This is a genomic window from Streptomyces sp. NPDC101234, from assembly GCF_044767525.1.
In the GTDB taxonomy this organism is placed as follows: Bacteria; Actinomycetota; Actinomycetes; order Streptomycetales; family Streptomycetaceae; genus Streptomyces; species Streptomyces sasae.
Genome location: NZ_JBIWOA010000004.1, coordinates 341,977 through 452,506, shown reverse-complemented (window position 1 = coordinate 452,506; position 110,530 = coordinate 341,977). Strand labels below are relative to the sequence as shown.

General features: G+C 70.4%; 107 protein-coding genes and 3 pseudogenes (1 of these 110 cut by a window edge). 42 read left to right on the top strand and 68 right to left on the bottom strand.

The window, feature by feature from the left end; translation table 11 throughout:
- Positions 1-59: 59 nt before the first annotated feature.
- Both ACIRR9_RS10620 and ACIRR9_RS10615 read right to left on the bottom strand, forming a co-directional pair.
- Positions 60-749 (bottom strand): hypothetical protein, encoded by a 690-nt coding sequence (locus ACIRR9_RS10620; protein ID WP_403749669.1) that lies wholly within the window; start codon positions 747-749, stop codon positions 60-62.
- Positions 746-883 (bottom strand): hypothetical protein, encoded by a 138-nt coding sequence (locus tag ACIRR9_RS10615; protein ID WP_403749666.1) that lies wholly within the window; start codon positions 881-883, stop codon positions 746-748. The genes ACIRR9_RS10620 and ACIRR9_RS10615 overlap by 4 nt, the downstream gene beginning before the upstream one ends.
- A gap of 170 nt (positions 884-1,053) precedes the next feature.
- Between ACIRR9_RS10615 and dapA the strand changes: the two genes are divergently transcribed.
- Both dapA and ACIRR9_RS10605 read left to right on the top strand, forming a co-directional pair.
- Positions 1,054-1,971: a 4-hydroxy-tetrahydrodipicolinate synthase gene (gene dapA, locus ACIRR9_RS10610; RefSeq protein WP_403749664.1), complete on the top strand. Its 918-nt coding sequence runs from the start codon at positions 1,054-1,056 to the stop codon at positions 1,969-1,971.
- A gap of 123 nt (positions 1,972-2,094) precedes the next feature.
- Complete coding sequence (locus tag ACIRR9_RS10605) at positions 2,095-2,595, top strand: hypothetical protein (RefSeq protein ID WP_403749661.1); 501 nt, start codon at positions 2,095-2,097, stop codon at positions 2,593-2,595.
- 10 nt (positions 2,596-2,605) lie between these two features.
- Here the strand turns inward: ACIRR9_RS10605 and ACIRR9_RS10600 are convergent, their stop codons facing one another.
- The 4 genes from ACIRR9_RS10600 to ACIRR9_RS10585 form a co-directional block, all read right to left on the bottom strand.
- On the bottom strand, positions 2,606-3,424 hold the full coding sequence (locus ACIRR9_RS10600) for an SDR family oxidoreductase (protein WP_403749659.1): 819 nt from the start codon (positions 3,422-3,424) through the stop codon (positions 2,606-2,608).
- 81 nt (positions 3,425-3,505) lie between these two features.
- A complete protein-coding gene (locus ACIRR9_RS10595) occupies positions 3,506-4,054 on the bottom strand; it encodes a hypothetical protein (protein ID WP_403749657.1) in 549 nt (182 codons plus the stop codon).
- Between the two features lie 284 nt (positions 4,055-4,338).
- On the bottom strand, positions 4,339-4,746 hold the full coding sequence (locus tag ACIRR9_RS10590; protein WP_403749654.1) for a DUF6416 domain-containing protein: 408 nt from the start codon (positions 4,744-4,746) through the stop codon (positions 4,339-4,341).
- Positions 4,747-4,875: 129 nt separating this feature from the next.
- Complete coding sequence (locus ACIRR9_RS10585; RefSeq protein ID WP_403749650.1) at positions 4,876-5,271, bottom strand: hypothetical protein; 396 nt, start codon at positions 5,269-5,271, stop codon at positions 4,876-4,878.
- 83 nt (positions 5,272-5,354) lie between these two features.
- Here ACIRR9_RS10585 and ACIRR9_RS10580 point away from each other — a divergent pair, with 83 nt between their 5' ends.
- A complete protein-coding gene (locus ACIRR9_RS10580) occupies positions 5,355-6,074 on the top strand; it encodes a hypothetical protein (protein WP_403749647.1) in 720 nt (239 codons plus the stop codon).
- 224 nt (positions 6,075-6,298) lie between these two features.
- Here the strand turns inward: ACIRR9_RS10580 and ACIRR9_RS10575 are convergent, their stop codons facing one another.
- The 3 genes from ACIRR9_RS10575 to ACIRR9_RS10565 are packed head-to-tail and all read right to left on the bottom strand — an operon-like array spanning position 6,299 to position 10,162.
- On the bottom strand, positions 6,299-7,573 hold the full coding sequence (locus tag ACIRR9_RS10575; RefSeq protein ID WP_403749645.1) for an acyltransferase: 1,275 nt from the start codon (positions 7,571-7,573) through the stop codon (positions 6,299-6,301).
- Complete coding sequence (locus tag ACIRR9_RS10570; RefSeq protein WP_403749643.1) at positions 7,570-9,744, bottom strand: bifunctional polysaccharide deacetylase/glycosyltransferase family 2 protein; 2,175 nt, start codon at positions 9,742-9,744, stop codon at positions 7,570-7,572. The genes ACIRR9_RS10575 and ACIRR9_RS10570 overlap by 4 nt, the downstream gene beginning before the upstream one ends.
- Positions 9,745-9,769: 25 nt before the next feature.
- Positions 9,770-10,162, bottom strand: a complete 393-nt coding sequence (locus tag ACIRR9_RS10565; RefSeq protein WP_403749641.1) for a hypothetical protein — start codon at positions 10,160-10,162, stop codon at positions 9,770-9,772.
- A 222-nt stretch (positions 10,163-10,384) separates the two neighbouring features.
- Here ACIRR9_RS10565 and ACIRR9_RS10560 point away from each other — a divergent pair, with 222 nt between their 5' ends.
- Together ACIRR9_RS10560 and ACIRR9_RS10555 are read left to right on the top strand one after the other, a co-directional pair.
- Positions 10,385-11,398, top strand: a complete 1,014-nt coding sequence (locus tag ACIRR9_RS10560; RefSeq protein WP_403749638.1) for a glycoside hydrolase family 26 protein — start codon at positions 10,385-10,387, stop codon at positions 11,396-11,398.
- A gap of 109 nt (positions 11,399-11,507) precedes the next feature.
- On the top strand, positions 11,508-13,127 hold the full coding sequence (locus tag ACIRR9_RS10555; RefSeq protein WP_403749636.1) for a PQQ-binding-like beta-propeller repeat protein: 1,620 nt from the start codon (positions 11,508-11,510) through the stop codon (positions 13,125-13,127).
- 59 nt (positions 13,128-13,186) lie between these two features.
- Here ACIRR9_RS10555 and ACIRR9_RS10550 read toward each other — a convergent pair whose 3' ends face one another.
- The 5 genes and pseudogenes from ACIRR9_RS10550 to ACIRR9_RS10530 form a co-directional block, all read right to left on the bottom strand.
- A complete protein-coding gene (locus tag ACIRR9_RS10550) occupies positions 13,187-13,624 on the bottom strand; it encodes an ATP-binding protein (RefSeq protein ID WP_403749633.1) in 438 nt (145 codons plus the stop codon).
- Between the two features lie 136 nt (positions 13,625-13,760).
- Positions 13,761-14,384, bottom strand: a pseudogene (locus tag ACIRR9_RS10545) (PP2C family protein-serine/threonine phosphatase); the annotation flags it as partial.
- A 330-nt stretch (positions 14,385-14,714) separates the two neighbouring features.
- Positions 14,715-15,701 (bottom strand): 2,3,4,5-tetrahydropyridine-2,6-dicarboxylate N-succinyltransferase, encoded by a 987-nt coding sequence (dapD, locus tag ACIRR9_RS10540; RefSeq protein WP_123978066.1) that lies wholly within the window; start codon positions 15,699-15,701, stop codon positions 14,715-14,717.
- Positions 15,702-15,746: 45 nt separating this feature from the next.
- Positions 15,747-16,310 carry a TetR/AcrR family transcriptional regulator gene (locus ACIRR9_RS10535; RefSeq protein ID WP_403749630.1) on the bottom strand — a complete coding sequence of 188 codons (564 nt, stop codon included), beginning with the start codon at positions 16,308-16,310 and terminating at the stop codon, positions 15,747-15,749.
- Positions 16,310-16,630, bottom strand: coding sequence for a multidrug efflux SMR transporter (locus tag ACIRR9_RS10530; protein ID WP_365337491.1), 321 nt, complete (start codon positions 16,628-16,630; stop codon positions 16,310-16,312). The genes ACIRR9_RS10535 and ACIRR9_RS10530 overlap by 1 nt, the downstream gene beginning before the upstream one ends.
- Before the next feature lie 341 nt (positions 16,631-16,971).
- Between ACIRR9_RS10530 and ACIRR9_RS10525 the strand changes: the two genes are divergently transcribed.
- Positions 16,972-17,853, top strand: a complete 882-nt coding sequence (locus ACIRR9_RS10525; RefSeq protein ID WP_403749627.1) for an AbfB domain-containing protein — start codon at positions 16,972-16,974, stop codon at positions 17,851-17,853.
- 57 nt (positions 17,854-17,910) lie between these two features.
- Here the strand turns inward: ACIRR9_RS10525 and ACIRR9_RS10520 are convergent, their stop codons facing one another.
- From ACIRR9_RS10520 to ACIRR9_RS10485, 8 genes are all read right to left on the bottom strand, one after another.
- A complete protein-coding gene (locus ACIRR9_RS10520) occupies positions 17,911-18,243 on the bottom strand; it encodes a metal-sulfur cluster assembly factor (protein ID WP_123978062.1) in 333 nt (110 codons plus the stop codon).
- Complete coding sequence (gene sufU, locus ACIRR9_RS10515) at positions 18,240-18,710, bottom strand: Fe-S cluster assembly sulfur transfer protein SufU (RefSeq protein ID WP_123978061.1); 471 nt, start codon at positions 18,708-18,710, stop codon at positions 18,240-18,242. The genes ACIRR9_RS10520 and sufU overlap by 4 nt, the downstream gene beginning before the upstream one ends.
- An 18-nt stretch (positions 18,711-18,728) precedes the next feature.
- A complete protein-coding gene (locus ACIRR9_RS10510) occupies positions 18,729-19,985 on the bottom strand; it encodes a cysteine desulfurase (RefSeq protein ID WP_403749625.1) in 1,257 nt (418 codons plus the stop codon).
- Positions 19,982-20,746, bottom strand: coding sequence for a Fe-S cluster assembly ATPase SufC (gene sufC, locus ACIRR9_RS10505; RefSeq protein ID WP_403749623.1), 765 nt, complete (start codon positions 20,744-20,746; stop codon positions 19,982-19,984). The genes ACIRR9_RS10510 and sufC overlap by 4 nt, the downstream gene beginning before the upstream one ends.
- Positions 20,747-20,753: 7 nt before the next feature.
- Positions 20,754-21,083, bottom strand: a complete 330-nt coding sequence (locus ACIRR9_RS10500) for a non-heme iron oxygenase ferredoxin subunit (protein ID WP_123978058.1) — start codon at positions 21,081-21,083, stop codon at positions 20,754-20,756.
- Entirely contained in the window at positions 21,080-22,300 is a 1,221-nt protein-coding gene (gene sufD / locus ACIRR9_RS10495; protein WP_403749621.1) for a Fe-S cluster assembly protein SufD, read from the bottom strand. Before sufD ends, ACIRR9_RS10500 begins: the two co-directional genes overlap by 4 nt.
- A 61-nt stretch (positions 22,301-22,361) precedes the next feature.
- Positions 22,362-23,783: a Fe-S cluster assembly protein SufB gene (gene sufB / locus ACIRR9_RS10490; protein ID WP_403749619.1), complete on the bottom strand. Its 1,422-nt coding sequence runs from the start codon at positions 23,781-23,783 to the stop codon at positions 22,362-22,364.
- The gene (locus ACIRR9_RS10485; RefSeq protein WP_384572488.1) at positions 23,780-24,523 is read right to left on the bottom strand and encodes a helix-turn-helix transcriptional regulator; all 744 of its coding nucleotides are present in this window, start codon (positions 24,521-24,523) and stop codon (positions 23,780-23,782) included. Before ACIRR9_RS10485 ends, sufB begins: the two co-directional genes overlap by 4 nt.
- Positions 24,524-24,695: 172 nt before the next feature.
- Here ACIRR9_RS10485 and ACIRR9_RS10480 point away from each other — a divergent pair, with 172 nt between their 5' ends.
- From ACIRR9_RS10480 to ACIRR9_RS10465, 4 genes are read left to right on the top strand one after another with little or no spacing between them, the layout of a single operon-like run.
- A complete protein-coding gene (locus tag ACIRR9_RS10480; protein ID WP_403749616.1) occupies positions 24,696-25,499 on the top strand; it encodes an aminoglycoside N(3)-acetyltransferase in 804 nt (267 codons plus the stop codon).
- Positions 25,500-25,546: 47 nt separating this feature from the next.
- Positions 25,547-26,470 (top strand): ABC transporter ATP-binding protein, encoded by a 924-nt coding sequence (locus ACIRR9_RS10475; RefSeq protein WP_365337505.1) that lies wholly within the window; start codon positions 25,547-25,549, stop codon positions 26,468-26,470.
- The gene (locus ACIRR9_RS10470; protein WP_403749615.1) at positions 26,467-27,255 is read left to right on the top strand and encodes an ABC transporter permease; all 789 of its coding nucleotides are present in this window, start codon (positions 26,467-26,469) and stop codon (positions 27,253-27,255) included. The genes ACIRR9_RS10475 and ACIRR9_RS10470 overlap by 4 nt, the downstream gene beginning before the upstream one ends.
- A 57-nt stretch (positions 27,256-27,312) precedes the next feature.
- On the top strand, positions 27,313-28,338 hold the full coding sequence (locus ACIRR9_RS10465) for a heme A synthase (protein ID WP_403749613.1): 1,026 nt from the start codon (positions 27,313-27,315) through the stop codon (positions 28,336-28,338).
- Here ACIRR9_RS10465 and ACIRR9_RS10460 read toward each other — a convergent pair.
- The 4 genes from ACIRR9_RS10460 to ACIRR9_RS10445 form a co-directional block, all read right to left on the bottom strand.
- Complete coding sequence (locus ACIRR9_RS10460) at positions 28,293-29,030, bottom strand: nucleotidyltransferase (RefSeq protein WP_403749611.1); 738 nt, start codon at positions 29,028-29,030, stop codon at positions 28,293-28,295. The genes ACIRR9_RS10465 and ACIRR9_RS10460 overlap by 46 nt on opposite strands.
- 44 nt (positions 29,031-29,074) lie before the next feature.
- Positions 29,075-30,181 (bottom strand): amidohydrolase family protein, encoded by a 1,107-nt coding sequence (locus ACIRR9_RS10455; RefSeq protein WP_365337511.1) that lies wholly within the window; start codon positions 30,179-30,181, stop codon positions 29,075-29,077.
- 163 nt (positions 30,182-30,344) lie between these two features.
- Positions 30,345-30,665, bottom strand: coding sequence for a hypothetical protein (locus ACIRR9_RS10450; RefSeq protein ID WP_403749609.1), 321 nt, complete (start codon positions 30,663-30,665; stop codon positions 30,345-30,347).
- Between the two features lie 69 nt (positions 30,666-30,734).
- Positions 30,735-31,688, bottom strand: coding sequence for a heme o synthase (locus tag ACIRR9_RS10445; protein WP_403749734.1), 954 nt, complete (start codon positions 31,686-31,688; stop codon positions 30,735-30,737).
- A 379-nt stretch (positions 31,689-32,067) separates the two neighbouring features.
- Here ACIRR9_RS10445 and tkt point away from each other — a divergent pair, with 379 nt between their 5' ends.
- From tkt to pgl, 5 genes are read left to right on the top strand one after another with little or no spacing between them, the layout of a single operon-like run.
- On the top strand, positions 32,068-34,155 hold the full coding sequence (tkt, locus tag ACIRR9_RS10440) for a transketolase (protein ID WP_403749607.1): 2,088 nt from the start codon (positions 32,068-32,070) through the stop codon (positions 34,153-34,155).
- Between the two features lie 33 nt (positions 34,156-34,188).
- Positions 34,189-35,307: a transaldolase gene (tal, locus tag ACIRR9_RS10435; protein WP_403749604.1), complete on the top strand. Its 1,119-nt coding sequence runs from the start codon at positions 34,189-34,191 to the stop codon at positions 35,305-35,307.
- Positions 35,308-35,310: 3 nt separating this feature from the next.
- Positions 35,311-36,834, top strand: coding sequence for a glucose-6-phosphate dehydrogenase (gene zwf / locus ACIRR9_RS10430; protein WP_403749732.1), 1,524 nt, complete (start codon positions 35,311-35,313; stop codon positions 36,832-36,834).
- Positions 36,831-37,961: a glucose-6-phosphate dehydrogenase assembly protein OpcA gene (opcA, locus tag ACIRR9_RS10425; RefSeq protein WP_403749602.1), complete on the top strand. Its 1,131-nt coding sequence runs from the start codon at positions 36,831-36,833 to the stop codon at positions 37,959-37,961. Before zwf ends, opcA begins: the two co-directional genes overlap by 4 nt.
- On the top strand, positions 37,958-38,740 hold the full coding sequence (gene pgl / locus ACIRR9_RS10420) for a 6-phosphogluconolactonase (RefSeq protein WP_403749600.1): 783 nt from the start codon (positions 37,958-37,960) through the stop codon (positions 38,738-38,740). Before opcA ends, pgl begins: the two co-directional genes overlap by 4 nt.
- A gap of 64 nt (positions 38,741-38,804) precedes the next feature.
- Here the strand turns inward: pgl and pgi are convergent, their stop codons facing one another.
- From pgi to uvrC, 11 genes are all read right to left on the bottom strand, one after another.
- Complete coding sequence (gene pgi, locus ACIRR9_RS10415; RefSeq protein WP_403749597.1) at positions 38,805-40,457, bottom strand: glucose-6-phosphate isomerase; 1,653 nt, start codon at positions 40,455-40,457, stop codon at positions 38,805-38,807.
- 501 nt (positions 40,458-40,958) lie between these two features.
- Entirely contained in the window at positions 40,959-41,294 is a 336-nt protein-coding gene (locus ACIRR9_RS10410; RefSeq protein ID WP_003976875.1) for an RNA polymerase-binding protein RbpA, read from the bottom strand.
- 210 nt (positions 41,295-41,504) lie between these two features.
- On the bottom strand, positions 41,505-41,735 hold the full coding sequence (gene secG, locus ACIRR9_RS10405) for a preprotein translocase subunit SecG (RefSeq protein ID WP_185149656.1): 231 nt from the start codon (positions 41,733-41,735) through the stop codon (positions 41,505-41,507).
- A gap of 137 nt (positions 41,736-41,872) precedes the next feature.
- Positions 41,873-42,649 carry a triose-phosphate isomerase gene (gene tpiA, locus ACIRR9_RS10400; protein WP_403749594.1) on the bottom strand — a complete coding sequence of 259 codons (777 nt, stop codon included), beginning with the start codon at positions 42,647-42,649 and terminating at the stop codon, positions 41,873-41,875.
- A gap of 6 nt (positions 42,650-42,655) precedes the next feature.
- Positions 42,656-43,867: a phosphoglycerate kinase gene (locus ACIRR9_RS10395; RefSeq protein WP_403749592.1), complete on the bottom strand. Its 1,212-nt coding sequence runs from the start codon at positions 43,865-43,867 to the stop codon at positions 42,656-42,658.
- 173 nt (positions 43,868-44,040) lie between these two features.
- A complete protein-coding gene (gene gap, locus ACIRR9_RS10390; protein WP_403749590.1) occupies positions 44,041-45,051 on the bottom strand; it encodes a type I glyceraldehyde-3-phosphate dehydrogenase in 1,011 nt (336 codons plus the stop codon).
- 297 nt (positions 45,052-45,348) lie between these two features.
- A complete protein-coding gene (locus ACIRR9_RS10385) occupies positions 45,349-48,303 on the bottom strand; it encodes a M14 family zinc carboxypeptidase (protein WP_403749587.1) in 2,955 nt (984 codons plus the stop codon).
- Positions 48,304-48,473: 170 nt separating this feature from the next.
- Positions 48,474-49,463: a DNA-binding protein WhiA gene (gene whiA, locus ACIRR9_RS10380; protein ID WP_030347991.1), complete on the bottom strand. Its 990-nt coding sequence runs from the start codon at positions 49,461-49,463 to the stop codon at positions 48,474-48,476.
- Positions 49,454-50,512, bottom strand: coding sequence for a uridine diphosphate-N-acetylglucosamine-binding protein YvcK (gene yvcK / locus ACIRR9_RS10375; RefSeq protein ID WP_403749584.1), 1,059 nt, complete (start codon positions 50,510-50,512; stop codon positions 49,454-49,456). Before yvcK ends, whiA begins: the two co-directional genes overlap by 10 nt.
- Complete coding sequence (gene rapZ, locus ACIRR9_RS10370) at positions 50,509-51,549, bottom strand: RNase adapter RapZ (protein WP_123978034.1); 1,041 nt, start codon at positions 51,547-51,549, stop codon at positions 50,509-50,511. Before rapZ ends, yvcK begins: the two co-directional genes overlap by 4 nt.
- Positions 51,546-53,750: an excinuclease ABC subunit UvrC gene (gene uvrC, locus ACIRR9_RS10365; RefSeq protein ID WP_403749581.1), complete on the bottom strand. Its 2,205-nt coding sequence runs from the start codon at positions 53,748-53,750 to the stop codon at positions 51,546-51,548. Before uvrC ends, rapZ begins: the two co-directional genes overlap by 4 nt.
- Positions 53,751-54,044: 294 nt before the next feature.
- Here uvrC and ACIRR9_RS10360 point away from each other — a divergent pair, with 294 nt between their 5' ends.
- On the top strand, positions 54,045-54,992 hold the full coding sequence (locus tag ACIRR9_RS10360) for a hypothetical protein (RefSeq protein WP_403749579.1): 948 nt from the start codon (positions 54,045-54,047) through the stop codon (positions 54,990-54,992).
- Positions 54,993-55,028: 36 nt separating this feature from the next.
- Here the strand turns inward: ACIRR9_RS10360 and ACIRR9_RS10355 are convergent, their stop codons facing one another.
- The gene (locus ACIRR9_RS10355; protein WP_403749577.1) at positions 55,029-55,457 is read right to left on the bottom strand and encodes a Rieske 2Fe-2S domain-containing protein; all 429 of its coding nucleotides are present in this window, start codon (positions 55,455-55,457) and stop codon (positions 55,029-55,031) included.
- A gap of 330 nt (positions 55,458-55,787) precedes the next feature.
- Between ACIRR9_RS10355 and ACIRR9_RS10350 the strand changes: the two genes are divergently transcribed.
- Both ACIRR9_RS10350 and ACIRR9_RS10345 read left to right on the top strand, forming a co-directional pair.
- Positions 55,788-56,978 (top strand): LacI family DNA-binding transcriptional regulator, encoded by a 1,191-nt coding sequence (locus tag ACIRR9_RS10350; protein ID WP_403749574.1) that lies wholly within the window; start codon positions 55,788-55,790, stop codon positions 56,976-56,978.
- Positions 56,978-57,889: a carbohydrate kinase gene (locus ACIRR9_RS10345; protein ID WP_403749572.1), complete on the top strand. Its 912-nt coding sequence runs from the start codon at positions 56,978-56,980 to the stop codon at positions 57,887-57,889. Before ACIRR9_RS10350 ends, ACIRR9_RS10345 begins: the two co-directional genes overlap by 1 nt.
- Before the next feature lie 196 nt (positions 57,890-58,085).
- Here the strand turns inward: ACIRR9_RS10345 and uvrA are convergent, their stop codons facing one another.
- Positions 58,086-61,127, bottom strand: coding sequence for an excinuclease ABC subunit UvrA (gene uvrA / locus ACIRR9_RS10340; RefSeq protein WP_403749569.1), 3,042 nt, complete (start codon positions 61,125-61,127; stop codon positions 58,086-58,088).
- Between the two features lie 224 nt (positions 61,128-61,351).
- On the opposite strand from uvrA, the gene ACIRR9_RS10335 reads away from it, so the two are divergent.
- The 5 genes from ACIRR9_RS10335 to ACIRR9_RS10315 all read left to right on the top strand — a co-directional run bounded on the left by ACIRR9_RS10335 (position 61,352) and on the right by ACIRR9_RS10315 (position 65,769).
- Positions 61,352-62,038 carry a maleylpyruvate isomerase family mycothiol-dependent enzyme gene (locus tag ACIRR9_RS10335; protein ID WP_403749567.1) on the top strand — a complete coding sequence of 229 codons (687 nt, stop codon included), beginning with the start codon at positions 61,352-61,354 and terminating at the stop codon, positions 62,036-62,038.
- Positions 62,039-62,082: 44 nt separating this feature from the next.
- Entirely contained in the window at positions 62,083-62,739 is a 657-nt protein-coding gene (locus ACIRR9_RS10330) for an MBL fold metallo-hydrolase (RefSeq protein ID WP_403749564.1), read from the top strand.
- Positions 62,740-63,206: 467 nt separating this feature from the next.
- A complete protein-coding gene (locus ACIRR9_RS10325) occupies positions 63,207-64,091 on the top strand; it encodes an ABC transporter substrate-binding protein (RefSeq protein ID WP_403749561.1) in 885 nt (294 codons plus the stop codon).
- Positions 64,088-65,017, top strand: coding sequence for an amino acid ABC transporter permease (locus ACIRR9_RS10320; RefSeq protein WP_403749559.1), 930 nt, complete (start codon positions 64,088-64,090; stop codon positions 65,015-65,017). The genes ACIRR9_RS10325 and ACIRR9_RS10320 overlap by 4 nt, the downstream gene beginning before the upstream one ends.
- Complete coding sequence (locus ACIRR9_RS10315) at positions 65,014-65,769, top strand: amino acid ABC transporter ATP-binding protein (RefSeq protein ID WP_403749557.1); 756 nt, start codon at positions 65,014-65,016, stop codon at positions 65,767-65,769. The genes ACIRR9_RS10320 and ACIRR9_RS10315 overlap by 4 nt, the downstream gene beginning before the upstream one ends.
- A gap of 4 nt (positions 65,770-65,773) precedes the next feature.
- Here ACIRR9_RS10315 and aroQ read toward each other — a convergent pair whose 3' ends face one another.
- The gene (aroQ, locus tag ACIRR9_RS10310; protein WP_403749554.1) at positions 65,774-66,247 is read right to left on the bottom strand and encodes a type II 3-dehydroquinate dehydratase; all 474 of its coding nucleotides are present in this window, start codon (positions 66,245-66,247) and stop codon (positions 65,774-65,776) included.
- Between the two features lie 172 nt (positions 66,248-66,419).
- Between aroQ and ACIRR9_RS10305 the strand changes: the two genes are divergently transcribed.
- On the top strand, positions 66,420-67,691 hold the full coding sequence (locus tag ACIRR9_RS10305; RefSeq protein WP_403749729.1) for an MFS transporter: 1,272 nt from the start codon (positions 66,420-66,422) through the stop codon (positions 67,689-67,691).
- A gap of 14 nt (positions 67,692-67,705) precedes the next feature.
- Here the strand turns inward: ACIRR9_RS10305 and ACIRR9_RS10300 are convergent, their stop codons facing one another.
- The 7 genes from ACIRR9_RS10300 to ACIRR9_RS10270 all read right to left on the bottom strand — a co-directional run bounded on the left by ACIRR9_RS10300 (position 67,706) and on the right by ACIRR9_RS10270 (position 76,387).
- Positions 67,706-68,806, bottom strand: a complete 1,101-nt coding sequence (locus ACIRR9_RS10300; protein WP_365350963.1) for an ionic transporter y4hA — start codon at positions 68,804-68,806, stop codon at positions 67,706-67,708.
- A 115-nt stretch (positions 68,807-68,921) separates the two neighbouring features.
- Positions 68,922-69,224 carry a hypothetical protein gene (locus ACIRR9_RS10295; RefSeq protein WP_403749551.1) on the bottom strand — a complete coding sequence of 101 codons (303 nt, stop codon included), beginning with the start codon at positions 69,222-69,224 and terminating at the stop codon, positions 68,922-68,924.
- Between the two features lie 128 nt (positions 69,225-69,352).
- A complete protein-coding gene (locus ACIRR9_RS10290; protein ID WP_403749548.1) occupies positions 69,353-70,354 on the bottom strand; it encodes a TerC family protein in 1,002 nt (333 codons plus the stop codon).
- Positions 70,355-70,577: 223 nt separating this feature from the next.
- A complete protein-coding gene (locus ACIRR9_RS10285) occupies positions 70,578-72,521 on the bottom strand; it encodes a TerD family protein (protein ID WP_403749546.1) in 1,944 nt (647 codons plus the stop codon).
- A gap of 81 nt (positions 72,522-72,602) precedes the next feature.
- Positions 72,603-73,181 (bottom strand): TerD family protein, encoded by a 579-nt coding sequence (locus ACIRR9_RS10280; RefSeq protein ID WP_316777536.1) that lies wholly within the window; start codon positions 73,179-73,181, stop codon positions 72,603-72,605.
- 157 nt (positions 73,182-73,338) lie between these two features.
- A complete protein-coding gene (uvrB, locus tag ACIRR9_RS10275; protein ID WP_403749543.1) occupies positions 73,339-75,480 on the bottom strand; it encodes an excinuclease ABC subunit UvrB in 2,142 nt (713 codons plus the stop codon).
- 40 nt (positions 75,481-75,520) lie between these two features.
- A complete protein-coding gene (locus tag ACIRR9_RS10270) occupies positions 75,521-76,387 on the bottom strand; it encodes an MHYT domain-containing protein (RefSeq protein WP_365350958.1) in 867 nt (288 codons plus the stop codon).
- A 277-nt stretch (positions 76,388-76,664) separates the two neighbouring features.
- On the opposite strand from ACIRR9_RS10270, the gene ACIRR9_RS10265 reads away from it, so the two are divergent.
- On the top strand, positions 76,665-77,534 hold the full coding sequence (locus tag ACIRR9_RS10265; RefSeq protein WP_403749540.1) for a glycerophosphodiester phosphodiesterase: 870 nt from the start codon (positions 76,665-76,667) through the stop codon (positions 77,532-77,534).
- A 50-nt stretch (positions 77,535-77,584) separates the two neighbouring features.
- Positions 77,585-78,139 carry a methylated-DNA--[protein]-cysteine S-methyltransferase gene (locus ACIRR9_RS10260; RefSeq protein WP_403749537.1) on the top strand — a complete coding sequence of 185 codons (555 nt, stop codon included), beginning with the start codon at positions 77,585-77,587 and terminating at the stop codon, positions 78,137-78,139.
- 74 nt (positions 78,140-78,213) lie between these two features.
- Here ACIRR9_RS10260 and ACIRR9_RS10255 read toward each other — a convergent pair whose 3' ends face one another.
- Complete coding sequence (locus ACIRR9_RS10255) at positions 78,214-78,642, bottom strand: VOC family protein (protein ID WP_403749535.1); 429 nt, start codon at positions 78,640-78,642, stop codon at positions 78,214-78,216.
- A gap of 99 nt (positions 78,643-78,741) precedes the next feature.
- On the opposite strand from ACIRR9_RS10255, the gene ACIRR9_RS10250 reads away from it, so the two are divergent.
- Both ACIRR9_RS10250 and ACIRR9_RS10245 read left to right on the top strand, forming a co-directional pair.
- A complete protein-coding gene (locus ACIRR9_RS10250) occupies positions 78,742-79,650 on the top strand; it encodes a pseudouridine-5'-phosphate glycosidase (protein WP_403749533.1) in 909 nt (302 codons plus the stop codon).
- A gap of 68 nt (positions 79,651-79,718) precedes the next feature.
- The gene (locus ACIRR9_RS10245; RefSeq protein WP_403749726.1) at positions 79,719-80,633 is read left to right on the top strand and encodes a carbohydrate kinase family protein; all 915 of its coding nucleotides are present in this window, start codon (positions 79,719-79,721) and stop codon (positions 80,631-80,633) included.
- A 48-nt stretch (positions 80,634-80,681) separates the two neighbouring features.
- Here ACIRR9_RS10245 and ACIRR9_RS10240 read toward each other — a convergent pair whose 3' ends face one another.
- Positions 80,682-81,476, bottom strand: a complete 795-nt coding sequence (locus tag ACIRR9_RS10240) for a methyltransferase domain-containing protein (RefSeq protein ID WP_403749531.1) — start codon at positions 81,474-81,476, stop codon at positions 80,682-80,684.
- A 252-nt stretch (positions 81,477-81,728) separates the two neighbouring features.
- Here ACIRR9_RS10240 and corA point away from each other — a divergent pair, with 252 nt between their 5' ends.
- The gene (gene corA / locus ACIRR9_RS10235) at positions 81,729-82,856 is read left to right on the top strand and encodes a magnesium/cobalt transporter CorA (RefSeq protein ID WP_365350952.1); all 1,128 of its coding nucleotides are present in this window, start codon (positions 81,729-81,731) and stop codon (positions 82,854-82,856) included.
- On the opposite strand, the gene ACIRR9_RS10230 is transcribed toward corA, so the two are convergent.
- The 3 genes from ACIRR9_RS10230 to ACIRR9_RS10220 form a co-directional block, all read right to left on the bottom strand.
- A complete protein-coding gene (locus tag ACIRR9_RS10230; RefSeq protein ID WP_403749528.1) occupies positions 82,798-83,142 on the bottom strand; it encodes a TIGR03618 family F420-dependent PPOX class oxidoreductase in 345 nt (114 codons plus the stop codon). The two genes, corA and ACIRR9_RS10230, sit on opposite strands and share 59 nt — an antisense overlap.
- 88 nt (positions 83,143-83,230) lie before the next feature.
- Entirely contained in the window at positions 83,231-83,863 is a 633-nt protein-coding gene (locus ACIRR9_RS10225) for a uridine kinase (protein WP_403749525.1), read from the bottom strand.
- Between the two features lie 4 nt (positions 83,864-83,867).
- The gene (locus ACIRR9_RS10220) at positions 83,868-84,308 is read right to left on the bottom strand and encodes a winged helix-turn-helix transcriptional regulator (protein ID WP_403749523.1); all 441 of its coding nucleotides are present in this window, start codon (positions 84,306-84,308) and stop codon (positions 83,868-83,870) included.
- A 99-nt stretch (positions 84,309-84,407) separates the two neighbouring features.
- Between ACIRR9_RS10220 and ACIRR9_RS10215 the strand changes: the two genes are divergently transcribed.
- The 4 genes from ACIRR9_RS10215 (at position 84,408) to ACIRR9_RS10200 (ending at position 88,150) form a co-directional block, all read left to right on the top strand.
- Entirely contained in the window at positions 84,408-85,082 is a 675-nt protein-coding gene (locus tag ACIRR9_RS10215; protein ID WP_403749519.1) for an NAD(P)-dependent oxidoreductase, read from the top strand.
- 50 nt (positions 85,083-85,132) lie between these two features.
- Positions 85,133-85,834, top strand: a complete 702-nt coding sequence (locus ACIRR9_RS10210) for a DUF2293 domain-containing protein (protein WP_403749517.1) — start codon at positions 85,133-85,135, stop codon at positions 85,832-85,834.
- A 170-nt stretch (positions 85,835-86,004) separates the two neighbouring features.
- Positions 86,005-86,484, top strand: coding sequence for a DUF1772 domain-containing protein (locus ACIRR9_RS10205; RefSeq protein ID WP_403749723.1), 480 nt, complete (start codon positions 86,005-86,007; stop codon positions 86,482-86,484).
- 178 nt (positions 86,485-86,662) lie between these two features.
- Complete coding sequence (locus tag ACIRR9_RS10200; RefSeq protein ID WP_403749514.1) at positions 86,663-88,150, top strand: glutamate synthase subunit beta; 1,488 nt, start codon at positions 86,663-86,665, stop codon at positions 88,148-88,150.
- Between the two features lie 91 nt (positions 88,151-88,241).
- Here the strand turns inward: ACIRR9_RS10200 and ACIRR9_RS10195 are convergent.
- From ACIRR9_RS10195 to ACIRR9_RS10185, 3 genes and pseudogenes are all read right to left on the bottom strand, one after another.
- Positions 88,242-88,766, bottom strand: a pseudogene (locus ACIRR9_RS10195) (SAM-dependent methyltransferase).
- A 97-nt stretch (positions 88,767-88,863) separates the two neighbouring features.
- Complete coding sequence (locus ACIRR9_RS10190; RefSeq protein ID WP_123978005.1) at positions 88,864-89,139, bottom strand: DUF397 domain-containing protein; 276 nt, start codon at positions 89,137-89,139, stop codon at positions 88,864-88,866.
- On the bottom strand, positions 89,140-90,000 hold the full coding sequence (locus ACIRR9_RS10185) for a helix-turn-helix domain-containing protein (protein ID WP_403749510.1): 861 nt from the start codon (positions 89,998-90,000) through the stop codon (positions 89,140-89,142). It lies immediately after the preceding gene.
- A gap of 391 nt (positions 90,001-90,391) precedes the next feature.
- Between ACIRR9_RS10185 and ACIRR9_RS10180 the strand changes: the two genes are divergently transcribed.
- From ACIRR9_RS10180 to ACIRR9_RS10170, 3 genes are all read left to right on the top strand, one after another.
- Positions 90,392-91,075, top strand: coding sequence for an ATP-binding protein (locus tag ACIRR9_RS10180; protein WP_365350945.1), 684 nt, complete (start codon positions 90,392-90,394; stop codon positions 91,073-91,075).
- A complete protein-coding gene (locus tag ACIRR9_RS10175) occupies positions 91,072-91,509 on the top strand; it encodes a hypothetical protein (protein ID WP_403749508.1) in 438 nt (145 codons plus the stop codon). The genes ACIRR9_RS10180 and ACIRR9_RS10175 overlap by 4 nt, the downstream gene beginning before the upstream one ends.
- 485 nt (positions 91,510-91,994) lie before the next feature.
- Complete coding sequence (locus tag ACIRR9_RS10170) at positions 91,995-93,857, top strand: ABC transporter ATP-binding protein (protein ID WP_403749720.1); 1,863 nt, start codon at positions 91,995-91,997, stop codon at positions 93,855-93,857.
- Positions 93,858-93,896: 39 nt separating this feature from the next.
- On the opposite strand, the gene ACIRR9_RS10165 is transcribed toward ACIRR9_RS10170, so the two are convergent.
- The 4 genes from ACIRR9_RS10165 to ACIRR9_RS10150 all read right to left on the bottom strand — a co-directional run bounded on the left by ACIRR9_RS10165 (position 93,897) and on the right by ACIRR9_RS10150 (position 98,087).
- Positions 93,897-94,073, bottom strand: a complete 177-nt coding sequence (locus ACIRR9_RS10165) for a hypothetical protein (protein WP_365350943.1) — start codon at positions 94,071-94,073, stop codon at positions 93,897-93,899.
- Positions 94,074-94,237: 164 nt separating this feature from the next.
- Positions 94,238-94,882 (bottom strand): DUF899 domain-containing protein, encoded by a 645-nt coding sequence (locus ACIRR9_RS10160; protein ID WP_403749505.1) that lies wholly within the window; start codon positions 94,880-94,882, stop codon positions 94,238-94,240.
- 94 nt (positions 94,883-94,976) lie between these two features.
- Complete coding sequence (locus ACIRR9_RS10155; protein ID WP_403749503.1) at positions 94,977-96,833, bottom strand: FUSC family protein; 1,857 nt, start codon at positions 96,831-96,833, stop codon at positions 94,977-94,979.
- Between the two features lie 522 nt (positions 96,834-97,355).
- Complete coding sequence (locus tag ACIRR9_RS10150; protein WP_403749502.1) at positions 97,356-98,087, bottom strand: hypothetical protein; 732 nt, start codon at positions 98,085-98,087, stop codon at positions 97,356-97,358.
- 342 nt (positions 98,088-98,429) lie between these two features.
- On the opposite strand from ACIRR9_RS10150, the gene ACIRR9_RS10145 reads away from it, so the two are divergent.
- Entirely contained in the window at positions 98,430-98,846 is a 417-nt protein-coding gene (locus ACIRR9_RS10145; RefSeq protein WP_403749500.1) for a RidA family protein, read from the top strand.
- A pseudogene (locus ACIRR9_RS10140) lies at positions 98,843-99,296 on the top strand (GNAT family N-acetyltransferase). The gene ACIRR9_RS10145 and the pseudogene ACIRR9_RS10140 overlap by 4 nt, the downstream one beginning before the upstream one ends.
- 212 nt (positions 99,297-99,508) lie before the next feature.
- On the opposite strand, the gene ACIRR9_RS10135 reads toward ACIRR9_RS10140, so the two are convergent.
- From ACIRR9_RS10135 to ACIRR9_RS10125, 3 genes are all read right to left on the bottom strand, one after another.
- Positions 99,509-99,877, bottom strand: coding sequence for an acetate uptake transporter (locus ACIRR9_RS10135; protein WP_403749498.1), 369 nt, complete (start codon positions 99,875-99,877; stop codon positions 99,509-99,511).
- Positions 99,878-100,180: 303 nt separating this feature from the next.
- Positions 100,181-100,903 carry an aspartate/glutamate racemase family protein gene (locus ACIRR9_RS10130; protein ID WP_403749496.1) on the bottom strand — a complete coding sequence of 241 codons (723 nt, stop codon included), beginning with the start codon at positions 100,901-100,903 and terminating at the stop codon, positions 100,181-100,183.
- Positions 100,904-100,908: 5 nt separating this feature from the next.
- Complete coding sequence (locus ACIRR9_RS10125; RefSeq protein WP_403749494.1) at positions 100,909-102,366, bottom strand: NCS1 family nucleobase:cation symporter-1; 1,458 nt, start codon at positions 102,364-102,366, stop codon at positions 100,909-100,911.
- 194 nt (positions 102,367-102,560) lie between these two features.
- Between ACIRR9_RS10125 and ACIRR9_RS10120 the strand changes: the two genes are divergently transcribed.
- On the top strand, positions 102,561-103,229 hold the full coding sequence (locus ACIRR9_RS10120; protein WP_365353122.1) for a GntR family transcriptional regulator: 669 nt from the start codon (positions 102,561-102,563) through the stop codon (positions 103,227-103,229).
- Between the two features lie 104 nt (positions 103,230-103,333).
- A complete protein-coding gene (locus ACIRR9_RS10115; RefSeq protein WP_403749492.1) occupies positions 103,334-104,806 on the top strand; it encodes a LamG domain-containing protein in 1,473 nt (490 codons plus the stop codon).
- A 30-nt stretch (positions 104,807-104,836) separates the two neighbouring features.
- On the opposite strand, the gene ACIRR9_RS10110 is transcribed toward ACIRR9_RS10115, so the two are convergent.
- Complete coding sequence (locus ACIRR9_RS10110) at positions 104,837-105,538, bottom strand: uracil-DNA glycosylase (protein WP_403749490.1); 702 nt, start codon at positions 105,536-105,538, stop codon at positions 104,837-104,839.
- 236 nt (positions 105,539-105,774) lie between these two features.
- Between ACIRR9_RS10110 and ACIRR9_RS10105 the strand changes: the two genes are divergently transcribed.
- On the top strand, positions 105,775-106,389 hold the full coding sequence (locus tag ACIRR9_RS10105; protein WP_403749489.1) for an RNA-binding S4 domain-containing protein: 615 nt from the start codon (positions 105,775-105,777) through the stop codon (positions 106,387-106,389).
- A 97-nt stretch (positions 106,390-106,486) separates the two neighbouring features.
- Here the strand turns inward: ACIRR9_RS10105 and ACIRR9_RS10100 are convergent, their stop codons facing one another.
- Both ACIRR9_RS10100 and ACIRR9_RS10095 read right to left on the bottom strand, forming a co-directional pair.
- Positions 106,487-107,176: a class I SAM-dependent methyltransferase gene (locus tag ACIRR9_RS10100; RefSeq protein ID WP_403749487.1), complete on the bottom strand. Its 690-nt coding sequence runs from the start codon at positions 107,174-107,176 to the stop codon at positions 106,487-106,489.
- A gap of 127 nt (positions 107,177-107,303) precedes the next feature.
- The gene (locus ACIRR9_RS10095; RefSeq protein ID WP_403749485.1) at positions 107,304-108,236 is read right to left on the bottom strand and encodes an acyltransferase domain-containing protein; all 933 of its coding nucleotides are present in this window, start codon (positions 108,234-108,236) and stop codon (positions 107,304-107,306) included.
- 65 nt (positions 108,237-108,301) lie between these two features.
- Here ACIRR9_RS10095 and ACIRR9_RS10090 point away from each other — a divergent pair, with 65 nt between their 5' ends.
- On the top strand, positions 108,302-108,601 hold the full coding sequence (locus tag ACIRR9_RS10090) for a DUF6343 family protein (RefSeq protein ID WP_403749483.1): 300 nt from the start codon (positions 108,302-108,304) through the stop codon (positions 108,599-108,601).
- A 12-nt stretch (positions 108,602-108,613) separates the two neighbouring features.
- Here ACIRR9_RS10090 and ACIRR9_RS10085 read toward each other — a convergent pair whose 3' ends face one another.
- From ACIRR9_RS10085 to ACIRR9_RS10075, 3 genes are all read right to left on the bottom strand, one after another.
- Positions 108,614-109,000: a tetratricopeptide repeat protein gene (locus ACIRR9_RS10085; RefSeq protein ID WP_123977986.1), complete on the bottom strand. Its 387-nt coding sequence runs from the start codon at positions 108,998-109,000 to the stop codon at positions 108,614-108,616.
- Positions 109,001-109,072: 72 nt separating this feature from the next.
- Entirely contained in the window at positions 109,073-109,684 is a 612-nt protein-coding gene (gene coaE / locus ACIRR9_RS10080; protein WP_403749481.1) for a dephospho-CoA kinase, read from the bottom strand.
- A gap of 89 nt (positions 109,685-109,773) precedes the next feature.
- On the bottom strand, positions 109,774-110,530 hold the 3' portion of the coding sequence (locus ACIRR9_RS10075) for a PAC2 family protein (RefSeq protein WP_384563975.1). It continues 182 nt past the right edge of the window; 757 of the gene's 939 nt are visible here — the last part of the coding sequence; the start codon falls outside the window, past its right edge — the gene reads right to left on this strand; it ends in the stop codon at positions 109,774-109,776.

The window sequence follows — 110,530 nt, the reverse complement described above, 5'->3', positions numbered from 1 at the left end:
CTGGTCTCGTCGGCGTCCGCTGTGCTTGCGTACATTCCGAGTACCCAGGTCGGCGGCGGTCAGCCCGGCTCCCCCCGTTCGCCGAGCTTCGCCAACTGGCTCTGGAACCAGTCGAGACGGGCCTGCAACAGGGCGGCCTCGGCGACGAGTTCGGGCACGCCGAGCTCCTCTCCCGGCACCCGCCCACCAGCAGCCCCGCCTTCACCCTCGCCCTCGCCCCCGGCGATCACCCGCAGCCCCGACCCGGACAGCCGGGCGAACCCGGCGAGCGAGACGGACGTACGCGCACGGACGCATCCCGCACACGCGGCCGCCAACGCGCGCCAACCGGGCCTGCCCCAGCCCGCGTCGGCGAGCGCGACGGCCGGAGCACCGCAGGCACAGGGTCCGACGGTGGCCGTACGGACCCGCTGCCGGGCATAGCGGAAGCCGCGTTCGAAGCGGATGTAGGCACCGAGGACGGAGACTTCGAGCAGTAGGGCCGCCCGGTGCTCGGCGGTGCACAACAGAGCCTCGGCGGCCCGGCGTTCGTGCACGCAGTGGAATCCGCAGTCGCACAGCCGCGCGGGCGGGCGGTGCCGGCGGCCGTAGACGCAGGACGCGTCGTCCAGGACCCCGTACGGCAGCGCACCGCCCAGCGACACACCGGTGAACCCGGCCCGGGCGCCGTCCTGGGACAGCACCGGGTGGGCGATCTTGTAGCCGGTCGGCGGCTCCGTCGGGCGTTCCGCCGGGAGCCGCAGCCTCATCGGACGGCCGGAACCTCTTCGGGCACCGACACCGTCTGGGGCTGGTGGATCTGTTCGGGGAGTTCGGGTTCCTCGTCGTGGACGAGCGGCCGCTCCTCAGCGACCCCGGTGGCCAGTGCCCTGCCGAGCTTCATGACGCCTCCCATGACCTGCCGTCGGTGACCGTCCGGCCCATAGTGGCCCATGAGTGGCCGAGTTGGACATAGGGCCTCGGCGCGCCGAAAGCAACGTCTTAGCAACCCTAAGACGTGATAGGTAGAAGAATTAAGTGGAGCTAAGCCGTCGCGCTGCCGAGACTACCCCCATGACGAACGCACGCGACACCGCCCGCTCACCCCGACCCCGCCCCTTCGGCCGCACCCTCTGCGCGATGGTCACGCCTTTCACCGGCTCCGGGGCGCTCGACCTCGACGGTGCCCGGCGGCTGGCCGCGCACCTGGTGGCGGAGGGCTGTGACGGCCTGGTGCTGAACGGCACGACCGGCGAGTCACCGACCACGTCGGACACGGAGAAGGCGGAGCTGATCGGTGCCGTCCGGGAGGCGGTGGGCGAGCGGGCGTCGCTGGTGGCGGGCGTGGGCACCGCGGACACCCGGCACACCGTCGAACTGGCGCTGGCTGCGGAGAAGGCGGGCGCGGACGGTGTCCTCGTGGTGTCGCCGTACTACAGCAGGCCGCCGCAGGACGCGCTGGAGGCGCACTTCCTGGAGGTGGCGGAGGCGAGCGGGCTGCCGGTGATGCTGTACGACATCCCGGGCCGCACCGGCACCCGTATCGAGCCGGAGACGCTGGTCCGGCTCGCCGCGCACCCCCGGATCGTGGCCGTGAAGGACTGTTCGTACGACTTCCTCGGCGCACAGAAGGTGCTGGCACGCACGGAGCTGGCGTACTACGCGGGCTGCGACGAGCATGTTCTCGCCCTGTACGCGGTGGGCGCGGCGGGGTGTGTGAGCACGGTGGCGAACGTCGTACCGGGGCGGGTCGCCGCGATCCTCGACGCGTTCGACGCGGGTGACACCGCCGGCGCGGCCGAATTCCAGCTGCGGATCACGCCGTTGATCGAGGCGATGATGGCCGCGGGGCTGCCGGGCACGGTCACGTCGAAGGCACTGCTCACCGTGCTGGGCCTGCCGTCCGGACCGCTGCGGGCACCGCTACGGCCCGCCGGCCGCGAGGCGGTCGACGGGCTGCGGGCGGTATACGAGCACTTCATGGCCGGGTGACGGCGACACCGCCGGCGGTCGGCGCTCGGCGCTCGGCGGTCGGCAGGTTGGGCGCTCGGCGCTCGGCGCTCGGCGTGGAGAACTCGGCGGCGCTGACCGGTTCCGCTGCCCTACGTTGTCCCCATGAGCCGCCCTCTGCTGTTCCTGGACGTCGACGGCCCCCTCAACCCCTACGCGGCGAAGCCCGAACGACGGCCGGAGGGCTATACGACGATCCGGGCGACCGTCCGCCCCGGACGCCCGCTGCGGGTCTGGCTCAACCCGGGCCACGGCCCGGCGCTGCTCGCTCTCGGCTACGAGCTGTGCTGGGCGACCACCTGGATGGCCGAGGCCAACCGCTGGATCGCCCCGGTCGTGGGCCTGCCCGAGCTGCCCTATGTGGACTTCGGCCGGGGCCTGCTGGCGGAACGGCCGGACGGGGTCCACTGGAAGACCGAGGCGATCGTCGAGTACGCCGCGGGACGGCCGTTCGCGTGGGTGGACGACGAGCAGAGCCCGGCGGACACCCTGTACGTCCGCGCCCACCATCCCGGCCCGGCCCTGCTGCGTCACGTCAACCCCCGGGTGGGGCTGCGGGAGGGCGACTTCACGGCGCTGGCCGAGTTCAGGGCGTCTCTCCCATGAGGCGGGCGCTTCAGCGGAGGAACTCGTGGGCGCCACGGAGCCTGGTCCGCAACCGCTCCTGCGTCGCGCGGCTGTCGAGGCGTACGTCGAGTGGCCCGGGCAGGTCGGTGTCGGCTCGTCGCCCGGCGGGCAGGCGCGCACCGTCAAGTCCCTGGTTCCGGGCGATGAGGACACCGAGGTCGTGGCGGCTCAGGGCATTCGGCCCGGCGAGGTGGAACACACCGGCCGCGTCGGACAGTGCGAGCTCCCACAAGGCTGCGGCCAGGTCTTCGACATGTACCGGGCAACGGATGTCGTCCGTGAACAGGACCCCGTCACGGGTGCCGGCGGCCAGGGCATGCACCATCCGCTCGTGCCCGGACCTGCCGTGTCCGAGGATCAGCGAGGTGCGGGCGACGACGGCATCCGGGAGGAGCAGCCGCACCGCCGTCTCGGCGGCGGCCTTCGCTGCGCCGTAGGGGGAGACCGGGTCGGGCAGGCTGCTCTCGTCGTAGCGGACGTGCGTGCCGGAGAACACCGCGTCGCTGGATACGTGGACCAGGCGGCAGCCCTGCTCGGCGGCGGCCAGCGCCACGCGGATCGCGCCGTCGGCGGTGACCGCCCAGTCGGACTGGCCGCTGGACGCGTTGACGACGACCGAGGGGGCGACGTCGGTGATCAGCCCGGCGATACGCGCGGGGTCCCGGACGTCGAGCGGATGCCAGGCGACACCCGGGGTTCTGCTGGTCCGGGAGGTGAAGGTCGCGGCCGTCTCGTGCCCCGCCGCGATGGCCTGGCGGACCAGTTCAGCTCCCAGAAAGCCGCTGCCGCCGATGATCAGGACCGTCATGGGCCGCCACGGTAGCGGAGAGGGCGCGATGGCAGATCGGCTCCTGGCGGAGCAGGGTCCCAGGTCTCGTACTCACCGGCCTCATCGGCCGCCGGAGTCGGCGAGCCAGGTGCGCCAGACGAATCGGGAGTTGGGTACCTCGGGACGGTCGAGCAGCCACAGCACGTAGCCCGCGTGCAGCTGTGCCCATGGATCGTCCGAGCGGCGAGCCCTGCCGAGTCGGTCGCGCAGGTCGGCTCCGTCCACGGCCCGGGCCACCCGCACATACTCACGGTCCTTGCAGCGGTAAGCACGCTGGACAACGAGATCAACAAGATCGACAAGTCTGGCTCTGACCACTCCGCCATGGCCGCCGACCGCGAGCTTCCGTATGAGCGTCTCCTTCGTGCCCCACGCCTTGGCGTGTTGCGTCCATTCCCGCGGGTACCGGGCCTCCCACTCCAGGAAGAGCAGCGCGAAGGGCAGCCCCGGCCACGTGCCGAGGCCCCCGGAGATCGGCATGTTCCACAGCCCTTCCGGCAGACAACGACCGGCGGCCTCGTCGTAGGCCTCGCGGGCGGCCACGAGCACCGGCTCCCGGCGCTGTGCCTCGTGTCCCAGTCCCGAGGTCAGGCGCCAGGCCTCGTTCAACCGGACACGAGCGGCCCGGACTTCGGCACGAGCACTGTCCAGGCGGACGAGCGCAGCGGCACGGTCAACGGGTTCCGGTGCCGTCAAGCCGTAAGCCCAGCCCAGACGCTCAGCCCACCCATGCCCGTCGCCGGCACCCGCCCCTGCCCCATTCACCATGCCCCAGATCATCCCCTGCCCGGCACACCGAGTCCGCTCTCCATGCGCCCGACAGCAGGTCGGAGTACTGGTCGACAAGGCGGCCGCAGGTCACGGCCGCCAACGCTCGGTTGTGGCCGTGCAGATCACGCAGCGCCGAGCCGAGCGGCCAGGAACACCGCCGCCACCGAGGGGCGGACTGCGTACGTTGCGCCCGCGCTCCCCTCAGGAGCCTCCCACCAGTAGAACGGAAGCCGCCGCCCACTGTTGCTGTGTCCCTTGCTCATTCCCCTCACCACGCCTGCCACGCGCTGAGCCGGAGCACCCTCATTCGGACCGCCCAGGGCCATGTCCACCAGCTCCGTGCAGTGGATTCTCCGGCCAGGGTTGCGTAGCAGGTACTCAAGCATCTGCCGGGCCTGCGGCGCGAGTTCAGCCAACAACCTTGTAGCGCGCTCCAAGTCCTCCGGGCCCCATTCCGGGGCACCGTAGTGCCCCTCTTCACCGGAGTGCTCAGCCCACCGCGGATCGACCTCAGACAGATACTCCGTCATGCCCGCCCCCAACAGTTGGTCTCCTGCGTGTGTGTCGTTCGCACCGTACAGATCCGCAAGGACACTGCGTGTCGAATCCGTCTCGACGTTCTGCCGGGACCTGTCGGCGCGGGTCCAACGCTCCTGCGATCAGGCCGGCGCAGGCATGAAGCCACCGCGCGCGGCACCTGAGGACAGCAAGGCAGACCAGTCGAGTACCTCGGGCAGCTGGTCCACGGACATGACGACTGCTCCGCCGGCCTGCTCCGCATCCGCGCACCAGTCGTCCATGCCGCTGGATGCCGTGCCACCGTCCGCCCCACCGACTACCGGCGCAGCGAGAGCGGGGACGACGATTCCGTGGTCGCCGGGTCCGTCCACGACGCACAGGGTGAGTCGAGGGACGATGCTCCATCCCTCGCACAAGGGCACCGCCCCGTCCGGCGCGATCAAGGACGGCAGGGCATCGTGGACGGGCGCGCCGGCCAGCAGGAGCACGGGCGTGGCACCACGAATGAACAGAGTGTTCTCAGGATCCAGCAGCACGGGACCACTCTGGCAGGCTGGAGCACCGGGGCGGCGGGCGGGTACCGGGAAGGGCCGAGAGCACGCTCCGGCAGAATGTGAGCGTGTCACTTGACGCCATCGACGCCGTGAACTGGTCGGCGATACCCAGCCCGACGCGGAATCAGTGGGACGATCCGGAGGGCGTCGCTCATGCCCTCCGGCTGCTGACGGTGTCCACCACAGCCAACGAGACAGGTGACGCGGCAGCCCTCCTCGCCGGTCGCGGCTTCGTCTGCGGCCACGCTGCCATGGTGTTTCCGGCGGCCTACGCTGCCACCCCGATCCTGCTGGATCTCGTCGAGCACGGCCGGCGGCCGCGCATTCAGGACGCAGCCCTCGGCCTCTTGGACGACGCACTCGGCTACTTGCCGATCGCCGGCCACAACCGGGTGGACGCTCCCTACGGCACCGACGTCCCGCTCTGCTGCGCCATCGCGCGCCACATCCGCGGCCGTCGCAGCGCTCTTGTCGCCCGCGGGAGATACGGCAGGCAAATCCTGGCAGAGGCAGAGCTTCACTGGTGGATGACCATCAAGGAGACAGAACTCCAGCCCGACGGCACTTTGACCGCCCTCGCCACGTTCGAAGGCAGCCCCTTCGAAACACCGGTCGAGGCCGAGCTGCACAGCCCGCTTTCCGAACTGCCCGCAACCGACGTGTGGATCGACGTGTTGACGGCCGATGCCTCGGGCGCCGCGTGCATCCAACTCGGGCGAAGGCAGTCCGAGGCCCTTCCGGGGTCCACCCTCTGCCCGGCCGAGTGCGGCCGCCGCGAGCACTGACCTCGTCGCCATGTCTCAACGGCCGCACCGCAACCGCACCGGATCGGGAGGGGAACAGCGGGGAGTCGCGGGGAAACCGGCCGAGCTCGATGAGGCGAAGGTACGGTCGTTTGCCCAGGTCGGCGCCCGAGCCCCCAATTGCCCGCAGCCTCCCGGGCTGATGCCATGAGTTCCAACGAGCCGATACGGACTGGGATGCCCAGGCGCACGCTCCCCTGCGCCTCCTAGCGGCCGCGAACCCCCTTGGCACGGCGGGGGTAGGGGAAGAGCCGTGGGCGGCGCTTGGCGGCGACGTCCTCGATCCAGCCGAAGAGCAGGATCGCCAGGCAGATCAGCGGGACGGCGATCACCAGCGGGGTCCACTGGCTGGCCAGCAGCCACTGCGCGTGGTTGTAGAAGAAGGAGTTGCTCCACAGCGGGTCGATCAGCGGCTCGGTCAGTACCAGTGCGAAGGAGTGCCACAGATAGACGGTGACCGCACGGGAGTTGAGCAGGCTGATCACGCCGTTGAACCGCTCCAGCGGCTTGGGCCACCGCTCCCAGGACGGGCTCAGGTGGAGCAGCAGCAGTACCGCGCCGAACGACCAGATCGCCTGGGCGACCGGTACCGCTTCCAGATCGTGCCCGGTCCGGGGGTTGTCCACCGGCGACCGCATCAGCCACCAGTAGCCGAACATGAGCACCAGCGGGGCGAGGGACGGCACGACGTACTGCGGGATCTTGCGGAGCAGCCCCTCCTGGTGGGCCATGCCGAGCAGCCAGCAGGAGCCGAAGGTGGTGAAGTCGGTGGCGGCTTCCATCAGCCGGCCGGACTGGTCGACCAGGCCGGAGTTGACGATGAACGCGAGTGCCAGCGGCACCAGCAGCGTGACCCAGGGCTGCTTCCGCATCGCCTTGAGCATGAGCGGCGACAGCAGTACGTACCAGAGGTAGGCGCGCAGGTACCACAGCGGCACGGAGATCTGTTCGGCCCAGGAACTCGGCAGGTGCCCGCCGAAGGTGTGCAGCGTGGCCCCGAACGGCGGCTCGCTGAGCGGCAGGACCCAGTAGGCCAGGTCGGCCCACCACCAGTTGGGGTGGTGGGGGTCGGGCCGCCAGCCCTCCAGGAGCATCAGCGGCACCACGACCGCGCCGAACAGCCACATCGGCGGCAGCAGACGGCGCAGCCGGCCGCGGATCACGCTCAGCGCCGGCCGGTTGAGGGAGCGCGCCATCAGCGACCCGGCCAGCGCGAACATGACACCCATGGAAGGGAAGACGATCGGCAGCCAGGTCCAGCTGAAGTTGTGGTAGATCACCACGCGGACCAGGGCGAGCGCCCGCAGCAGGTCGAGGTAGCGGTCGCGGCCGGGCTTCTGCGCGGGCGCCGGGGCGGCCTCCTCGGGCTGCGGGGCGCGCGGCCCGGGAACCGTGGGAAGCGCAGCGGGGTCCACCACCCGCAGGGCGACGGTGTCGGAAGAGTCCGGGATGCCGAAGGCACCTCGTTCAGCGGTGTTCATGAAGACGTCGCCCCCGTTGTGACATCGAGCCCCACCTCGCCGGTGCGCCGCAGCTTCTGCCAGCGCAACCGGCCTCCGGTCAGAGCGGTGATGGCGGACTGCAGCAGCACCATGTACATGAGCACCCGGTAGACCACCTGCTGGGCCGGCAGCGTGACCAGATGCCACGCCTTCTCCTTGTCCAGGTGGAAGGACCACCAGGCGCAGACGGCCTGAAGGGCCATCACCGCGAACCAGGCGGCCAGGGTCCTGTACGCGTCGACGAAGACCACGCCGTAGATCATGCCGATGTCGATGGCGGGCGCGAGCAGCGGCGTGACCACCATGAACAGGGCGACGAACGGCAGCCCCACGCGGCCGAAGTGGCCGGCCGCGCCGCGCTCCAGCACCGCGTGCCGGTGCTTCCACATCGCCTGCATGGTGCCGTAGCTCCAGCGATAGCGCTGCGACCACAGCTGCTTCATGCTGGCGGGCGCCTCGGTCCAGGCGCGGGCGTTCTCTGCATAAACGATTTTCCAGCCCGCCCGGTGCAGGGCCATGGTCACGTCCGTGTCCTCGGCGAGCGTGTCGTCGCTCATGCCGCCCGCCTGCTCCAGCGCCGAGCGGCGGAAACCGCCCACGGCGCCGGGGATGGTCGGCATGCAGTCGAGCACGTCGTACATCCGTCGGTCGAGGTTGAAGCCCATCACGTACTCGATGTGCTGCCAGGCGCCGATCAGCGTGTCGCGGTTGCCGACCTTGGCGTTGCCGGCCACGGCACCGACGCGCGGGTTGCCGAAGGGCTGCACCAGCTCGCGGACGGTGGCGGGTTCGAAGACCGTGTCGCCGTCCATCATGACGATCAGTTCGTACGAGGCGGCGGCCACACCGGTGTTGAGGGCGGACGGCTTGCCGCCGTTCTGCTGTCGGATCAGCCGGACCATCGGCAGGTCGAGCTGCGCCACGATGGCGGCCGTGTCGTCCGTCGACCCGTCGTCGACCACGATCACCTCGATGGGATGGTCGCTTCTGGCCAGGGAGAGCAGGGTGTTGGTGATGGTCTCCTGCTCGTTGTACGCGGGTACCACCACGGTGACCGGTTCGGTGACCGGGTCGCCCCAGGAGAAGCCCGGTCTGCGGGTGCGCCGCACATGGACGGCCGAGAGCACCAGCATCAGCGCGAACCGCGCCATGACCAGCACACCGACGACCGCGAGCAGGCCGACCAGCCACGGCAGCAGCCACACCGAGAAGGTGGTGGACCACAGGAACGCCTTGCCGAGCCACAGGCTGTAGCTGGTGACCTTGGTGTTGGCGGAGCCGGTGCCGAGCGCCTCGCCGACGGTCTTGAAGGTGTAGCCCTGGGCCTTGAGCTTCTCGATGATGACCGGCAGCGCGGCCAGCGTCTGCGCCCGGTTGCCGCCCGCGTCGTGCAGCAGGACCATCTCGCCCTGGCCGGGGAGGCCGGGCATGGCGGACTTGACGATGGCGTCGACGCCGGGGCGCTTCCAGTCGTCGGTGTCCTTGTCGATGAAGGCGGTCAGGTACCCCTCCGACCCGGCCTGCTTCGTCACCGGCCACGACCAGTCGTCCAGCGCGTCCACGGTGGAGGAGTAGGGCGGGCGGAACAGGCTGGAGTGGATGCCGGCGACACCGGCCAGCGCGAGCTGGGTCTCGCCCAGCTCCCAGGTGAGCCGGGTGCCGGAGTGCAGCGCGAGGTCGGGGTGGGTGAAGGTGTGCACACCGATCTCATGGCCGTCGGCCACGATCCGGCGGATCAGCGACGGGTTGCGGGTGACCATCGAGCCGGTGACGAAGAAGTCGGCGCTGACGTTCTCGTCCTTCAGCACCTTGAGGATCTTCGGCGTCCACTGGGTGGACGGCCCGTCGTCGAAGGAGAGGACGACGGTCTTGTCCGGGATGGTGTAGTTGACCGGCCGGCTGTTCCTGTCGCCGCGTGCGTCGACGACCGGGCCGCCCTCCAGCACGCTGGTCGGGACGGTGCCCTTGTCCACCGAGACGGCGATGCGCTCGTCGTGGAAGACCTCGTTGTTCGCCATGCCCCGAAGCACCATCAGCGCCAGCAGGGTCGCCAGCACGGTCACCGGGAGGAAGAAACGCAGGGGAGGTGCGGCGAGTCGGCGCGGCCGCGCGATGGACTGCCGGGGGCGTTGGTGGCGGGAGCGGGACATGGTCTTCCTGGTCGATCGCGTCTGGCTACTGCGCGGTGCCGGTCACGGAGCTTGACGCTGCCGTACCGGCCGCCGTCGCCGCGGTGACCGGCGCGGTGGCGTCGGACGCGGTGGCGTCGGACGCGGTCGCTGCGGCGGTGGTCGGTGTGGCGGTGCTGCTCTTTCCGGGCCTGGCGCCGGGAGCCGCGGGCAGCGGCGCGTTCAGGTACTGGCTGGGCGGTGTGGTGTCCGCGGTGCCGGGCACGGTGAGCGCGGGCGCCTGGGACTGGGTTCCGACCAGGCCGGAGATCATCGCCACCACGCACCCGGTGCAGACGATGCCCACCAGCCAGCCGAGACCGCGCAGGCGGCGGCCGCGCAGACCGGTCTGGTCCACAAAGACAGGAGTCGGCTCGACCTCCGTGGAGGTACTGGTCATCGAGAGGTTCGAGCCTTCCATCGTCGTATCGCATCTGCCGGTTCGGCGCTGCCGCAAGCAGGTGGTAGTGCGGAAAAGTGATGCATGTGCAAGGAAAGGGAGATTATTCGACCGACTCCCGATCTTGTAACCAGATTAATATGAAGATTCGGTGAAAGTAGCATGGGTCTCGTAGAGTCCCGGCGAAGTAGCTTGCCCCCTGCCTCGATCGGACCCTCGCGCATGGCCGTACCCCGTCGCCGCAGCCGCCTGACGGCCGCCGCGATCCTCATGGTTGCCGTCCTGTTCCTGGTGGACGCCTGCGGCGGCGGGGGAAACGGGGGCGGCACCAAGGCGGGTACGGCCGGCGCCTCGGCCACGCGCTTCCGGGTCTCTCCGTCCCTGCTCAAGCCGTCCGGCCGCGCGCTGGGCGTCATCGACGACAAGACCCCCTGGCAGTACGGCATCGCCAGGACCTTCACCAAGGAGGCCGGGCGGGCCCCTGACATCCGCGAGTACTACAGCTCCTGGGGCGACGACTTCGACACGGAAGGCAATGCCTTCCTGTGGCAGCACGGCCAGCTGCCCATGATGGCGCTGGTGCCCTCCGACACCTCGCTCGCCGACATCGCCAAGGGCAAGGACGACACCTACATCCGCCGGCTGGCGGGCCAGATCGCCGCCTACGACGGCCCGCTGGCCCTCTCCTTCGCCGGTGAGATGAACGGCCCGTGGAACTCCTGGGGCCCCGAACACACCAGGCCCGCCGACTTCGTCGCGTCATGGAGGCATGTGCGCGACCTGTTCACCGCGCAGGGCGTCACCAACGTGATCTGGGTGTGGACCCCGCACGTGGTCGACTCGGGCACCACCGCCGCGCTGCGCCCCTACTACCCGGGCGACGCCTACGTCGACTGGGTCGGTCTCATCGGCTACTACGGGCCGATCGACGGCGTCGCCTTCTCCAGCCTGTTCACCCCCACCATGCGTCAGATCGCGGAGTTCTCCGGCAAGCCGGTGCTGATCGCGGAGACCGGGGTGGCGCAGAGCAGGCACAAGGAGGCGGAGATCGGTGACCTGTTCGAGGGTGCCGCGAAGGCCGGCGTCATCGGGCTGGTCTGGTACGACCAGCGCAAGAACTGGCCGGGCAGCAAGCAGCTGATGGACTGGCGGATCAGCACCTCGGTGGGTGCACTGGCCGCGTTCCGGGTGGAGTCGGCCCGGAACACCTTCGGCCATTCGTTCAAGAACGGCTGATCCAGGGCGGTCAGGGGAAGCCGGGCGAAAGCCCGCCAAGAACGACCTTTACCATGGCGCATCACCGCGGCTGGCGCCTGCGGATGCCCGATCAGGGGAGATCACGGAGATGACGACGGAATCGTCGCCGGGCCAAGGGGCTCCGCAGGAGGAGGACGGCTGGGCGTTCCGGCCCCGGAGGCCGGCCGCCGCCCCGCGGCCGTACCGGGAGCAGCAGCGGACGGAGCCCGGCACGCCGTCGGCCGAGTCGTACGGCAGGTCCTCCGGCACACGGTGGGACGCCACCATGCCGCTGCGGGTCCCCGAGCCCGGCACCGACGCCCACGAGGCCATGCGCGAGCCGGGGCACCTGACATCCCCGCACACCCGGCGCGGCGGCGAATCGGCGGACCAGGAGTCCGGATACCCGCCGGCGGCGACCGCCGTCCTCGACCGGGCGGCCCTCCACGGTCCCGAGCCGGTCGCCGCGCAGCCGCAGCCCCCTGCGGACGCGAACGGCAAACGGCCCCGAAAGACCAGGCGGTCGAGCAGGATCGTGCTCGCCCTTGCCGTCCTCGCCGCCGGCGGGACCGCCGCTGTCGTGCTCAAGCAGCAGGACGACGACGCCACCGCCTCGACGAAGCTGACGCAGGTGTGGAAGACACCGGCGCCCGCCGCCGACGACGCGCTGATCGGCAGCTGGTTCACCGACAAGCTGCTCGTCCGGGCCAGCAGCCGGGGCGGCCTGCGGGCCTACGACCTCACCGACGGCAAGCAGGTGTGGCGCGCCACGTCCTCCGCCACCGCCGCCGAGCGCGGCACCGTCCCCTGCGCGATGTCGCCGACGCTCGGTGCGCAGGGCATCGGCACGGTCGCCTTCGGCACGGACGGCAGCACCTGTACCTGGCTGGCCGGAGTCAAGGCGTCCACCGGCAAGATCCTCTGGTCCATACCGCTGACCAACACCAAGCACCCCACGTCAGCGACCGCAGGAACGTATCTGCAGGGCAATGTCGCCACCGTCGTCGGCGAGAACTTCCTCGGCGGTGTGGACATCCGTACCGGCAGCCGCGTCTGGGGCTACAAGGCCCGCGGTCACTACTGCAACGCCTACGACTGGGGCACCGACGGCACCGTGCTGGTGGACGACTTCTGCCTCGACCAGAAGACCAGGTTCACCCTCACCGCATACGACGGCAGGACCGGGCACGTGATCTGGCGGAAGGCCGAGAAGGCCCACTCGGACGTGACGCACATCCTGTCCGGCTCACCGCTGGTCGCCGCCGTCCACACGGCGAGCCAGGACGCCGTACGGGTCTTCGACACCACCGGGACCGGCCGCAAACTGGCCGTGGGCGACGACGAGCTCACGACCGGCAACAACACCGAAGCCGACCACTCCGCCCGGCTCTACGGCAAGGTCCTGGTCACGCCGGCCTCGACCTCGGGCGGAACGGTGATCGACGGCTTCGACACCACCACCGGCGCCAAACTCTGGACCTACCGTTCCGCCGCGCTCGCCGTCCCCGCGTCCGACGCGGACGACAAGGTGTACGCCGTCACCACGTCCGGCTCCCCGCAGCTCATCACCATCGACCCGCGCACCGGTCACGCCACCCCGGTCGCGGGTCTGCCGGTGGGCGCCGGCAAGTGGAGCTTCACCTCCGGCACGGTGTACGTCACCTCGGACGGCGGCGTGCTGGAACTCAACGCCCTCGGCTCGAACGGCGGCGTGCGGCTCTACCGGTAGCGTCTCCCGCCGGTAGCGCCTCGCGCCGATCAGGGTGCCGGGCTCACGGACTGCTGGGCCTACACCGTCTTGCCGTTGCCGCAGTAGCGGGTGCCCCAGCTGTCGGCGAGGCTGGCGATGATGAACAGGCCGCGTCCGTCCTCGTCGACGGTGCGGGCGTGTTTGAGGTGGGGGGCGCACTGCGCCGCATCGCTGACCTCACAGGTCAGGTGGCGGTCCAGGACGAGCCGCAGTCCGAGGGGTGGGGCACCGTAGCGGACCGCGTTCCCGACGAGCTCGCTGACGATGATCTCGGCGGTGAAGGCGTCTTCCTCCCCGATGTTCCAGGCCTCCAGCTGCCGTCGGGTCGCGGCGCGGGCCAGGGGTGCCGCCTGCTCCTCCGCGGGCAGGGGCAGGACCAGGACCCGATCGGCGGGGAAGGCCCGGACGCGGGCCAGCAACAGGAGCTTCTCGGTTTCGTGGCGGTCCCTCAGCGCGTACGCGATCGTGTCGCACACGTCCTCGAGCCTGGTCCACCCCTTCGGCGAGGAGTGGGCACACCAGGCCGGTCGACGCCAGCAGCTCCTCGTTGCCGAGTGCGAGGATGCTTCCCTCGGAGAGCTCGACCGTGGCCGCGGGAAACGGGGCGTGATCACTGCCGGCGAGCACCGGGCCTTCGGGCACGGGCACCAAGGCCGCTCTGCCGTCCGGATGGACCACGTAGGGATCCGACAGGCCCGCGCGCACGATCGTGCATCGTTGTTCGACCGCGTCGTACACCGCGATCAGGCAACCGGCGGTGAGCGGCTGGTCGTGCAGGCTGTCGCCGGCCGGCAGCGCCGCGCGTTCGGCCGCCAGTCGTGCGGCGGTGTCGCTCAGCCGTGCCATCAGCTCGTCCGGTTCCAGGTCCAGGGCGGCCAGGGAATGGATGACGGTCCGCAGTTGGCCCATGGTGGTGGTCGTGGCGATCCCCCGGCCGGCGACATCGCCGAGGACCAGAGCCGTCCGGGCGCCGGCCAGCTCGATGACGTCGAACCACGCGCCGCCTCCGCCGGGCCCGGGAAGGTGCAGATGCGTGAAGTCGACCGCCGATGTCACCGCGGGCCGCTGCGGCAGGAGCCGGCGCTTCATGGCGACGGCGATGGTCCGCTCGCGCGTGAACCGACGTGCGTTGTCGATGCACACGGCGACATGGGCGCACACGTCCGCCGCCAGCGCGATGTCCTCCTCCTCGAAGTGCTCCTCCGCGCCGTGCCGGTAGAAGCTCACCACGCCCATGGCCCGACCCCGCAGGGCGAGCGGAGCGACGATCAGGGAGTGGGCGGCCGACTAGTCTGCTCTACAACGGCAGGGAGTCAATCGCGCGGGCCCGGCCGCTCGGCGGACGGTCACAGTGCGTACGGCAGGGGGGTGCTCTCGGTCGTCGGATCGAGGCTGCGGAGGAAACGAGTGAGCGCCCTCCCCCGGGCCGTCCTCGGGCCGTGGAAGGGCGCTCGGCGATGACCTGCCTCGACACTCAACACGTCAGCACATCGGCGACTGCCGACCGCTCGGCGGCAGGTCAGGGCATTCACCGGACGGGCGACCGCGGATCACGGCCGCCGTCGGTCAGTTGTGGCTGTGCAGGACCTCGTTCAGCCCGCCCCAGACCGCGTTGTTCGGGCGGGCCTCGACGGCGCCGGAGACCGAGTTGCGGCGGAAGAGGATGTTGGAGGCGCCGTTCAGCTCGCGGGCCTTGACGATCTGGCCGTCGGGCATGGTGACCCGGGTGCCCGCGGTGACGTACAGGCCGGCCTCGACCACGCACTCGTCGCCGAGCGCGATGCCGACGCCCGCCTCGGCGCCGATCAGGCAGCGCTCGCCGATGGAGATGATCACGTTGCCGCCGCCGGACAGCGTGCCCATGGTGGAGGCGCCGCCGCCGATGTCCGAGCCGTCGCCGACCACGACACCGGCCGAGATACGGCCCTCGACCATCGAGGTGCCGAGCGTGCCGGCGTTGAAGTTGACGAAGCCCTCGTGCATGACCGTGGTGCCCTCGGCGAGGTGCGCGCCGAGGCGGACCCGGTCGGCGTCGGCGATGCGGACGCCCTTCGGGACGACGTAGTCCGTCATCCGCGGGAACTTGTCGATCGAGGTCACCTGGAGGTGCAGCCCCTCGGCGCGGGCGTTCAGCCGGACGGTCTCGATCTCGTCGACGGCGACCGGGCCGAGGGAGGTCCAGGCGACGTTGGCGAGGAAGCCGAACTGGCCTTCCAGGCTCAGGCCGTGCGGCTTGACCAGGCGGTGCGAGAGCAGGTGGAGGCGCAGGTAGACGTCGTGTGCGTCGATCGGCTTCTCGTCGATCGAGGCGATGACCGTACGGACCGCGACGACCTCGACATTGCGTCGGGGGTCCGGGCCGATCGCCGCCGCCGCACCCTCGCCGAGGAACTCGACGGCCTGCTCGGCGGAGAGCGTCTCGGTGCCGGCCGGGCCGGGCTCGGCGACCAGCTCGGGAGCGGGGAACCAGGTGTCGAGAACGGTGCCGTCGGCGGCGATGGTGGCGAGCCCGGCGGCCACGGCGCCGGTGGTGCGAACGTTCGTGTCGGTCATGCACAGAAACCTAACGTGAGCGGGCCTTCCAGGGCGAACCGCGTCTCACGTGCCGGTATCGGAAACCGGGTTTCCTCCGATCACCCTTCGCAGCGTCTCCCGCGCGTACCCCTCGTCGTACTCCGCACCCGTCAGCAGCACTTGCAGACAGATCCCGTCCATCAGCGCCACCAGCGCCCGCGCCGTGACGGGGTCGGTGCGGTGGGCGAGGCGGTGGGCGAGGTCGTCGGCCCACTCGGCGGCGACCGGGCGCAGGGCGGGGCGGCGGAGAGCGGCGAGGTAGAGCTCGTACTCGAGCTCCACGCCCGTACGGTCGCCCGCGAGCCACTCGCCCATCCAGCCCGCCAGTTCCGCGGCCAGGTCGGTGCGCGGGTCCGCCAGGCCGCCGCGCGAGGCGACCACCTTGGCGAAGCCCTCGTTGGCCTGGCGCAGTGCGGCGACCATCAGTTCGTCGAGGGTCTTGAAGTGGTAGGTCGTCGAGCCGAGCGGTACGTCGGCCTCGGCGGCGACGGAGCGGTGGGTCAGGCCGGCAAGCCCTTTCTCCCCGACCACCCGGATCGCCGCCTCGATGATCCGCTGCCGGCGCTCGGGGTCGTAACGGCGTGGCATCAGTGCGCGCCTCCCAGGTTCAGGACCACCACTCCCCCGACGATCAGCACGATCCCGGCGACCTTGACGAGGTTCAGCCCTTCCCCGAACAGCATCAGGCCGATGACGGCGACGGTCGCGGTGCCGGCGCCGGACCAGATCGCGTACGCCGTGCCGATCGGCACGGTCTTCAGCGTGCGGGCCAGCAGCAGGAACGAGACGACATATCCCAGTGCCGTCAGCAGCGAGGGCCAGAGTCTGCTGAAGCCGTCGCTGTACTTCATCGCCGTCGTGGCGGCGACCTCGGCGGCTATGGCGCCGGCGAGCGTCAGGTATCCCATGTGTACGAGTGTACGCAACGTTGTGTACTGGCGTACATAACGGCGCCCGCACGGGGCGCGAACAGATCCCGAACGGCACGTGCGGCCGACTCGGCGCCGGCCACCCGCATCTGAGCCGGCGCCAGACAGCACCCGGCGGGGACCGAGTACGGCGTTCGAACTCCCACCCGCCGCACGAAGATGTTTAATGCTCACAGAAACCGCTAGCTGAAACGGCTCCCGGCAGCCCCGCAACTCCACTAGTGTGTGCACCTCTGTGATCCATCACTGATTCACATTTCACTCACCTCCCCTTCACACCCCCGGCTGCCGCTGCCTTGGCGCCGCTGGAGGAAATGCGCATGCCAGAAACCACCCCCCAACCCCCGCCCCATCCCCAGTGGGAGAACGGCTGGGTCCCCGACACCTCCCGGGCTCCTGGAACCCGAAGACTCTGGCTGGCCGGCACGCTGGCGATCGCCACGGTCGTCGCCTGCGTCACGGCGATAGCCGTCAGCCACACCACTCCTGACCGGGCGTCGGCCGCACCGGCGGCCGACGCGAACACCGACAACGGCCCCGGCCTGCTCTCCTTCGCCTCACCGACGACGTCGGGTACGACCGCTCCCCCGAAGGGCAAGTCGGGCATGTCGTCGGCCGACTCGGCCGCGAGCCCGTCCGCCTCGGGGGCACAGCAGGTCTCGGGCCCCAAGTCCACGCCGTCCGCCGGCGAACCGTCCAAGTCATCTGCCACCAAGGGGAGTTCGGGCGGTTCGAGCAGTTCGAGCGGCTCGGGGAGTTCGGGCGGTTCGCAGCAGACGACCACGACCGGCGAGTCGGTCCGCTCGGTCAACTACCCGGACCGCTACTGGCATGTGAGTGGCAGTTACGTGTATCTCGACCAGCCCGGCGGCTCCGAGTCCCGCGAGGACTCGACCTTCGAGCTGGTCAAGGGCCTGGCGAACGCGTCCTGTTACTCCTTCGCCACGCACGACGGGTTGTACCTGCGGCACCAGAACTTCGTGCTGCGCGCCGAGAGCAACGACGGCAGCAACCTCTTCAAGCAGGACGCCACCTTCTGCGCCCAGAAGTCGCCGTTCTCGGACGACGTGCTGTTCCAGTCGGTGAACTACCCCAACTACGCCCTGCGCCACAAGAACTTCCAGCTGCGTCTGGACCCGTACGGTTACAACACGACCAACCGCCAGGACTTCTTCTTCGACCTCGTGGACGGGCTGGGCTGAGACATGCAGAAGCGGCGGCACCCCAGGCAGGGTGCCGCCGCTTTCGCGTATGCCGTCTCAGACGTTGAACCCCAGCGCCCTCAGCTGTTCGCGGCCGTCGTCGGTGATCTTGTCGGGGCCCCACGGCGGCATCCAGACCCAGTTGATGCGCAGTTCGCTGACGAGGCCGTCCGTGGCGGACTTGGCCTGGTCCTCGATGACATCCGTCAGCGGGCAGGCCGCCGACGTCAGGGTCATGTCGACGGTCGCGATGTTCGCGTCGTCGATGTGGATGCCGTAGATCAGGCCGAGGTTGACGACGTCGATGCCCAGCTCGGGGTCGACGACGTCGTACAGCGCCTCACGGAGTTCCTCCTCCGAGGCCGGCTTCATCTCAACGGTCTCGCTCATGCCGTCTTCCTTTCGGCGTCGACCGCGCCACCCAGCACCTGGGCCGTCGCGTCCTTCCACGCCATCCAGCTCAGGAGGGCGCACTTGACCCGGGCCGGGTACTTGGAGACACCGGCGAACGCGACCGCGTCCTCCAGCACCTCCTCCATCGCGTCGTCGGGCTCGATCCTGCCCTTGGACTGCATCAGCTCCAGGAAGGTCTCCTGGATCCGCTGCGCGTCGGCCAGCTCCTTGCCGACGAGGAGGTCGTTCAGCACGGAGGCCGAGGCCTGGCTGATGCTGCAGCCCTGGCCCTCGTACGAGACGTCCTCGATCGTCGTGCCGTCGTACTTCACTCGGAGGGTGATCTCGTCGCCGCACGTCGGGTTCACATGGTGCACCTCGGCGTCGCCATCCCGGAGACCGCGCCCGTGCGGGTGCTTGTAGTGGTCCAGGATGACTTCCTGGTACATCGAATCCAGCTTCACGGTTTCAGCTCACGCCCTTCAGCCGAAGAAGTTCCGAACGTGCTCCAGGCCTTCGACCAGAGCATCGATCTCGGCCGGCGTGGAGTACAGATAGAACGACGCTCGGGTGGTCGCAGGAATTCCGTAGCGCAGGCAGACGGGACGGGCGCAGTGGTGGCCGACCCGGACCGCGATGCCCTGCTCGTCGAGGACCTGGCCCACGTCGTGCGGGTGGATGTCCCCGAGGGTGAAGGAGATCGCGGCGCCCCGGTCCTCGGCCGTGGTGGGGCCGATGATCCTCAGGTCCGGGACCTCGGCCAGCCGCTTCACCGCGTACTCGGTGAGCGCGTGCTCATGGGCGAGGATCCTGTCCATGCCGATGGCGTTGAGGTAGTCGATGGCCGCGCCGAGACCGACCGCCTGGGCGATCGGCGGGGTGCCCGCCTCGAACTTGTGGGGCGCCGGGGCGTACGTCGACGAGTGCATCGACACGGTCTCGATCATCTCGCCGCCGCCGAGGAACGGAGGCAGGTCCTCCAGGAGCTCCTGACGGCCCCAGAGGACGCCGATACCGGTCGGGCCGCACATCTTGTGGCCGGTGAAGGCCACGAAGTCGGCCTGGAGGGCCTGGACGTCCAGCGGCATGTGGGGCGCGGCCTGGGAGGCGTCGATGCAGACGAGAGCGCCGACCTCCTGGGCGCGGCGGATTATGGTCTCGACCGGGTTGACCGTGCCCAGGATGTTCGAGACCAGCACAAAGGAGACGATCTTCGTCTTCTCGGTGATGACCTCGTTGATGTTGGACAGGTCGAGGCGGCCGTCGTCGGTGAGGCCGAACCACTTCAGCTTCGCGCCCGTGCGCTGCGCGAGCAGCTGCCACGGCACGATGTTGGAGTGGTGCTCCATCTCCGTGATGACGATCTCGGTCTCGTGGTCCACCCGGTAGGGCTCGTCGGCCCAGCCCAGCATGTTCGCCACGAGGTTCAGCGACTCGGAGGCGTTCTTGGTGAAGATCACCTCGTCGCGGCTGGGCGCGTTGATGAACTCGGCGACCTTGTCGCGCGCGCCCTCGTACAGCGCCGTGGCCTCCTCGGCGAGCACATGCACACCGCGGTGGACGTTGGCGTTGTAGCGCTCGTAGTACTCGCTCAGGGCGTCCAGTACCTGGCGCGGCTTCTGGCTGGTCGCCGCGTTGTCCAGGTACACGAGCTTCCGCCCGTCGTGGACCTGACGGTCCAGGATGGGGAAGTCCTTGCGGATCGCCTCGGTGTCGAGGAGGCCCGGCAGCTGCGTCACGCGGATACGCCACCCTTCGTGTATGCCTCGTAGCCCTCGTCCTCCAGCTTGTCGGCGAGCTCGGCGCCGCCGGACTCCACGATCCGGCCGGCGGAGAAGACGTGGACGAAGTCGGGCTTGATGTAGCGCAGGATGCGCGTGTAGTGCGTGATCAGCAGGGTGCCGACCTCGCCGGTCTCGCGGACGCGGTTGACGCCCTCGGAGACGATGCGAAGGGCGTCGACGTCGAGACCGGAGTCGGTCTCGTCGAGGATCGCGATCTTCGGCTTGAGCAGTTCGAGCTGGAGGATCTCGTGACGCTTCTTCTCACCGCCGGAGAAGCCCTCGTTCACGTTGCGCTCGGCGAAGGAGGGGTCCATGGAGAGGCACTCCATGGTCTCCTTGACCTCCTTCACCCAGGTACGCAGCTTGGGGGCCTCGCCGCGGATGGCGGTGGCGGAGGTGCGCAGGAAGTTGGAGACCGAGACACCGGGGACCTCGACCGGGTACTGCATCGCCAGGAACAGGCCCGCGCGGGCGCGCTCGTCGACGGACATCTCCAGGACGTCCTCGCCGTCGAGCAGCACGGTGCCCTCGGTGATCGTGTACTTCGGGTGACCCGCGAGGGAGTAGGCGAGGGTCGACTTGCCGGAGCCGTTGGGGCCCATGATGGCGTGCGTCTCGCCCTGCTTCACGGTGAGGTCGACGCCCTTGAGGATCTCCTTCGTGGCGTTGTCGGCCTCGACGGTGACGTGCAGGTCTCGGATTTCAAGCGTTGCCATGGGTGCCTCAGGACTCCTGGGTGAGGGAGACGAGCACGTCGTCCCCTTCGATCTTTACGGGGTATACGGGGACGGGGCGCGTGGCCGGGAGGCCGGACGGCTTGCCGGTGCGCAGGTCGAAGCTGGAGCCGTGCAGCCAGCACTCGATCTGGCAGTCCTCCACCTCGCCCTCGGAGAGCGAGACGTTGGCGTGGGAGCAGATGTCGTGGATCGCGAACACCTCTCCCTCGGTGCGGACGACCGAGACCGGCGTGCCGTCGAGTTCCACCCGCTTGGGGGTGTCCTCCTCCAGCTCGCTCAGCGCGCAGGCGCGTACGAACGCGGTCGGGGCTGTCATGCGACCGAGGCCTCCAGCTCCTCCTCGATCTTGGCGAGCAGGCGCTCCTCGATGTCGGCGACACCGATCTGCTGGACCAGCTCGGCGAAGAAGCCGCGGACCACCAGACGGCGGGCCTCGTGCTGCGGGATGCCGCGGGCCATCAGGTAGAAGAGCTGCTCGTCGTCGAAGCGGCCGGTGGCGGAGGCGTGGCCGGCGCCGACGATCTCGCCGGTCTCGATCTCCAGGTTCGGCACCGAGTCGACCCGCGCGCCGTCCGTGAGGACCAGGTTGCGGTTCATCTCGTAGGTGTCGGTGCCCTCGGCCTTGGCCTCGATGAGGACGTCGCCGATCCAGACCGCGTGCGCGTCGTCGCCCTGGAGCGCGCCCTTGTAGACGACGTTCGACTTGCAGTGCGGGGTGTTGTGGTCGACCAGCAGGCGGTGCTCCTGGTGCTGACCGGCGTCGGTGAAGTAGAGGCCGAACAGCTCGGCCTCGCCGCCGGAGCCCGCGTACTGCACGCGCGGGTGCAGTCGTACGACGTCGCCGCCGAAGGTGACGACCACGGACTTGAAGCTGGCGTCCCGGCCGACGAGGGCGTTGTGCTGGGCCACGTGCACGGCCTTGTCGTCCCAGTCCTGGACGGAGACGACGGTCAGCTTGGCGCCGTCGCCGAGCAGGTACTCGACGTTGGCGGCGAGCACGGCGTCACCTGTGTGGTCGATGACGACGACGGCCTCGGCGAAGGCGCCGAGCTCGATCACCTGGTGCCCGAAGGCGGTGCCGCCCTCGCCGTGCACGGCGATCCGGATCGGCTCGGTGAGCACCGTCTCCTTGGGGACGGAGACCACGCCGGCCCTCTCGAACGCCGAGTACGCCTGCGCGGCGACCCGGTCCACCGGGGTGCCCGCCCTGCCGAGCCGCGCGTCGTCGCGGTCGACGGTGTCGACGGTGACGCCCTCGGGGGCCTCGACGACGACCTTCACGCCCTCGCCGGTGGCGACCGCGGTGCCGTCGTGCAGCCCGCGCAGGCGCTCCAGCGGCGTGAACCGCCACTCCTCCTCGCGGCCGTGCGGGACCGGGAAGTCCGCGACGTCGAAGGACGGGGGCGCGCTCATGCGCGTCGCGACGGTCGACTCGGCGGCCACCGCGATGGCGCCGGCGGTGGTGGAGCCCACCGGTGGGGGTCCCCCCGCTCGAGCGGAGCCGAGAGTGGGGGAGTTCTGAGCCTCAGCCATGGCTGTCGTAGTGCTCGCTTTCCGTTCCGTAAGTGGCTTGATGAAATCCGCGGATCGGTGGTTAACCGACCGCGCCTTCCATCTGGAGCTCGATCAGCCGGTTGAGCTCGAGGGCGTACTCCATGGGCAGCTCCTTGGCGATCGGCTCGACGAAGCCGCGCACGATCATCGCCATCGCCTCGAACTCGGTCAGACCGCGGCTCATCAGGTAGAAGAGCTGGTCCTCGGAGACCTTGGAGACGGTCGCCTCGTGGCCCATGGACACGTCGTCCTCGCGGACGTCGACGTACGGGTACGTGTCCGAGCGGGAGATGGTGTCGACCAGCAGCGCGTCGCAGAGCACGTTGGACTTGGAGCCGGCGGCGCCCTCGCCGATCTCGACGAGACCGCGGTAGGACGTGCGGCCACCGCCACGGGCGACGGACTTCGACACGATGTTGGACGAGGTGTTCGGCGCCATGTGGACCATCTTGGAGCCGGCGTCCTGGTGCTGGCCCTCGCCCGCGAAGGCGATGGAGAGGGTCTCGCCCTTGGCGTGCTCGCCCATCAGGTAGACGGCCGGGTACTTCATCGTCACCTTGGAGCCGATGTTGCCGTCGATCCACTCCATGGTGGCGCCCTCGTAGGCGACGGCGCGCTTGGTGACCAGGTTGTAGACGTTGTTCGACCAGTTCTGGATGGTCGTGTAGCGGCAGCGCGCGTTCTTCTTGACGATGATCTCGACGACCGCGGAGTGCAGCGAGTCCGACTTGTAGATCGGGGCCGTACAACCCTCGACGTAGTGCACGTAGGCGCCCTCGTCGACGATGATCAGGGTCCGCTCGAACTGGCCCATGTTCTCCGTGTTGATACGGAAGTAGGCCTGCAGCGGGATCTCGACGTGCACGCCCTTCGGCACGTAGATGAAGGAGCCGCCGGACCACACGGCCGTGTTCAGCGCGGCGAACTTGTTGTCACCGGCCGGGATGACGGTGCCGAAGTACTCCTTGAAGAGCTCCGGGTGCTCCTTCAGCGCGGTGTCGGTGTCCAGGAAGATGACGCCCTGCTCCTCCAGGTCCTCGCGGATCTGGTGGTAGACGACCTCCGACTCGTACTGGGCGGCGACACCGGCGACCAGGCGCTGCTTCTCCGCCTCCGGGATGCCCAGCTTGTCGTAGGTGTTCTTGATGTCCTCGGGCAGGTCCTCCCAGGACTCCGCCTGCTTCTCCGTGGAGCGCACGAAGTACTTGATGTTGTCGAAGTCGATGCCGGAGAGGTCGGAGCCCCAGTTCGGCATGGGCTTCTTCTCGAAGAGCTTCAGGCCCTTGAGACGCAGCTTGGCCATCCACTCCGGCTCGGACTTCTTGCCGGAGATGTCGAGGACGACCTCCTCGTTGAGGCCACGCCTGGCAGAGGCACCGGCCACGTCGGAGTCGGCCCAGCCGTATTCGTACGTGCCCAGGCCTTCCAGCTCAGGGTGGGCAGTCTCCGTGGGGAGAGTCATGCGGGGTTCCTCCCGGCCGTGCTTGCAGATGCGTCAGTGGAAGTCGTGGAGATCTTTGGGATGAACGTCGTGCAGACGCCGTCGCCGTGCGCGATGGTCGCCAGTCGCTGGACGTGCGTTCCGAGCAGCTCGGCGAAGATCTCCGTCTCCGCCTCGCACAGCTGGGGGAACTGCTCCGCCACATGGGCGACCGGGCAGTGGTGCTGGCACAGCTGTTCGCCGACCGGTGCGGTGCGCGCCGTTGCAGCGTACCCGTCCAGGCTCAGGGCCTTGGCCAGCGCTTCGGCGCGCTTGTCGGGGCTCACGCTCTCGATCGCCTCGCGGTACGAGCTCGCCTGGGCCATGATCCGGGCCTTGGCGAAGGCGGCGACCGCCTCCTGGCCGCCTCCCTGCTCGGCGATCCAGCGCAGCGCGTCGGCGGCGAGCTTGTCGTACGACTGGTCGAAGGCGTCCCGGCCGCAGTCGGTGAGGGCGAAGACCTTGGCGGGCCGGCCTCGCGTCCGCGCGCCGTACACCCGCTGCTCGCGCGCCTCCACGACGTCGTCGGCGACCAGCGCGTCCAGGTGCCGGCGTACGGCCGCCGGGGTCAGGCCCAGGCGTCCGGCCAGCTCGGTGACGGTCGACGGGCCGTGGTCCAGGATCGACCGCGCGACCCGGTTGCGCGTCGAGCGCTCACCGGTCGCGAGTTCCTCCTGCGGGGTTCCCGTGGGGGTCTCCCGAGCCTCGTCGACGTTTTTCACAACGCCATTGTTGCGTAATTCCTCAGAGCCAGGCAAGCCGCGTTCCGACCAGTGGACGGTGCCCTGCGTCACTTAGGCATACCTAATCTGACCTGCAGAAACGATCTTTGATCGATCGTCTCTCGACCAATCGGGTGGCGCCCCACCGCCCCCTCCGCAACACTTCGGAACCATGCCCACACCCCCTCCGACCGGCCCTCTTGTCACTCGCGACACGCTCGCGCAGCAGCTCAGCGACCTCGGTGTCAAGCCCGGCGAGACGCTCCTGGCACACACGTCCCTCAGCTCCCTCGGCTGGGTCAACGGCGGCGCCGCGGCGGTCGTCCAGGGCCTGCTCGACGCCCTCGGCCCGGACGGCACCCTGGTGGTCCCCACCCAGACCGGCGACCTCTCGGACCCGGCGGTGTGGCAGAACCCGCCGGTACCGCAGGAGTGGTGGGCACAGATCCGGGCGACCATGCCGCCGTACGACCCCCTGATCACCCCCTCGCGCGGAGTCGGGGTGATCCCGGAGACCGTACGGAACTGGCCGGGCGCCCGGCGCAGCGCGCACCCGCAGACCTCGTTCGCGGCGGTCGGCGCCCGGGCCGCCGAGATCACCGACGGGCACGCCCCCGACTGCCGGCTCGGCGAGCGGAGCCCGCTGGCCCGCCTGGAGAAGCTGCACGCGCGCGTGCTCATGCTCGGCACCGGCTATGCCACCTGCACCTGCTTCCACCTGGCCGAATACCGCATACCCTCGCCGCGCGTCCAGGTCGGCCGGCCCGCCCCCGGCGGGGGCTGGGAGACGGTGACCGAGATATCGATCACCTCCGACCGGTTCGACGAACTGGGCTACGACTTCGAACGCGACCGGCCCGTCGTCGTACGCGGGAGGGTCGGCGCGGCCGAGACCCGGCTGTTCCCGGTCGCCGGCGCGGTGGCCTACGCCGAGCGATGGCTGGCCGTACATCGACCCCGTGAGGAGGAGATATGAGCACCCGGCCGTCCGGGTGACGGGAGCCGTACTTAGACTCTGTCTCCATGCGAAGTGAGCCCGTGGTCCAGGTGCGGGACCTGGTGAAGCGGTACGGCACGAAGACCGCCGTGGACGGCCTCGACCTGGTGGCCCGGCCGGGTGTGACCGCAGTACTCGGCCCCAACGGTGCAGGCAAGACGACGACGATCGAGACCTGCGAGGGCTACCGCAGACCGGACTCCGGTTCGGTGCGCGTCCTGGGTCTCGATCCCGTACGGCAGTCCGCCGAGCTGCGCCCCAAGGTGGGTGTGATGCTCCAGTCCGGCGGCGTCTACTCGGGCGCCCGCGCCGACGAGATGCTGCGGCACGTGGCGAAGCTGCACGCGCACCCGCTGGACGTGGACGCGCTGATCGAGCGGCTGGGCCTGGGCAGCTGCGGCCGTACGTCGTACCGCCGGCTCTCCGGCGGCCAGCAGCAGCGCCTCGCGCTCGCCATGGCCGTGGTCGGCCGCCCGGAACTGGTCTTCCTCGACGAGCCCACCGCGGGCCTGGACCCGCAGGCCCGCCGGGCCACCTGGGACCTGGTGAGGGATCTGCGCACCGACGGCGTCTCGGTCATCCTCACCACCCACTACATGGAGGAGGCCGAGCAGCTCGCCGACGACGTCGCCATCATCGACGCCGGCCGGGTGATCGCCCAGGGCTCCCCCGAGGAGCTGTGCAAGGGCGGCGCCGAGAACACGCTGCGGTTCACCGGCCGCCCGGGCCTCGACGTGGGCTCCCTGCTCAAGGCGCTGCCGGCCGACTCCTCGGCCGCCGAGCTGACCCCGGGTTCCTACCGGGTGATGGGCAAGGTCAACCCGCAGCTGCTGGCGACGGTGACCTCGTGGTGCGCCCAGCACGGGGTGATGCCCGACCGCATCTCGGTCGAGCGGCACACCCTGGAAGACGTCTTCCTGGAGCTGACCGGCAAGGAGCTGCGCTCATGACCACCGCGACCGACACCGGGACCGGTACCGGCACCTACGCCCCCCGGCCGGGTGCCGCCCCGCTCCCCCGCATGATCGCGGCGCAGGCGGCCCTGGAGACGAGGATGCTGCTCCGCAACGGCGAGCAGCTCCTGCTGACGGTCGTCATCCCGACCCTCCTTCTCGCCCTGTTCAGCTCGGTGGACATCGTGGACACCGGCGCCGGCAAGTCGGTCGACTTCCTCGCCCCCGGCATCCTCGCGCTCGCCGTGATGTCCACGGCGTTCACCGGCCAGGCCATCGCGACGGGCTTCGAGCGCCGGTACGGCGTCCTGAAGCGCCTGGCCTCCTCCCCGCTCCCCCGCTGGGGCCTGATGACCGCGAAGACGGCCGCCGTCCTGGTCACCGAGATCCTCCAGGTGATCCTGCTGACGGTGATCGCCTTCGCCCTCGGCTGGTCCCCGCACGGCAACCCCCTCGCGGTCCTGCTCCTCCTGGTGCTCGGCACGGCCGCCTTCTCCGGCCTGGGCCTCCTGATGGCGGGCACCCTCAAGGCGGAGGCGACCCTGGCGGCCGCGAACCTGGTCTTCCTGCTGCTGCTCGTGGGCGGCGGGGTCATCGTCCCGCTGTCCAAGTTCGGCGGCGCCCAGCAGGTACTCGGCCTGCTGCCCATCTCGGCCCTCTCGGGCGGACTGCGGGACGTACTCCAGCACGGAGCCGGAACGCCCTGGGGCGACCTGGGGATTCTCGCCGTGTGGGCGGTGCTGGGCCTGGCCGCCGCGGGACGTTTCTTCCGCTGGGAGTGACCCTCGTGAACGCGCCGGGGCGACCCTCGTGAACGCATGCACAAGCGGCCCCCTACGATGGTGTGCGTGCCAAAGCTGACCCCCGCCGATGCCGTAGCGGCCGTGCGCAACCCGCTCGCCTTCATCGCCGACCGCTGGACCCCGGATCCCCGGACGGTCCGGCGGGCGGCTCTCGCCGCACTCGTGATGTCGGTGGTCATCGTGGTCACCGGCGGCGCGGTGCGGCTCACCGGCTCGGGCCTCGGCTGCCCGACCTGGCCCGAGTGCACCGCCGGCTCGCTGACCCCGACCGACGCGCTGAGCTACCACAGCGCCATCGAGTTCACGAACCGCATGCTGACGTACGTGCTGTGCGCCGCGGTCGGCTGGGCGATCATCGCCGCCCGGTCCGAGAAGCCGTACCGGCGCAGCCTGACCCGACTGGGCTGGGCGCAGTTCTGGCTGGTGATGAGCAACGCGATCCTCGGCGGCATCGTGGTCCTCGTCGGCCTCAACCCGTACACCGTCGCCGCCCACTTCCTGCTGGCGACGGCGCTCATCACCGTCGCCGCCGTGATGTGGCAGCGCACCGGCGAGGGCGACGGGGAGCCGCGCCTGCTGGTCGGCAAGGCCGTGCAGCAGCTGGTGTGGGCCCTGGTCGCCGTCACGCTGCTGCTCATCGCGGCGGGCACGGTGGTGACCGGCGCCGGGCCGCACCCGGGTGACTCCGGCGACGTCGAGCGCATCAAGGTCAGCTGGTCGGGCGTCGCCGAGCTGCACGCGGTGTTCGCCTGGATCGTGGTGTCGCTGACGTTCGCGCTGTGGTTCTTCCTCAAGGGCATCGACGCGCCCCAGGGACCGCGCGACCGGGTCCGCGACCTGTTCCTGATCCTGCTCGGCCAGGGCGTGATCGGTTACATCCAGTACTTCACGCACCTGCCCACGATCCTGGTCGGCCTGCACATGTTCGGCTCCTGCCTGGTGTGGATCGGCGTGCTGCGCGTCCTGCTGTCCCTGCGGGAACGTGCCGGCGTAGACACCACGGCCGACCTGCCCGCTCAGTCGTACAACGCCGTGAGCGCGTCGATCGCCGGGCCCAGGTAGTCCCGGGTCAGGCGGGCCCTGCGCGCCGTCCACTCCCCGGTGGGCGGCGCGGGATCGTCGTAACGGCGGCTGCGGATGTCCTCGACGACCTCGACGGGAGCGCCCAGGCCGGGCAGCAGGTCCAGGGCCTCGCGTTTGGAGATCAGGCGGCCCTCGCGTGCGGTGACGGTGGCGCGGGCGAAGGTGATCAGGCCCAGGTCGACCCAGATGTCCCGGGTCCACAGCGGGGCGTTGTCGACGGCGGGCCGCCAGAAGTCCCGCTGGTCGCGTACGACGAAGTCGCCGAGCACCCGGTCCGACACCGGGGGCAGCAGCCCGGCGGGCGGCCGCCCGTCCAGCACCCGTCCGAAGGCGTGCAGCTCACGCCGGGTCACCGGGCTGACCGTCCGTCTGAACAGCTCTGCGTGCGCCCAGGTCAGATGGCGCCGGTCCGGATCGGCCGCGGTCGAAGGGGTCAGATAGGTGCAGTGCAGCCCGGCGGCGAGCGGCAGCGCGCGCAGACGGGCGTGGGCCGTTGCGACCTTCCACACGACGGCCGGGGTGATCCGGCCCGGCAGCACCGCGATCAGGTCCAGGTCGCTGCGGCCCTCCTGGTAGTCGTCCGCGGCGAGCGAGCCGTGCGCCCAGACGGCGACGGGGTCCAGGGCTGTCAGTTCGTGACGGAAGCGGGTCAGTAACGTCTCGGTCTGCATGCCGCTCAGTCTGTGCAGCCCGCTCCGGTCCGTACACCCGTTTCTCACTCCAGCCCGTACACCCGCTTCGCGTTGCCCGCCGCGATCAGCCTGGCCACACGTTGCGCGTCGCCGAGCGACCACGCGCCCTCGGCGACCCAGGTACCGAGGACCCTGCCGAGGGACTCCCGGAAGAGACGGGCGCCGACGACATGCAGTTCGGGCAGGCCGTGGGCACCGCTGGAGAAGAGGACCTTGCCGAAGGGGGCCAGTTCCAGGATCTCGGCGAGGATCGTCGCCGCGCGGGCGCCGGTGCGGACCAGGGCCGCGCCCGAGTCGGCGTAGACGTGCGGGAAGACGCCGGCGAGATGGGCGGCGTGACGGTGGTACGGGTAGCCGTGGAGGAGCACCAGGTCGGTGCCGAGGCCCGCGGTGGCCCGGACGAAGTCGGTGAGCAGGACCGGGTCGGTACGGTCGATCCGGGCGCCGGGCTCGCCGAGGCCCGCGTGCAGTTGGAGGGGGAGGCCCGAGGCCACGGCGATCCAGAGCAGGTGGCGCAGCAGCACCGGGTCGGTCAGCTCGCCGCCGACACGGCGCGCGGCCAGCCAGCGGCCCGCGGCGCCTCTCACCTCACCGGGACCCGGTGGTTCGGGAGCCAGGGCGAGGCCGTGCCGCAGGCCGGCGACGGAGGTGAAGGCGACCGCGTTGGCCGCCGCGCCGTGCACCGACTCGGCGAGGTTGGCGAGGAAGGACTCGACGGTCCCGGAGGTGTCGGCGACCTGCTCCGCGAGCAGTTCCAGGCGCACGATCTCGCGGGCCTCCGCGTCGCCGGTCGAGGCGATCTCGGCGGGGCCGGTGAGGTCGCCGGGCAGGCCGGTGTCGACGAGGTAGGTGGTGATGCCGCTGCCGCGCAGGAGCCGGCGGCCCGCTTCCAGGACGCCCAGCTCGCGGCGCCGGGCCAGGTAGCGGGCGGGCGGGGAGTGCGGTTCGAGGCCGAGGAGCGGGGGGCACCAGCGCCGTACGGCGAAACCGGTCTGGGTGTCGAAGAGGGTGGTGCCGGCGGCTGGGGGGCCTTCGGTACGGGCGAGCTGGGCCTCGAAGGTGCCGAGGCCGAGCTCCGTACGGAGGACTCCGTGGCAGTACTGGTCCACCAAGGACGGCGTTTCGATCATCCTGGCTCCCGTGTGGACGGCTACTTGACCGTCTTAACGGGGGAACCGGGATTGAGGTCGCGGTGTGCGGTCGTTCTTCGGCCGCGGGCCGGTGGGGGCTTGTCGCGCCCACGCGGCGGAGCCGCACATCGATACAGCCCCGCGCCCCTTTGGGTCGCGTTGTTCAGCCGCCTACTTGAATGCCGGCCATCCGCTTCCACTCGTACGGCCCTGTCTGGACCTTCGCCGCGAACTCGCCGTCGAAGGACTCGTGGGCCGTGATGCCGGACTTGGCCACGGCCTGCTCGGCGATCTCGTAGGTCGGGGCCACCAGGTCGCCCCAGCCGCCGTCCGCGCCGACGAGGACGATGCGGGCGCCGCGTTCGCCGATGTAGGCCACCTGGCCCTCGGCGCCGCCGTGGGCCTTGGCGAAGGTGTCGATCTGCTTGGCGAGGCGCGCCACCTTGCGCTCGGCCTTCTGGTCAACCTGCTGCGTGTCTGCCATGAGCAGGATGCTACTCACGAGTAGATCGGCTGGCGAGGGGAGGGCCCTGTGACATGGGCCCGTCGTGCCTCAGCGCAGGAACGGGTCGACCGCGACCGCCACGAAGAGCAGCGAGACATAGGTGATGGACCAGTGGAACAGGCGCATCTCCTTGAGCTTCCCGCCCGTCGCCTCGGCCTTCGCCCGGTTCTGCAGGGCGTGCGCCTCCCACAGCCACCAGCCGCCCGCCGCGAGGGCGACCAGCGTGTAGAACCAGCCGGTGTAGCCGAGGGGGGTGAGGAGGAGGGAAACGGCGACCATCACCCAGCTGTAGATGACGATCTGCTTGGCGACCACCTTGTTGGAGGCGACGACCGGCAGCATCGGCACGCCCACGCGCGCGTAGTCGGCCTTCACCTTCATGGAGAGCGGCCAGTAGTGCGGCGGCGTCCAGAAGAAGATCACCAGGAAGAGGATGACCGGGGCCGCGGAGAGCGAGTCCGTCACGGCCGACCAGCCGATCAGCACCGGCATGCAGCCCGCGATGCCGCCCCACACGATGTTCTGCGCGGTACGCCGCTTGAGGATCATCGTGTAGACGACGACGTAGAAGAGGAGCGCTCCGAGTGACAGCCAGGCGCTCAGCCAGTTGACGGTGAGGCCGAACAGCAGCGTGGAGCCGACCGCCAGGGTGATGCCGAAGGCGAGGCACTCGCGCGGGCTGACCATGCCGGTCACCAGCGGACGCTGCGAGGTGCGGTCCATCAGCGCGTCGATGTCCCGGTCGATGTACATGTTCAGCGCGTTGGCGCCGCCAGCGGAGAGATAACCGCCGACGCAGGTGAGCAGCACCAGCGTCAGGTCGGGCACGCCCTGCTGAGCCAGGAACATCACCGGAACGGTGGTGATGAGCAGAAGCTCGATGATCCGTGGCTTGGTCAGCGCCACGAAAGCTTTGACACGGGCCCCGAACGGCCGGTGACTCGGGCTCTCGCTCGCACCGAGTACCCCCGCTGGACGGGATTCGACGGCCGTCACGCACACCCCTGACAGAGACATTTCAGCGAGCCCCGCCGTGTGAACTCACGGTAAAGGCTCGCGCGTACCACGCCACTTTAGACGTTGCCCATACCCCGATCTTCGCGGGGGTGGGGTCGTGTTGGCGGGCGTCTCGGGAGAGGGGTGGGGAGGCTCGATTGAGCAGTCAGATGAGCGGCTCCGTATTCATGTGCCGAATGCCTTCCCGGCCAGTCGGGAGGCGGATCCCCCCGAGGCCCGGCAGTCTGGAAACACTCGAAAAAATGCACGTCCTTACGGGGGTAGGCTCGACAACGGCCGGTGGGCACCCGGTACACCGGCAGCCGGTGTGGGCGTGTGCCCGTGGACCGGTAACCGAACATGTGGAGAGGAGCCCTGACTCAGGGTGAGCACCAAGCCGACCACCACAGACCTCGACTGGACCGAGTTGGACCAGCGGGCCGTAGACACCGCCCGCGTCCTGGCCGCCGACGCCGTACAGAAGGTCGGCAACGGCCATCCGGGTACGGCGATGAGCCTGGCGCCGGCCGCGTACACCCTCTTCCAGAAGGTGATGCGGCACGACCCGTCCGACCCCGAATGGGTGGGCCGTGACCGCTTCGTGCTGTCCGCCGGTCACTCGTCGCTGACCCTCTACACGCAGCTGTACCTGGCCGGCTTCGGCCTGGAGCTGGCCGACCTCGAAGCCTTCCGCACCTGGGGCTCGAAGACCCCCGGGCACCCGGAGTACGGTCACACCAAGGGCGTCGAGACCACCACCGGCCCGCTCGGCCAGGGTGTCGCCAACGCCGTCGGCATGGCCATGGCCTCCCGCTACGAGCGCGGTCTGTTCGACCCGGAGGCCCCGCAGGGCGAGTCGCCCTTCGACCACTTCGTCTACTGCATCGCCGGTGACGGCTGCCTCCAGGAGGGCATCTCCGCCGAGGCGTCCTCGATGGCCGGCCACCAGAAGCTCGGCAACCTGGTCCTGCTGTGGGACGACAACCACATCTCGATCGAGGGCGACACCGAGACGGCCGTCTCCGAGGACACCGTCAAGCGGTTCGAGGCGTACGGCTGGCATGTGCAGCGGATCGCCCCGAAGCCGGACGGCGACCTGGACCCGCACGCCATCTACAACGCGATCGAGGCCGCGAAGAAGGTGACGGACAAGCCGTCCTTCATCGCGATGCGCTCGATCATCGCCTGGCCCGCTCCGAACGCGCAGAACACCGAGGCCGCCCACGGCTCGGCGCTCGGTGCGGACGAGGTCGCGGCCACCAAGCGCGTCCTGGGCTTCGACCCGGAGAAGAGCTTCGACGTCGCCGAGGAGGTCATCGCCCACACCCGGCAGGCCGGGGAGCGCGGCGGGGCGGCGAAGGCCGAGTGGGAGAAGTCCTTCCAGCTGTGGCGTGACAACAACGCCGAGCGGGCCGCCGAGTTCGACCGCATCTCCGCGGGCGAGCTGCCCAAGGGCTGGGAGGAGAAGATCCCGGTCTTCGAGCCCGGCAAGGGCGTCGCGACCCGTGCCGCCTCCGGCAAGGTGCTGCAGGCGCTCGGCGCGGTCGTCCCGGAGCTGTGGGGCGGTTCCGCCGACCTCGCCGGGTCGAACAACACGACCATCGACAAGGACAGCTCGTTCCTGCCGGCGGACAACCCGCTGCCGGGCGCGAACCCCTACGGCCGCACCATCCACTTCGGTATCCGCGAGCACTCCATGGCCGCGGAGATGAACGGCATCACCCTGCACGGCCACACCCGTGTCTACGGCGGTACGTTCCTCGTCTTCTCCGACTACATGCGCAACGCCGTCCGTCTCTCGGCGCTGATGCACCTGCCGGTGACGTACGTGTGGACCCACGACTCCATCGGCCTCGGCGAGGACGGCCCGACGCACCAGCCGGTCGAGCACCTCGCCTCGCTGCGCGCCATCCCCGGTCTCAACGTCGTGCGCCCCGCCGACGCCAACGAGACCGCGATCGCCTGGCGCGAGATCCTCAAGCGCTACACCAAGGTGTTCGGCAAGGGCGCCCCGCACGGTCTGGCGCTGACCCGCCAGGGCGTGCCGGTGTACGAGTCCAACGAGGACGCGGTCAAGGGTGGTTACGTCCTCTTCGAGGCGTCGAACGGCGCCCCCGAGGTCATCCTCATCGCCACCGGCTCCGAGGTGCACGTCGCCGTCGAGGCGCGCGAGCAGCTGGAGGCCGACGGTGTGCCCACCCGCGTCGTGTCCATGCCGTGCGTGGAGTGGTTCGAGGAGCAGGACCAGGGGTACCGGGACAGCGTTCTGCCGCCGTCCGTCAAGGCTCGTGTCTCGGTCGAGGCGGGTATCGGTCTCACGTGGCACAAGTACGTGGGCGACGCCGGCCGCATCGTTTCCCTGGAACACTTCGGTGCTTCCGCCGACGGCAAGGTGCTCTTCCAGGAGTTCGGCTTCACTGCCGAGAACGTGGCCGGCAAGGCCCGGGAATCCATCGCCGCCGCCCAGCGCTGACGCTCATATACGACACGTAGGAGATGTAATTCCATGACAGACGCACTCAAGCGCCTCTCCGAGGAAGGCGTCGCGATCTGGCTGGACGACCTGTCGCGCAAGCGGATCACGTCCGGCAACCTCGCCGAGCTGATCGACCAGCAGCACGTCGTGGGCGTCACCACCAACCCGACGATCTTCCAGAAGGCGATCTCTTCGGGCGACGGCTACCAGCAGCAGGTCACGGACCTCGCCGCCCGCAAGGTCACCGTCGAAGAGGCCATCCGCATGATCACCACGGCGGACGTCCGCGACGCCGCCGACATCCTGCGCCCGGTGTTCGACGCGACCGGCGGCCAGGACGGCCGTGTGTCGATCGAGGTCGACCCGCGCCTCGCCCACAACACCAAGGCGACGGTCGCCGAGGCCAAGCAGCTGGCCTGGCTGGTGGACCGCCCCAACACCCTCATCAAGATCCCGGCCACCAAGGCCGGCCTCCCGGCGATCACCGAGGTCATCGGCCTCGGCATCAGCGTCAACGTCACGCTGATCTTCTCGCTGGAGCGCTACCGCGAGGTCATGGACGCCTACCTGGCCGGCCTGGAGAAGGCCAGGGAGCGCGGCCTCGACCTGTCGCTCATCCGTTCGGTGGCGTCGTTCTTCGTGTCCCGTGTCGACACCGAGATCGACAAGCGCCTGAACGAGCTGGGCACCGACGAGGCCAAGGCGCTGCGCGGCAAGGCCGCCGTCGCCAACGCGCGCCTCGCCTACCAGGCGTACGAGGAGGTCTTCTCCACGGCCCGCTGGACCGCCCTGGAGAGCGCGGGCGCCAACAAGCAGCGTGCGCTGTGGGCCTCCACCGGCGTCAAGGACCCGGCGTACAAGGACACCCTGTACGTCGACGACCTGGTCGCGCCGAACACCGTGAACACCATGCCGGAGGCCACCCTCGTCGCGGTCGAGGACCACGGCGGCATCACCGGCGACACGATCACCGGCACGTACGCGCAGGCCCGCGCCGACCTCGACGCCGTCGAGAAGCTCGGGATCTCGTACGACGACGTGGTCCAGGTGCTGGAGGACGAGGGCGTCGAGAAGTTCGAGGCGTCCTGGAACGACCTGCTCAAGTCGACCCAGGCGGAGCTGGAGCGCCTGTCCCCCTCGGAGGGCTGAACCCTGTCAAGCAGCAACCCGCTGCGTGACCCCGCCGACCGACGGCTCCCGCGTATCGCGGGGCCGTCGGGCCTGGTCATCTTCGGCGTCACGGGCGACCTCTCCCGCAAGAAGCTCATGCCCGCCGTGTACGACCTCGCCAACCGGGGTCTGCTGCCGCCGGGCTTCTCCCTGGTCGGCTTCGCCCGCCGCGAGTGGGCCAACGAGGACTTCGCCGCCGAGGTCCACGACGCCGTCAAGGAACACGCCCGCACCCCGTTCCGCGAGGAGGTCTGGCAGCAGCTCATCCAGGGGATGCGCTTCGTCCAGGGCACCTTCGACGACGACGACGCGTTCGAGCGGCTGCGCTCCACCATCGAGGAGCTCGACAAGGCGCAGGGCACCGGCGGCAACTTCGCCTTCTACCTGTCCGTCCCGCCGCGCTCCTTCCCGGTCGTCATCCAGCAGCTGAAGAAGCACGGACTGGCCGACCAGACCGGCGGTTCCTGGCGGCGCGCGGTCATCGAGAAGCCCTTCGGCCACGACCTGAAGTCGGCCGAGGAGCTCAACAAGGTCGTGCACGAGGTGTTCGAGCCGGACCAGGTGTTCCGGATCGACCACTACCTCGGCAAGGAGACCGTCCAGAACATCCTGGCGCTGCGCTTCGCCAACCAGATGTTCGAGCCGATCTGGAACCGGTCCTTCGTGGACCACGTCCAGATCACCATGGCCGAGGACATCGGCATCGGCGGCCGCGCCGGCTACTACGACGGCATCGGCGCCGCCCGTGACGTCATCCAGAACCACCTCCTCCAGCTCATGGCCCTCACGGCCATGGAGGAGCCGGCCTCCTTCGACGCGGACGCGCTGGCCGCCGAGAAGACCAAGGTGCTCGGCGCGGTCCGGCTGCCCAAGGACCTGGGCCGCGACACCGTGCGCGGGCAGTACGCGGCCGGCTGGCAGGGCGGCGAGAAGGTCATCGGCTACCTCGAAGAGGACGGCATCGACCCGAAGTCGAAGACCGACACCTACGCGGCGATCAAGGTCGGGATCGACAACCGCCGCTGGGCAGGCGTCCCCTTCTACCTGCGCACCGGCAAGCGGCTCGGCCGGCGCGTCACCGAGATCGCGGTGGTCTTCCAGCGGGCTCCGCACTCCCCCTTCGACCACACCGCCACCGAGGAACTCGGGCAGAACGCGGTCGTCATCCGCGTCCAGCCCGACGAGGGCATCACCGTCCGCTTCGGCTCCAAGGTGCCGGGCACCTCGATGGAGATCCGGGACGTGTCGATGGACTTCGCCTACGGCGAGTCCTTCACCGAGTCCTCCCCGGAGGCCTACGAGCGGCTGATCCTGGACGTGCTGCTCGGTGACTCCAACCTCTTCCCGCGTACGGAGGAGGTCGAGCTGTCCTGGAAGATCCTCGACCCGATCGAGGAGCACTGGGACCAGCACGGCAGGCCCGCCCAGTACAAGTCGGGCACCTGGGGCCCCGCCGAGGCCGACGAGATGCTCGCACGAGAAGGACGGAGCTGGCGCCGGCCATGAAGATAGACCTCACGGACACCACGGCCGGCAAGGTCAACAAGGCGCTGGTGCAGGGCCGCCGGGCCATCGGCACACCCGCCGTGGGCATGGTGCTGACCCTCGTCGTCGTCACCGACGAGGAGAACGCCTACGATGCCCTGAAGGCCGCCGGCGACGCCTCGCACGAGCACCCCTCGCGCACGCTGGTCGTCATCAAGCGCGTCTCCCGCTCCCCCCGCGACCGTACGTCGTCCCGCCTGGACGCCGAGGTACGGGTGGGCGTGGACGCGGGCTCCGGCGAGACGGTCATCCTCCGCCTGTACGGCGAGGTCGCCGACCACGCCGACTCGGTCGTGCTGCCGCTGCTGCTGCCGGACGCGCCGGTCGTCGTCTGGTGGCCGGTGAACGCCCCGCTCGACCCGGCGAAGGACCCGCTGGGCGCCCTCGCCCAGCGCCGGGTCACCGACACCTACGCCTCCGAGCAGCCGGTACGGGAGCTGTCCGCCCGCGCGGACAGCTACACCCCCGGCGACACGGACCTGTCCTGGACCCGGATCACGCCCTGGCGCTCGATGCTGGCGGCGGCCCTGGACCAGGTGGTCTGCGAGGTCGAGGCCGTCGAGGTGGAGGGCGAGGAGTTCAACCCGAGCTGCGAGCTGCTGGCGATGTGGCTGGCGGACCGCCTGGACGTCCCTGTCAAGCGGTCGCTGTCGTCCGGCCCCGGTCTGACGGCGGTCCGTATGCACACCAGCGAGGGCGCGATCGCGCTGGACCGCGCGGACGGCTCCCTCGCCACCCTGTCCATCGACGGTCAGCCGGACCGCGCGGTGGCGCTGAAGCGGCGGGAGACGGCCGAGCTGATCGCGGAGGAACTGCGCCGGCTCGACCCGGACGACACGTACGCGTCGGCGCTGCGGTTCGGCGTGGAGCGGCTGAACGCGTCGGCTGCGGCGGCCGTGGACACGGCTCCGGCCGCGGCTCCTGCTGCGGTCACGGCTCCTGCTGCGGTCACGGCTACGACGGACCCGTCGCCCAAAGGAGCACAGGCCGTCGCCGGAACAGCTCTCGAAGCCGCTGCCGAGGCTCCCGCGACAGAATCGGCGCCGCAGGAACCGCCACCGCTGAAGAAGAGGGCGAAGGCGACATGAGCACTCCCCAGCTGGTCGTGCACCGCGACAAGGAGCTGATGGCGCAGGCCGCCGCGGCCCGTCTGATCACGAAGATCGTGGACGCCCAGGCCTCCCGGGGGGAGGCGTCCGTGGTCCTCACCGGCGGCCGCAACGGCAACGGCCTGCTGGCGGCCCTGGCGGCGGCGCCGGCCAGGGACGCCATCGACTGGGGCCGTCTCGACCTGTGGTGGGGCGACGAACGCTTCCTGCCCGAGGGCGACCCGGAGCGCAATGTCACCCAGGCCCGCGAGGCCCTGCTGGACCAGGTCCCGGTGGATCCGAAGCGCGTGCACGCCATGCCCGCGTCCGACGGTCCCTGGGACACGGACGTGGACGCGGCGGCCGAGGCCTACGCGGCGGAGCTGGCCCGCGCGGCCGGCCCCGAGAACCACGGCGCGGTGCCCACCTTCGACGTCCTGATGCTGGGCGTCGGCCCGGACACCCACGTGGCCTCGCTCTTCCCCGAGCTGCCCGCGGTCCGGGAGACGGAGCGCACGGTGGTCGGCGTCCACGGCGCCCCCAAGCCACCGCCGACCCGGGTCTCCCTCACCCTCCCCGCCATCCGCTCGGCCCGTGAGGTCTGGCTGCTGGCGGCCGGTGCGGACAAGGCCGAGGCCGTCGCCATCGCCCTCTCGGGCGCGGGCGAGATCCAGGCCCCGGCGGCAGGGGCCCAGGGCCGCCAGCGGACCCTGTGGCTGCTGGACTCGGCGGCCGCGGCCCAGCTGCCGCGCTCGCTGTATCCGCCGGCTTCGCCCTGACGAAGCACTGAAAGAACCCGTACGGCCGTTGGCGGCCGTACGGGTTTTTTCATGAGCGTCGGGCTCAGCGCCCGCGCAGCTCCCGGTACTTGGCGACCAGGGCCCTGCTGGACGCGTCGAGACCCTCGACCTCCGCGCCCTCCGTCAGGGCCGGTTCCACGCGCTTGGCGAGGACCTTGCCGAGCTCCACGCCCCACTGGTCGAAGGAGTCGATGTTCCAGACGGCGCCCTGGGTGAAGACCTTGTGCTCGTAGAGGGCGACGAGCTGGCCGAGGACCGACGGGGTCAGCTCGCGCGCGAGGATCGTCGTCGTAGGACGGTTGCCCTGGAAGGTCTTGTGCGGGACCAGTTCCTCGGCGACGCCCTCGGCGCGGACCTCGTCGGCGGTCTTGCCGAAGGCCAGCGCCTGGGTCTGGGCGAAGAAGTTGGCCATCAACAGGTCGTGCTGCGCCTTGAGTTCACCACTGAGCTCGGCGACCGGCTCGGCGAAGCCGATGAAGTCCGCCGGGATCAGCTTGGTGCCCTGGTGGATCAACTGGTAGTAGGCGTGCTGGCCGTTGGTGCCGGGCGTGCCCCAGACGATCGGGCCGGTGGTCCAGTCGACCTCCTTGCCGTCCCGCGCCACGTGCTTGCCGTTGGACTCCATGTCCAGCTGCTGCAGGTAGGCGGTGAACTTGGAGAGGTAGTGGCTGTACGGCAGTACCGCGTGCGACTGGGCGTCGTGGAAGTTGTCGTACCAGATGCCCAACAGGCCCAGCAGGAGCGGGACGTTGGACTCGGCGGGGGCGGTGCGGAAGTGCTCGTCGACCAGGTGGAAGCCGTCGAGCATCTCGCGGAAGCGGTCCGGTCCGATGGCGATCATCAGGGAGAGGCCGATCGCGGAGTCGTAGGAGTAGCGGCCGCCGACCCAGTCCCAGAACTCGAACATGTTGGCCGTGTCGATACCGAAGTCCGACACCTTCTCGGCGTTCGTGGAGAGGGCCACGAAGTGCTTGGCGACGGCTTCCTGACCGGCCTTCAGCTCACCGAGCACCCAGTTGCGGGCCGAGGTCGCGTTGGTGATCGTCTCGATCGTGGTGAACGTCTTGGAGGCGATGATGAACAGCGTCTCCGCCGCGTCCAGGTCACGGGTGGCCTCGTGCAGGTCGGCGCCGTCGACGTTGGAGACGAAGCGGACCGTCAGGCCGCGGTCGGTGAAGCTGCGCAGCACCTCGTAGGCCATGGCGGGGCCGAGGTCGGAGCCGCCGATGCCGATGTTGACGACGTTCCTGATGCGCTTGCCGGTGTGGCCGGTCCAGGCGCCGGAGCGGACCCGGTCGGCGAAGTCGCCCATCTTGTCCAGGACCGCATGCACCTGAGGTACGACGTTCTCGCCGTCGACCTCGACCACCGCGTCGCGCGGGGCGCGCAGGGCGGTGTGCAGCACCGCGCGGTCCTCGGTGACGTTGATCTTCTCGCCGCGGAACATGGCGTCCCGCAGGGCGAAGACGTCGGTGGCGGCGGCCAGCTCGCGCAGCAGCCGCACCGTCTCGTCGTTGACCAGGTGCTTCGAGTAGTCGATGTAGAGGTCGCCGACCTGGAGCGTGTAGCCCGTACCGCGTCCCGGGTCGGCCGCGAACAGGTCCCGCAGGTGGGTGTCGGCGAGCTCCTCCCGGTGCTTGGCGAGCGCGGTCCACTCGGGCGTCTGGTTGAGCCTGGTACGGCCGTCTGCGTTCATTCCGACTTCAGCCTTCTTCCTTGCACCTGTCCTGTGGCGTGCCTGCCCCGCTGCCGGTTCCAACCTAATTGATCAGCGCGGGGCGCGGCCTGCTGTCGCGCCGTCCGACGGCACAACAACAGGTACGTCCGGCTTGCGCACCGGTATCAACGAGGTGACGGCCGGCCGCAGAGGAGGGCGCCGGGCGGTGCTCCGGACGTGGCGGAGACAGCGAAGGCGGAGGCGATCCGGCCGGTCATCGACTCGGGTGCGCGTTGCTGCATCAGCGTGACCTGGCCGGCCTTCCACACCGGTCGGCGGGAGCGGCAACGGGATCGAGGCATGGCCGAGCCCCGCATCGCGCGCCGCTGGTCCACCCGGTCCGCGGCGGCGCCGGCGTCCGTGACGCGTCCCCGCGCCGGGAGACCACGGGGCAGCCGTCCACAGCCGTCCGACGGGCCGGTCCCGGCCGCTCAGACAGCTCCGGCCAGGCGCCCTCGGGCCCCCGGCCGGTCTCAACTCCTAGATCTCGCCCCGCAGTTTGGCGAGCGCCTCGGCGAGGATCGCCTCGCCGTCCGCGTCGCTGCGCCGCTCCCGTACATACGCCAGGTGCGTCTTGTACGGCTCGGTGCGCGGCGGGTCCGGCGGGTTGTCCCGGTCCTGACCGGCCGGGAAGCCACAGCGCGGGCAGTCCCAGGTCTCGGGCACCTGCGCGTCGCTGGCGAAGCTCGGCTGCGTCTCGTGCCCGTTGGAGCACCAGAAGGAGATGCGCAGACGCGGCGCGGACTCGCCGCGCTCGGCCTCGCCCATCGGCCCCGCCCCGACCCGGCTACCTCGGATCGCGTTGCCACTTGCCACGGTCGTAACTCCCTGCGTGATGGTGCCGCGAAGCGAGTCGGCGTGTCGCTTCGTTGCGAGCGCCTCAGTCTACGTAAGGCCCAACGCGCGTCCAGTGTTGGGAGTTACCGCCCCCGCACCTAGACGCAAGCCCCATGATAGGCCGCGCTCAGGTGCGCGTACCGAACATGGGGCCTTACGTACGGATTGTGCGTGTGTGCGAGACGCGGATCAGCCGTTCGTCTTCATCAGCATGCCGAGGACGATGATGCACGCGAACCACAGCAGACCGATCACCACGGTGATCCGGTCCAGGTTCCGCTCGGCGACCGAGGAGCCACCGACGGAGGACTGCATGCCGCCACCGAACATGTCGGAAAGGCCGCCGCCCTTGCCCTTGTGCATCAGCACCAGCAGCATCAGCAGCAGGCTGAAGACGATCAGGGCGATCGAGAACGCCAAAACCACGGCTGGACCAACTTCCTCGGATACGGATGGACTGCGGGGCCGGAGACTGTTTGAAGCTTCACGCTCCGAATAACAGCTTCGGCCCCGCAAGGGTACGACGGATCGCCGCTACCGCCTACTCGCAGGTGTGCTCACTGATCGCGGAAGCGCACGATCTTGACGAACTCGTCGGCGTCCAGCGAGGCACCGCCGACCAGTGCGCCGTCGATGTCGGCCTGCGCCATGATCTCGGCGACATTGCCGGCCTTGACCGAGCCGCCGTACTGGATGCGGACCCGGTCGGCCAGCTCCTGGCTGTACAGCTCGGCGAGCTTGGCGCGGATGGCGGCGCAGACCTCCTGGGCGTCCGCCGCGCCGCAGACCTTGCCGGTGCCGATGGCCCACACGGGCTCGTAGGCGATGACGACGCTCTCCGCCTGCTCGGCGGTGACGTCCTTCAGACCGCCCTCGACCTGGGCGAGGGTGTGGGAGACATGGCTGCCCGCCTCGCGGACCTCCAGCTCCTCGCCGACGCACAGGATCGGGGTCAGTCCGTGCTTGTAGGCGGCCTTGACCTTGGCGTTGACGACTGCGTCGGTCTCGTTGTGGTACTGGCGGCGCTCGGAGTGGCCGACGACCACGTACGTGCACTTCAGCTTGGCCAGCATCGGGCCCGAGATCTCGCCGGTGTAGGCACCGGAGTCCTGCGCCGAGATGTCCTGGGCGCCGTACCTGATCTTGAGCTTGTCGCCGTCGACCAGGGTCTGCACGGAGCGCAGGTCGGTGAAGGGCGGCAGGACGGCGACCTCGACGGCCTCGTAGTCCTTGTCGGCCAGGGCGAAGGCGAGCTTCTGGACGTGCGCGATGGCCTCGAGGTGGTTGAGGTTCATCTTCCAGTTGCCCGCCATGATCGGCGTGCGAGTGGTCATACGGGGTCAGTCCTCCAGTGCGGCGAGGCCGGGGAGCGTCTTGCCCTCGAGGTATTCGAGGGAGGCGCCGCCTCCGGTCGAGATGTGTCCGAACGCGTTCTCGTCGAAGCCGAGGATGCGCACGGCGGCGGCGGAGTCACCGCCGCCGACGACGGTGAAGCCCTTGGACTCGACGAGAGCCTGGGCGACCGCCCTGGTGCCCTCGGCGTAGTCGGGGTGCTCGAAGACACCCATCGGGCCGTTCCAGAAGACGGTCCGGGCGTCGGCGAGCTTCGCGGCGTACAGCTTGCCGGACTCGGGGCCGATGTCGAGACCCATCTGGCCGGCCGGCATGGCGTCCGCGGCGACCGTGGCGGGGTTGGCCGGGGTCTTGGCCGACAGGTCCGGGAACTCGGGGGCGACGACGGTGTCGACGGGCAGCACGAGCTCGACGCCGGTCCTCTCGGCGCGCTCGATGTACTCGGTGACCGCGGCGAGCTGGTCCTCCTGGAGGAGGGAGCTGCCGATCTCGTAGCCCTTGGCCTTCAGGAAGGTGTACGCCATGCCGCCGCCGATGAGGATCCGGTCGGCCTTGCCGAGCAGTTCGTCGATGACGGCGAGCTTGTCGGAGACCTTGGCGCCGCCGAGCGCGACGACGTAGGGGCGCTGGACGTCCTCGGTGAGCTTCTTCAGGACGCCGACCTCGGTGGCGATGAGGTAGCCGGCGTAGTGCGGCAGCCGGGCCGGGAGGTCGTAGACGGAGGCGTGCTTGCGGTGCACGGCACCGAAGCCGTCGCCGACGTAGACGTCCGCGAGGGCGGCCAGCTGGTCCGCGAACTCGCCGCGCTCGGTGTCGTCCTTCGCGGTCTCACCGGCGTTGAAACGCAGGTTCTCGATGACCGCGACCTGGCCGGGCTGGAGGCCGTTCACGGCGTCGTGGGCGGCGGGGCCGACGGTGTCCTGGGCGAACGCGACGGGCGCGTCGAGCAGTTCACCGAGCCGCTCGGCGGCCTGCAGCAGGGAGAACTTCGGGTCCGGGGCGCCCTTGGGACGGCCCAGGTGCGAGGCGACGACCACCTTGGCGCCCGCCTCGGCGAGGGCCTTGACGGTGGGCAGCACGGCGCGGATGCGGCCGTCGTCGGTGATGAGACCGTCGGCCATCGGCACGTTGAGGTCGGCACGGACGAAGACCCGCTTGCCGTCGACCCCTTCGGCGAGGAGTTCGTCGATCGTCTTCATGGTTGGGGACTCCTCCAGGAGGGCTCTTGATCGTACGAGGGCTGATCGAACCGTATGACGCCGGGTGGAGAACCGTATGACGCCAGGTCGATCCTTACGTGCGTCAGGGCTCGGACAGCGCGACCGTGCGCTGCCCGAGCCCTGCTACCGCATCGAGGTGCCTGCTCCGCAGATCAGAGCTGGTTGCCGACGAAGACCGTGAGGTCGACGAGGCGGTTGGAGTAGCCCCACTCGTTGTCGTACCAGCCGAGGATCTTCACCGTGTTGCCCTCCTGGACCATGGTCAGGGAGGAGTCGAAGGTGCAGGAGGCCGGGTCGCCGACGATGTCCGAGGAGACGATCTCGTCCTCGGTGTACGCCAGGTAGCCCTTGAGGTCGCCGTCCTCGGCGGCCTTCTTGAACGCGGCGTTGACCTCGTCCTTGGTGACCTCGCGCTGGAGCGTCACGACCAGGTCGGTGGCCGAGCCGGTCGGGACCGGGACGCGCATGGCGATGCCGTCCAGCTTGCCCTTGAGCTGCGGGAGGACCAGCGCGGTGGCCTTGGCGGCACCGGTGGTGGTCGGGATGATGTTCTCGGCGGCGGCACGGGCGCGGCGCAGGTCCTTGTGCGGGAAGTCCAGGATGCGCTGGTCGTTCGTGTACGCGTGCACCGTGGTCATCAGACCCTTGACGATGCCGAAGTTCTCGTCGAGGACCTTCGCCATCGGGGCCACACAGTTGGTGGTGCAGGAGGCGTTGGAGATGACGTGGTGGTTGGCCGCGTCGTACTTGTCCTGGTTGACACCCATCACGATGGTGATGTCCTCGCCGGAGGCCGGAGCCGAGATGAGGACCTTCTTGGCGCCGCCGGCGATGTGCTTCTCGGCGTCCGCCTTCTTCGTGAAGATGCCGGTCGACTCGATGACGATGTCGACGCCCAGGTCGCCCCACGGGATGTCGGCGGGGTTGCGCTCGGACAGCACCTTGATGGTGTGGCCGTCGACGGTGATCGTGTCGGCGGTGTGCGACACCTCGGCCTTGAGGCGGCCCAGGATCGTGTCGTACTTCAGCAGGTGTGCGGTGGTCGCGGTGTCACCCAGGTCGTTGACAGCCACGATCTCGATGTCAGCGCCCTGCTCCAGCAGCGCGCGGAAGTAGTTGCGACCGATACGACCGAAGCCGTTGATGCCTACGCGGATCGTCACGAACCGATCTCCTCGTTGGTACGCCGGCCATGCGGTGCCGGCGAGCTGTATTTGGGATGTCCCCGACCACCCATGACCCTACCTCCCGGAGGCTCCCGCGGTGACATCCAGATGCCTCATACACGGCGAGGCGGCCCGTACCCGCCAGTAGGGGTACGGACCACCTCGGATCGGGGATCGAATCACTCCGTTTTGTCACGGTATGACGACCCGTTTTTACCGCGCTTTCACTCGTTCGTGAGCGGGTCGGCTCACTTGTCGAGTGCCGTTCATGTCAACTTTCGAGCGCCCTCCGCATCATCTGTCGAGCGCTGTCAACGCCTTCTTCACCAGAGCGGCACGATCGGCCGCGGAGGTGACCTGTTCCAGGCCGAAGCCGAGCAGCACGGTGCGGTCGGTGGTGACCGCTCCGTACGTCTTGAACAACGCCCCGGTGCGCTCCCAGTCCTTGAGGACGGCCGGGCTGCCCGCGGGCGGTCCGGCGACGCTCCACGCACCGAGGGAGGACTCGAAGCCCTCGGTCTCGGTCGCCTTGCCGCCGACCACGAGCGAGGCGTCGTCGACGAGGACGCCGTGCCCGCCGGTGCTCGGGTCGGTGATGTACGAGAGGGAGACCTCGACCGACTTGCCGGCGTACGCGCTCAGGTCGAAGTTCACGGACTGCCAGCCCGTCGAGCTGCCGGTGAAGCTGTTCCAGGCACCGCTGGTGCCGGTGGCCGTGCACTGGTTGTTCCCGATGGTCAGGTAGTGCTTGAGCCACGGGTGCTCGGCGATCAGGAAGCCGGCCCCGCAGTCGGACGGTACGGCGCTGCTGCTGGCGCCGCCCTTCTCGGGCAGGGTCGTCCAGTCGTCGGCGCCGACCGTGTGGACCTCGACGACCGCGTGGTCGTAGCCGGGCTCGGTGTCCCACAGCAGCTTGCTGCTGAAGGTGGGCTGCTCGGCCGCTGTGACACCGGTGAGGTCGATGGTGCGGGTGAGACGCTTGTAGGCGTCGTCGGTGTGGACCGCGGCGGCCATGTACGACCCGGAGTACGGCCCGTACGGGTTGACGGTCCCGGCGAACTGGCCCGCGCCCGCGCTGGCGAACTGGGGGTACTTGTCGGTCGGGAGCTCGTCGGAGGTGACGGCGTAGGTCCCGGCCTTGTCGAGCGGGTTGGCGGAGGTGCCGCTCAGCGCGCCGGTGAATCCGTCCAGCGCGCCGGAGCCGGTGAAGCCGGTGGCGCCGGGCGTCGAGGTACGGGAGTAGGCGCCCAGGTAGTACTGGCTGAAGTCGTTCGACGGGGTGCCGTCGCCGAGGTCGACGTTTCCGCCGGCCAGCTCGCCCGCCTCGATCAGCCTGCCGCCCTCGTTGAGGTAGGCGCGCAGCTGGAGCTGGGTGTCGTTGCCGGGACCGTTCGTACCGGAGTAGTGGACGACGGTCCTGAAGTGCTTCAGCACACCGAGCGCGTCGGGCGCGCCCTGGGTGGCGACGTCCCAGACGACCGCCTTGTGCCCGGCGGCCTTGAGCGCGTCGACGTAGGTCTGCGCCTGGGTGGCGGCAGCGCCTTCCTCTGCGACGACGAGGGTGTCGGCCTTCGCCCGCTGGGCCACGGTGTAGGTGAAGTGCGAGCTCGCGGCCTTCTTGCCGCCCTCGGCCTTCCCGGTGAACCACACCTCGACCTTGTCGCCCGGGGCGCCGTCCTTCACCTTGGCCCGGTACTCGTCGAAGTAGAGGTTGTCGTGACCTCCGTAGGTCTCGCCGCCCTTCCAGGGCTTGAGCGCCGTGCTGTGCGTACGGCCGCCGTTGACGCGGTACCTGAGCTCCTTGTCGCGCACGGACTTCCGCACGACGACGGAGACCTCCTGGTCGGCGCCGCGCGAGTACGACGTGGAGAAGGCGGCCGGGGTGAAGTCGGCCGCGCTCAGGCCCACGGACGAGGTCGGCCGGTCGGGGTGGGCGGCGGTCTCGGCGACGGAGAGCGCGAACGGGATGTTCTTCTCGAACTCGTCCTGGATCAGCTTCTCGTCGTCCGGGAAGTTGAAGACCGACTGGCAGTCGGCGGCGTTCCAGGCGTCGTTCGGATCGATGTTCGACGCCGTCTGGCAGGTCGACATCTCGGGCGTGAACATCGCCATGCCGTTGACGTTGGACGCGTGGCCGTCCGCCTCGCCGTTGGTGGTGTAGAGCTCCGAGGAGACCTGCGGGTGGTACCCCGGGACCGCCGAGTTGCCGGGGGTGCCCGCGAGCGCCTTGTAGAGGACGTCGTCCGGGGTCGGGGTGGCCACCTGCCAGCCGACGCCGTAGAGCAGGAGTTCGGCGGCGGAGTGGTAGTTGATGCCGTAGGTGAACCGGACCCGCTTCTCGAAGTCGTCCAGCGCCCTGGTCTCGGGCTCGGACTCGGGGCTCGCGCCGCGGTAGGTCTCGCTGGTGGGGTTGGGGGACGATCCCTCGTCGTCGTAGCCCCACTTGTAGCCGAAGTTGCGGTTGAGGTCGACGCCGTCACCCGTGGAGATGACACCGTCGCCGTTCACGTCCCGCAGGTTCTTGCGCCACAGGCGGGTGTCGGAGTTCTGGAAGGTGTAGTCGTAGCCGTCGGGGTTGGCCGAGAGCACGAACCACAGCTCGGTCGAGTCGACGATCTTCTTGATGCGCTTGTCGGTCGAGTAGTTGTCCAGGTAGTAGTGCATCAGCCGGCGGGTCATCTCCGGTGTGATCCACTCGCGCGCGTGCTGGTTGGACACGTACAGCACGGAGGGCTTGGAGCCGTCCTTCGACTTCTTCGCGCCCTTGGTCAGTCTGAGCGCGAGGATGTCCTGGCCGTCGATCGTCCTGCCGATGGACTCGACCTTGGTCAGACCGGGGTTGGCCTGCGCGGTCGCGAGGATCTCCGCCTTGAGCCCGCCGCTGCCGCTGTACGGGCGGAACACGCCCTGCGAGGCGTCCTGGACCCGCGTCTCGGCCTTGGCCGAGAGTGTGTGCTCGGTGAGGCCGACGCCCTGCTTCTCCAGCTTCTTCGCCTGGTCGCCGGTGAGGTAGAGCTCGACTTCCGTCTTCCCGGATCCGGAGACCTGGTCGCCGAGTTCATGGCCGTCCTGGCCGGCCTTGAGCAGCAGGGGAATCTGCTTCTTGGTGACGGCGGCGCGGTAGACCTTGACCTCGCCGGGGTCGGGTTTCGGCGAACTCCCGGTCTGCGCCTGCGCGATGGGTGCAAGGCTCGCTCCGCCGATCAGGAGCGCGCCGACAGCGAGGATCGATCTCGCTCTGTGTCTCATGTACCCCCCTTGCCGTGGTCCGCCACAGCGGCGAACTCATGCCAGGCTCATGACACTCCATGATCCAGTCAAGGGCGACTCACGGACAGGCCATGACTACCGCACCTCCGTGTAAAAGAACTGGTGCCGACGGCCCAATGGACCGTCGGCACCGGCGAACTGACGTGGCGTCAGCCCACGAGGTTGTCCGCCAGCTCCTCGGAGAGGTTGGCCTCGGTGCCCGGGATGCCCAGGTCGGAGGCGCGCTTGTCGGCCATCGCGAGGAGGCGGCGGATCCGGCCGGCGACGGCGTCCTTGGTGAGCGGCGGGTCGGCTAGCGCGCCCAGCTCCTCCAGGGAGGCCTGCTTGTGCTCCATCCGCAGCCGGCCGGCCGCGGCGAGGTGCTCGGGCACCTCGTCGCCGAGGATCTCCAGGGCCCGCTGGACCCGGGCACCGGCGGCGACGGCGGCGCGGGCGGAGCGGCGCAGGTTGGCGTCGTCGAAGTTGGCGAGGCGGTTCGCGGTGGCACGGACCTCGCGCCGCATCCGGCGCTCCTCCCAGGCCAGCACCGACTCGTGCGCGCCGAGGCGGGTCAGCAGGGCGCCGATCGCGTCACCGTCACGGACGACCACCCGGTCCACACCCCGCACCTCACGGGCCTTCGCCGCGATGGACAGCCGGCGGGCGGCGCCGACCAGGGCGAGCGCGGCCTCCGGACCGGGGCAGGTCACCTCCAGGGAGGAGGAACGGCCCGGCTCGGTGAGCGAACCGTGCGCGAGGAACGCACCGCGCCAGGCCGCCTCCGCGTCACAGGTGGCCCCGGAGACCACCTGCGGGGGCAGGCCCCGGATCGGGCGCCCCCGGCCGTCCACCAGGCCGGTCTGGCGGGCCAGCTGGTCACCGCCCGCGACCACCCGCACGACGTAGCGCGAGCCGCGGCGCAGCCCGCCGGGAGCCATCACGATCAGCTCGGAGCTGTGACCGAAGATCTCCAGGATGTCCCGCTTGAGGCGCCGGGCCGCCATCGCGGTGTCCAGCTCCGCCTCGATCACAATGCGCCCGCTCACCAGATGGAGGCCGCCCGCGAACCGCAGAATGGCGGAGACCTCCGCCTTCCGGCAGCAGGTCCGGGTGACGGGTAGCCGGGAGATCTCGTCCTTCACCGCTGCCGTCATCGCCATGGGCCGATCCTTCCATGCATCCGAAAAATACGGTCGTACGCGGCGGCCAACAGCTCCGGGTCGTGCCGGGGTGAACCGTCGGTCCGGGCCACGGGGCTCAGCTCGACCGCGGCTCCGAACCGCTTGGCGGCCTCGGTGAGCGAGTCGCGGTCGGGCACGGCGGCCTCGTCGGCCAGCACCACGTCCAGGGCGAGTTTAGGGGCGTGTCGCCCCAAAACCTCCAAATGACGCTGCGGGGAGAAGCCATCGGTTTCTCCCGGCTGGGGTGCCAGGTTCAGGGACAGGACCTTACGCGCCTTGGTCTCGTTGAGCGCATCGAACAGCTCGGGAACGAGCAGGTGCGGGATCACCGAGGAGAACCACGACCCCGGGCCGAGCACCACCCAGTCGGCGTCCAGCACGGCCGCGACGGCCTCCGGCACGGCCGGCGGGTCGTGCGGCACCAGATGCACGGACTGCACCTCGCCGGGCGTGAGCGCCACGGTGGCCTGCCCCCGGACGATGTCCACCTCGTCCGGCCGCTCCGGGTCGTGCCCCTTGACCAGGGCCTGCAGCTCCAGCGGCACGGCGGACATGGGCAGCACACGCCCGTGCGCACCGAGCAGCCTGCCGACCAGGTCCAGGGCCTGGACATGGTCTCCGAGCTGTTCCCACAGGGCGACGATCAGCAGATTGCCGACCGCGTGGTCGTGCAGGTCGCCCTTGGACTGGAAACGGTGCTGGATGACCCGGGCCCAGGTCTGCCCCCAGTCGTCGTCACCGCACAGCGCGGCCAGCGCCTTGCGCAGATCGCCGGGCGGCAGCACGCCCAGCTCGTCGCGCAGACGCCCGCTGGAGCCGCCGTCGTCGGCCACGGTGACGACGGCGGTGAGGTCGCCGGTGATCCGGCGCAGCGCGGCGAGCGAGGCCGACAGGCCCATACCGCCGCCCAGGGCGACCACCTTGGGCTGGGCACCGCGACGGCGCGGCCGCGCGCCGCGGGCCTCGACGGGGCGGCTCGCACGGGTCTCGGGCACCGCCCGGCGCAGCCGTGGAGAACGTCCGGTCACTCGCGCCCCATGTCCCGGTGCACGACTACGGTCTCCACTCCCTCGGCGGCCAGGCGGGCGGCGAGCTTCTCGGACACGGCGACCGAGCGGTGCTTGCCGCCCGTGCAGCCGATGGCGATGGTCACGTACCGCTTGCCCTCGCGCCGGTAACCGGTGGCGATCAGCCGCAGCAGCTCGGCGTACCGGTCGAGGAATTCCTTGGCACCCGGCTGGTTGAAGACATACGCCGACACCTCCTCGTTGAGGCCGGTGTACGGGCGCAGCTCCGGCACCCAGTGCGGGTTGGGCAGGAACCGCATGTCCGCGACCAGGTCGGCGTCGACCGGCAGGCCGTACTTGAACCCGAACGACATCACGGTCGCCCGCAGCTCGGGCTCCTCCTCGCCGGCGAACTGGGCGTCCATCTTCGCCCGCAGTTCGTGCACGTTGAGGCTGGAGGTGTCGATGACCAGGTCGGCGTCGCCGCGCAGCTCACGCAGCAGCTCACGCTCGGCGGCGATGCCGTCGACGATGCGGCCGTCGCCCTGGAGCGGGTGCGGGCGGCGCACCGACTCGAAGCGGCGGACCAGGGCGTCGTCGGAGGACTCCAGGAAGACGATCCGGCGGGTGACGCCCCGGCTGTCCAGGTCGGCGAGGGACTCGCGAAGGTTGTCGAAGAAGCGCCGGCCGCGCACGTCGACGACGACCGCGATCCGCGCCACGTTGCCCTGCGAACGGGCGCCCAGCTCGACCATGGTGGGGATGAGGGCCGGCGGGAGGTTGTCCACCACGAACCAGCCGAGGTCCTCCAGACACTTGGCCGCCGTCGAACGGCCGGCTCCCGACATGCCGGAGATGATCACCAGCTCGGGGATGGCCGCCTCGGGGACCCCGGCCGGAGTGACGTCCGTACTCACTTCTGCTCCGTTTTCCTGGACCGCTTCCGCTTCCTGCGGGTGATCCTGGCGCGCCTCGTTGTGCGTTTCCTTGGCCGCGCCCTGCGTTTCGCTGAACGCCGGATCTCGCTGGTCTGTGTGCTGTGCGTCGTGCTCGGTCATGTCTCCTGCCCCCGTCGATCGTCCGGGGCGCCCGCGGGTACGGGCTCCCCCGAGGCGTCCGCCGTCGTCTCGGGCACCTCGTCTTCCCTGTCATCCATGATCTCTCCGGTTGCCGTGTTCACGGCGGGCGCGGCCGGGGCCGCCTGGGCGAGGGCCGCGGCGATGGTCTCGGCCGTCTTGCGGCCTATCCCGGGCACTTCCTGAATCTGCTCGATTGTGGCGGACCGCAGCTTCTTCACCGAGCCGAAATGCTTGATCAGTGTCTGTTTGCGGGTCTCGCCGAGGCCCGGTACGTCGTCCAGGGGGCCGGAGCGGAAGCGCTTGGCGCGCTTGGTGCGCTGGTAGGAGATGGCGAAGCGGTGCGCCTCGTCGCGGACACGCTGGAGCAGGTACAGCCCCTCGCTGCTGCGGGGCAGGACCACGGGGTCGTCGTCCTCGGGCAGCCAGACCTCTTCGAGGCGCTTGGCGAGGCCGCAGACGGCGATGTCGTCGATGCCCAGCTCGTCGAGCGCCCGCTTGGCCGCCGCGACCTGCGGTCGGCCGCCGTCGACGACCACGAGCTGGGGCGGGTAGGCGAACTTCTTGGGACGGCCGTCCTCGTTCTTGAAGCCGTCGGCGTCCTTGAGAACGTCGGCGTCCTTGAGAACGTCGGCGTCCTTGAGAACGTCGGCGTCTTCCAGGCCGTCGGTCGGCTCGGTCCCGTCGGCTGTGAGGGTGCCGCCTGTGAGCATGCCGTCCGTGAGCGTCTCGGCGCCTGTGGGTCCGTTTTCGGTGCCGTCCTCCGCCCACTCCCCGGTCCTCTCCTTCTCGGCGAGGTAGCGGCGGAAGCGGCGGGTGATCACCTCGTGCATGGAGCGCACGTCGTCCTGGCCGGCGAAGCCCTTGATCTGGAAGCGGCGGTACTCGCTCTTGCGCTGCAGTCCGTCCTCGAAGACGACCATGGAGGCCACCACGTCGTCGCCCTGGAGGTGGGAGATGTCGTAGCACTCGATGCGCAGCGGGGCGCTGTCCAGGTCCAGGGCGTCGGCGATCTCCTCCAGCGCGCGTGAGCGGGTGGTGAGGTCGGAGGCGCGCTTGGTCTTGTGCAGGGCGAGCGCCTGCTGGGCGTTGCGCTCCACGGTCTCCATCAGGGCCTTCTTGTCGCCGCGCTGCGGGATGCGCAGCGAGACGTTGGAGCCGCGGCGGCCGGTGAGCCACTCCTGGACCGGCTCGACCGGGTCGGGCAGGGCCGGGACCAGCACCTCCTTGGGAACCGCGTCGCCGGTCTCCTCGCCGTAGAGCTGCTGGAGGGCGTGCTCGACGAGGGCGGCGGTGGTGACCTCCTCCACCTTGTCCGTGACCCAGCCACGCTGGCCGCGCACCCGTCCGCCGCGCACATGGAAGATCTGGACGGCCGCCTCCAGCTCGTCCTCGGCGACGGCGATGAGGTCGGCGTCGGTCGCGTCGGCGAGCACGACCGCGTTCTTCTCCATGGCCTTCTTCAGGGCTTCGATGTCGTCGCGCAGCCGGGCGGCCCGCTCGTACTCCATCTCCTCGGCGGCATCCATCATCTGCTTCTCCAGACGGCGGAGGTAGGTGCCGGTGCGGCCCGCCATGAAGTCGCAGAACTCCTCGGCCAGTTCGCGATGGTCCGCCGGGGAGATCCGGTCGACGCAGGGGGCCGAGCACTTGCCGATGTAGCCGAGCAGACAGGGACGGCCGGTACGGGTGGCGTTCTTGAACACCCCGGCGGAGCAGGTGCGTACCGGGAACACCCGCAGCAGCAGGTCCACGGTGTCCCGGATCGCCCACGCGTGACCGTACGGCCCGAAGTAGCGGACGCCCTTCTTCTTGTGACCTCGCATCACCTGGACGCGCGGGAACTCCTCGTTCATCGTCACCGCGAGGTACGGGTAGCTCTTGTCGTCGCGGTACTTGACGTTGAACCGGGGGTCGTACTCCTTGATCCAGGAGTACTCCAGCTGGAGCGCCTCGACCTCCGTGGACACCACGGTCCACTCCACGGACGCGGCGGTGGTGACCATCGTCCTGGTGCGGGGGTGCAGGTTCACCAGGTCCTGGAAGTAGTTCGCCAGGCGCTGGCGCAGGCTCTTCGCCTTTCCGACGTAGATCACCCGGCGGTGCTCGTCACGGAACCTGTACACCCCGGGAGAGTCCGGGATCTGTCCCGGCTTGGGGCGGTAGCTGGAGGGGTCGGCCATGTCTCACACCCTACTGGCGAGCACCGACACCACGACGAGCCTGGCACCGCCCCGCACGCCCGATCCCGCCGTCCACGGGGTCACGCCTCGGCCAGGTGGACGGCCTCGGCCGGACCAAGGTGTTGTCGGGGATTGGTCAACACGCTTCAATGCGGGGGAGCTCGGGGCCTTGAGCGACGGCCTGCGGACGCGGCGCACCCAGGTGCGGCCGCCCCGGCGCCGACGGGGTGGCCCCGAACTCGCGCCAACGGCCTGACCAGCCGTTGTGAACCCCCCAAGAGAAAGGCCCCCTGCATGCGGCACGGCATACAGCACGCGGACGTCGCCACCGCGGAACTGGACTCGGCCCTGCGCGGCGGCCCCTTCCACGTGGCACTGCGCGCCGCGATCGCCGCCCGTGGGCTGCCGCTCCAGCGCGTCCAGCACCATCTGTCGCGCTACGGGGTCAAGGTGGGCGTCACCAGCCTGAGCTACTGGCAGCAGGGCGCCCGCCGCCCCCAGCGCCCGGAGTCGCTGCGGGCCGTCCGCGCACTGGAGGAGATCCTCCAGCTCCCGGACGAGTCCCTGATCCGGCTGCTCGCCGACGCCGACCAGAGCCCTGCCGTGCGCGGTCCCGCGGCCCGCTCCTACCGCTCGCGGATCGAGGCCTCCGACGTCCTGGACCGGCTGCAGACCGAGCTCGGCTGGTCTCTCGACGGCGGCCTCCACACCCTGGGACACCACGAGCGGGTGCGGATCGGCACCCGCCGCGAGCTGTGCGCCCGCGAGTCGCAGCACATCGTGCGGGCCCACCGGGACGGCATCGACCGCTTCGTGGCCGTCCACCACGGCGACCCCGGCTGCGCCCCGGAGCACATGACCGTGCGCGCCCTGGAGAACTGCCGCACGGGACGCGTCCGTGCGGACCCGGAGACCGGCCTCCTCGTCACCGAACTCCTCTTCGGCACCCGCCTGCGCTCCGGCGACACCTTCCTCTTCCGCTACGCCGTCGAGGACGGCACGGCCGGTGTCTCACGCGAGTACGTCCGCGATTTCGGCTTTCCCGGCGGCCAGTACACCCTCCAGGTGCATTTCGCCGCCGAGGCCCTGCCGGCGCGCTGCCACCGGTTCACCCAGCACTCTGCGGCGGCCCCGCGCAGCGGTCGGCAGGCCCTGCCGCTGAGCGGGCTGCACCGCTCCGTCCATCTGGTGGAGCCCCGGGTGCGGCCGGGCCTCCTGGGGATCGGCTGGGACTGGGATTGAACCGGCGCTGAACCGGTTCTGGACCGGCCCTTCGGATCAGGCGCCCGGTCCCGCGACGATCCGGCCGTTCGCGGCCTTGACCGGCAGTTCGTGCAACGGCTCGGTGGCGGGCGACCGCACCACCTTGCCGGTCACGGCGTCGAACTCGCTGCCGTGGCAGGGGCAGACCAGCGTCGTGCCCTGGAGCTTGTTGATCGGGCACCCCGCGTGCCTGCAGATCGTGCTGTACGCCTTCAGGTCCCCGTCGGCGGACCGGCTGACGACGACGTTGTGCTCCCGGTAGAGCTTGGCGCCGCCCTTGGCGAGCTCGCTCTCGGCCCCGAGATCGACGGGCGCGGTCGGCGTCGCGTCCGCCGAGGCTCCGCCGCCGGGTGCCGAACAGGCGGCCAGTCCCAGCCCGGCGACCGGTGCGACCGCCGCCCCGAGCAGGAGGGTGCGGCGGCCGGCGGAGGGGCGGGCGGGCATGGGGGCTCCAGGTGGGTCGGAGTGCTGGGGACGGTGGCCCGAGAGGTTCGCGGGACCGTCGCCGCGGGCGGTGCGGACCGTGGCGGCACGGAGCAGCGGTACGGGACGGTCGTCCCGGATCGTGCAGGGCGACGATACCTGGGCTGGTCTGTCCCGCTTCGGGGTGGGTGGTGACGTGGGTGAGGTCTCGCCCGCCAAGGACGTAAACGCTTGCGCAAGCGTTTACGCGGCCGTGTCGGATGAGGTAACTTCCCGGCCGAAGGCCCACGGCGACCCCGGCGTGGGAACCAAGGAGCCTTGCCCCAGGCGGAAAGCGGAGAAGGGGAGCCCATGCCCACCATGGCCGACGTGGCCCGGAGCGCCGGTGTCTCCGTGGCGACCGTCTCCCATGTGCTCAACGAGACGCGTCCGGTGTTGCCCCACACCCGGCAGGCCGTCCTCGACGCCATCGAGGAACTGGGCTATACGCCCAACACCCTCGCCCGCTCCCTGGTGACCTCCCGCACCCGCTCCATCGGGCTCGCTGTGTCGGCCATCAGCAATCCCTATTTCACGGAGATCCTCCAGGGAGTCGAGGCCGCCGCCCTGGAGCGCGGCTACAGCCTGCTCATCGCCGACCCGCACGACGACCCCGAGCACGAGCGCAAGGTGGTCCAGCTCCTCCACGAACGCCGCGTCGACGGCATGATCGTCGCTCCCTCCGCCGACCCTCGCGGACTCCTCGCCTACCTCGGCCGCCATGCCGTGCCGGCCGTTCTCCTCGACCGCGTGATCGACGGCCACGCGGACATCGCCCCGCTCTTCGACCAGGTCTGCGCCGAGAACACGGAGCCGACGGCCCGGCTCGTCACCCACCTCGCCGCTCTCGGGCACCGCCGGATCGGGCTGGTGGCGGGGTTGCCCGGGCTCAGCACCACCGCCGAACGGGTCAACGGCTACCGGCAGGGGCTTGCCTCCGCCGGGCTGCCCCTCGACGAGAGTCTGGTGGTCCCCGGCAACTCCGAGTCCGCCGGAGCCGAGCGGGCCACCGCAGCCCTGATGTCGCTCGCCGCGCCTCCCACGGCACTCGTCACCGCCAACAACGCGATGACCATCGGCGCCCTGCGTGCCCTGCGCGCGCAGGGTCTCGCCGTGCCGGACGACATCGCCCTGTGCTGCTTCGACGACTTCGCCTGGGCCGACCTGTTCTCGCCCCGGCTCACGGCCGTGGCCCAGCCCAGCAAGGAGATCGGCGCCGAGGCGGTCCGGGTGCTCCTCGAACGGCTGGCCTCGCCCGACCGGCCCGTCCGGACCGTACGGCTCCCCTGCACCTTCGTGCACCGGACGTCGTGCGGATGCCGGGAGAGGGAGGGCGAGGACGGTGCGGCCGGGCAGGACCGGTCGGCCCCGTCCCGTCTTCGGTCCGAGGAGATCCGGCCGGCTCGGTCCCGTCAGCAGTCCGCACGCTCCCAACGGGTCCCGCAGCCCAAGCGGTCCGGGCACCCCGAGCACCCCGAGCACCCCGAGAAAGGAACCCCCTAGTGATCGTCGTCGCCGGTGAGGCACTGATCGACCTGGTACCGCAGGGCACGGGCGCCCTCGCGGCCCTGCAGCCGGCGCTCGGCGGCGGCCCGTACAACACGGCCGTGGCTCTCGGTCGCCTCGGCTCCCCCACCACGTTCTGTTCCCGCACCTCCGGCGACGCCTTCGGCGAGGCTCTGCTGGACGGACTGCGACGGGCGGATGTGGACGTGTCCCTCGTGGAGCGGGGTGCGGAACCGACCACCCTCGCGGTCGCCACGATCGACGCGCAGGGCTCCGCCTCCTACTCCTTCTACGTCGACGGCACCGCCGACCGGCTGTTCGCCGCCCCCGCTACCCTCCCCGCCACGACCCGTGCCGTCTCCTTCGGCACGCTCTCGCTCGCCCTGGAGCCCGGGGCGAGCGCCTACGAGGAGCTGATGCGCAGCGCGGCCGGGCAGGGCCTGTTCACCGCCCTCGACCCGAACATCCGGGCAGGCCTGATCCCGGACCCGGACGCCTACCGGGCACGCTTCAAGAGCTGGCTGCCCTCGGTGACTCTCCTCAAGCTGTCCGAGGAGGACGCGCTCTGGCTGGGCGGCACCCCGCACGATTGGCTGGCGGCGGGTCCTTCGGCCGTCGTGATCACCCATGGCGGCGACGGTCTCAGCGCCTTCACGCCCGACGGCAGTGTGTACGCCGTCCCCGGTGAGGAGGTCGACGTCGTGGACACGATCGGCGCCGGTGACACCGTGAACGCGGCTTTGCTGCACGGCCTCGCCTCCCGGGACGCCCTGTCCGCCGAGGCACTCCTGGGACTGGGCGCCGACGGCTGGACGGGGCTGCTGCGATTCGCGGCGCGGGCAGCCGCGATCACCTGTTCCCGGGCGGGCGCGGAGCCGCCGTACGCCTTTGAACTGGGCGATCTGTAAGGGGCGTTCGGCTCACCGTCTTCGGATTCGCCGCTTCCCTGATTCCGCTGGTTCCACTGTTGAGGAGTCAAGGTTCGTCGTGGCCGCGGAGATCGGGCGGCTGATCGTGCAACGTGTGGCGCCCCGCGGGAAGTTCCCGCGGGGCGCCACACTTTTCTGGATTTGTCCGAACTGGTTGCCCGGTTACCCGGTGTCCTCAGGCCTTGCGGGCCCGCGTCGTCTTCTTCGCGGGCACGGTCTTCTTCGTGACCTCGGCCGCCTTCTTCACAGCCGCGTTGTTGGCGGTGGTGGCCGTCGCCGTCTTCCTCGCCGTCGACTTGGCCGCGACCGTCTTCTTGGCCGTCGTCCTGGCCGCCGCCTTACGTGGAGCCTTCACCGAGCTGGCGTCGCTGATGCGGTCGGCGCCGAGGATCTCGCGCAGGAACTTGCCGGTGTGGCTGGCCGGGACCGCGGCGACCTCCTCCGGGGTGCCCTCCGCCACGACGAGTCCGCCGCCCGCGCCGCCTTCCGGACCCATGTCGACGACCCAGTCCGCGGTCTTGATCACGTCGAGGTTGTGCTCGATGACGATGACCGTGTTGCCCTTGTCCACGAGACCGCCGAGGACCTTCAGCAGCTTGCTGATGTCCTCGAAGTGCAGACCGGTGGTCGGTTCGTCGAGGACGTAGACCGTCCGCCCGGTGGAGCGCTTCTGCAGCTCGCTGGCGAGCTTCACGCGCTGCGCCTCGCCACCGGACAGAGTGGTCGCGGACTGGCCGAGGCGGACGTAACCGAGGCCGACGTCCTTCAGCGTGTTCAGGTGGCGGGCGATCGACGGGACGGCCTCGAAGAATCCCGTGGCCTCCTCGATCGGCATGTTCAGGACCTCGGAGATGGACTTGCCCTTGTAGTGGACCTCCAGCGTCTCCCGGTTGTACCGGGCGCCGTGGCAGACCTCGCACGGGACGTAGACGTCCGGGAGGAAGTTCATCTCGATCTTGATGGTGCCGTCGCCCGCGCAGTTCTCGCAGCGGCCGCCCTTGACGTTGAAGGAGAAGCGGCCCGGCAGGTAGCCGCGGACCTTCGCCTCGGTGGTCTCGGCGAACAGCTTGCGGATGTGGTCGAAGACGCCGGTGTACGTCGCCGGGTTGGACCGCGGGGTGCGGCCGATGGGCGACTGGTCGACGTGCACGACCTTGTCGACGAGGTCGTCGCCGTCCACGCGCGTGTGCCGGCCGGGAACGTTGCGCGCACCGTTCAGCTCGCGGGCCAGGTGCGTGTAGAGGATGTCGTTGACCAGCGTCGACTTGCCGGAGCCGGACACGCCCGTGACGGCCGTGAACACGCCCAGCGGGAAGGACACGTCGATGTCCTGGAGGTTGTTCTCCCGGGCGCCGTGCACGGTGAGCCGGCGGGACGGGTCCTGCGGGCGGCGGATGTCGGGCAGCGGGATCGACTTCCTGCCGGACAGGTACTGGCCGGTCTGCGACTCCTCGTTGACGAGCAGTTCCTTGAGAGAGCCGCTGTGCACGACCTTGCCGCCGTGCTCGCCCGCGCCGGGGCCGATGTCGACGACCCAGTCGGCGACCTTGATGGTGTCCTCGTCGTGCTCGACGACGATGAGCGTGTTGCCCATGTCACGCAGTCGGACCAGGGTCTCGATCAGCCGGTGGTTGTCGCGCTGGTGCAGACCGATCGACGGCTCGTCGAGGACGTACAGGACGCCGACGAGGCCGGAGCCGATCTGGGTGGCCAGGCGGATGCGCTGGGCCTCGCCGCCGGAGAGGGTGCCGGCCGCGCGGTTCAGGGAGAGGTAGTCCAGGCCGACGTCGACCAGGAACCGCAGCCGCTCGTTGACCTCCTTCAGCACGCGCTCGGCGATCTTCTTGTCGCGGGCGTTGAGCTTGAGCTCGCCCAGGAAGTCCGCGCAGTCGCTGATGGACATGCCCGCGACCTCGGCGATCGACTTCTCCATGATCGTGACCGCGAGGACGAGCGGCTTCAGGCGCGTGCCCTGACACGTCGGGCAGGGCACCTCGCGCATGTAGCCCTCGAAGCGCTCGCGACTGGCATCGCTCTCGGACTCGCTGTGCCGGCGCTTGACGAACGGCACCGCTCCCTCGAAGGGCGTGGTGTACACGCGCTCGCGCCCGTACCGGTTGCGGTAGCGGACCTCGATCTGCGTCTTGTGGCCGTAGAGCAGGGCCTTCTTGGCGCGCTGCGGCAGGCCCGCGAAGGGGATGTCGGTCCGGAAGCCCAGGGCGTCCGCGAGGGCGCCGATCAGACGGCCGAAGTAGTCCTTGGTGTGACCGTGCGACCAGGGGTGGATGGCGCCCTCGTCGAGGGACTTGTCCTCGTCCGGGACGATCAGCTCCGGGTCGACCTCCATGCGCGTGCCGATGCCGGTGCACTCGGGGCAGGCGCCGAAGGGCGAGTTGAAGGAGAAGGAGCGGGGCTCGAGCTCCTCGAAGGACAGATCGTCGTACGGGCAGTACAGGTGCTCCGAGTACATGCGCTCGCGCTCGGGGTCGCCCTCGGGGAGGTCGACGAAGTCGAGCACGACCATGCCGCCGGAGAGGCCGAGCGCGGTCTCCACGGAGTCGGTGAGGCGGCGCTTGGCGGTGTCCTTCACCGTGAGGCGGTCCACGACCACCTCGATGGTGTGTTTCTCCTGCTTCTTCAGGGTCGGCGGCTCGGACAGCTGAATGGTCTCGCCGTCCACGCGCGCGCGGCTGTAGCCCTTGGTCTGGAGGTCGGCGAAGAGGTCGACGAACTCTCCCTTGCGCTCGCGCACCAGCGGCGACAGCACCTGGAAGCGGCTGCCCTCGGGCAGCTCCAGCACCTTGTCGACGATGGCCTGCGGCGACTGTCGCGAGATCGGTCGGCCGCACTCGGGGCAGTGCGGCTTGCCGATGCGCGCGAAGAGCAGCCGCAGGTAGTCGTAGACCTCGGTGATGGTGCCGACCGTCGAGCGCGGGTTGCGCGAGGTGGACTTCTGGTCGATGGACACCGCCGGGGACAGGCCCTCGATGAAGTCCACGTCCGGTTTGTCCATCTGCCCGAGGAACTGGCGGGCGTACGAGGAGAGGGACTCCACATAGCGACGCTGACCCTCGGCGAAGATCGTGTCGAAGGCCAGGGAGGACTTGCCCGACCCGGACAGGCCCGTGAAGACGATGAGCGAGTCGCGAGGCAGGTCGAGCGAGACATTCTTCAGGTTGTGCTCGCGCGCGCCACGGACGATGAGACGGTCGGCCACAGCCGGTCCGCACCTTTCTTGAGAGAAGTGACAGGGGCAGGGCCCCGTGCTTCTTCAGACTAGGGGGAGCCACTGACAACGCCGGTCGGATTCCTGGATGCGTAAACAATCCCGGACCATCCAGCATGCCCGACGCCGACTCCGACGATATAGCACGCGCATTCGATTTACGGAGTTCGCGCGAAACCTTCACCCGAAGGTGTGGCAGGGCTACCGTCAGCCCCATGATTGATCACGCTCATGACCTGGCGTCTGTACAAGAAGCGACGGAACGACTCCTCACCGCGGTCGCCGAACTGGACAACGCGTCCGTGGCGCGACCGTCACGGCTGCCGGGCTGGACCGTCGGCCACATTCTGGCCCACCTCGCCCGCAACGCGGACGCGCTCACGAACGTCCTCGACGGTCGTCCCATGTACGTCTCGGGCGAGGCGCGGGACGCCGACATCGAGCGTGACGCGCCGCGCCCGCTCGACGTCCAGACCGCCGACCTGCGCGCATGCGACGCCCGCTTCCGGGCACTGGGCGCCGAGCCCGCGGACTGGACGCGCACGGTGGAGCTGCGGAACGGGGTCACCGACTCGGCGGCACAGGTGCCGTTCCGGCGCTGGGCCGAGGTCGAGCTGCACCATGTCGATCTCGGCATCGGGTACGAGCTGGAGGATCTTCCGCAGGAGTTCACGGAGCGCGAGATCGACTTTCTCGCGGACCGCTTCCTCGCACACCCCGACGTCCCGGCGACGCGGATCACGGACGGCACGCGCGCGTGGCACACCGGGCGGAAGGCGGCCGAGGCGGAGGTCACCGTCACCGGACAGCCGGCCGACCTGCTCGGCTGGCTCGCCGGCCGCCGCGACGGTTCCGCCCTGACGGTGAAGGACGGCTCACTGCCCGCGCTTCCTCCGCTGTAGCGCACGGCACCCCGTCCGCCACTCCCCGCTATAAGGTGACCGCCATGACGTACAGCGGAGAGGTCACGGTCGGCGGGCCGGCAGACGTGCACGAGCTCAAGGACCTGATGATCACCAAGATCGCGGTCGGGCCGATGGACAACAACGCCTATCTGCTGCGCTGCCGCGCCACGGACGAGCAGTTGCTGATCGACGCGGCCAACGACGCGGAGACGCTCCTGGGCATGATCGGTGACGACGGCATCACCTCCGTCGTCACCACGCACCGGCACGGCGACCACTGGCAGGCATTGGCCGAGGTCGTCGCCACCACCGGCGCGCGGACGTACGCGGGCCGCGAGGACGCCCCCGGCATCCCGGTCACCACCGATGTCCCCGTCGACGACGGCGACGTCATCCGGGTCGGCCGCGTGGAACTGACCGCCCGCCATCTCGTCGGCCACACCCCCGGCTCCATCGCCCTGGTCTACGACGACCCGCACGGCCACCCGCACGTCTTCACCGGGGACTGCCTCTTCCCCGGCGGTGTCGGCAACACGCGCAAGGATCCGGTGGCCTTCGCCAGCCTGATCCACGACGTCGAGACGAAGATCTTCGGCACCCTGCCCGACGAGACCTGGGTGTACCCGGGACACGGCAACGACACCACGCTGGGCACCGAGCGCCCGCACCTGCCGGAGTGGCACGCGCGCGGGTGGTGAGCGCGGGGACACGGTTCCCCGATCCCGAGGGGCGGGCGCACGGATCGTACGGGTGCGGCATGAGCGCACCCGTACGCCACGCGCCTGGCGCACGCACCCCGCACACGGGCCTCAACACACTCCCGGCGCACTTCTCCTAACTCGCGCCCTGCGCGCGGGCCTTGTACGCCCCGCGTAGTCCCATCGCACGCCCCGTGTGAACAGTTCGCACACGCCGGAGCCCAGCGCACGCTCCCCGCGCGCGTGGCTGCGCGGTCAACTGGGAGCAGCCCCGCTCAGGATGACGGCTCCTGCGCGGTACGGGCCGCCGGTCATCAATCCCCGCCCTCGGCCGGCGGCCTTGGCCTGTCCGTCCCGCGACGCGACGCGGGGGACAACGTTCACAAGACCGCAACACCCGTTCCCAGTATGCGGACAAATACCCTCTTGACCTGGACAAACGCGGCTTTCGCTGTCACTCTCCCGCCATGCACCTTGCCCCGAGCGCACTGCGTCGCGCTGCCGCTGCCGCCACCATAGCCCTGCTCGCCACCGCTGTCGGCTGTGCTCCCCAGCCGGAGGAGAAGGCGTCCGGCGCGTCCTCCTCGTCGTCCGGCGCCACCTGTGCCAAGGGCAAGCTGGCCACCCAGACCTCCGGCAAGCTGACGATCGCGACGGACGAGCCGGCGTACGAACCGTGGTTCAAGGATGACAAGCCGGCCAACGGCGAGGGCTTCGAGTCGGCGGTCGCGTACGCCGTGGCGAAGCAGCTCGGATACGACAAGAGCGCGGTCGTCTGGCAGAGCGTGCCGTTCAACAAGGCGTTCGCGCCCGGTGTGAAGACCTTCGACTTCGACATCAACCAGGTGTCCATCAGCGCCGAGCGCAAGAAGGCCGTGGACTTCTCGTCCGGCTACTACGACGTGCGCCAGGCGGTCATCGCGCTCAAGGGCAGCAAGGCCGCGAAGGCGACGAGCATCGCCGGTCTCAAGGGCCTCAAGCTGGGTGCCCAGGTCGGCACGACGAGCCTCAACTACATCAGCGACGTGGTGAAGCCGTCCCAGGAGGCCGCCGTGTTCTCCAAGAACGACCAGGCCGTGTCGGCGCTCAAGAACGGTCAGGTGGACGCGATCGTCACCGACCTGCCGACCGCCTTCTACGTGACCGCGGCCCAGGTGACGAACGCCAAGATCGTCGGCCAGTTCGAGAACCAGGGCGGTACGCCCGAGCAGTTCGGGCTCGTCCTGGACAAGGGCAGCGCCCTCACCTCCTGCGTGTCGTCGGCCGTGGACGCCCTGCGCAAGGACGGCACCCTGGCGAAGCTGGACAAGCAGTGGCTCTCCGACGCCGTCGACGCCCCGGTGCTCAAGTGACGGTCACCAAGGACGAGTCCGGCCAGGAGGGTACGGACGACAAGGGCGACATGCCCGTCGGCGCCCCGAAGGGCGCCGACGGGTACACCCCCTCCGAACGACGGCTGGAGCGGGAGCGCTACAGGCGTGCCCGCGCCCGCCGGGCGACCGCGATCGCCGCGCTGTCGACCCTGGTCACGGCCGTCGTCCTGTATCTGGTCGTGGTCAGCGCGCCCGGCTGGGAGCGCACCAAGGAGACCTTCTTCGACGGGCAGTACGCGCGCGAGGCGTTGCCCAAGGTCCTCGAAGGTCTGTGGCTCAACGTCCGGCTGCTGCTGATCTGCGGTGTGCTGGTGCTCGTCCTGGGCATGCTGATCGCCATCGCCCGCACCCTGCCGGGGCCGGTGTTCTTCCCCCTGCGGGCGCTGGCGGCGGCGTACACCGACTTCTTCCGCGGTCTGCCGCTGCTCATCAACCTGATGATCGTGGTCTTCGGTGTACCGGCGCTGCGCCTCCAGGGCGTGACCGTCGATCCCGTACTGCTGGGCGGCGCGGCGCTGACACTGACGTACTCCGCGTACGTGGCCGAGGTGTTCCGCGCGGGCATCGAGTCCGTGCACCCCTCGCAGCGCGCGGCGGCCCGCTCGCTGGGGCTGACCAACCGGCAGGCGCTGCGGTACGTGGTGCTCCCCCAGGCCGTACGCCGTCAGGTGCCGCCGCTGCTGAACGACCTGGTGTCGCTGCAGAAGGACACCGGACTCGTGTCGATCGGCGGCGCGATCGATGCCGTACGGGCGTCCGACATCATCGCGCAGCGCAGCCTCAACTACACGCCGTACATCGTCGCGGGGCTGGTCTTCGTGGCGCTGACCATCCCGATGACCCGCTTCACGGACTGGGTGACGGCCAGGATGGACCGGCAGCGGGCCCAGGGAGGATCGATATGAGCGACGGGCCCGTTCTGCGCATGGAGTCCGTGCGAAAGACCTTCGGTGACTCGGTCGTCCTGCGGGACGTCGACCTGGAGGTCGCCCCGCACACGGTGACCGCACTGATCGGCGCCTCCGGCTCCGGCAAGTCGACGTTGCTGCGCTGCGTCAACCTCCTGGAGGAGATCGACGACGGCGCGATCTGGCTGGACGGCGAGGAGATCACCGACCCGCGCGCCGACCAGGACGCGGTGCGTCGCCGTATCGGCGTGGTGTTCCAGGCGTACAACCTCTTCCCGCACATGACCGTGCTGGACAACATCACGCTGGCGCCGCGCCGGGTGCACGGCGTCTCCCGCGCGGAGGCCGAGGAGCGGGCCAGGGAGCTCCTGGAGCGCCTCGGGCTGGGCGACAAGGCGAGCGCCTACCCCGACCGGCTGAGCGGCGGTCAGCAGCAGCGTGTGGCGATCGTGCGCGCTCTGGCGGTACGGCCCCGGCTGCTGCTGCTCGACGAGATCACCGCCGCCCTCGACCCTGAGCTGGTGGGCGAGGTGCTCACCGTGGTCCGTGACCTGAAGGAGGACGAGGGCATGACGATGGTGCTGGCGACGCACGAGATGGGCTTCGCCCGGGACGTCGCCGACCAGGTCTGCTTCCTGGACGGCGGCGTCGTCCTGGAACGCGGCACCGCCGATCAGGTCTTCGGCGACCCGCAGCAGGAGCGCACCCGGCGCTTCCTGCGGCGGATCGTGGAGGCCGGACGGCTCTGAGGCGTCACGCCTCGGCGGTGGCGGCGCCGACCAGCGCCGCCACCCGCTCCACTCCGAACACATAGCCCTGCACACCGCATCCCGCGATCACCCCGTCGGCACGCAGCGAGACGTACGAGTGGTGCCGGAACGACTCGCGCTTGTGGATGTTGGAGATGTGGACCTCCAACACCGGCATGCCGTCGCAGGTGTTGAGGGCATCCAGGATCGCGACCGAAGTGTGCGAGTAGGCGCCCGGGTTGATGACGATTCCGCAGTGGCCGAGGCGGGCCTCGTGGATCCAGTCGACCAGTTGGCCCTCGTGGTTGGACTGCCGGAAGTCCACCGTGCCCCCGTGCGCGGCCGCCGCCTTGACGCACAGGGCCTCGATGTCGGCGAGCGTGTCGGAGCCGTAGATCTCGGGCTGGCGCTGGCCGAGCAGGTTCAGATTGGGCCCGTTCAGGATCATGATCGGGGCGTTGGCCAGGGTGCGGGGCACGATTCCTCCGGTCCGTTCGGACGATGAACGGTCCTGGGCGGACCGCGGCTCAGACCGGTCTATCACGGTGCGCCCAGGCGCCTGCGAAGGACGTCGTGCGCCCCCGTAACTCGCGATCACCGTGGGTGGTTGACGCGGCATGCACGATGCACGCACCGTAAGGGCCCCCTCGATGCCGCGGCTGGCGGCCGCCTCGCTCGTCGGGACCGCGATCGAGTTCTACGACTTCTTCGTCTACGGCACGGCCGCGGCGCTCGTTCTGGGCCCGTTGTTCTTCCCGACGTTCTCGTCGCTCGCGGGGACGCTGGCGGCGTTCGGGACGTTCGGCGTGGGGTTCGTGGCCCGGCCGCTCGGCTCGGTGCTGTTCGGGCACATCGGGGACCGACGGGGCCGGCGCCCGGTCCTGGTCGCGTCCCTGCTGCTGACCGGCGCCTCGACGGTCGCGGTCGGATGCGTGCCGACGTACGGCACGCTCGGCGTGGCCGCTCCCGTGCTGCTGCTCGTGCTGCGATTTCTGCAGGGGCTGGGGCTCGGCGGGGAATGGGGCGGAGCGGTGCTGCTGACCGCCGAGCACGCGCCCCCCGGGCGGCGCGCCCTGTGGTCGAGCTTTCCGCAGATCGGTCCGGCCGTCGGCTTTCTGCTCGCCAACGGCGTGATGCTGGTCCTGTCGGCGTCGCTGTCCGACGCGCAGTTCGCGCAATGGGGGTGGCGGGTGCCGTTCTGGATGGCGGGGGCACTGGCGCTGGGCGGGCTCTGGCTGCGTTCGTCGCTCGCCGAGAGCCCGCGGTTCCTGGAGATCGACGACCACGCGCGCGTGCCGCTCGAGGAGGTCGTACGGCACCACTGGCGGCTGGTGCTGCTGACGGCGGGCGCACTCGCGGTCGGCTACGCGGTGTTCTACGCGGTGACGACCTGGTCGCTGACGTACGGGACGGAGCGGCTCGGAGTGAGCCGTACCGTGATGCTGACCTGCATCATGGCCGCCGTGGTGGTGAAGGGCTCGCTCACACCGGTGATGGCTCTGCTCGGCGACCGCTACGGGCGCAAGCCGCTGTGTCTGGTGGGGTGCACGGCATCGGTGCTGTGGACGTTCCCGATGGTCGCGCTGCTGGCGACCGGTCAGCCCCTGCTGATGTTCATCGGGTTCACCGGCGCACTCGTCGCCTTCATCACCATGTTCGCCGTCGTCGCCGCCTATCTGCCGGAGCTGTACGAGCCCCGGGTGCGTTGCACCGGAGCCGCCGTCGGTTACAACCTCGGCGGGGTCCTCGGCGGCGCCCTCACGCCGATCGTGGCGACGGCACTGGCGGAGCACAGCGGACGGGTGCCGTGGGGAGTGGCGGCGTATCTGACGGCGATCGCCCTGCTGAGCCTCGGCTGCTTCGCGCTGCTGCCGGAGACGCGTCCGGTGCCGGTGGCGGCCGTCGAGCCGGTCGCCGGGTGAGGCTCCCGGACCCGCTACGGGTTGATCGCCAGCTCCAGGTAGGCGAAGAACAGCACCAGGTGGACGCCGCCCTGGAGCGGTGTGGCCCGGCCCGGCACCACCGTCAGGGAACTGACCACGACGGTCAGCGCGAGCAGCAGCATGTGGGTCGCGCCGAGGCCGAGGACCAGAGGGCCGGAGAGCCAGATGGAGGCGAGGGCGACTGCGGGGATGGTCAGGCCGATGCTGGCCATGGCCGAGCCGAGCGCCAGGTTGAGGCTGGTCTGCACCCGGTCCCGGCGGGCGGAGCGCAGGGCGGCGATGGTCTCGGGGAGCAGCACCAGCAGGGCGATGACCACACCGACGACGGCCTGGTGCAGGCCGGCTGCCTGCACGCCGGACTCGATCGCCGGCGACACGCCCTTGGCCAGCCCCACGACGCCGACGAGGGCGAGGCCCAGCAGGCCGAGACTGATCCAGGAGGTCCGCTGCGACGGGACCGCGGCATGGTCGTCGGCGGTGATCACCTCGCCCTGCCGGGTGATCGGCAGGAAGTAGTCGCGGTGACGGACCGTCTGGGTCGCCACGAACAGGCCGTACAGGATCAGTGAGGACAGGGCCGCGAAGGTCAGCTGTACACCGGAGAACTCCGGGCCGGGTTTGCTGGTGGTGAAGGTCGGCAGTACCAGGCTGAGCGTGGCCAGGGTGGCCACGGTCGCGAGAGCGGCGCCGGTGCCCTCGGGGTTGAAAACCGCGGTGCCGTGTCGCAGGGAGGCGACGAGGAGGCAGAGTCCGACGATGCCATTGCAGGTGATCATCACGGCGGCGAAGACGGTGTCGCGGGCCAGGGTGGAGCTCTTGTCGCCGCCGTCGGCCATGAGGGTGACGATCAGGGCGACCTCGATGATCGTGACAGCGATGGCGAGGACCAGGGAGCCGAAGGGTTCGCCGACCCGGTGGGCCACGACCTCGGCGTGGTGGACGGCGGCGAGGACGGATCCGGCGAGGACCACGGTCACCAGCGCGACGAGGGCGCCGGGCAGATGACGGCCCCAGGTGAACAGGAGCAGGACGACCGCGAGCATCGGCACGAGGAGCGTCCACCCAGTGGTGAGCGACCTGAACCGAGTGATCATGCAGCGATGGTGGCAGAGGCGTTCGGGGTTCGCATTCCGGTCCTTTCTGGCTCCGGGGGCCTGCCGGCAGTACGGCACGGCCCCCGGGTCGTACGGGGCGCGGTCGGTCGAGCGGTTACCTGAAGTCGGTCACGTCCACGACGTCACAGTCGGTGAAGGACGGCGGCCGGGTACACAAAGCGGCCATCTGTTCGGCGAACTTGGTTGTCCCGGGGTCGTTGCTGTTCTGCATGGCCTCCTCGTAGGAGTCGAACTCGATGACGCCGAGGTAGTGGCCGGGCCTGCTCCGGTCCCTGAGGATCAGGCGACGGGCGGGGCCGTTCTCGCTGTCGGCGAACTGGCTGTCCATGCTCTCGGCGAGTGCCCTCATCTCGTCGATGCGGTCGGTTTCGAAGTCGATGATCTGGACGAACGTCACGGCTGCCTCCACCGGGCGGTGGCGTCCCCGACCTGGGACGCCCTGCAGCCAAAGGAAGCATCGGGAGCGGCGGTCGGCAATCGGCTTCGCACCGCTCCACGGGGTGGTTGTTCCTACGTCCGGCGTGGTCAGACGTCGATGCTGTCCTTCGGAGCGCCTTCGCTCCGCGTCTGCGCCGCCTCGGCCGCCGCCTGCTTCCGGGAGGCCCTGAGGCTGGTGATCGTGGTGACGATCAGGACCGCGCAGATGACGCCGAGCGAGACCGGGATGCTGATCTCCGGGACATGGACGCCGGACTCGTGCAGTGCGTGCAGCACCAGTTTGACGCCGATGAAGCCGAGGATGATCGACAGGCCGTAGGAGAGGTGGACCAGTTTTCTCAGCAGTCCGCCGATGAGGAAGTACAGCTGCCGCAGACCCATCAGCGCGAAGGCGTTGGCCGTGAAGACGATGTACGGGTCCTGCGTCAGGCCGAAGATCGCGGGGATCGAGTCCAGCGCGAACAGGACATCGGTCGTACCGATCGCGAGCATCACGACCAGCATCGGGGTCATGACCCGCTTGCCGTTCTGCTGGATCCACAGCTTGGTGCCGTGGTAGCGGTCGGCCACTCCGAACCTGCGCTCCGCGGCCTTGAGCAGCTTGTTCTCCTCGAACTCCTCTTCCTCCTCGTCGGTCCGGGCCTCCTGGATCAGCTTCCAGGCGGTCCAGATCAGGAAGGCACCGAAGAGGTAGAAGACCCACGAGAAACTGGCGAGGATCGCGGCGCCCGCGGCGATGAATGCGGCCCGCAGGACCAGGGCTATGAGGACTCCGACGAGCAGCACCCGCTGCTGGTACTGCGAGGGCACGGCGAACTTCGCCATGATCAGGACGAAGACGAAGAGGTTGTCGACGCTCAGCGACTTCTCGGTGATGAAGCCGGCGAAGAACTCGCCGGCGGGCTGGCCGCCGGAGAAGAGGAGCAGGCCGAGTCCGAAGAGTCCGGCCAGCACGATCCAGACGACGGTCCAGATTCCGGCTTCCTTGACGGACACGTCGTGCGGCTTGCGGCCGATGAAGAAGTCGACCGCGATCAGGGCGGCCAGCCCCAGAATGGTAAGGACCCACAGGGTCACGGATACATCCACTGCGCCTCCGGTTCGTGAACGGGCAAAAGGTCAGCGTCATCGCTGCCGGAGGTCTCTTCCACCCGAGACGGGCCGACGCCCCGGGATCCGGTCGGATCCGTATTGACGGGTACGCCGCAGCAGACAGGGAGTACTCCCCTCCGTGTGGAAAACAGTACCCCAATCACCAAGGAAAGGTAAAGTCATTGGTAAAAGAAAGGCCAAATTGGCTGGTCAGATGGTTTTACATACGCTTGGTGCGGGCGATCGCCACCTGAGTGAGCACCTGCTGGAGCACATGGCTGCCGGCAGGCACGAGGCAGGGTTCGTACGTCCAGGCATGCCCCACCCACGGGTCGGCCAGGTGATCGTCCGGTACCGGCGTGAGTCGCATCAGCGAACGCCAGAGCGGGTCCAGCAACGGGCCGTAGGCGACGGCGTCCTCGCGATCGGCGACCAGCAGGAGATGGACACCTACGTCCGGGCCCTCGTCCGCGAGATAGCGGAGCTGGGTCACGGCACGGTCGTCGAAGCCGTGCGGGAAGTCATTGACGATCAGCAGCTGCCGTGAGGTGTCCAGACCGGGCGGCAGTGCGTCGGCAGCGCCACCGCGCACCGCCATCTGCACCAGGTCGACGCGCTCGGTCAGCCGCCCCAGCGCCTCTACCACCCCGGCGGCACCCGTCGCGGGCGGCGCGGTCAGCACACCGGCTCCCATCAGCGGTGCCAGCGCGGACGCGCCGGCACCGGCAGGATCGATGACCTGCACGCCGAACTCCCCCGCCGGGTGGGCGGCGAGCAGTCGGGCCGCGAGCGCCACCGCCGTCTGCAAGGCGAGGTGCCGTAGCTCGCCGGCGTCGGGAAATGCGCCGTCGGCAGTCGGGACGAGCCCGCTGTCGATCCACAGGCCCCGCTCCAGCGGCAGCCTGACCAGCATCGGAATGCGCAGCGGGGCACTCTCCGGGAGATGGAGGTCGCCGAGGCGCACGGCCATCGGCGGTTCCGTCGGCACCCGGTAGCCGTGCCAGACGGGGTTGTCCCAGCGGGCATACGCCGGTGGCAGAGCGGGCTCGACGACCTCGGACTCCGCGGTGAGCTGGGCGAGATCACGGTCGAGGGCCGCGCGGGCCTGGGCGGCCAACTGGGCCTGCCGGGCACGGGCCGCGTCCCGCGCGGCGTCGCCCGTCGCGCCCAGGCGGTTGCGCGGGTCGGAGAGGACCTGGTCGAGCTCCTTCTCCATACGCGACTCGGCGAAATCGACGGCACTGCGGTAGGCGGCGGTGGAGCGGGCCAGGTCCTCGAACATGCCCCAGACCTGGTTGTACAGCCGCTCGTCCATGGACCAGCCGACCGCGTCACCCGCGACGGGCGGCACGGGCCCCTCCGCAGGAGCGGGAGCCGCCGGGGCCGTGGGCGGGGATGCCTGGTGGCGCCTGGGATGTGTGTAGTCGACGGGGCCGCCGGGCGAAGTGGAGCCCTGTGCGGCGCCGGGTGTGCCGGAGGCAGCGGGCGACGTCCGAGCGTCGTACGCGGAGTCGGCAGCGGGGGCGGTGCCGGGCAGGTCGGGCTCGGCGACGGATGCGGCCGTACGACGGGAGCGGTCGGTCTGCGTCGTACCCGCCGGAACCGAGCGGGCCATGCCGCGCGCCACTGCTTCCTCGATGCCGCCGGCGAGTTCGGCGGCCTCGGGCAGGCCCTGGTCGGTGAACAGTGCGGTGAGGCCCTCCGCGTAGCCCTGGCCGACCGCGCGGATCTTCCAGGCGCCCTGGCGACGGTAGAGCTCCAGGGCGACGACCGCCGACTCGGCGTCCAGGCCGGTGAGGGTGTAGCCGGCGACCTCGGCGCCGTCGAGGCCGACGACCGCGGCGCGAGGCGCGGCGACGGCGCCGAAGCGGAGCGGGCCGCCGGGCGTGGTGGGCAGGGCGATCAGGACGCTGACCCGGTGCACGGCCTCGGACACGGTGCCGAGGTCGACGGCGAGGCGGTGTTCGGCGGCCGCCTGCCGGGAGACCTCGATCCCGGGGAGGGCGGGCGCGCCCGGGTGGGCCACCCGGTCGGCACCCCGTACCTGGCCGTTCTCGTCGGCGAGGGTGGCCCCGGCCACGACCGGCACATCGGCCGAGATCCGGATCTCGATCCGGTTCCGCGAGAGCGGATGGTTCTGCCCGCGCATCAGCTCGGCCGCCATGTGCCCACGTCCCCCTGTGTGTCGTGTCGTCGTGCGCCGCCGGGCCCCTCTCGGAGACCGAAAGGCTGGAGGACCGAAAGGCTAGAGGACCGGAAGGATCGTCGGCACCAGGTCCTGGAAGGTGCGGCCCTTGGCCGGAACGCCCAGGGCCGTCATCGTCCAGCCCGAGCCCGACCGGTGCACCTTCGCCATGATCTGGGCGGTGTACTCGCCGCCGCCGTCGAGCGTGTAGCGGGCGAGCTCCTGGCCGTTGGTCTCGTCGACCAGCCGGCAGAAGGCGTTCTGCACTTCCTGGAAGGTCTGGCCGGTGAAGGAGTTGACGGTGAAGACGATCTGGTCGATGTGGACCGGGATGCGAGCGAGGTCGACGAGGATGGCCTCGTCGTCGCCGCCCTGGCCCGCGCCGCCGACGAGGTTGTCGCCCGTGTGGCGGACGGAACCGTCGTCACTCACCAGGTGGCGGAAGAACACGACGTCGACGGGCTGCTTGTCGGCGAACAGCACCGCCGAGGCGTCCAGGTCGATCTCACGGGTGCGCGAGCCGAACAGCCCGCGCCGGGGCGCCGCCTTCCAGCCAAGACCCATGCGGACCGCGCTCAGGGAGCCCCCGTCCTTCTTCTCCAGGCTGATGGCCTGACCCTTGGTCATGTTGACGGACACGGCTGCTTCCCCTCGTCGGTTGTCCCCTGCTGCCGCGGAGTCCGCGGTTGACCAAAACCCTATGCAGCGCCACTGACAGTGCCGAACCCCGGCCCGCGCTTTGTGTCGGTCCTGCAACACTTCGCGTACTTGCCGGGTTCCGGCAGCGGATCAGGGGTCAGGCCAGGCCCGCCTCCCTCATCTGGCGCAGTTCCTTCTTCATCTCGGAGACCTCGTCGCGCAGCCGGGCCGCGATCTCGAACTGCAGATCGGCGGCGGCGGCGCGCATACGCTCCGTCATCTCCTCGATCTGCTCGGCGAGTTCGGCTGCCGGACGATCGGTCGGAACGGCTTCCTTGCCCTTGGCGGCCTTGCCGGCCTTCGCGCCCTTGGCCGCCCTGTCGCCCAGGGACGGAACAGGGGCCTTCGCGCCCTTGCCGTCCTTCTGCTTGCGATAGCCCGAGCCGAGCAGCTGCTCGGTGTCGACCTCTTCGCGGGCGATCTGCGAGACGATGTCGTTGATCTTCTTGCGCAGCGGCTGCGGGTCGATGCCGTTGGCCTTGTTGTAGGCGACCTGCTTCTCCCGGCGGCGGTTGGTCTCGTCGATGGCCTTCTCCATCGCCGGGGTGATCTTGTCGGCGTACATGTGGACCTGGCCGGAGACATTGCGCGCCGCGCGACCGATGGTCTGGATCAGCGAGGTGCCCGAGCGCAGGAAGCCTTCCTTGTCGGCGTCGAGGATCGCCACCAGGGAGACCTCGGGCAGGTCCAGGCCCTCACGCAGGAGGTTGATGCCGACCAGGACGTCGAACTCGCCGGAGCGCAGTTCGCGCAGCAGCTCGACGCGGCGCAGGGTGTCGACGTCGCTGTGCAGATAGCGCACCTGGATACCGAGTTCCAGGAAGTAGTCGGTGAGGTCCTCGGCCATCTTCTTGGTGAGTGTGGTGACCAGGACCCGCTCGTCCTTCTCGGTGCGCTTGCGGATCTCGTGCACCAGGTCGTCGATCTGGCCCTCGGTGGGCTTGACGACGACCTCCGGGTCGATGAGGCCGGTGGGGCGGATGATCTGCTCGACGACACCGTCGCCGCGGGAGAGCTCGTACGCGCCGGGGGTCGCCGACAGATACACGGCCTGCCCGATCCGCTCCTGGAACTCCTCCCACTTCAGGGGGCGGTTGTCCAGGGCCGAGGGCAGCCGGAAGCCGTGCTCCACGAGGGTGCGCTTGCGGGAGGCGTCGCCCTCGTACATGGCGCCGATCTGCGGCACGGTGACATGCGACTCGTCGATGACGAGGAGGAAGTCGTCCGGGAAGTAGTCGAGCAGGGTGTTGGGCGGGGAGCCGGGCAGGCGGCCGTCGAAGTGCATCGAGTAGTTCTCCACGCCGGAGCAGGTGCCGATCTGGCGGAGCATCTCGAGGTCGTACGTGGTGCGCATGCGCAGGCGCTGGGCCTCCAGCAGCTTGCCCTGCTTCTCCAGCTCGGCCAGGCGCTCCCCCAGCTCCTTCTCGATGTCGTTGGCAGCCCGCTCCAGTCGCTCGGGACCCGCGACGTAGTGGGAGGCCGGGAAGACGTACAGCTGCTGGTCGTCGCTGATGATCTCGCCGGTGAGCGGGTGCAGCGTCGACAGCGCCTCGATCTCGTCGCCGAACATCTCGATGCGGACCGCGAGCTCCTCGTAGACCGGGAAGATCTCGATGGTGTCGCCGCGGACGCGGAAGGTGCCGCGGGTGAAGGCCAGGTCGTTGCGCGTGTACTGGATGTCGACGAAGCGGCGCAGCAGGTCGTCGCGGTCGATCTCGTCGCCGACCCGCAGCGGGACCATCCGGTCGACGTACTCCTGCGGCGTACCGAGGCCGTAGATGCACGACACCGAGGCGACCACGATGACGTCACGGCGGGTGAGGAGCGAGTTGGTCGCGGAGTGGCGCAGCCGTTCGACCTCCTCGTTGATCGAGGAGTCCTTCTCGATGTAGGTGTCCGACTGCGGGACGTACGCCTCGGGCTGGTAGTAGTCGTAGTACGAGACGAAGTATTCGACCGCGTTGTTCGGGAGGAGCTCGCGGAACTCGTTGGCCAGCTGGGCGGCCAGCGTCTTGTTCGGCGCCATCACCAGGGTCGGGCGCTGGAGCTTCTCGATCATCCACGCGGTGGTGGCGGACTTGCCGGTGCCGGTCGCGCCGAGGAGGACGACATCCTTCTCACCGGCCTCGATGCGCTTGGCCAGGTCGGCGATGGCTGCCGGCTGGTCGCCGCTGGGCTGGTACGGACTGACGACCTCGAAGGGCGCCACCGTGCGTTCGATGTGGGAAACGGGCCGCATGGCATCCACCGTACGACCCCGCACTGACAACCGGTTCTGATCAGCGGTTCTGCGGGGTGCGTGAGCTGTGGTGGCTCTGCTGGCGGCCGACGCGCAGCGACGAGCGACGGCTCGGGTGGTGGGTGACCTCGTCGGCCGGGACACCCGGCTTGTGCTCCACGTGGAGCCGGTCGGGCCTGCCCATGACCATCAGCGGGTCGAAGATCACGACCACGGCGGCGATGCAGAGGAAGGCGAGCGGGCCGATCAGCATGGGGGCGAGCAGGGTGGCGGGCGAGTCGCCGGGGGTCGGTACGTCGGAGCCGTGGAGGTGGACGGAGAGGGCGGCCATGCCGGTGTAGTGCATGCCGCTGACGGCGAGCCCCATGACGAGGCTCGCGCCGATGCTCCAGAGGAAGCCGCGGATCTGTCCGGCCGCCCACAGGGCCGAGGTGGCGGCCACGACGCCTATCACGACCGAAGCGGCCACGGTCAGCGTGTTGTACTGCAGGCTCCCGTTGAGACGCAGGCCGGCCATGCCCAGGTAGTGCATCGAGGCGATCCCCAGACCGGTGATGGTGCCGCCGGTGAAGAGCGCGGTCCCGGTGGCGCCCCGGTAGCCGACTATGAAGATCCCGACGCCCACCATGAGGATGGCGAGGCCGAGGCTCGCATAGGTGATCGGCTTGTCGTAGTGGATCGGCGTCTCCTTGACGCTGAACCCCATCATGGCGACGAAGTGCATGGTCCATATGCCGGAGCCGATGGCAGCCGAGCCCAGGGCGAGCCAGGCGGGCCGCCAGGAGTGGGCCACCAGCATCGCCCGGGTCGTGCAGCGCAGCCCGAGGGCACCGCCGAGGCAGGCCATCAGATAGGCCACCAGCGGGGTGACGACCCCATAGCTGAATCCGTCGACCGTGCCCTGCATACGTGGCTGCCCTTCACCCTTTGCGTCCCGGAATATTTGATATGCGCCCCCGTCCCAGGACCGCCCGAGCGGTCAGGGTTGACGCAGAGAGTATGACCCCCACCGGAATGGTCGAACGATTTTCCGGCAAAGAAACACGCCCTTGCCGCAGTTGTGCGGCACCGGTGAGCGGACTTGGGCAACTCCATTCAATCTGTGGTCATCCCGTACCCGGACACTGTTGACTCTCTGCTGTCAGTCTTGTGCTGTCCGTATTCGCCGGACGTGAGGAGCACGCATGCACGCGCGCGCAGTCGCCGCCACGGCCACGGCGCTTCTGGGAGCGGCCGCCCTGCTGAGTCCGGTACCCGCCGCCCGGGCCGGTGATGCCGCCGAGCCCACGGTGCTCGCGCACCGGGGTGCCTCCGCCTACGCCCCGGAGAACACACTGGCCGCCATCGACAAGGCGGCCGCGCTGGGCTTCACCTGGGTCGAGAACGACGTCCAGCGCACCAAGGACGGCCGCCTGGTCGTCATCCACGACGACAGCCTCGATCGCACGACCGACGTCGAGAAGGTCTTCCCCGGCCGGGCGCCCTGGAAGGTGAAGGACTTCACCGCCGCCGAGATCGCCCGGCTGGACGCGGGCAGCTGGTTCTCCCCCTCGTACGCGGGCACGCGCGTGCCGACGCTGGCGCAGTACATGCGCAGGATCGAGCACAACCACGAGAAACTGCTCCTCGAGATCAAGAACCCGGAGCTGTACCCGGGCATCGAGCAGCAGATCCTGAAGACGCTGGGCAACGAGGGCTGGCTGGACCGTGGGCACCTGGACCGGATCGTCGTGCAGAGCTTCAGCGCGGACAGCCTGCGTATCGTGCACGAACTGAAGCCGGCGGTGACGACCGGCTACCTCGGCACTCCGTCCGTCGCCTCCCTGCAGCGGTACGCGCGCTTCGCCGACCTCGTCAATCCCTCGGTGGACTCGATCTCGGCCGGCTATGTGAACACCGTGCACTCGCTCGACGGACCGCACGGCAGGCGGCTGCGCGTCTTCACCTGGACGGTGAACGACGCGGTCACCACGTGGCGGGCCGTCGGCTACGGCGTCGACGGGATCATCACCAACAAGCCCGACGTGGTGCGGGCCGCGCTGCGCGCCGACTGAGCCCGGCCGGGCGGCGGGCGTTGTCAGTGGCGGGCCGTACGGTGGGACACATGGACAGCGAAGGGCAGTACGAGCAGCGGGTGGTGTGGGCCCTCGTGGGCAGCGACATCGGTCCGCTGCTGCTGGCGGCGACGCGCGACGGCCTGGTCAATGTGGTGTTCCACGCCACCGACCCGGTGCGGGAGCGGGCTCTGGAGCGGCTGGCGGCCCGGCTGGGCACCGAGCCCGTCGAGGATCCCGCGGCGCCGGTGCTGGCCGAGGCGATACGCCAGCTGCGGGCGTACTTCGCGGGCGAGCGGCAGCACTTCGACCTGCCGCTGGACTGGTCGCTGATCTCCGGCTTCAACCGGCAGGTGCTCCGCGAGCTGGCCGCCGGTGTCCCGTTCGGCAGCGTCGTGGGTTACGGCGATCTGGCGGGGCGGGTCGGCCAGCCCGGCGGGGCGCAGGCGGTGGGCGCCGCCATGGGCGCCAATCCGCTGCCGGTCGTCGTGCCGTGTCACCGGGTGGTGGAGAGCGACGGCGGTATCGGCGGATTCGGGGGCGGGCTGGAGACCAAGCGGAAGCTGCTCGCGCTGGAGGGTGTGCTGCCCGAGCCGCTGTTCTGAGCGGCAGGCCCCCGACCCGCCACTCCGAACCGCCCGGGCGCACGGTCGGCCGTAGCGCCGTCAGCCGTACTGGCTCAGCCGTAGTGCCGTGCCTCGACGACGTTGCCGTCCGGGTCCCGGAAGTAGAAGTTGCGCGGGGCGCTGCCGCGGGCGCCGTAGGAGTCGTGGCCGATGTCGGTCATGGGGACGGCGTGGTCGGCGAGGCGGGTGCGCAGGGCGTCGAAGGCTTCGGACGGCAGGGACAGGCAGATGTGGTTGACGGGGTGGCCCGCGCTGCCGGCGGAGCCGGGGAGCGCGGGCATGCGCTCGGCGAGGGTGAGCGGTGCGAGGTCGAGGATGGTCTCCTCGTTGACGCGTACGGAGGGGAAGGGCGTCTTTCCCGCGGCGAACTCGGCGACCCTCAGCGGCTCCAGGCCGAGCATCCGCTCGTAGAAGCCGGCCGCGGCGACCGGGTCGGCGACCCACAGGACGACGTGGTCCAGACGTGCCGTGTGATTCGTCATGCGGCCCAGGCTGGTGGTGTCCCCCACAGGCCGCAAGCGTTTAGCCGGGTGCGCCGCCCGCCAGGGATGAGGGAAGACCGACGGACAGGAGGCGGGCACGTGGTGCTGGTGGTGTCGGAAGAGGTCCGGGAGGCGCTCGACGCGGGTCGGGCAGTGGTCGCCCTGGAGTCCACGATCATCGCGCACGGGCTGCCGCGCCCGCGCAACCTCCAGGTGGCGCTGGAGCTGGAGGACGCGGTACGGCGTGAGGGTGCCGTGCCCGCGACCATCGCGGTGCTGGACGGGCGGCCCCATGTCGGCCTGGACAAGGAGCAGTTGGAGCGGGTCGCCAACGAGGTCGGGATCCGCAAGCTGGGCCACCGCGACCTGCCGCTCGCCGTGGCCGCGGGGACGAGCGGGGCGACCACCGTGTCGGCGACCGCGCAGCTGGCGGCGCTGGCCGGCCTCCGGGTGTTCGCGACGGGCGGTCTCGGCGGGGTGCACCGGGAGTGGACGGTGACCCAGGACGAGTCCGCGGACCTGGGGCTGCTGGCGCGCACCCGGATCACGGTGGTGTGTGCGGGCGTGAAGTCGATCCTGGACGTGCCGGCGACCCTCCAGCGCCTGGAGACCCTGGGCGTGGCGGTGGCCGGATTCGGCACGGACCGCTTCCCCGGCTTCTATCTGTCCGACTCGGGGCACCCGGTCGACTGGACGCTGGAGACCCCGGAGCAGGTCGCGGAGGTCATGCGGGCGCAGGACGCGCTCGACGCGGCGGACACGGCGCTGATCGTCGCCAACCCCGTTCCGGAGGCGGAGCAGCTCGATCCCGCGCTGCACGCGCGCGTGCTCGCCGACGCGCTGCACGCGTGCGAGGCGGAAGGGATCACCGGTCAGGCGGTGACACCGTTCCTGCTCGGCTATCTGGTCCGGCACACGGACGGCGCCTCGCTGGAGGCCAACCTGGCGGCCGTGCGCGGCAACGTGCGGCTGGCGGCGCGGATCGCGTCGGCGTGGGCCAGGGGGTGACGACGGGCGGAGAGGGGACGCCGGGCCGGGAGGAGACGCAGGGCAAGCAGGCGGCGTCGGGCGGGGCGGTGGCACCGGGCCGGGGCGGAGCGCTGCTGGTCGTCGGGGACGTCGTCACCGACATCGTCGCGCGGCACCGGGGGCCGCTCGCGGCCGGTACCGACACGGCCGCCGTGATCCGGACCCTGCCCGGCGGGGCGGGCGCCAACGTGGCCTGCTGGGCCGCCCACACCGGCTGTGCGGAGGTACGGCTGGTGGGGCGGGTCGGCGCCGACGCGGCGAAGTGGCACGAGCGGGAGCTGGTCGCCGCCGGGGTGCGGCCGCGGCTCGTGGTGGATCCGGAGGCCGCGACGGGGACGGTGGTCTGCCTGGTCGACAACGGCGCATCGGCCGAGCGCACGTTCCTCACGGACAGCGGAGCGTCCTTGCGGCTGGAACCCGCGGACTGGTCGGACGCGCTGCTCGACGGGGTCGCCCGGCTGCACCTCTCGGGTTATCTGCTGTTCTCCGAGCCGAGCCGGGCGCTGGTGTCGGTGGCCCTGGCGTCGGCACGCGCGCGTGGCGTGCCGGTGAGTCTGGATCCGGCGTCGGCCGGGTTCCTGGCGGCGCTGGGCGTGGACCGCTTCCTGGCGCTCGTGGAGGACGTGGACGTGCTGCTGCCGAGCCGGGACGAGGCGTGTCTGCTGACGGGGCTGCCGGATCCGGCGGACGCGGCGGCCGAGTTGAGCCGCCAGGTGCCCTTGGTGGTGGCCAAGTCGGGGGCGGACGGCGCGCTGGTCGCCAGGGCGGGCAGCGTCCTGGCGCGGGTCCCGGCCGCACCGGCGACGCCCCGGGACACCACGGGCGCCGGTGACGCCTTCACCGGGGCGTTCCTCGCCGCGCTGGTCGCCGGCGCGGATCCCGAGGATGCGGCGGCGCGGGGCTGCCGGGCGGGCGCGCGGGCAGTGGAACGCGTGGGCGCCAGACCGCCCGCCCGCGACTGAGCCGGCACCGCGACCGGACTCGGCACGACGGCGTCCTGCACGGCAGGGTTACGCCTTGCGGCCCCACGCGGAGATCATCGGGGCCGTGGCGAGGTCCATGCTGCCCGCCTCCACGTTGGCCAGGTGCTGGTCGATGTCCTCGTCGGTGGCCAGCCCCGCCGTGACGAGCCGGCCGCGGATCTGCCGGACAGTGGCGGACTCCAGTGCGGTGCAGGCGGGCGAGGCGACGGGGAAGTAGGCGTCGGCCTCCACGTCGAGCAGCCCGGCCTCGCGGAGCAGCCGCGGAAGCTTGCGCCCGTACGACAGGTCGGCGCCGCGTTCGGCGAGGAGCTTGCGGAAGCCCTGGCGCAGGCGGTTGGCGAGCTGCTGCTCGGGGCCGTACTCGTAGGGGCAGGTGAGGGGCTGGAGGGCCGGGTCCGCGTCCTCGATGAGCAGTCGTCCGCCCGGGCGGAGGGACTTGATCATGGAACGCAACGCCCGTTCCCGGTCCGGTACATGGACCAGGACGAGCCGGGCGTGCACCAGGTCGAAGCCCTCCCCCGGCGGCTCCTCGGCGCCGACGTCGTGGGTGCGGACCTCGACCGGCGCGTGGGCGACCCCGGCGAACAGCGAGGTGTCGATGTCGGTGGCGACGACCTGTCCGGTCGGGCCGACCTTCTCGGCCAGCCAGGACACCACTGAAGTGCCGCCGGCCCCGACCTCCCAGCACCGCCCGCCCGGTCCGAGACCGAGTGCCTCGACGTGCCGGAAGGTGGTGGGGTCGAAGAGGGCGGCGAAGGCGTCGAAGCGCTGCCCGGCCTCGCTCTGGCGGTTGTCGAGGAGATATCCGTCGGCTTGTGTCATGAAGTGATGATCCCAGTTGCCCGGCTTGTCCGGGACGGTCGACGCTCCGGTTCGGCGGGGGTGCGACTGCCGGGCGCGGGGAATCCGTTGCCGAACTGCGGGAAGAGGCACCGAGAAGCCGGTTGTCCACAGACGGGAACCAACCGGAATGCCCGCCTTCCACAGGCTTACCCGCGTCTCGCACCGGACTGGCAGACTTGCCCGGCAAGGCGCGGAAGCGTTGTGCGAGGGGATCCATGCAAGGAGATCCGGATGACGATGGCAGGGAATCTGCGGAAGGTCACGGGACTGGGCAGGGCCGGCGGCCTGCGCAAGGTGGCGCGGCTGGCCCGGCGGCGGCCCCGCGTCGACCTGAACCATCATGCGCGGTCCCCACTGGGCTCCTCGGTGGTCAACTGTGTGACGTACGAGGACGGGGTGCGGGTCCCGGAGTGCAGCGACCTCTTCTCCGCCGTGGAGCGGGTGCGCAAGAAGGGCGAGGGGTTCGTGTGGCTGGGACTGCACGAGCCGACGGACAGCGAGTTCGCGGGCATCGCCGAGCTGTTCGACCTGCACCCGCTGGCCGCGGAGGACGCCGTCGAGGCCCATCAGCGTCCGAAGGTGGAGCGTTACGGCGAGACGCTCTTCGCGGTGTTCAAGACGGTCTGCTACGTCGAGCACGAGAAGCTGACGGCGACCAGCGAGGTGGTGAACACCGGCGAGATCATGGTGTTCGTCGGCGAGGACTTCGTGATCACGGTACGGCACGGCCGGCACGGCTCGCTGGGGCCGCTGCGCGAGGAGTTGGAGGCCACGCCGAGCCAGCTCGCCAAGGGTCCGGCGGCGGTGCTGCACGCGATCGCGGACCATGTGGTCGACGACTACCTGAACGTCACGGACGCGGTGCAGGCCGACATCGACCAGGTCGAGGCGGACGTGTTCGCGGAGAACGGCGCTCGGGCCGATCCTGGGCGGATCTACCAGATGAAGCGTGAACTCCTGGAACTGAAGCGGGCGGTGGTGCCGCTCGGCAGGCCGATGGAGGAGCTGACCGCCCGTCCGGTGCGGGTGATCCCCCCGGAGATACAGACCTACTTCAGGGACGTACTCGACCATCTGATGCGAGCCAAGGAGCAGATCGCGTCCTTCGACGAACTGCTCAACTCCATCCTCCAGGCGCATCTGGCGCAGGTGACGGTGGCTCAGAACGAGGACATGCGGAAGATCACGGCCTGGGCCGCGGTGATCGCCGTGCCGACGATGGTGTGCGGGGTGTACGGCATGAACTTCAAGTACATGCCGGAACTGCACTGGCGGTTCGGCTACCCGATCGTCATCGGCGTCATATCCGTGGCGTGCCTGGTGCTGTACCGGGGATTCCGGCGCAACGGCTGGCTCTGAGGCACCGGGATCCCCGAGGCCGGCCGCGGATCTCGGCCGAGTGATAGGGGTTGGCCAGGTCGAAGACCGTGAGGCCGACGCGGGGGTCACGGCGGAGGTTGCGCACCTTCTGACGGCTGTCGACGGAGGAGAACAGCACGGTGTCGCCCTCCCGTTGGATCCAGACCACCGAGTTCCGCGGGGCGCCGCCGGGGCCCGGGGTGGCGACACTGGCGAAGTTCCTGCCGTCCAGGAGGGCGCGGACGGAGCTGTCGAAAGTGACGCGAGTGTTCGAAGAGGTCGTCATGGGGCCAGGCCAGTTGTATGCGCGCACATAAATGCGGATTTCTGGATCTCCCCACGAGAAGCGGCTTCTCGGGGCCGGCCGCGGCCGTTCAGCCGTTCCACGCCGGATGCCGCGGATCGTCGGCGCGGACCAGGACGTCGGCCGTGTCGGCGGGGTCGGTCTCGGCCGCGTAACGCTCGAAGGCGGGGAGGGTCCAGTGGTCGGTCTCGGGGGTCCGGCGGCGCAGGGCGCCGGGAGACAACAAAAGGTGGACGGTCAGGTCGAACGGGAACCAGTGCCGCAGCAGGAGCGGCCCGTGCAGCAGCAGGAGGCCTCCGGACGGGAGTTGGACATAGGGGCTCCGGGTGGCTCGGTCGGTGGCCGGGTCCCACAGGTCGGGCAGGACCCGCCCGGTCCCGCCGGGGTCGAGGGGGCCGAAGACCTCCCGCCACAGCGCGTTGGTGTCGAACCAGCCGCCGTAGTACGACTCCGCGTCCCGGTGGCCGTGCTCCAAACGCAGCGAGGCGGGGCGCAGAAAGCCCTCGGTGCCCACGACCAGCGACGGCCGGCCCCGTACCCGCAGCGCCTCCGCGACGCCTTCCGCGAGGTCCCCGGGCCGGGCGGCCGGGGCACCGTCGAAGGCGACACGCGGCCAGGCGCCCCCGTCGGCGGGCTTCAGTTCGGCCAGCCGGTCGGCGAGGCGCTCCGCGAGCCGGTCCCAGGTGATCGCTTCGAGTCGCACGGGATCATGATGCCGGGTCGACCGCTCGGGCACGCCCGGGTGGTTCCGGTGCCGGGCCACGGCGACGGCCGGTGTGACGGGCCGCGAGCAGAGCGGGGAGATGGGTCTCGCTCCAGCTGCGGGCGGCGTCGAGAAGGGGGACCAGGGTGCGGCCGAGAGGGGTGAGGGCGTATTCGACGCGAGGCGGGTTCTCGTCGTACGCGGTGCGGGTCACCAGGCCGTCGCGTTCCAACGCACGCAGGGTCTCGCTGAGGACCTTGGGGGTGATCGATCCGAGCGGGACGCGGAGTTCGCCGAACCGGCGCGGCCCGCCCTCCAGACAGCGGATCACCATGCCCGACCACTTCTCACCGACCCGGAAGGGCATCGCGGAGGACGGGCAGACCGGGTCGAACATCTCCGGGTCGAGAGGTGCGGGCGGGCCGCCGTTCGTCGTGTCGGTCATCGGCCGAGGGTAGCGCCGATACCGTTGCGGTAACCGGGGTCCCGGCCCCTAACGTCCAGGTCAGGTCACGAACAGCCGTGACCTCGAAGGAGGTTGGGCATGGGTGGGATCGTGGTTCTCGGCGCCGGCGGCCGGGCCGGGCGGGCGGTGACGGCGGAGGCGCGCGGGCGCGGGCACGAAGTGACGGCCGTGGTGCGGGATCCGGCGCGGTACCCGGACCTCGCGACGACGGGTGTGACCGTCGTACGGGGTGATGTCACGGATGCGGAGTCGGTGGCGCGCGCGGCCGGCGGGCGGGGCGCGGCCGTGCACGCGGTGTCTCCGTTCAGCGGTCCGGAGCAGGGGTTCGAGTCGCTCGATCCGGAGTTCTTCGTGAAGGCCGCGGACGCGCTGCTCGACGGGCTCGCCGTCGCCGGGGTGAACCGGCTCGTCGCCGTCGGGCTGGGTGCGAATCTGCTCGGAGCCGACGGGCGGCCCGTGATGGACGATCCGGCGGTGTTTCCGGTGGAGATCCGGCCGTTCGCGCCGGCGCACACGGCGGGGCTGGCCCGCCTCAGGGAGCGGGGCGAAGGGGTCGTCGACTGGGTGATGCTCACACCGGCAGGATTCCTGGACCACGGCGGGGAAAGCACCGGACGGTACCGGGTGGGCGGGGAGCGGGTGCCCGGGGGTCAGCCCCGGCTGTCGTACGCGGATCTCGCCGTGGCCGTGGTCGACGAGATCGAGAGGCCGGTGCGGCACCGTGAGCGGGTGTCGGTGTTCAGCTTCCGGTAGGGGGCGTGGAGCACGTGGGATCAGTCCGGGGAACGGGGAAGGTACCCCATATGACGCGCCTCGCAACTCCCCCTCATCACGGTGGACTTCTGGTCGTGCAACCTCTCCGGCACAAGCGGTGTGCGGCGTGCCGACGGGGGCCGTTGTCGTTGCTGGTGCTGGAGGACGGGGCGCCGCGGTGTCTGGAGTGCGCGGATCTCGGGCATCTGGTGTTCCTGCGGCGTGGCGACACGGCCCTGACCCGGCGCTCCCGGGAGGAGAGCACGCTGTCGGCGGTGGTGGTGCGGTTCAACCGGCGCAGGAGCCGGTACGAGCGGCAGGGCGTCCTGGTCGAGGAGGCCGCGCTGGGCCGGGCCGAGGCGCGGTGTCTGGCGGACGCGGAGGCACGGCGGCGGCGCCGGGCGCGGGACGCGAGGCGGCGGGCGGCACAGGACGTGCGGTTCACGGAGGCGTTCGCGGCGGAGATCCTCCGGCTGTTCCCGGGCTGCCCGGTGGAGCGGGCCCGGGCGATAGCAGCACACGCGTCGGTGCGGGGCAGCGGGCGAGTGGGGCGGACCGCGGCCGGGCGGGCGCTGTCGGAGGGGGCGGTGGTCTCGGCGGTGGTGGCGGGGGTACGGCACGTGGACACGCCGTACGACCAGCTGCTGATGAGCGGGGTGCCGCGGTACGAGGCGCGGCGGCGGATCGCGGGGACGGTGCAGGCGGTGCTGCGGGGGTGGGAGGCCGGTGTGGAGGTCCGCTTGACCGGGTGACGCCGGGCAGGGGTACGGCGGCGCCCCGCGGCTTGCCGGTGGAGCGGTGGTGAGGGGGTGTTTTTGGACGGATGCGTATGTGGACGCGCTTCACAGCCATGGGATGGGGGGAGTCGTGGGCATTGACTTGGGTGGCGGAGGTGTCCAGGGCGAGAGTGGGTGTGGTGGCTGTGATCGACGGGCCGTATTTCGTACTGGTCCTGCTGGGGGTGCTGGGGACCGGGCTGGTCGCGGGCGTGTTCTGCGGGTTCTCGGCCTTTGTGATGCGTGGGCTGGCCTCGTTGCCCCCGGCGCAGGGGGTCGCGGCCATGAACGCGATCAACCGGGCCGCTCTGACGCCGGCGTTCATGCTGGTGTTCGCCGGGTCGGCGGTGCTGTGCGCGATCATCGCGGTGGTGACGTTCGTGCTGTGGCCGGACGACGGGACGGTGGAGCTGCTGCTGGGCAGCGCGCTGTATCTGTTCGGTTCGTTCGGGCTGACGGTGGTGGCGAACGTGCCCCGGAACGAGGCGCTGGCCAGGCTGGAGCCGGGCACCGCGGAGGCGGCCTCCTACTGGCAGGTGTACCTGCGTGAGTGGACGCTGTGGAACCACGTGCGCACCCTCGCGTCGGCCGCGGCGGCGCTCGTGTACGTGCTGGCCCTGTCCTGAGGGAGACGTGGGAGAAAACTTGCGGCCGACTGGCTTCCGGCTGACCCGATCCTGAGGAAGACCTCGCAGAAAGCGCCGTCAGCCACTCTGCGGGCGTGACCGAGCGGACGTATCGTGGCCGAAAGAGTGCCGCCCGATGACGCACGGCCCGTGGTGGACGCACGCGAGGAAGACGACCATGGCCGATCCCAAGGGTTTCATGACCACGCCGCGCGAGGAGTGGCCCCGGCGGCCGGTCGAGGAGCGGGTCCGGGACTGGGACGAGGTGTACGTCCCCGGGGCGCTGTTGCCCATCATCAGCAAGCAGGCGGACCGCTGCATGGACTGCGGAGTGCCGTTCTGTCACGACGCGTGTCCGCTGGGCAACCTGATCCCCGAGTGGAACGACCTGGTGTCGAGGGAGGACTGGCGGGCGGCGAGCGACCGGCTGCACGCGACGAACAACTTCCCCGAGTTCACCGGGCGCTTGTGTCCGGCGCCCTGCGAGGCGGGATGTGTGCTCGCGATCAATCAGCCGGCCGTGACGATCAAGAACGTCGAGTGCGCGATCGCCGACCGGGCCTGGGCGGACGGGTTCGCGTCGCCGCGGCCGCCGGAGCGGCTCTCCGGACGGACCGTGGCCGTGATCGGGTCGGGGCCGACCGGCCTCGCGGCGGCACAGCAGCTGACCCGGGCCGGTCACACGGTCGCCGTGTACGAGAAGGACGACCGGCTCGGCGGGCTGCTGCGGTACGGCATCCCCGAGTTCAAGATGGAGAAACTCCACCTCGAACGGCGGCTCGGGCAGATGGGTGCCGAGGGGACGAAGTTCCGTACGTCGACGGTGGTCGGGCGGGACGTGGGCGCGGCGGAGCTGCGGGCCCGGTACGACGCGGTGGTGCTCGCGACCGGGGCGACGGCGTGGCGGGAACTTCCGGTGCCGGGCCGGGAGTTGGAAGGTATACACCAGGCGATGGAGTATCTGCCGCTGGCCAACCGGGTGTGCCAGGGGGATCTGTCCGAGTCGCCGATGTCGGCGGTGGGCAAGCATGTGGTGATCGTGGGCGGGGGTGACACGGGGGCGGACTGTCTGGGGACGGCGGTGCGGGAGCGGGCCGCTTCGGTGACCCAGCTGGACATCTACGCACAGCCGGGTACGGAGCGGGACGAGGACGCCGAGCCGTGGCCGACGTATCCGAAGCTCTACCGGCTGTCGGCGGCGCACGAGGAGGCACGGGACCTGGAGACGGCACCCGCGGCGGATGCGGACGCGCGGTTGTTCGCGGCGTCGACGCTTCACTTCGAGGGCGACGAGAACGGTCATGTGCAGTCGCTGCATCTGGTGGAGGTGGATGCGGCACGGCAGCCGGTGCCGGGGACCGAGCGGATGCTGCCGGCCGACATGGTGCTGCTCGCGCTCGGTTTCTCCGGGCCCGACCGGGAGGACGGGCTCATCGACCAGCTGGGGGTGGTGACGGAGCCACGCGGGACGATCGCGCGGGACGCGGAGTTCACCACGAACGTGCCTGGTGTGTTCGCCGCGGGGGACGCGGCGCGCGGACAGTCACTGATCGTGTGGGCGATCGCGGAGGGGCGGGCGGTGGCGGCCGCCGTCGACCGCTATCTGACGGGAAGCTCGCAGCTGCCGGCACCGATATCGCCGTACGACCGGCCGATGACCGTGTAGACGAGAGGAGACGGAGGCTGCGGCAGCCTCCGTCGCCCGTGGCGATGTCCGCGCGTCCGAAGCCCTGCGGCTTCCGCCCCGTCGCGCAGCCCTACGGCTTCCGTCCCACCGCTCCGTATCCCGGGATCACCCCGTCGTCCTGCCCGGGAACGGGGTCGCCGAGTTCGGGATGCCACAGGTGGGGTACCTCGACGCCCGGCTCGACGAGTTCGAGGCCGTCGTAGAAGCGGCTGAACTCCTCCCGGGAGCGCAGCGCCGGCGTGACCCCGGCCGCCTTGAGTTTCGCGGTGGCCGCCGCCGACTCCCGCAGGGTGAAGTCGGCGGTGGCGTGGGTCATCATCAGGTAGCTGCCGGCCAGCCTGGGGGTCCCCCAGGCGTTCAGCTCTGGGGGAGGGTGGCGCGGTGCATGAAGGCGCGGTTGACCCGCGCCATCACCGGCACCCGGGGATCGAGGGCCAGCATCTGCCGGCCCTCCCCCACTGCCTTAAGGGCGTGGGCGGTACCCCCACTCGTCGACGGGGTAGTTGTCCTTGCCCCCGAGATACCAGTCGTACATCCGCGCGGGATGCGGCCTGCCGGTGTCGATCGCGACGGCGGTGGGGTCCTGCCCGGTCATGAGGCACTCCATAAGAGTCTGACGCGGTCAATGATCAATTTAGTGCCAAGAAAACGAAGTTGAACAAGGATGGGTTGAACAAGGATGAAGAGCAGGTTCAGGAGAGCAGGAAGTCGGCCTCCCCCGCCTTGGCGCCTTCGATGAATGCCGTCATCTCGTCCGTGGTGTAGATCAGCGCCGGTCCGTCCGGGTCGGTCGACTGGCGGACCGCGATCCGGCCGTCGGCCAGCTTCATCGCCTCCAGGCAGTTGCCTCCGTTCCCGCCGCTCCACGGCTTGTGCCAGCCCTCGCTGCCCAGGTCCCGGGCGGGCATGCCGTTGTAGATCCGCTCGGTGCGGTTCCGCGGCCCGGACTGGGGCTTGATGCGATCCATTCACAGCTCCTTGCGGAGATCCCGGAGGATCTCCTTCGTGCGTTGTGCCGTAGCGGCCTGCGCCGCCATGCGGTCCATGACCTCGAGGTGGGTCGCCACCTCGGTGCGCGCGTCCAGGTAGACGGCGCCGGTCAGGTACTCGCTGTAGACCATGTCCGGCAGTTCGGGCATGGCGAATCGGAACAGCACGAAGGGCCCGTACGTCCCCGGGTGCGGCCCGCTCGAGAACGGGGCGACCTGAAGCGTCACATTGGGCAGCTTCGTGACCTCTAGCAGTCGGTCGATCTGCGCGCGCATCACCTCCGGACCCCCGACCGGGCGGCGCAGGGCGGTCTCGTCCATCACGGCCCAGAACCGGGGGGCGTCGGTACGGGTGAGCAGATCCTGGCGCTGCATGCGCAGCGCGACATGGCCCTCGATGTCCTCCGGCTGGGTCTGGCCGACGGCGCCCGACTTCAGCACTCCCCGCGCGTAGTCCTCGGTCTGCATCAGTCCGGGGACGAAGTGCGGCTCGTAGGACCGGATCAGGCTCGCCGCGCCCTCCAGGCTGACGTACATGGAGAACCAGCTCGGAAGGATGTCGTGGAACCGCTGCCACCAGCCCGGCTTGTTGGCCTCCTCGGCGAGCCGGACGAAGAGGTCGGCCTCGTCATCGGTCACCCCGTAGGCCTTCAGGAGCAGTTGGAGGTACGGGATCTTGAGCGCGACCTCGGCCATCTCCATGCGGCGGACGGTGGCGGTCGCCACGCGGAGTACACGGGCGGCCTCCTCGCGCTTGAGCCCGGCGCGTTCCCGCAGGTCGAGGAGGCGCCGGCCAAGCACCACCTGTCCCACCGTCGGCGCGGACCGCGGCTCGCTCACGCTCCACCTCCACGAAGTTCCCTGACCGGGCAGCCACTTGGGCTCACCGGCGTCACGGCCGTCCGCAGCCACGCGCACCTACAGGTGTCACCCGGCATGCTGACAGGCCAGCGGCGCCATTCGAAGACTCATTCGAAAATCTGACGGAACGACCGGAACGACCAGGACGCCCGAACCGCCCGAAACGACCGGATCGGCTTGGTCGGCCGGGTCGTTCACCGTCGGTCACGTCGTGTCGCATGGGCCGAATCGGTCCGCCGGATCCTCACTGATCCCAACTGGCGCCGCTCGACATGCTGTTGCGAGCAGTGTGCCACGGCCCTTCACCGCGTCACACAGCACTCTGCATTTTTCAGAGTGACACTTGCCAAGTGTTCACGGCGGGGCGATAGTGGCAAGCGTGATTCCGTCCGCGCCCTTAGGAACAGACGCCGCCGCAGACCGTGTCGGTCTCGGCGCTGCCACGGGAGTCGCCCCTGGTGGGGGCGCTGCCGAGCGCCGGTTCCGGTTCGAGCTGGCCGCTCATCCGGGTTCCCCCGCCCAGGCGAGACGCCTGACGCGTGCCCGGCTGACCGGCTGGTCGGTCTGCGCGGACACCTGTGACACCGCCGAGCTCGTCATATCCGAGTTGGTCACCAACGCGATCGTGCACACCGCGAGCAGTCGCGTCGTGTGCGAGTTGCACGACCACGACGACACGGTGCGCATAGCCGTGCACGACGAAGGCTGCTCTCCCGACGAGCCCCATCCGTCCCCGCAGCGGCCGGAGGAGGAGCACGGGAGGGGATTGATCCTCGTCGACGCGCTGTGCCAGGCCTGGGGGGCCCAGGAGCACGGGCCCGGACTGCTGGTCTGGGCCGAGTTGCCGCGCCAGACCGACGCGGCGCGGGACACCGCCGAACCCCGTAACGACCTCGGCTGGGGCGCCCGCCCCGATCCGGGCACGTCACGCGGCTCGTCCCGCGGTCCCGCGGGTGATCCGTCGCGCAGCCCCGTGCACCGCCCCTCCCCGGGTTCCGGCGAGGAGGGGCAGCCGAAGGCGCTGGGGTCGGTGCCCCGGCGGAGGACGGCATGAGCGGCGCCCCCGGTTTCGGCCGGTCGCTGGGTCTCGACACCCTGGTCCGTCTGAAGCGGGGCGGCCGACGGCCGGTGACAGGCGGTGACACCCGGCAGCTGCCGATGCCCGAGGGCATGACGGCACCGCTGGGCTGCGACGCCGTGGCCGTGCCGGCCGGCCTCGGGCCGCTGGTGGTGCCCCGGCTGCCGCGGGTGGGATGCGTGTACGCCGATAGCACGCACTGGTGGTGGATCGTCCCGGCGGACTCCGACTACGCCCTCACCTGGCCCGCCCCGGTCCACTACAGCCCGGGTGCCCCGCTCCCAGGCACCGCCCGGCTGATCCACCGCCCTGCGGGCACGGTGCCGTACACCCCGCCGATACCGCTGTACCTCGCCCTGTGCCGGGTGACGGGGACGACACCGGAGTGGTCCCGCCCCCTCAACGCGTGACCGCTGCGCGGCTCGACCGACAACGGCCCGACCGGCAGTGCAACGACCGACAATGGCTCGCCCTGCGGTGCCACGACCGGCAGCAGCACGACTGACATCGGTTCCACCTACAGGGACACGCCCCCACACACGGGGGCACGCCCCCACACACACAGCGGCACGCACGACGACGGCAGGCCCCACAGCCGCCAGCGGCCCAACTGCCAGCGGCACGACCGGCAACCGCACAAGCCCGGCAGCAGGAGATCGCCCCAGCCGTTCGAACGGTGAATCGACTCAGCCCCTTCTCGGCCCGCACCCCCGGCGCACTCCCCCGCACCCCGCGATCCCCGTCACGCGCCCTGCCCGGCGGCCGCTCGGCCCGCGATAGTGGCCGTTCGTCGACGGCCCTGGGGAGGATCGCGGTGAGGAAGAGGCGGGACACGGTGGCGCCCGAGGTGTCCGAGTCGGAGCGCCTGCTGTTCGGAGGTCCGCTGCGCTACGACATGGGCTGGAACCAGCACGGGGACGCCTTCCTGGAGCTGGACTTCCGCGCCATGGTGACCCGCCTGCCCGGCATGCTCGCGTCCAGTCTGCGGCTGGCGCGGCAGGCCGACGCCGGGGCCGCGCGGACCGTGCTGGCCGCACAGCTGGGCGTCGGAATGGCCCAGGCCGTGAGCCTGCTGGCCGTGAACAGCGTGCTGGGGCGCCTGATCGGCGGCGGCACCATCGAGCAGCGGCTGCGCGGTGCCGCCCCCGCCCTGGTGATCATGGCCGCGGTCCTGCTGGTCGCCGCCCTGCTGCGTGCCGCCTCGACGTACGCCACGGGCCGTCTCGAACCCAAGGTCGAGCGGGTGGCGACCGAGATGTACCTGGAGCGGGCGGCGGCCGTCGAACTCGCCGCGATCGAGGACCACGCCTTCCACAAGCTGCTGGACACCGCGCAGTACGGCGCCTCCTCCGCCAGGCGCATGATCAGTTACGGCACCCGTGTGGTGAACGCGATGATCTCGCTGATCGCGGCGGCCGGAGTGCTGACCGTGCTGCACCCGGCCCTGCTCCCGCTGCTGATCACGATGACGATCCCGAGCGCCTGGGGCGCCCTGACCAACGCCCGGCGCCGCTACGAGTCGTTCCACACCTGGATCCAGCACGCCCGCGCCGGCCATCTGATCAGTGCTCTGCTCACCGAGCCGGAGGCGGCGCCGGAAATCCGGGTGCACGGGGTCGGCCCCTTCCTGCTGCGGCACTTCCGGGCCATGTCGGAGACGGCGGAGGCGGAGCAGGCCCGGCTGGCCCGGCTCGCCGCCCGCACCGGCCTGATCGCGGCGGTCTGGACCGGCCTCGCGACCGTCGCCACGTATGCCACGCTGGGCGCGCTGCTGCTGGGCGGGGCGATGGCCCTGTCGGTGGCCGGTACGGCGGTGATCGCGATCCGCACCGGTTCGGCGAGCCTCGACACCCTTGTGCTGGAGATCAACACGCTGCACGAGGAGGCACTGTTCGTCGGCGATCTGGAACGGCTGTACGTCGAGGCGGCCGAACGGGCGATCCCGGTCGGCGGCGACCCGCTGCCCGAGGAGCCGCGGGAGATCCGCTTCGAGAACGTCACCTTCACCTATCCGGGTGACAGCACCCGCCCCGCCCTGGACGATGTGACCCTCGCGCTCCCCCTCGGCCGGATCATCGCCCTGGTCGGCGAGAACGGCTCCGGCAAGACCACCCTGGTCAAGCTGCTGGCCGGGCTGTACCAGCCGGACCGGGGCCGCATCCTGTGGGACGGTGTCGACGCGGCGAAGGCCGACCGCCACCGGCTCGCCGAGCGCATCGCGATGGTCGCCCAGGACTTCAAGCGCTGGCCGTTCACCGCCAAGGTGAACGTGGCCGTCGGCCGCTCGTCGGCGCCGCTCACCGAGGACCGGCTGGCCACCTCGGTCACGGAGGCGGGCGCGGAGGAGGTGGTCGAGGATCTGCCGCACGGCCTGGACACCCTGCTGGCCCGCAACTTCAGCGGCGGGCACGAGCTGTCCGGCGGTCAGTGGCAGCGCCTGGGCATCGCGCGGGCCGCCTACCGACGTGGCCGCATCCTGATCGTGGACGAGCCGACGGCCGCCCTGGACGCCCGGGCCGAGCTGGAGGTCTTCGAGAAGATCCGCGCCCTGGCGGGCAGCGGGCAGACCGTCGTGCTGATCACCCACCGGCTGGCGTCGGTCCGCCATGCCGATCTGGTGCATGTCCTCGACCAGGGCCGGGTGGTGGAGTCGGGGACCCCCGACGAACTGCTGGCGAGCGGCGGGGTCTACGCGGAGCTGTACGCGCTCCAGGCGGACCAGTTCACGACGAAGCTCCCGGCCCGCAAGGCGGGTTAGCCTCCGGCCCCGGCCCCGGCCCCGGCCTCGCGAGGCGGGTCAGCTCCCGGCCGCGTCCCCGCGCACGATCACCAGAAAGGTGTCGGTCGTCAGGTCCATCACGACTTCGGCCGGCAGCCCTTCCAGCCGCCGGGCCCGCGCGAACTCCTCCGCAGGCCATGATCCTCGCGGTCCGCCTGCGGGAAAGCGCTCGAGCACGGTTCGCCCGTTCACCATCCTGCACCTCCAGAAATGCGTCGTACTCGTAGGAGTTAACGCTCTGGAGAACGTGAATGGCTCGCCCGGTGACGGTACTGAGACATAGCCGACACACCACCGGCGCGGAGGGTGAGGGTCCGTTGACTTTCGGCCATGTCCGTGACGGTCCGTGGCGGTCCGCGTCAGTCGTCGTACTCGTCGTGATACCGCACCCGGTCGCCGCTCTCCGGCATCCGTCCCAGCGCCGTCAGGTCGAGAAGCGAGGTGGTCGAACCGAGTCCGTCGAGTCCGCGGCCGTGGGCGGAGTAGGTGTGGAACACCCGGTCGTGCTCCCGCAGGAAGCAGCTGATCCCCGCCCGTTCGACCGGTTCGTCGTCCACCAGCAGGGTCGCCTCGAAGTCACGGTTGAAGTCGCTCTGATACGACGAGTACCAGGGCAGCGTCCAGCCCATCCGCGCCTTGAACGGCAGGATCCTGGTGTACGGCGCCCGGGAGACCACCGCGAACGACGTGCCGCGCGCCCGTAGATGGGCGAGGTGGCCGATCTGGTCCAGGAAGGCGGAGCAGCCGGGACAGCCGGCCTCCCACTCCGGGGCGAACATGAAGTGGTGGACGATCAGTTGGGCCCGCCCGTCGAACAGGTCGAGCAGGGTCGCCTTGCCGTCGCCGCCCTCGAAGACGTACTCGGGGTCCACCGCCACCATCGGCAGTCCGCGCCGCTCGGCGCCCAGCGCGTCCCGCGCGCGTGTGAGCGCGTCCTCCTTGAGCTGCAACTCCTCGCGCGCGGCACGCCACCGCTCACGCGAGACGATCTCCGGAAGCGACATGGGCCCTCCTGCACGACGGTCGGTTCCGGGTGCTGACCGCCGCAGGCGAGCGAACTCATCGGTGCGGCCGGAGATTCTTTCCGCTCCGCCGGTCTCAGGCCGCGACCGGCATCCGCGGCACCACGACCCCGAGCCGCTGCCCGCCGTGTTCCAACTCGGCGGCCAGCTCCCCGAGCTGCCGGGTGTGCTGTGCGGTGAGCCGCCCCGTCTCGTCGAGGTGCACGGCGCACGCGGTGGTGGTGTCGACGAGCCGTTCGAGTACGGCGGCCACCGCGTCCGTGCCCTCGGTGTGCCGGGCGAGGGCGGGGAGTTCGGCTTCGGCGAGGGCGATGGCGGTGCGGGCCTCGGCGAGGGTGCGGTAGGCCTCGCGGCGCAGCGCCCAGCGCTCGCCGCGGTCGTCGGACTCGCTCAGTACATGGGCGAGGTAGGCGTGTGCGGCCCGCCCGGCCGTCGCGAGCCGGGCGCGTACCCCGCCGCCCCGTCTGCCCGGCATCGGCAGATGGCCGACGATCAGCACGAGCGCGCAGGCCAGCAGCGTCTCGCCGATCCGGCTGACCGAGGCCTGCGGTTCGCCGCCGACCATGACCAGGGCGAGCACGAGGACGGTGACGACGGCGGTCTGGGCGGCGAAGTGCCGGGTGGACACCGGGACCAGGGCACCGCAGACGGCCACCAGGGCGATGAGCCCTTCGGGCCGGGGCAGCACGGCGGCGAAGCCCGCGAAGACAAGGGCGCCGAGCACCGTCCCCGCGGCCCGGCACAGCACGCGTGAGGCGAGCGGTCCGAGGTCGGGCTTGACGAGGAAGACGGCGGTGGCGGGCAGCCAGTACCAGTGCTGGTGCTGACCGTACCAGCGGGCGTGGTGCAAGGCCTGGGCGATGGCGGCGCTGGCGCCGAAGCAGACGGCGACCCGCAGCCCGTACTCCCGTCCGCCGCTGCCGAGTGCCGCCCGCAGGATCTCCTTCGGGCCGCGACGCCGGGCGGGCGGCCGCTGCTCCCCGCCCTCGGCCCGGTCGAAGGCCTCGGCGGCGCGGAGCAGAGCGTCGTCCAGCGCACGCAGCGCGGGCGCCGACCGGGACGGCGCGGGCAGCGGCCCGGTGCCGCCGTTGTCCCGTACGGCGACGGCCAGCCGCCGGGGCCCCTCGGCCGCCCGCGCGGACATCGGCTCTCCGGCCCAGGCGAGGGCGGTGGCCGCCTCGGCGAGGGGCAGCGCGGCGGCGTACTGCGTGTGCAGCCGGCGCTCGGCGGCGGAGCTGGCGTACCGCCGCAGCCGGGGCCCGGTGAGGGCGTCCTGGGCGTGGTCGAGGGCGGCGGTGAGGGCGGCCCGCCTGCCACCGGCCGCCTCGCTCCCCACGGCGTCGAGGAGGTCGGCGACGGCGTCGTACACGGCGGCGACGGCGGCCCGCTCCCCGTCGAAGCGGTAGTCGCCGGCGATGGCGCCCGGGGTGGGCAGGGCGAGCCGCAGCACCAGCAGCCATCCGGCGCCGGCGAGGAAGGCGAGCGCCCGCTGCCAGCCCGCCTCGGCGACCGGCATCCCGGCGCCGATGGCCGCGGCGACCAGTAGCTGCGTCCCGGCCCCGGAGGCGACGGGCCCGACGGCACTCATTCCGCCGGCGACCAGGCCGAGCCCGGCGAGCAGCAGGGTCAGCGGTACGGCGGCGAGGTGCGCTCCGCCGTACGTCCCGGCGAGCAGCCCGATCGCCCCGGCCGCCGCGGGCACCCCGAGCCGCCGCACGGCGCCCCGCCGGCTGCCCGGCCGGTCGTTGATCCCGGCGAGCATGGCGGCGATGGTGGCGACGACACCGAGGGAGGTGCGGTGCAGCAGGACCGCGGTGAGCAGCAACGGCCCGGCGGCCAGCGCCCCTCGCGTCACCGCGCTCCAGGGCACGGGCCCGCGCTGGGCGCGCAGGGCGTGGGCGAGCCAGGGCGGCAGGGCGATACGACGGGACACAGGGCTCCTGTCCGGACGAGGGCGGGGTGTGCCTTCGGGCGACGGTGGCCGGGCTGTTGGCTGTGCTGTCCCTACGGTAGATCGCGTTCCGGTACGAAAAGGCGCGTCCGCATTTCGCGTATGTGACAAGTGGGCCGAAGCGCCGAGTTCTTTATGAACGCAATTCCGGGAACGCGAGCGGGCCCGAGGGCGTAGCCTGCCCCCGGGCCCCGGAATGCCGCCCATCTTCACACGCCGGCACGCTTGAGAACCCGGGTCAGTCGTGAGGTCGCCGCGTCCTTCCTTTGGACCACCACGCATCGAGCTGCGCGGGCAGGACTTGAACCTGCATTTCGACGTGCTGGGGCCCGGGCCCGGTCGATCCGGCGATCGGCGGCGAATGCTGAGTCTGGAGCGAGAGTCTGAGATTCAACGCGGTCCGCCCCGTGTTCTGTGGGGTACGACCGCTCGTCACGACAAGCCTCAGCTTCAGCTTGCGCTCCTCGCGCACCCCGGCCTCAACGGGCCGGGGAGTATGGGAGGTTACCCGAAGAGGTAACCGAACACGGCGTCCCCGACCCGCTGGTCGACGACGTCGGAGCCGTTCGCCTCCTCGCGGGCGAACTTGACGGCCTGCTGCAACTTCTCGACCCGGTCGAGAAGTTCGTTCACGCGCCGCGCGGGCAGGGCCCCCGAGAACTTCACGGTGGTCCAGTACCCCACCGGAACATCCTCGTAGTACACCTCGACCTGAGCCGGATGCTTCTCCGTGGCCTCGGCCTTCACATGGTTCCGGGGCACCTTCTTGGTCCGCAGGGTCCGCACCGGCTCGGTCTTCCAGGCGTCGGTGGACGGATCCTGCACCCACGACTCGGAGGCGTCGAGCACGGGCAGCTTGCGCACGAACGTATTGAGATCGACGAGCTGCTTCTCCAGGAACAGCAGATAGGTCACGGGCACATCGGAGACCAGTACCCGCCCGTCCACCTTCACATCGGCCCTGGCCTCGCAATTGGCCCAGTCCTTGGTGGCGGTCACATCGAAGAGCCGCGTCAGCGTGGCCGAGGTCTCCCGCAGCACGCCCTCGGCCTGCACCTGAACCCGCGTGGACTCGGGCGGCAGTTGCTCGCCCTCCTCGTCCTTCGGCTGATACGTCCGCGAGATTCCGGCCAGCAACGCGGGCTTCTGCAACCCGTGATGAGCAGCCGTCAGGTCCTGATGAGCCTTGGACTTGATGCCCTTCTCGACCGCGATGATCTGATTGAGTTTCGCCACGTGAAGGACGGTAGCAGCGGCAAGTACGGGATTCCCAAGTATTTTCGAGCACCCGAAACCGGTCCCTGCGAAGCCGAAAGGAAACTCCATTCGGAAGACGAGTGTGGTAACTGGCGCGAGACGCCCGACCACAGGTCCCGGTACAGCAACCAGAGCCCCTGACGCAGTCCGGCGTCAGAGCCGTCGAGATCGGCCCGGACGGCCCGGCACCGTCGGGAACTTCAGCGTGTGCGCTCCCTGTTGTTCGCCGCGACGCGCTCGCCGGCTGAATAATTCTGATGCGGCGGCGATTCGTCTCTCGGATGATCGGAAGGTTCTCCGTCGTCCGTCCGAGGAGCCATCGTGATCCGTCGTGTCAGCGTCCCCGCCCTCTTCCCGCCGCCGACCTACTCGCACGCCTCCGTCGTCGAGGCCGGTACGAGACTCGCGTTCCTCGCCGGGGCCGTCCCGCTCGACGCCGCCGGGCAGTTGGTCGGTGCGGGGGACCCGGTGCGGCAGGCCGAGCAGGTGCTGGCGAATCTCGGAGAGCAGTTGCGGGCAGTGGGCTCCGGCCTGGGGCATGTGGTGGCGACCGATGTGTATGTCGTCAGCAGTGAGACCGCGGTGCTCTCCGCCGTCTGGGAGGTCGTCGAGGCGTCCGGGCTCAGTGCCGGGCCGCATTCTTCGACGCTCGTCGGCGTGGCCTGCCTGGGTTACAGCGGGCAGCTGGTGGAGATCACGGCCACGGCCGTCGTACCCGACGAGGGGACGCGGGCGTGACCGCCGAGGTCGTGCTGCGCCGGGCCGCCGGTCCGGACGCCGATGCCGTCGCGGACGTCTGGCTGCGGTCGTACAGTGCCGCCCTGCCGGGCGTGGTCCGGGCGCACTCCGACGACGAGGTGCGCGCCTACTTCCGGGACGTCGTGGTACCGGAGCGGGAGACCTGGCTCGCGGAGGCGGGCGGCCGGGTGGTGGGGGTGATGGTGCTCGGGGGGGGATGTGCTGTCCCAGTTGTATCTGGACCCCGGGTGGCGGGGGCGGGGTGTCGGGGACCAGTTCGTCGCGGTGGCGAAACGGCGCTCCCCGCAGGGGCTCACCCTCTGGACCTTCCAGGTCAACAAGCCCGCCCACCGGTTCTACGAGCGGCACGGCTTCGTCGCCGTCGAATACACGGACGGGAGCGGGAACGAGGAGCGGGAGCCGGATGTGCGGTACGTCTGGCAGCCATGAGCCGGCGGCGACATGCCGGTCCAGGCAGTTGTACGCCGCGGTGGCGTTGACCGGCCCGGAGGGCTGGTGGGAAGCGCCGCTCCTCGTGCAGCAGGTTGGAGATGTCTCACCGCCGGTGTCGGTCAGGCGTGGGCCCCGAACGGCCCGTGGTGGCCGCGGTGGGGTCGCAGGTGCTCACCGATGTTCGGGAAGACCGGCAGGACGGCACGGTGCTAGGTGGAGTTGGTGACGCCCGCGAACGACGCGGACCAGGCGCACACGGCCGTGACCAGGCCGGGCCGGCCACCGACCCTGACGGTGCCGGGCGACTGCGCGAACTCGCCGACGCACAGCACGATGAACGTGGCCGACAGGGTGGCGAGCACGGCCAGCAGGGCTCCGGTGGTACGGGTCGCGGCGACGGTCATATAGACCGTGAAGATCGCGAACGCCAGCAGGAACAGTCCGGTCGCCTGGTGCGCGGTGGCGGCCGGGAGGCTGCCCGCGACGAACTTCGCGTAGGCGGCGTACGCCAGCCAGAAGGCGCCGTACGACCCGAAGGCCGTGGCTCCGAAGGTGTTGCCCTTCCGGAACTCCCACATGGCCGCGAGCGTTTGGGCCAGGCCGCCCTAGAAGAGGGCGATCGGGAGGACGACGGCGGCCAGGCTCTTGTCGGTGATCAGGCCGGCGTTGAAGACGCTGAGGACGAAGGTGTCGTCGCGAAGGCGGCGAGGCCGAGCGGGCCGGGGTCCGCGACCGTCCGGTTTCGGTGGTAGGGGTGCTCATTTACCTCCCCCCCTCCCCCTGTGACATGGATCACAAGAACGTGAGATCATTTCAGGCACCACCGAGGACACGGCGGCGCCGCGCGTCCCACGTGATCCGTGTTCCCGAAGTCGTCGTCCCTATGCGCCGCCCGCACCCCATATCCGCCGCTTCGCCAGCGGTTTCCCGTAGCTTCCCGCCCGGCTGGTCGTGAGCCCCAGCGTCACCAGCGACTCGGCGAGCTTCACCGCCGCGCCGACCCCGTCGACCACCGGAACCCCGAGCTTCTTCCCCACCACCCGCTGCAACCCGGTCATACCGGCGCAGCCCAGGACCAGGACCTCGGCGCCGGCGTCGCGGACCCGTTCGGCCGCCGCCAGGAACGCGGCCTCGGTGCGCCCGGGGTCGCCCGCGAGGTCGAGGACGCCCAGTCCGGTGCCGGCGACGGCGACGCAGTTGCGGGCCACCCCGGCGGTCTCCAGGCTGTCCTCGATCTGCCCGCGCGACCGCTCCAGCGTGGTGACGACGCCGTAGCGGCGGCCCAGCAGGCAGGCGAGATGCGCGGCGGCCTCGGTGATGTCCACGACCGGCACGTCCACCAGCTCCCGGACGCCCTCCCGCCCGTGCTCGCCGAAACCCGCCATGACCACGGCGTCGTACGGCGGACCCTGGTACGTCCGCAGCGCGTCCAGGACGGCGGCCGCCGACAGGTAGCTGTCGAGCCAGCCCTCCGCCGACTCGGGCCCCCAGCCCGGGGTCAGTCCGGTCACGGCGGTGCCCGGGCCTGCGGCGGCCCGGGCACCTCGTACGATCTCCTCGGTCATCTCCTGCGTGGTGTTGCAGTTGGTGACGACGATCCGCACGTCCGTCAGACCTCCTCGGTCACGGGGGTTCGATCGCGACGGCACAGCGCCAGGTACAGGCCAGCGGCCAGCGCCGTGCCGATGAACCAGGAGTACGGCGCCACATCGCTGAACGTCTTCACCAGCGCGAGCACGCCCGCAACCGCCGCCGAGGGCAGGAACGCCCACAGCGCCTTGGGGTTGACGCCCTTGCGGTAGTAGTACGGGGAGCCGGGCGCCGCGTCGAAGAGCTGCTGCACATCGACCTTGCCGCGCTTGATCGCGTAGTAGTCGACCATGATCACACCGAACAGCGGTCCCAGGAAGGCGCCGAGGCCGCCGAGGAAGTAGTTGACGACGGTGGGGTTGGAGAAGAGGTTCCAGGGGGTGACGACCAGCGCGGCAACCGTGCTGATCATGCCGCCGACCCTGAAGCTGATCTTCTGCGGCCAGACGTTGGCCAGGTCGTACGCCGGTGAGACGAAGTTGGCGACGATGTTGACGCCCATGGTGGCGACCGCGAAGGTCAGGGCGGCCACGACCAGGACCCAGGTGTTGCCGACCTTGGCGACCAGTTCGGCCGGGTCGGTGATGGCCTCGCCGAAGACCTCCAGCGAGCCCGCCGTGACGATCACGGAGACGACCACGAAGGCCGTGGAGTTGACGGGCAGGCCCCAGAAGTTGCCGCGGCGGACGGTGCGGTAGTCCGGTGCGAAGCGCGAGAAGTCGCAGAAGTTGAGCATCAGCGTGCCGTAGGTGGCGAGGATCAGGCCGATCGCGCCGAACCACTGCCGCCACTGCTCTCCGGTGGAGACCGGGTGCGGGGTGGAGGTGAGCGAGATGGTCCAGTGGGCCTTGGCGAGGATCCAGACGGCGAGGGCGATCATCACCAGCCAGATCGCCGGGCCGCAGAAGTCCTGGAACCTGCGGATCGTCTCCATGCCCCGGCTGATGATCGCCGCCTGGATCAGCCAGAGCGAGACGAAGGAGATCCAGCCCAGTGTGTCCAGGCCCAGGAAGGAGCTCTCGGTGAGCGACTTCAGGCCGGGCCAGGCCGCCAGCAGCATCACGTTGACGGCCACGGACGCCAGATAGGTCTGGATGCCGTACCACATGATGGCGATCACGGCTCTGATCAGCGCGGGGATGTTGGCGCCCCAGACGCCGAAGCTGATCCGGCTGACCACGGGGAACGGCACGCCGTGGCGCTGGCCGATCCTGCCCATCCAGTTCATGCCGATGTAGATCAGCACGAAGCCGGCGAGGAGGGAGGTGAAGACCTGCCAGACGTTCATGCCGAGGACCAGCAGGCCGGCGGCGAACGTGTAGTTGCCGAGGTTGTGGACGTCGGACATCCACATGGCGAAGAGGTCGAAGACCTTCCAGTTCCGCTGCTCGGCGGGGGCGAGGTCGTCGTTGGTGAGCCGGGGGTCGGGGACGAACGCGGGTGCGCCGGTGGCTTCGGCGCGGTCGGCCAGGGACACGGGGCCTCCAGGGACTACGGGGGCGGGGAGGGAGAAGGACGGCTGCCGGGTGCTGCCGTCGGATGCCGGATGCCGGATTCTGCGCGCGTTTGGTATACCAAACTGCGGTCATAGTGCTCCCGTCAAGCGTTCCGACCGATGTCCGTCCCGTTACGGCTCCGTAAAAGCCCCCTCGGGTCGGCGAAAATGGCCTCATGGGCTCCCCCACGACGAAGATCGAACCCCTGGGCGCGGTGCGCGAGCGCGTCCTCGCGACCCTGCGGCAGGACATCATCGAGGGGCGGCTGGCCCCGGGCGACCGGCTGGTCGAGCGCGAACTGGCCGAGCGCTTCGGGGTGTCCCGGGTGCCGGTCCGGGAGGCGATCCGGGCCCTGGTCGCCGAGGGTTTCGTGCTCTTCGAGTCGGCCCGCCGTACGGTCGTGCGCCGGTTGACCCCCACCGACGTCAAGGAACTCTTCGAGCTGCGCGAGGCGTTGGAGGTGTACGCGGCCGGGCTGGCGGCGGCGCGGGCGACGCCCGAGGCACTGGCCGAACTGCGGGAACTGCTCGACCTGGCGGCGACGGCGACGGCGGTGGACGACGCCGAGGCGATCACCGACATCAACACCCGCTTCCACGACCGGATCCTCGCCCTGGCCGGCAACAGCCTGCTCATCTCGGTGATGGAACCGGTCGACGGCCGGCTCCGCTGGCTCACCCGGCGCAACGAGGAGTGGCCCCAGCTCCTCGCAGAACACCGCGAGCTGTACGACGCGATCGCCTCCGGCGACCCGGACCGAGCCCGCGCCCGCGCGCTCGGCCACGTCCAGGCCAACTACCGGTCGACGGTGCGGCATCTCTTCGGCGAGGACGCCGATGGCTAGCCGGGGAACACCGGTTCCCACAGGAGTCTCCTAAAGTTCTCCCGCCGAGGAAGATCGGAACGGATCCGAACAGATCGAACGGATCGAACGGGGAGGACATGGCCATGGTGAGCAGACGGGGGCTGTTGAGCGGAGCCGCGCTCGTGGGGATGGGCGCGGTGACCGGCATGGCGGCGGGCACGGGCACCGCCGCGGCCGGCACCCCGCTGGACACACCGTTCACCCCGGTCGCGGCACCGCATCTGGCCGAGGCCGAGCAACTGGTGCAGTACCAGCGCATGCTGGCGGCCGGCTACCTGCCGACCGGACTCGCCGGACACTGGCCGCTGGACGGCTCCGGCGCCGACCGCTCCGGTCTGCAGCATCCCGTCACCCTGGGTCCGGGAGCGAGCTGGACCGCTCTGCGGGCGGGCGGTGAGCTGAGCTTCGACGGCACCTCCGGGGCCTACGCCGCCACCGCTTCCGTCCTCGACACCACGGCCCCGTTCACGGTCGCGGCCTGGGTCCGGCTGGCCGACGACGCCGTGCTGACGAACATGTACACGGCCGTCAGCCAGGACGGCGGCAGCGACAGCCGCTTCCTGCTCCAGTACGACAACACGGCCGGGACCTGGGCCTTCAAGGTGCGCAGCGAGGACCAGAGCACCAAGATCTCCGCGCTCGGCGCCGCACCCGTCACCAAGGCCGGTGTCTGGACCCACCTGACCGGCGTCTGGGACGGCACCCATGTGCTGCTCTACGTGAACGGCGCGCTGGAAGGCAGCGCCGACACCACCCTCTCCTGGGCCGCGACGCAGGGCTTCAACATCGGCCGGGCCCGCTGGGACGGCGGTTATGTGAACCGCTTCAAGGGCGCGATCGACGACGTCCGCGTCTACGCCCGTGCCCTGAGCGCGGATGAGATCGCACTGATCGGCGGCGCCACGGCACGTGCCAACAACGTCTATCTGATGAACGCCACGGCGACCGTGACCTGGGGCCGCCCGGACGACCTCGCGAGCTGGGTGGCCCGGGCCCGCTGCTCGTCCTTCGTCACGGCACTGCTCAAGCACACCTACGGCTGGGCGACCGACGCCTACTTCCTCCAGTACTTCCAGGAGAAGGGACCGGAGGCGGCCGACTACTGCTCGGCGTTCCGCAACGACACCGCGGGCCCTCGCTTCCGCCGCATCCACAAGGTGACCGACCTGCGGCCGGGCGACCTGATCGCCGTCGACTACAACGGACAGGACGCGGACAACACCGGGCACATCGTGATGGTCCGCGAGGTCAAGGGGGTCTTCAGCGGCGTCGCCGACTTCACCGGCGAGACCCAGTACGCCGTCGAGATCCTCGACTGCACCTCCGACCCGCACGGTGTCTACGGCCTGACCAACTACCCGCAGTACCCGGACACCCGCATGGTCGGCTCCGTGGACGGCGAGAACTTCCAGGGCGTCGGCATCGGTCACATGATGTTCTACGCCTCCGACGCCACCGGCGAGTTCTCCCGCTACCGCTGGAGCGTCAACTCGTCCGCGTCCACCGGCACCCACCCGGTCGGCGACCGCCCGGTGGCGGCGGCCCGGATCGTCTGACCCCCGCTCCCCTGACGGCAGCCGCTCCCCTTAGGACAGCCCGGCCGCTTCCGCCGCCGTCCGCAGCACCTCGCGGAGCATCTCGGGCGTGAGGCGGCCGGTGAAGGTGTTGCGCTGGCTGACGTGGAAGCAGCCGAGGAGGTCCAGGCCCCCGAGGTCGACCCGGGCGCCGTGGGCGAAGGCCGGGCGGGGCCGGGGCACGGCCCAGCCCGCGTCAGCGAACGCCGGCAGCGCCGCCTGCCAGCCGAACGCGCCGAGCACGACGGCGGCACGCAGTGTCGGCCGCAGCAGCCTCAGCTCCTCCACCAGCCAGGGTCGGCAGGTGTCGCGCTCCTCGGGGGTCGGCTTGTTGGCGGGCGGGGCGCAGTGCACGGGCGAGGTGACCCGCACGCCGTACAGCTCCAGACCGTCGCCGGCACTCACCGACGTCGGCTGCGAGGCGAGCCCGACGTCGTACAACGCCTGGTAGAGCACGTCACCGGAACGGTCCCCGGTGAACATCCGGCCGGTGCGGTTGCCGCCGTGTGCGGCCGGGGCGAGGCCGATGATCAGCAGCCGGGCGTCGGGCGGTCCGAAGCCGGGCACCGGGCGGCCCCAGTACGTCCAGTCGGCGAACGCTGCGCGCTTGGTACGCGCCACCTCCTCCCGCCAGGCGACCAGGCGGGGGCAGGCTCGGCACGCGCTGACGCGGTGGTCGAGCTCGGCGAGCCGGGCGAGGGAGGCGTCGTCCATGCCTCAACGGTAGGCCCGGGTGACCTGGGTGAAAGAAGGGTTCGTTCGGATCCGATCGGTCGGTGCGGCAGGAGTGCGCGGGAGCGCCGTGTCGGATTGTGCGAGCCGGCGGCTGCGGGTCGACCGTGGCTGGTCGCACCCACGCGGCGGAGCCGCATATCGATACGGCCCCGCGCCCCTTTCGGGGCGCCGTAATCACCTCCGTTTCCGCTGCGTCAGGGGGCTAAGGTCGGGGCATGGCTGTCGACGACACGGACGAGATCAGCGAGCGCGGGAGCGACGGGGCCGAGGCCCCCGCGTCCGCCGAGCCTGCCGAGGCCACCGCCGCCCCTGCCGCCCCGGCCCTCGACCCCGCCGCCCTGGCCGCTGCGATCGCCGCCGCCGAGGCCGCGGCGCCGGCGCCCGGGGAGACCGTGCGGGTCGACAGCTGGATCTGGGCCGTGCGCCTGATCAAGACCCGGTCCATGGGCGCCACCGCCTGCCGGGGCGGGCATGTGCAGGTGAACGGCGAGCGGGTCAAGCCCGCCCACTCCGTACGCGTCGGTGACGAGGTGCGGCTGCGCCACGAGGGGCGAGAGCGCGTCGTCATCGTGAAGCGGCTGATCCGCAAGCGGGTCGGTGCCCCGGTGGCCGCCCAGTGCTATATCGACAACTCCCCGCCGCCCCCGCCCCGTGAGGCCGTCGCCCCCATCGGCATCCGTGACCGCGGCGCCGGCCGCCCGACCAAGCGCGACCGCCGCGAGCTGGAGCGGCTGCGCGGCCTCGGCGGGATGGGCATGGGCGGAACGGGTGGATCGGGTGGTACGGGGGGAACCGGCCGACCGAGCGGTGGGCGCCCCGGCGGGCGATGATCCACCGGGCGGGCTCAGCGCCCCGCAAGGCCTCACAGGGCCCCGCAAGGCCTCACAGGGCTCGGCAGGGGCTCGGCTCGGCCGGGCCTGGCTCCGGCTACGCCGCCCGGGTTGCAGGCACTGCTCGGACCCATGTCCCGTCCTCGGTCAGATACCTGTCCACCTCCAGTCCCGCTTCCGCGAGCGCCTCCTCGAACTGTTCCTCGGTCAGCGGCCGGGCCAGGAACGTCTGTGTCCAGGCAGCGTCCGGGAACTCGTACTCCGCACGAATCGAGTTCACCCCGTCCCCGACCGGTTCCACGGCCGCGATCCGGATGGTGTAGCCGCTCGGGTCGACCCGCTCTCTCGGCACGTTCGAGTGGTAGTCCGCGCCTTCCCGCTGGACGAGCACGCAGCCGCCGTCCGCCACATGCGCCGCGCAGGCGCGCAGCATGCCCCGGCGCACCTCCACGTCCCCTGCGTGCACCAGGAACGACGCGAGCATCACCACGTCGAATCTCTCGCCCAGGTCGAGCTCCTCGATGGCGCCGCGTATCGTGCGCGCCCCGCGCACGCGCTCCAGCATCTCGGCCGACTCGTCCACCGCCGTGACCGTGAACCCGCGCTCCAGCAGCGGGTGCGTCATCCGCCCGACTCCGCAGCCCAGCTCCAGGATGTGGGCGCCGGCCGGCACCGCCGCCTCGATGATGTCCGGCTCGCCCCCCGCGGCCAGCCGTGAATACAGCTCCACCGCGCAGCCGTCCGGGGTGATCGCACCGGGTCCCGTTCCCTCATACCCCTCACGCATTTCAACCGTCATGCCCGAACAACGGCCGGCCGCGGCCGGCTCGTTCCCGCGCACCGACGGTTCACTCGTTCGAGCAATTCATGGGCGGACGGGAACTTTCCTCATATCAAAGGGAGTTGATGGCCAGTCAGGTTCGGAGGAGGTCGGTCCGGGGCCACGGGAACCATCCGTGGCCCACGTACCAGTGGCCGCCCGCCCGCAGATGGTCACCGACCGCCCGCTCCACCGGGGTGCGCCGGGGCAGGTCCGCCACCGGCAGGTCCGGGTCGCCGAAGACGAAGCCGACCGGGGTGGTGTCGGCCGGCTCCGGATCCTCCCACCCGGGCCGGAACCTCTCCTGGAAGCGGACGATGTTGGAGTCCGCCTTCAGGTGGCGTCGCAGCTGCGGATCGAGCAGCCAGGAGTGGCAGGTCGCGACGGCGTGCGGCTCCTCGGGAAAGTACCGCTCGAAGAACTCCCGGGCCCGGTCCACGGAGCGGTCGCAGGCGGCGGGGGTGAGCGGCCCGAGGAAGTCGGGGATGTGCAGGTCCAGGCAGGGCTCGCCACCGGTCGCGTCGGTTCCGGCCGCCGTGATCGCCCGTGCCGTGCGATCGCCGAGCCCTGTCCGCTCGTACTGCAGTCGTCCCAGCTGGTAGAGACGGCCGCAGAAGTGGCGGGTGAGCCAGTGTGCCTGGCGCGTTGCGAGCCCTCCTCGGCCGTACTGTCTGCGGTGCAGTGCCATGCCACGGCCGAGGTCGGCGAGGGTGTGCCGGGAGACGTCGCCGGGGATGCCGCGCGCCCGGTGCGACGCGCGGGCATGAGGCAGCGCGGCGAGGAAGACGTACACGAGGAAGTACTCGCCGAGCGCGGCCGGGGCCTGGGCGGCCCGGGCGCCGAGGCCCTCGGGGTCGTCGACCTCCCGTACGGCACCGGTCGCGTCCTCGACGCACTCCGTCAGCAGCCGTCGTACTCCGGGATCGGCGGTCACGGCCCGCCGCAGTGCCACCAGCGAGTTGATGTCCTCGTGCGGCACGGCCAGGTCGAGGAGCAGGTCGGGCAGGTCGTCGGCGTCCGGCAGCACAGCGGGGTCCCCCTTTGTGAACGTCCTGGTCAGAGAGTACGTTGCAAGGAGGAGTGGTGACGGGGATGCGGACGGGCAGTGAACCGACGACCGCGCGCAGTGCGCTGCGAGCGCGGTTGTGGCTGAGCCTGTGGGGACTGGCCTGGGCGATCTTCGGCACCGCGGTGTTCGCGCTGGTCGGCCGTCCCGGCTGGGCGGCCGCCTGCGGAGTCCTGTGGCTGGTGGCCGCCGTCGACATGACCGTGATCCTCAGGCACATCAGGCAGGGCCCGCACTATCAGCCGGGCCGCGATGTGCCCCCGTACCGGCCGGCGGACACCCGCCCGCCGCCGTTCCGGCGGCCGCCGCGGCATGGTCATCCGTGATCGGCCGTCCGGTCACGCACCGCCGTCGAACCGGGCCGCCTTCAGGTACTCCGGGTTGGGGTCCAGCGCGGCCGCCAGCCGGAAGTGGCGTATCGCGAGGTCCGCGCGTCCCTGGCGTTGGTAGGTGCGGGCGAGCGCGAAGTGCGCGAACGCGTTGTCCGGCTCGCGCTCCAGGACGATGGTGAACTCCAGCTCGGCGGGACGCAGTTGCGCGGCGGCGAAAAAAGCTCGCGCGCGCAGCAGCCGGGCGGCGGTGTTCTCGGGGTGGGCGGCGATCACTCCGTCGAGCAGTTTCACCGCGCCCCGCGGGTCCCGTGCGTTGAGCAGGTGCTCCGCGGCACGGAAGTCGATGACATGCGTCTCCGGAGTACGTCCGGTCGAACCGCTGGTCTCGGGCACGGCAGAGTCCTTCCCTCACTGAAGCGGTTCAACGCCCGGACGGGTGCCCGCTATTTCGATGACGCGTGCCCGCTAATTCGAACCGGACCGCTGCGCCCTGCCCACGAGGTCGACCCAGACCTCCTCGACGCGCCGTTCGAGTGCGTCCAGGGGCACGTCGTTGTCGACCACGATGTCGGCGATCTCCAGGCGCTTCTCGCGCGTCGCCTGCGCGGCCATGCGCGCGCGTGCGTCCTCCTCCGTCATCCCCCGCAGCCGGACCAGCCGGTCGAGCTGGGTCTCGGGAGCCGCGTCCACGACGATCACGACGTCGTAGAGCGGCGCGAGGCCGTTCTCCGCGAGGAGCGGGACGTCGTGGACCACCACGGCGTCGGCGGCGGCCGCGCTCTCCAGCTCGCGGGAGCGGGCGCCGACCAGAGGGTGCACGATCGAGTTCAGTACGGCGAGTCTCTCGGGGTCGGCGAAGACGATCGCACCCAGTTTCGGGCGGTCCAGGCTGCCGTCGGCGGTGAGCACGTCCGGGCCGAACGCCTCGACGACGGCCGCCAGACCCGGAGTTCCCTGCGCGACGACCTCACGTGCGATGCGGTCCGCGTCGATCAGCACGGCGCCACGCCCGACGAGCAGCCGCGACACCTCGCTCTTGCCGGCGCCGATCCCGCCGGTGAGGCCAACTTTCAGCATGGCCCGAAGCTTAGGGCCTGCCACCGACACCGGCCCGGACGGGGCCCGGCCGTCGCTCGGGCCGCCCTCGGCCGTCGCCCGGACGGCGCTCAGTTGTCGCCTTCGCGCTCCGCCAGGAACCGCTCGAACTCCAGGCCGATCTCGTCGGCCGACGGGATCTCCACCGGCTCGGCGAGCATGTTGCCCCGGGTCTCGGCGCCCGCGGCCGCGTCGTACTGGTGCTCCAGGCCCTGGACGAGGGCGGTGAGCTCCTCGTCGCCCTCCTGGATCTGGCGGTCGATCTCCGTCTGCGTGCGGTGCGCGTCCGTGCGCAGGGCGTGCGCGATACCCGGAAGGACCAGCCCGGTGGCGCCCGTGATGGCCTCCAGGACGGTCAGGGCGGCGTCCGGGTAGGGCGAGCGTGCGATGTAGTGCGGGACGTGCGCGGCGACGCCCAGGACGTCGTGGCCGGCCTCCATGAGGCGGTACTCCATCAGCGACTCGGCGCTGCCGGGCACCTGTGCCTCGTCGAAGGGGCTGCGGTGGCCCGGGACGAGGTCGGTGCGGTTGCCGTGCGGGGTGAGGCCGACGGGGCGGGTGTGCGGGACGCCCATCGGGATGCCGTGGAAGTTCACGGACAGGCGGACGCCGAGCCGCTCCACGATCTGCCGTACGGCCGCGGCGAAGCGCTCCCACTCGACGTCCGGCTCGGGTCCGGACAGCAGCAGGAACGGCGCACCCGTGGTGTCCTGGACCAGCCGTACCTCGATGCTGGGCTCCTCGTACTCGGTCCAGCGGTCCCGCTTGAAGGTCAGCAGCGGGCGGCGGGCCCGGTAGTCCACGAGCCGGTCGTGGTCGAAGCGGGCG

What these genes read in the sequence shown, in the direction of transcription:
- ACIRR9_RS10620 (WP_403749669.1), bottom strand. Translation starts at nt 749, where the DNA reads ATGAGGCTGCGGCTCCCGGCGGAACGCCCGACGGAGCCGCCGACCGGC.
- ACIRR9_RS10615 (WP_403749666.1), bottom strand. Translation starts at nt 883, where the DNA reads ATGAAGCTCGGCAGGGCACTGGCCACCGGGGTCGCTGAGGAGCGGCCG.
- dapA (WP_403749664.1), top strand. Translation starts at nt 1,054, where the DNA reads ATGACGAACGCACGCGACACCGCCCGCTCACCCCGACCCCGCCCCTTC.
- ACIRR9_RS10605 (WP_403749661.1), top strand. Translation starts at nt 2,095, where the DNA reads ATGAGCCGCCCTCTGCTGTTCCTGGACGTCGACGGCCCCCTCAACCCC.
- ACIRR9_RS10600 (WP_403749659.1), bottom strand. Translation starts at nt 3,424, where the DNA reads ATGACGGTCCTGATCATCGGCGGCAGCGGCTTTCTGGGAGCTGAACTG.
- ACIRR9_RS10590 (WP_403749654.1), bottom strand. Translation starts at nt 4,746, where the DNA reads ATGACGGAGTATCTGTCTGAGGTCGATCCGCGGTGGGCTGAGCACTCC.
- ACIRR9_RS10575 (WP_403749645.1), bottom strand. Translation starts at nt 7,573, where the DNA reads ATGAACACCGCTGAACGAGGTGCCTTCGGCATCCCGGACTCTTCCGAC.
- ACIRR9_RS10570 (WP_403749643.1), bottom strand. Translation starts at nt 9,744, where the DNA reads ATGTCCCGCTCCCGCCACCAACGCCCCCGGCAGTCCATCGCGCGGCCG.
- ACIRR9_RS10565 (WP_403749641.1), bottom strand. Translation starts at nt 10,162, where the DNA reads ATGACCAGTACCTCCACGGAGGTCGAGCCGACTCCTGTCTTTGTGGAC.
- ACIRR9_RS10560 (WP_403749638.1), top strand. Translation starts at nt 10,385, where the DNA reads ATGGCCGTACCCCGTCGCCGCAGCCGCCTGACGGCCGCCGCGATCCTC.
- ACIRR9_RS10555 (WP_403749636.1), top strand. Translation starts at nt 11,508, where the DNA reads ATGACGACGGAATCGTCGCCGGGCCAAGGGGCTCCGCAGGAGGAGGAC.
- dapD (WP_123978066.1), bottom strand. Translation starts at nt 15,701, where the DNA reads ATGACCGACACGAACGTTCGCACCACCGGCGCCGTGGCCGCCGGGCTC.
- ACIRR9_RS10535 (WP_403749630.1), bottom strand. Translation starts at nt 16,310, where the DNA reads ATGCCACGCCGTTACGACCCCGAGCGCCGGCAGCGGATCATCGAGGCG.
- ACIRR9_RS10530 (WP_365337491.1), bottom strand. Translation starts at nt 16,630, where the DNA reads ATGGGATACCTGACGCTCGCCGGCGCCATAGCCGCCGAGGTCGCCGCC.
- ACIRR9_RS10525 (WP_403749627.1), top strand. Translation starts at nt 16,972, where the DNA reads ATGCCAGAAACCACCCCCCAACCCCCGCCCCATCCCCAGTGGGAGAAC.
- ACIRR9_RS10520 (WP_123978062.1), bottom strand. Translation starts at nt 18,243, where the DNA reads ATGAGCGAGACCGTTGAGATGAAGCCGGCCTCGGAGGAGGAACTCCGT.
- sufC (WP_403749623.1), bottom strand. Translation starts at nt 20,746, where the DNA reads ATGGCAACGCTTGAAATCCGAGACCTGCACGTCACCGTCGAGGCCGAC.
- ACIRR9_RS10500 (WP_123978058.1), bottom strand. Translation starts at nt 21,083, where the DNA reads ATGACAGCCCCGACCGCGTTCGTACGCGCCTGCGCGCTGAGCGAGCTG.
- sufD (WP_403749621.1), bottom strand. Translation starts at nt 22,300, where the DNA reads ATGGCTGAGGCTCAGAACTCCCCCACTCTCGGCTCCGCTCGAGCGGGG.
- sufB (WP_403749619.1), bottom strand. Translation starts at nt 23,783, where the DNA reads ATGACTCTCCCCACGGAGACTGCCCACCCTGAGCTGGAAGGCCTGGGC.
- ACIRR9_RS10480 (WP_403749616.1), top strand. Translation starts at nt 24,696, where the DNA reads ATGCCCACACCCCCTCCGACCGGCCCTCTTGTCACTCGCGACACGCTC.
- ACIRR9_RS10475 (WP_365337505.1), top strand. Translation starts at nt 25,547, where the DNA reads ATGCGAAGTGAGCCCGTGGTCCAGGTGCGGGACCTGGTGAAGCGGTAC.
- ACIRR9_RS10470 (WP_403749615.1), top strand. Translation starts at nt 26,467, where the DNA reads ATGACCACCGCGACCGACACCGGGACCGGTACCGGCACCTACGCCCCC.
- ACIRR9_RS10465 (WP_403749613.1), top strand. Translation starts at nt 27,313, where the DNA reads ATGGTGTGCGTGCCAAAGCTGACCCCCGCCGATGCCGTAGCGGCCGTG.
- ACIRR9_RS10460 (WP_403749611.1), bottom strand. Translation starts at nt 29,030, where the DNA reads ATGCAGACCGAGACGTTACTGACCCGCTTCCGTCACGAACTGACAGCC.
- ACIRR9_RS10455 (WP_365337511.1), bottom strand. Translation starts at nt 30,181, where the DNA reads ATGATCGAAACGCCGTCCTTGGTGGACCAGTACTGCCACGGAGTCCTC.
- ACIRR9_RS10450 (WP_403749609.1), bottom strand. Translation starts at nt 30,665, where the DNA reads ATGGCAGACACGCAGCAGGTTGACCAGAAGGCCGAGCGCAAGGTGGCG.
- tal (WP_403749604.1), top strand. Translation starts at nt 34,189, where the DNA reads ATGACAGACGCACTCAAGCGCCTCTCCGAGGAAGGCGTCGCGATCTGG.
- opcA (WP_403749602.1), top strand. Translation starts at nt 36,831, where the DNA reads ATGAAGATAGACCTCACGGACACCACGGCCGGCAAGGTCAACAAGGCG.
- pgl (WP_403749600.1), top strand. Translation starts at nt 37,958, where the DNA reads ATGAGCACTCCCCAGCTGGTCGTGCACCGCGACAAGGAGCTGATGGCG.
- pgi (WP_403749597.1), bottom strand. Translation starts at nt 40,457, where the DNA reads ATGAACGCAGACGGCCGTACCAGGCTCAACCAGACGCCCGAGTGGACC.
- tpiA (WP_403749594.1), bottom strand. Translation starts at nt 42,649, where the DNA reads ATGACCACTCGCACGCCGATCATGGCGGGCAACTGGAAGATGAACCTC.
- ACIRR9_RS10395 (WP_403749592.1), bottom strand. Translation starts at nt 43,867, where the DNA reads ATGAAGACGATCGACGAACTCCTCGCCGAAGGGGTCGACGGCAAGCGG.
- ACIRR9_RS10385 (WP_403749587.1), bottom strand. Translation starts at nt 48,303, where the DNA reads ATGAGACACAGAGCGAGATCGATCCTCGCTGTCGGCGCGCTCCTGATC.
- whiA (WP_030347991.1), bottom strand. Translation starts at nt 49,463, where the DNA reads ATGGCGATGACGGCAGCGGTGAAGGACGAGATCTCCCGGCTACCCGTC.
- rapZ (WP_123978034.1), bottom strand. Translation starts at nt 51,549, where the DNA reads ATGACCGAGCACGACGCACAGCACACAGACCAGCGAGATCCGGCGTTC.
- uvrC (WP_403749581.1), bottom strand. Translation starts at nt 53,750, where the DNA reads ATGGCCGACCCCTCCAGCTACCGCCCCAAGCCGGGACAGATCCCGGAC.
- ACIRR9_RS10360 (WP_403749579.1), top strand. Translation starts at nt 54,045, where the DNA reads ATGCGGCACGGCATACAGCACGCGGACGTCGCCACCGCGGAACTGGAC.
- ACIRR9_RS10355 (WP_403749577.1), bottom strand. Translation starts at nt 55,457, where the DNA reads ATGCCCGCCCGCCCCTCCGCCGGCCGCCGCACCCTCCTGCTCGGGGCG.
- ACIRR9_RS10350 (WP_403749574.1), top strand. Translation starts at nt 55,788, where the DNA reads ATGCCCACCATGGCCGACGTGGCCCGGAGCGCCGGTGTCTCCGTGGCG.
- ACIRR9_RS10335 (WP_403749567.1), top strand. Translation starts at nt 61,352, where the DNA reads ATGATTGATCACGCTCATGACCTGGCGTCTGTACAAGAAGCGACGGAA.
- ACIRR9_RS10330 (WP_403749564.1), top strand. Translation starts at nt 62,083, where the DNA reads ATGACGTACAGCGGAGAGGTCACGGTCGGCGGGCCGGCAGACGTGCAC.
- ACIRR9_RS10325 (WP_403749561.1), top strand. Translation starts at nt 63,207, where the DNA reads ATGCACCTTGCCCCGAGCGCACTGCGTCGCGCTGCCGCTGCCGCCACC.
- ACIRR9_RS10315 (WP_403749557.1), top strand. Translation starts at nt 65,014, where the DNA reads ATGAGCGACGGGCCCGTTCTGCGCATGGAGTCCGTGCGAAAGACCTTC.
- ACIRR9_RS10305 (WP_403749729.1), top strand. Translation starts at nt 66,420, where the DNA reads ATGCCGCGGCTGGCGGCCGCCTCGCTCGTCGGGACCGCGATCGAGTTC.
- ACIRR9_RS10300 (WP_365350963.1), bottom strand. Translation starts at nt 68,806, where the DNA reads ATGATCACTCGGTTCAGGTCGCTCACCACTGGGTGGACGCTCCTCGTG.
- ACIRR9_RS10285 (WP_403749546.1), bottom strand. Translation starts at nt 72,521, where the DNA reads ATGGCGGCCGAGCTGATGCGCGGGCAGAACCATCCGCTCTCGCGGAAC.
- uvrB (WP_403749543.1), bottom strand. Translation starts at nt 75,480, where the DNA reads ATGCGGCCCGTTTCCCACATCGAACGCACGGTGGCGCCCTTCGAGGTC.
- ACIRR9_RS10270 (WP_365350958.1), bottom strand. Translation starts at nt 76,387, where the DNA reads ATGCAGGGCACGGTCGACGGATTCAGCTATGGGGTCGTCACCCCGCTG.
- ACIRR9_RS10265 (WP_403749540.1), top strand. Translation starts at nt 76,665, where the DNA reads ATGCACGCGCGCGCAGTCGCCGCCACGGCCACGGCGCTTCTGGGAGCG.
- ACIRR9_RS10260 (WP_403749537.1), top strand. Translation starts at nt 77,585, where the DNA reads ATGGACAGCGAAGGGCAGTACGAGCAGCGGGTGGTGTGGGCCCTCGTG.
- ACIRR9_RS10255 (WP_403749535.1), bottom strand. Translation starts at nt 78,642, where the DNA reads ATGACGAATCACACGGCACGTCTGGACCACGTCGTCCTGTGGGTCGCC.
- ACIRR9_RS10240 (WP_403749531.1), bottom strand. Translation starts at nt 81,476, where the DNA reads ATGACACAAGCCGACGGATATCTCCTCGACAACCGCCAGAGCGAGGCC.
- corA (WP_365350952.1), top strand. Translation starts at nt 81,729, where the DNA reads ATGACGATGGCAGGGAATCTGCGGAAGGTCACGGGACTGGGCAGGGCC.
- ACIRR9_RS10230 (WP_403749528.1), bottom strand. Translation starts at nt 83,142, where the DNA reads ATGACGACCTCTTCGAACACTCGCGTCACTTTCGACAGCTCCGTCCGC.
- ACIRR9_RS10220 (WP_403749523.1), bottom strand. Translation starts at nt 84,308, where the DNA reads ATGACCGACACGACGAACGGCGGCCCGCCCGCACCTCTCGACCCGGAG.
- ACIRR9_RS10215 (WP_403749519.1), top strand. Translation starts at nt 84,408, where the DNA reads ATGGGTGGGATCGTGGTTCTCGGCGCCGGCGGCCGGGCCGGGCGGGCG.
- ACIRR9_RS10210 (WP_403749517.1), top strand. Translation starts at nt 85,133, where the DNA reads ATGACGCGCCTCGCAACTCCCCCTCATCACGGTGGACTTCTGGTCGTG.
- ACIRR9_RS10200 (WP_403749514.1), top strand. Translation starts at nt 86,663, where the DNA reads ATGGCCGATCCCAAGGGTTTCATGACCACGCCGCGCGAGGAGTGGCCC.
- ACIRR9_RS10190 (WP_123978005.1), bottom strand. Translation starts at nt 89,139, where the DNA reads ATGGATCGCATCAAGCCCCAGTCCGGGCCGCGGAACCGCACCGAGCGG.
- ACIRR9_RS10175 (WP_403749508.1), top strand. Translation starts at nt 91,072, where the DNA reads ATGAGCGGCGCCCCCGGTTTCGGCCGGTCGCTGGGTCTCGACACCCTG.
- ACIRR9_RS10170 (WP_403749720.1), top strand. Translation starts at nt 91,995, where the DNA reads ATGGGCTGGAACCAGCACGGGGACGCCTTCCTGGAGCTGGACTTCCGC.
- ACIRR9_RS10165 (WP_365350943.1), bottom strand. Translation starts at nt 94,073, where the DNA reads ATGGTGAACGGGCGAACCGTGCTCGAGCGCTTTCCCGCAGGCGGACCG.
- ACIRR9_RS10160 (WP_403749505.1), bottom strand. Translation starts at nt 94,882, where the DNA reads ATGTCGCTTCCGGAGATCGTCTCGCGTGAGCGGTGGCGTGCCGCGCGC.
- ACIRR9_RS10135 (WP_403749498.1), bottom strand. Translation starts at nt 99,877, where the DNA reads ATGTGGGAGTTCCGGAAGGGCAACACCTTCGGAGCCACGGCCTTCGGG.
- ACIRR9_RS10120 (WP_365353122.1), top strand. Translation starts at nt 102,561, where the DNA reads ATGGGCTCCCCCACGACGAAGATCGAACCCCTGGGCGCGGTGCGCGAG.
- ACIRR9_RS10115 (WP_403749492.1), top strand. Translation starts at nt 103,334, where the DNA reads ATGGTGAGCAGACGGGGGCTGTTGAGCGGAGCCGCGCTCGTGGGGATG.
- ACIRR9_RS10110 (WP_403749490.1), bottom strand. Translation starts at nt 105,538, where the DNA reads ATGGACGACGCCTCCCTCGCCCGGCTCGCCGAGCTCGACCACCGCGTC.
- ACIRR9_RS10105 (WP_403749489.1), top strand. Translation starts at nt 105,775, where the DNA reads ATGGCTGTCGACGACACGGACGAGATCAGCGAGCGCGGGAGCGACGGG.
- ACIRR9_RS10100 (WP_403749487.1), bottom strand. Translation starts at nt 107,176, where the DNA reads ATGCGTGAGGGGTATGAGGGAACGGGACCCGGTGCGATCACCCCGGAC.
- ACIRR9_RS10090 (WP_403749483.1), top strand. Translation starts at nt 108,302, where the DNA reads ATGCGGACGGGCAGTGAACCGACGACCGCGCGCAGTGCGCTGCGAGCG.
- coaE (WP_403749481.1), bottom strand. Translation starts at nt 109,684, where the DNA reads ATGCTGAAAGTTGGCCTCACCGGCGGGATCGGCGCCGGCAAGAGCGAG.